This window comes from Luteibacter sp. RCC_6_2 (genome assembly GCF_041360655.1).
Taxonomy (GTDB): domain Bacteria; phylum Pseudomonadota; class Gammaproteobacteria; order Xanthomonadales; family Rhodanobacteraceae; genus Luteibacter.
Window position 1 is genome coordinate 113,472 of record NZ_JBFUPQ010000001.1, and the last position, 115,343, is coordinate 228,814.

General features: G+C 63.1%; 88 protein-coding genes and 3 pseudogenes (2 of these 91 cut by a window edge). 33 read left to right on the top strand and 58 right to left on the bottom strand.

Going from position 1 to position 115,343, the window contains the following annotated elements:
- Together AB6730_RS00520 and AB6730_RS00525 are read right to left on the bottom strand one after the other, a co-directional pair.
- Positions 1–4,231 carry the 5' portion of a hypothetical protein gene (locus AB6730_RS00520; protein WP_371021710.1) on the bottom strand. It extends 1,157 nt beyond the left edge of the window, so only the first 4,231 of its 5,388 coding nucleotides appear in the window; it begins with the start codon at positions 4,229–4,231; its stop codon lies beyond the left edge, outside the window.
- A gap of 604 nt (positions 4,232–4,835) precedes the next feature.
- The gene (locus tag AB6730_RS00525; protein WP_371021968.1) at positions 4,836–8,126 is read right to left on the bottom strand and encodes an autotransporter-associated beta strand repeat-containing protein; all 3,291 of its coding nucleotides are present in this window, start codon (positions 8,124–8,126) and stop codon (positions 4,836–4,838) included.
- On the opposite strand from AB6730_RS00525, the gene AB6730_RS00530 reads away from it, so the two are divergent.
- Entirely contained in the window at positions 8,114–8,167 is a 54-nt protein-coding gene (locus AB6730_RS00530) for a hypothetical protein (RefSeq protein ID WP_371021969.1), read from the top strand. The two genes, AB6730_RS00525 and AB6730_RS00530, sit on opposite strands and share 13 nt — an antisense overlap.
- 55 nt (positions 8,168–8,222) lie before the next feature.
- On the opposite strand, the pseudogene AB6730_RS00535 reads toward AB6730_RS00530, so the two are convergent.
- Positions 8,223–11,798 (bottom strand): annotated as a pseudogene (locus AB6730_RS00535) (autotransporter-associated beta strand repeat-containing protein); the annotation flags it as partial.
- A 497-nt stretch (positions 11,799–12,295) separates the two neighbouring features.
- On the opposite strand from AB6730_RS00535, the gene AB6730_RS00540 reads away from it, so the two are divergent.
- Positions 12,296–12,601 carry a LysR substrate-binding domain-containing protein gene (locus AB6730_RS00540; protein ID WP_371021711.1) on the top strand — a complete coding sequence of 102 codons (306 nt, stop codon included), beginning with the start codon at positions 12,296–12,298 and terminating at the stop codon, positions 12,599–12,601.
- 474 nt (positions 12,602–13,075) lie between these two features.
- Here AB6730_RS00540 and AB6730_RS00545 read toward each other — a convergent pair whose 3' ends face one another.
- On the bottom strand, positions 13,076–14,743 hold the full coding sequence (locus AB6730_RS00545) for a hypothetical protein (RefSeq protein ID WP_371021712.1): 1,668 nt from the start codon (positions 14,741–14,743) through the stop codon (positions 13,076–13,078).
- A gap of 107 nt (positions 14,744–14,850) precedes the next feature.
- Positions 14,851–15,231: a hypothetical protein gene (locus AB6730_RS00550; protein WP_371021713.1), complete on the bottom strand. Its 381-nt coding sequence runs from the start codon at positions 15,229–15,231 to the stop codon at positions 14,851–14,853.
- 363 nt (positions 15,232–15,594) lie between these two features.
- Here AB6730_RS00550 and AB6730_RS00555 point away from each other — a divergent pair, with 363 nt between their 5' ends.
- The 4 genes from AB6730_RS00555 to AB6730_RS00570 all read left to right on the top strand — a co-directional run bounded on the left by AB6730_RS00555 (position 15,595) and on the right by AB6730_RS00570 (position 18,289).
- A complete protein-coding gene (locus AB6730_RS00555) occupies positions 15,595–15,894 on the top strand; it encodes a hypothetical protein (protein ID WP_371021714.1) in 300 nt (99 codons plus the stop codon).
- Between the two features lie 25 nt (positions 15,895–15,919).
- A complete protein-coding gene (locus AB6730_RS00560; protein WP_371021715.1) occupies positions 15,920–16,123 on the top strand; it encodes a hypothetical protein in 204 nt (67 codons plus the stop codon).
- Between the two features lie 233 nt (positions 16,124–16,356).
- On the top strand, positions 16,357–17,901 hold the full coding sequence (locus AB6730_RS00565) for a recombinase family protein (RefSeq protein WP_371021716.1): 1,545 nt from the start codon (positions 16,357–16,359) through the stop codon (positions 17,899–17,901).
- Positions 17,894–18,289 (top strand): hypothetical protein, encoded by a 396-nt coding sequence (locus AB6730_RS00570; protein ID WP_371021717.1) that lies wholly within the window; start codon positions 17,894–17,896, stop codon positions 18,287–18,289. The genes AB6730_RS00565 and AB6730_RS00570 overlap by 8 nt, the downstream gene beginning before the upstream one ends.
- A gap of 47 nt (positions 18,290–18,336) precedes the next feature.
- Here AB6730_RS00570 and AB6730_RS00575 read toward each other — a convergent pair whose 3' ends face one another.
- Positions 18,337–19,077, bottom strand: a complete 741-nt coding sequence (locus AB6730_RS00575) for an SseB family protein (protein ID WP_371021718.1) — start codon at positions 19,075–19,077, stop codon at positions 18,337–18,339.
- A 15-nt stretch (positions 19,078–19,092) separates the two neighbouring features.
- Positions 19,093–19,407, bottom strand: a complete 315-nt coding sequence (locus AB6730_RS00580; RefSeq protein WP_371021719.1) for a helix-turn-helix domain-containing protein — start codon at positions 19,405–19,407, stop codon at positions 19,093–19,095.
- A 120-nt stretch (positions 19,408–19,527) separates the two neighbouring features.
- On the opposite strand from AB6730_RS00580, the gene AB6730_RS00585 reads away from it, so the two are divergent.
- On the top strand, positions 19,528–19,866 hold the full coding sequence (locus AB6730_RS00585) for a hypothetical protein (protein WP_371021720.1): 339 nt from the start codon (positions 19,528–19,530) through the stop codon (positions 19,864–19,866).
- A 228-nt stretch (positions 19,867–20,094) separates the two neighbouring features.
- On the top strand, positions 20,095–21,930 hold the full coding sequence (locus AB6730_RS00590; RefSeq protein ID WP_371021721.1) for a recombinase family protein: 1,836 nt from the start codon (positions 20,095–20,097) through the stop codon (positions 21,928–21,930).
- 1,241 nt (positions 21,931–23,171) lie between these two features.
- On the opposite strand, the gene AB6730_RS00595 is transcribed toward AB6730_RS00590, so the two are convergent.
- From AB6730_RS00595 to AB6730_RS00630, 8 genes and pseudogenes are all read right to left on the bottom strand, one after another.
- Positions 23,172–24,188 carry an RHS repeat-associated core domain-containing protein gene (locus AB6730_RS00595; protein WP_371021722.1) on the bottom strand — a complete coding sequence of 339 codons (1,017 nt, stop codon included), beginning with the start codon at positions 24,186–24,188 and terminating at the stop codon, positions 23,172–23,174.
- Positions 24,189–24,202: 14 nt separating this feature from the next.
- Positions 24,203–29,464: a hypothetical protein gene (locus AB6730_RS00600; protein WP_371021723.1), complete on the bottom strand. Its 5,262-nt coding sequence runs from the start codon at positions 29,462–29,464 to the stop codon at positions 24,203–24,205.
- A 470-nt stretch (positions 29,465–29,934) separates the two neighbouring features.
- Positions 29,935–30,339: pseudogene (locus AB6730_RS00605) on the bottom strand (ABC transporter ATP-binding protein); the annotation flags it as partial.
- A 164-nt stretch (positions 30,340–30,503) separates the two neighbouring features.
- On the bottom strand, positions 30,504–30,962 hold the full coding sequence (locus tag AB6730_RS00610; protein ID WP_371021724.1) for a hypothetical protein: 459 nt from the start codon (positions 30,960–30,962) through the stop codon (positions 30,504–30,506).
- Positions 30,952–32,796 carry a Z1 domain-containing protein gene (locus AB6730_RS00615; RefSeq protein WP_371021725.1) on the bottom strand — a complete coding sequence of 615 codons (1,845 nt, stop codon included), beginning with the start codon at positions 32,794–32,796 and terminating at the stop codon, positions 30,952–30,954. The genes AB6730_RS00610 and AB6730_RS00615 overlap by 11 nt, the downstream gene beginning before the upstream one ends.
- 463 nt (positions 32,797–33,259) lie before the next feature.
- Entirely contained in the window at positions 33,260–34,564 is a 1,305-nt protein-coding gene (locus AB6730_RS00620; RefSeq protein ID WP_371021726.1) for a hypothetical protein, read from the bottom strand.
- The gene (locus AB6730_RS00625) at positions 34,561–36,858 is read right to left on the bottom strand and encodes an ATP-binding protein (protein ID WP_371021727.1); all 2,298 of its coding nucleotides are present in this window, start codon (positions 36,856–36,858) and stop codon (positions 34,561–34,563) included. Before AB6730_RS00625 ends, AB6730_RS00620 begins: the two co-directional genes overlap by 4 nt.
- Positions 36,855–38,147, bottom strand: coding sequence for a hypothetical protein (locus tag AB6730_RS00630; RefSeq protein ID WP_371021728.1), 1,293 nt, complete (start codon positions 38,145–38,147; stop codon positions 36,855–36,857). Before AB6730_RS00630 ends, AB6730_RS00625 begins: the two co-directional genes overlap by 4 nt.
- A gap of 74 nt (positions 38,148–38,221) precedes the next feature.
- On the opposite strand from AB6730_RS00630, the gene AB6730_RS00635 reads away from it, so the two are divergent.
- Both AB6730_RS00635 and AB6730_RS00640 read left to right on the top strand, forming a co-directional pair.
- A complete protein-coding gene (locus AB6730_RS00635) occupies positions 38,222–38,560 on the top strand; it encodes a multiprotein-bridging factor 1 family protein (RefSeq protein WP_371021729.1) in 339 nt (112 codons plus the stop codon).
- A gap of 57 nt (positions 38,561–38,617) precedes the next feature.
- Positions 38,618–39,820: a hypothetical protein gene (locus AB6730_RS00640; protein WP_371021730.1), complete on the top strand. Its 1,203-nt coding sequence runs from the start codon at positions 38,618–38,620 to the stop codon at positions 39,818–39,820.
- 208 nt (positions 39,821–40,028) lie between these two features.
- Here AB6730_RS00640 and AB6730_RS00645 read toward each other — a convergent pair whose 3' ends face one another.
- Complete coding sequence (locus AB6730_RS00645) at positions 40,029–40,487, bottom strand: hypothetical protein (RefSeq protein WP_371021731.1); 459 nt, start codon at positions 40,485–40,487, stop codon at positions 40,029–40,031.
- 469 nt (positions 40,488–40,956) lie between these two features.
- Between AB6730_RS00645 and AB6730_RS00650 the strand changes: the two are divergent.
- Positions 40,957–41,292 (top strand): annotated as a pseudogene (locus AB6730_RS00650) (integrase); the annotation flags it as partial.
- A 345-nt stretch (positions 41,293–41,637) separates the two neighbouring features.
- Here the strand turns inward: AB6730_RS00650 and AB6730_RS00655 are convergent.
- From AB6730_RS00655 to AB6730_RS00675, 5 genes are all read right to left on the bottom strand, one after another.
- On the bottom strand, positions 41,638–42,168 hold the full coding sequence (locus tag AB6730_RS00655; protein ID WP_371021732.1) for a VOC family protein: 531 nt from the start codon (positions 42,166–42,168) through the stop codon (positions 41,638–41,640).
- A gap of 85 nt (positions 42,169–42,253) precedes the next feature.
- Positions 42,254–43,102 (bottom strand): alpha/beta fold hydrolase, encoded by an 849-nt coding sequence (locus AB6730_RS00660; protein ID WP_371021733.1) that lies wholly within the window; start codon positions 43,100–43,102, stop codon positions 42,254–42,256.
- A gap of 49 nt (positions 43,103–43,151) precedes the next feature.
- The gene (locus AB6730_RS00665) at positions 43,152–43,976 is read right to left on the bottom strand and encodes an oxidoreductase (RefSeq protein WP_371021734.1); all 825 of its coding nucleotides are present in this window, start codon (positions 43,974–43,976) and stop codon (positions 43,152–43,154) included.
- A complete protein-coding gene (locus AB6730_RS00670) occupies positions 43,973–44,839 on the bottom strand; it encodes an NAD(P)-dependent oxidoreductase (RefSeq protein WP_371021735.1) in 867 nt (288 codons plus the stop codon). The genes AB6730_RS00665 and AB6730_RS00670 overlap by 4 nt, the downstream gene beginning before the upstream one ends.
- 247 nt (positions 44,840–45,086) lie before the next feature.
- Positions 45,087–46,001: a LysR family transcriptional regulator gene (locus AB6730_RS00675; protein ID WP_371021736.1), complete on the bottom strand. Its 915-nt coding sequence runs from the start codon at positions 45,999–46,001 to the stop codon at positions 45,087–45,089.
- Between the two features lie 123 nt (positions 46,002–46,124).
- Between AB6730_RS00675 and AB6730_RS00680 the strand changes: the two genes are divergently transcribed.
- Positions 46,125–46,442, top strand: coding sequence for an EthD family reductase (locus AB6730_RS00680; protein ID WP_371021737.1), 318 nt, complete (start codon positions 46,125–46,127; stop codon positions 46,440–46,442).
- A 50-nt stretch (positions 46,443–46,492) separates the two neighbouring features.
- Here the strand turns inward: AB6730_RS00680 and AB6730_RS00685 are convergent, their stop codons facing one another.
- The 5 genes from AB6730_RS00685 to AB6730_RS00705 all read right to left on the bottom strand — a co-directional run bounded on the left by AB6730_RS00685 (position 46,493) and on the right by AB6730_RS00705 (position 50,496).
- Positions 46,493–46,669, bottom strand: a complete 177-nt coding sequence (locus tag AB6730_RS00685; protein WP_371021738.1) for a helix-turn-helix domain-containing protein — start codon at positions 46,667–46,669, stop codon at positions 46,493–46,495.
- Between the two features lie 879 nt (positions 46,670–47,548).
- Positions 47,549–48,841, bottom strand: coding sequence for an SGNH/GDSL hydrolase family protein (locus tag AB6730_RS00690; RefSeq protein WP_371021739.1), 1,293 nt, complete (start codon positions 48,839–48,841; stop codon positions 47,549–47,551).
- Between the two features lie 38 nt (positions 48,842–48,879).
- Positions 48,880–49,302 (bottom strand): hypothetical protein, encoded by a 423-nt coding sequence (locus AB6730_RS00695; protein ID WP_371021740.1) that lies wholly within the window; start codon positions 49,300–49,302, stop codon positions 48,880–48,882.
- Positions 49,303–49,607: 305 nt separating this feature from the next.
- Positions 49,608–50,111 (bottom strand): SRPBCC family protein, encoded by a 504-nt coding sequence (locus AB6730_RS00700; protein WP_371021741.1) that lies wholly within the window; start codon positions 50,109–50,111, stop codon positions 49,608–49,610.
- Complete coding sequence (locus AB6730_RS00705; RefSeq protein ID WP_371021742.1) at positions 50,089–50,496, bottom strand: ArsR/SmtB family transcription factor; 408 nt, start codon at positions 50,494–50,496, stop codon at positions 50,089–50,091. Before AB6730_RS00705 ends, AB6730_RS00700 begins: the two co-directional genes overlap by 23 nt.
- Positions 50,497–50,537: 41 nt before the next feature.
- On the opposite strand from AB6730_RS00705, the gene AB6730_RS00710 reads away from it, so the two are divergent.
- Positions 50,538–51,758 carry a PQQ-dependent sugar dehydrogenase gene (locus tag AB6730_RS00710; RefSeq protein ID WP_371021743.1) on the top strand — a complete coding sequence of 407 codons (1,221 nt, stop codon included), beginning with the start codon at positions 50,538–50,540 and terminating at the stop codon, positions 51,756–51,758.
- A 241-nt stretch (positions 51,759–51,999) separates the two neighbouring features.
- On the opposite strand, the gene AB6730_RS00715 is transcribed toward AB6730_RS00710, so the two are convergent.
- Complete coding sequence (locus AB6730_RS00715) at positions 52,000–53,220, bottom strand: hypothetical protein (RefSeq protein ID WP_371021744.1); 1,221 nt, start codon at positions 53,218–53,220, stop codon at positions 52,000–52,002.
- Between the two features lie 162 nt (positions 53,221–53,382).
- Positions 53,383–54,249, bottom strand: a complete 867-nt coding sequence (locus tag AB6730_RS00720; protein WP_371021745.1) for an NmrA family NAD(P)-binding protein — start codon at positions 54,247–54,249, stop codon at positions 53,383–53,385.
- Between the two features lie 146 nt (positions 54,250–54,395).
- Between AB6730_RS00720 and AB6730_RS00725 the strand changes: the two genes are divergently transcribed.
- Positions 54,396–55,313: a LysR family transcriptional regulator gene (locus AB6730_RS00725; protein WP_371021746.1), complete on the top strand. Its 918-nt coding sequence runs from the start codon at positions 54,396–54,398 to the stop codon at positions 55,311–55,313.
- A gap of 37 nt (positions 55,314–55,350) precedes the next feature.
- On the opposite strand, the gene AB6730_RS00730 is transcribed toward AB6730_RS00725, so the two are convergent.
- Positions 55,351–55,698: a zinc ribbon domain-containing protein YjdM gene (locus tag AB6730_RS00730; protein WP_371021747.1), complete on the bottom strand. Its 348-nt coding sequence runs from the start codon at positions 55,696–55,698 to the stop codon at positions 55,351–55,353.
- 32 nt (positions 55,699–55,730) lie between these two features.
- The gene (locus AB6730_RS00735) at positions 55,731–55,949 is read right to left on the bottom strand and encodes a ribbon-helix-helix protein, CopG family (RefSeq protein WP_371021748.1); all 219 of its coding nucleotides are present in this window, start codon (positions 55,947–55,949) and stop codon (positions 55,731–55,733) included.
- 82 nt (positions 55,950–56,031) lie between these two features.
- On the opposite strand from AB6730_RS00735, the gene AB6730_RS00740 reads away from it, so the two are divergent.
- Together AB6730_RS00740 and AB6730_RS00745 are read left to right on the top strand one after the other, a co-directional pair.
- Complete coding sequence (locus AB6730_RS00740) at positions 56,032–57,774, top strand: SulP family inorganic anion transporter (RefSeq protein WP_371021749.1); 1,743 nt, start codon at positions 56,032–56,034, stop codon at positions 57,772–57,774.
- Complete coding sequence (locus tag AB6730_RS00745; RefSeq protein ID WP_371021750.1) at positions 57,761–58,114, top strand: YkgJ family cysteine cluster protein; 354 nt, start codon at positions 57,761–57,763, stop codon at positions 58,112–58,114. The genes AB6730_RS00740 and AB6730_RS00745 overlap by 14 nt, the downstream gene beginning before the upstream one ends.
- A 6-nt stretch (positions 58,115–58,120) precedes the next feature.
- On the opposite strand, the gene AB6730_RS00750 is transcribed toward AB6730_RS00745, so the two are convergent.
- From AB6730_RS00750 to AB6730_RS00765, 4 genes are all read right to left on the bottom strand, one after another.
- Positions 58,121–59,716, bottom strand: a complete 1,596-nt coding sequence (locus tag AB6730_RS00750; RefSeq protein ID WP_371021751.1) for a tryptophan halogenase family protein — start codon at positions 59,714–59,716, stop codon at positions 58,121–58,123.
- Between the two features lie 124 nt (positions 59,717–59,840).
- A complete protein-coding gene (locus tag AB6730_RS00755; protein WP_371021752.1) occupies positions 59,841–62,279 on the bottom strand; it encodes a TonB-dependent receptor in 2,439 nt (812 codons plus the stop codon).
- 285 nt (positions 62,280–62,564) lie between these two features.
- A complete protein-coding gene (locus tag AB6730_RS00760) occupies positions 62,565–65,066 on the bottom strand; it encodes a glycoside hydrolase family 3 N-terminal domain-containing protein (RefSeq protein WP_371021753.1) in 2,502 nt (833 codons plus the stop codon).
- Between the two features lie 191 nt (positions 65,067–65,257).
- Positions 65,258–66,271 carry a LacI family DNA-binding transcriptional regulator gene (locus AB6730_RS00765; RefSeq protein ID WP_371021754.1) on the bottom strand — a complete coding sequence of 338 codons (1,014 nt, stop codon included), beginning with the start codon at positions 66,269–66,271 and terminating at the stop codon, positions 65,258–65,260.
- A gap of 176 nt (positions 66,272–66,447) precedes the next feature.
- Between AB6730_RS00765 and AB6730_RS00770 the strand changes: the two genes are divergently transcribed.
- The 3 genes from AB6730_RS00770 (at position 66,448) to AB6730_RS00780 (ending at position 71,768) form a co-directional block, all read left to right on the top strand.
- Entirely contained in the window at positions 66,448–67,917 is a 1,470-nt protein-coding gene (locus AB6730_RS00770; protein WP_371021755.1) for an MFS transporter, read from the top strand.
- 92 nt (positions 67,918–68,009) lie between these two features.
- The gene (locus AB6730_RS00775; protein WP_371021756.1) at positions 68,010–70,892 is read left to right on the top strand and encodes a beta-galactosidase; all 2,883 of its coding nucleotides are present in this window, start codon (positions 68,010–68,012) and stop codon (positions 70,890–70,892) included.
- A gap of 57 nt (positions 70,893–70,949) precedes the next feature.
- Complete coding sequence (locus tag AB6730_RS00780) at positions 70,950–71,768, top strand: hypothetical protein (protein WP_371021757.1); 819 nt, start codon at positions 70,950–70,952, stop codon at positions 71,766–71,768.
- A gap of 66 nt (positions 71,769–71,834) precedes the next feature.
- Here AB6730_RS00780 and AB6730_RS00785 read toward each other — a convergent pair whose 3' ends face one another.
- The 3 genes from AB6730_RS00785 to AB6730_RS00795 all read right to left on the bottom strand — a co-directional run bounded on the left by AB6730_RS00785 (position 71,835) and on the right by AB6730_RS00795 (position 76,859).
- On the bottom strand, positions 71,835–72,281 hold the full coding sequence (locus AB6730_RS00785; RefSeq protein WP_371021758.1) for a hypothetical protein: 447 nt from the start codon (positions 72,279–72,281) through the stop codon (positions 71,835–71,837).
- A gap of 275 nt (positions 72,282–72,556) precedes the next feature.
- Complete coding sequence (locus AB6730_RS00790; protein WP_371021759.1) at positions 72,557–75,517, bottom strand: TonB-dependent receptor domain-containing protein; 2,961 nt, start codon at positions 75,515–75,517, stop codon at positions 72,557–72,559.
- A 346-nt stretch (positions 75,518–75,863) separates the two neighbouring features.
- The gene (locus tag AB6730_RS00795; RefSeq protein ID WP_371021970.1) at positions 75,864–76,859 is read right to left on the bottom strand and encodes an exo-alpha-sialidase; all 996 of its coding nucleotides are present in this window, start codon (positions 76,857–76,859) and stop codon (positions 75,864–75,866) included.
- Positions 76,860–76,989: 130 nt separating this feature from the next.
- On the opposite strand from AB6730_RS00795, the gene AB6730_RS00800 reads away from it, so the two are divergent.
- The gene (locus tag AB6730_RS00800; RefSeq protein ID WP_371021760.1) at positions 76,990–78,780 is read left to right on the top strand and encodes a peptide-N4-asparagine amidase; all 1,791 of its coding nucleotides are present in this window, start codon (positions 76,990–76,992) and stop codon (positions 78,778–78,780) included.
- Between the two features lie 61 nt (positions 78,781–78,841).
- On the opposite strand, the gene AB6730_RS00805 is transcribed toward AB6730_RS00800, so the two are convergent.
- Entirely contained in the window at positions 78,842–79,381 is a 540-nt protein-coding gene (locus AB6730_RS00805) for a helix-turn-helix domain-containing protein (RefSeq protein WP_371021761.1), read from the bottom strand.
- A 41-nt stretch (positions 79,382–79,422) separates the two neighbouring features.
- A complete protein-coding gene (locus tag AB6730_RS00810) occupies positions 79,423–79,872 on the bottom strand; it encodes a DUF4440 domain-containing protein (protein ID WP_371021762.1) in 450 nt (149 codons plus the stop codon).
- A gap of 387 nt (positions 79,873–80,259) precedes the next feature.
- On the opposite strand from AB6730_RS00810, the gene AB6730_RS00815 reads away from it, so the two are divergent.
- The 3 genes from AB6730_RS00815 to AB6730_RS00825 all read left to right on the top strand — a co-directional run bounded on the left by AB6730_RS00815 (position 80,260) and on the right by AB6730_RS00825 (position 85,463).
- On the top strand, positions 80,260–82,569 hold the full coding sequence (locus AB6730_RS00815; RefSeq protein WP_371021763.1) for a TonB-dependent receptor: 2,310 nt from the start codon (positions 80,260–80,262) through the stop codon (positions 82,567–82,569).
- A 91-nt stretch (positions 82,570–82,660) separates the two neighbouring features.
- Complete coding sequence (locus AB6730_RS00820) at positions 82,661–83,797, top strand: FAD-dependent monooxygenase (RefSeq protein WP_371021764.1); 1,137 nt, start codon at positions 82,661–82,663, stop codon at positions 83,795–83,797.
- Between the two features lie 124 nt (positions 83,798–83,921).
- Entirely contained in the window at positions 83,922–85,463 is a 1,542-nt protein-coding gene (locus tag AB6730_RS00825; protein WP_371021765.1) for a hypothetical protein, read from the top strand.
- On the opposite strand, the gene AB6730_RS00830 is transcribed toward AB6730_RS00825, so the two are convergent.
- Positions 85,453–86,091, bottom strand: coding sequence for a DsbA family oxidoreductase (locus tag AB6730_RS00830; protein WP_371021766.1), 639 nt, complete (start codon positions 86,089–86,091; stop codon positions 85,453–85,455). The genes AB6730_RS00825 and AB6730_RS00830 overlap by 11 nt on opposite strands.
- Positions 86,092–86,157: 66 nt before the next feature.
- The gene (locus AB6730_RS00835) at positions 86,158–86,991 is read right to left on the bottom strand and encodes an alpha/beta fold hydrolase (protein WP_371021767.1); all 834 of its coding nucleotides are present in this window, start codon (positions 86,989–86,991) and stop codon (positions 86,158–86,160) included.
- Between the two features lie 114 nt (positions 86,992–87,105).
- On the opposite strand from AB6730_RS00835, the gene AB6730_RS00840 reads away from it, so the two are divergent.
- Positions 87,106–88,107, top strand: coding sequence for an NADP-dependent oxidoreductase (locus tag AB6730_RS00840; protein ID WP_371021768.1), 1,002 nt, complete (start codon positions 87,106–87,108; stop codon positions 88,105–88,107).
- On the opposite strand, the gene AB6730_RS00845 is transcribed toward AB6730_RS00840, so the two are convergent.
- A complete protein-coding gene (locus AB6730_RS00845; protein WP_371021769.1) occupies positions 88,100–90,052 on the bottom strand; it encodes a DUF3300 domain-containing protein in 1,953 nt (650 codons plus the stop codon). The genes AB6730_RS00840 and AB6730_RS00845 overlap by 8 nt on opposite strands.
- 113 nt (positions 90,053–90,165) lie before the next feature.
- On the opposite strand from AB6730_RS00845, the gene AB6730_RS00850 reads away from it, so the two are divergent.
- Both AB6730_RS00850 and AB6730_RS00855 read left to right on the top strand, forming a co-directional pair.
- A complete protein-coding gene (locus AB6730_RS00850; RefSeq protein WP_371021770.1) occupies positions 90,166–92,190 on the top strand; it encodes a M13 family metallopeptidase in 2,025 nt (674 codons plus the stop codon).
- A gap of 25 nt (positions 92,191–92,215) precedes the next feature.
- Positions 92,216–92,572 carry a DUF488 domain-containing protein gene (locus AB6730_RS00855; protein WP_371021771.1) on the top strand — a complete coding sequence of 119 codons (357 nt, stop codon included), beginning with the start codon at positions 92,216–92,218 and terminating at the stop codon, positions 92,570–92,572.
- A gap of 11 nt (positions 92,573–92,583) precedes the next feature.
- On the opposite strand, the gene AB6730_RS00860 is transcribed toward AB6730_RS00855, so the two are convergent.
- Positions 92,584–93,510 carry a Dyp-type peroxidase gene (locus AB6730_RS00860; protein ID WP_371021772.1) on the bottom strand — a complete coding sequence of 309 codons (927 nt, stop codon included), beginning with the start codon at positions 93,508–93,510 and terminating at the stop codon, positions 92,584–92,586.
- 9 nt (positions 93,511–93,519) lie between these two features.
- On the bottom strand, positions 93,520–93,786 hold the full coding sequence (locus AB6730_RS00865) for a hypothetical protein (RefSeq protein ID WP_371021773.1): 267 nt from the start codon (positions 93,784–93,786) through the stop codon (positions 93,520–93,522).
- Between the two features lie 137 nt (positions 93,787–93,923).
- On the opposite strand from AB6730_RS00865, the gene AB6730_RS00870 reads away from it, so the two are divergent.
- Positions 93,924–94,490 carry a DUF924 family protein gene (locus AB6730_RS00870; protein ID WP_371021774.1) on the top strand — a complete coding sequence of 189 codons (567 nt, stop codon included), beginning with the start codon at positions 93,924–93,926 and terminating at the stop codon, positions 94,488–94,490.
- Positions 94,491–94,495: 5 nt separating this feature from the next.
- On the opposite strand, the gene AB6730_RS00875 is transcribed toward AB6730_RS00870, so the two are convergent.
- Positions 94,496–96,001: a serine hydrolase domain-containing protein gene (locus AB6730_RS00875; protein WP_371021775.1), complete on the bottom strand. Its 1,506-nt coding sequence runs from the start codon at positions 95,999–96,001 to the stop codon at positions 94,496–94,498.
- Positions 95,998–96,336 (bottom strand): hypothetical protein, encoded by a 339-nt coding sequence (locus AB6730_RS00880; protein ID WP_371021776.1) that lies wholly within the window; start codon positions 96,334–96,336, stop codon positions 95,998–96,000. Before AB6730_RS00880 ends, AB6730_RS00875 begins: the two co-directional genes overlap by 4 nt.
- Before the next feature lie 111 nt (positions 96,337–96,447).
- On the opposite strand from AB6730_RS00880, the gene AB6730_RS00885 reads away from it, so the two are divergent.
- The gene (locus tag AB6730_RS00885) at positions 96,448–97,047 is read left to right on the top strand and encodes an RNA polymerase sigma factor (RefSeq protein WP_371021777.1); all 600 of its coding nucleotides are present in this window, start codon (positions 96,448–96,450) and stop codon (positions 97,045–97,047) included.
- Positions 97,044–97,451 (top strand): hypothetical protein, encoded by a 408-nt coding sequence (locus tag AB6730_RS00890; RefSeq protein WP_371021778.1) that lies wholly within the window; start codon positions 97,044–97,046, stop codon positions 97,449–97,451. Before AB6730_RS00885 ends, AB6730_RS00890 begins: the two co-directional genes overlap by 4 nt.
- Here the strand turns inward: AB6730_RS00890 and AB6730_RS00895 are convergent.
- Both AB6730_RS00895 and AB6730_RS00900 read right to left on the bottom strand, forming a co-directional pair.
- The gene (locus AB6730_RS00895) at positions 97,420–98,730 is read right to left on the bottom strand and encodes an epoxide hydrolase family protein (protein ID WP_371021779.1); all 1,311 of its coding nucleotides are present in this window, start codon (positions 98,728–98,730) and stop codon (positions 97,420–97,422) included. The genes AB6730_RS00890 and AB6730_RS00895 overlap by 32 nt on opposite strands.
- Before the next feature lie 198 nt (positions 98,731–98,928).
- Positions 98,929–99,465 carry a YaeQ family protein gene (locus AB6730_RS00900; protein WP_371021780.1) on the bottom strand — a complete coding sequence of 179 codons (537 nt, stop codon included), beginning with the start codon at positions 99,463–99,465 and terminating at the stop codon, positions 98,929–98,931.
- Between the two features lie 127 nt (positions 99,466–99,592).
- Here AB6730_RS00900 and AB6730_RS00905 point away from each other — a divergent pair, with 127 nt between their 5' ends.
- The 3 genes from AB6730_RS00905 to AB6730_RS00915 all read left to right on the top strand — a co-directional run bounded on the left by AB6730_RS00905 (position 99,593) and on the right by AB6730_RS00915 (position 105,181).
- Positions 99,593–101,755, top strand: a complete 2,163-nt coding sequence (locus tag AB6730_RS00905; RefSeq protein WP_371021781.1) for a TonB-dependent siderophore receptor — start codon at positions 99,593–99,595, stop codon at positions 101,753–101,755.
- Between the two features lie 50 nt (positions 101,756–101,805).
- The gene (locus AB6730_RS00910) at positions 101,806–102,582 is read left to right on the top strand and encodes a DUF1080 domain-containing protein (RefSeq protein ID WP_371021782.1); all 777 of its coding nucleotides are present in this window, start codon (positions 101,806–101,808) and stop codon (positions 102,580–102,582) included.
- Between the two features lie 385 nt (positions 102,583–102,967).
- Positions 102,968–105,181, top strand: coding sequence for a TonB-dependent receptor (locus AB6730_RS00915; protein ID WP_371021783.1), 2,214 nt, complete (start codon positions 102,968–102,970; stop codon positions 105,179–105,181).
- Between the two features lie 4 nt (positions 105,182–105,185).
- On the opposite strand, the gene AB6730_RS00920 is transcribed toward AB6730_RS00915, so the two are convergent.
- From AB6730_RS00920 to AB6730_RS00955, 8 genes are all read right to left on the bottom strand, one after another.
- Positions 105,186–106,946, bottom strand: coding sequence for a diguanylate cyclase (locus tag AB6730_RS00920; RefSeq protein WP_371021784.1), 1,761 nt, complete (start codon positions 106,944–106,946; stop codon positions 105,186–105,188).
- Positions 106,947–106,968: 22 nt separating this feature from the next.
- Positions 106,969–107,307, bottom strand: coding sequence for a hypothetical protein (locus AB6730_RS00925; RefSeq protein ID WP_371021785.1), 339 nt, complete (start codon positions 107,305–107,307; stop codon positions 106,969–106,971).
- Between the two features lie 201 nt (positions 107,308–107,508).
- On the bottom strand, positions 107,509–108,315 hold the full coding sequence (locus AB6730_RS00930; RefSeq protein ID WP_371021786.1) for an SAM-dependent methyltransferase: 807 nt from the start codon (positions 108,313–108,315) through the stop codon (positions 107,509–107,511).
- A 69-nt stretch (positions 108,316–108,384) separates the two neighbouring features.
- Positions 108,385–108,570 (bottom strand): hypothetical protein, encoded by a 186-nt coding sequence (locus AB6730_RS00935; RefSeq protein WP_371021787.1) that lies wholly within the window; start codon positions 108,568–108,570, stop codon positions 108,385–108,387.
- Positions 108,567–109,682, bottom strand: a complete 1,116-nt coding sequence (locus AB6730_RS00940) for a PepSY-associated TM helix domain-containing protein (RefSeq protein WP_371021788.1) — start codon at positions 109,680–109,682, stop codon at positions 108,567–108,569. Before AB6730_RS00940 ends, AB6730_RS00935 begins: the two co-directional genes overlap by 4 nt.
- The gene (locus AB6730_RS00945; RefSeq protein WP_371021789.1) at positions 109,676–112,102 is read right to left on the bottom strand and encodes a TonB-dependent siderophore receptor; all 2,427 of its coding nucleotides are present in this window, start codon (positions 112,100–112,102) and stop codon (positions 109,676–109,678) included. The genes AB6730_RS00940 and AB6730_RS00945 overlap by 7 nt, the downstream gene beginning before the upstream one ends.
- Positions 112,103–112,184: 82 nt before the next feature.
- Entirely contained in the window at positions 112,185–113,162 is a 978-nt protein-coding gene (locus tag AB6730_RS00950; RefSeq protein ID WP_371021790.1) for a FecR domain-containing protein, read from the bottom strand.
- Between the two features lie 7 nt (positions 113,163–113,169).
- Complete coding sequence (locus AB6730_RS00955) at positions 113,170–113,673, bottom strand: sigma-70 family RNA polymerase sigma factor (protein ID WP_371021791.1); 504 nt, start codon at positions 113,671–113,673, stop codon at positions 113,170–113,172.
- A gap of 218 nt (positions 113,674–113,891) precedes the next feature.
- Here AB6730_RS00955 and AB6730_RS00960 point away from each other — a divergent pair, with 218 nt between their 5' ends.
- The gene (locus AB6730_RS00960; protein WP_371021792.1) at positions 113,892–114,278 is read left to right on the top strand and encodes a hypothetical protein; all 387 of its coding nucleotides are present in this window, start codon (positions 113,892–113,894) and stop codon (positions 114,276–114,278) included.
- Between the two features lie 156 nt (positions 114,279–114,434).
- On the opposite strand, the gene AB6730_RS00965 is transcribed toward AB6730_RS00960, so the two are convergent.
- Positions 114,435–114,743, bottom strand: coding sequence for a DUF3247 family protein (locus AB6730_RS00965; RefSeq protein ID WP_371021793.1), 309 nt, complete (start codon positions 114,741–114,743; stop codon positions 114,435–114,437).
- 15 nt (positions 114,744–114,758) lie between these two features.
- Positions 114,759–115,343: the 3' portion of a chemotaxis protein CheB gene (locus tag AB6730_RS00970; protein WP_371021794.1), read on the bottom strand. The gene runs 408 nt beyond the window's last position; 585 of the gene's 993 nt are visible here — the last part of the coding sequence; its start codon lies off the right edge, out of view; the stop codon is at positions 114,759–114,761.

Consider the following 115,343-nt stretch of genomic DNA (forward strand, 5'->3'; position numbering starts at 1 on the left):
AATGGGCCACACGGAAGGCATCCGACAAGGAAATCTCGAAGCGATACGATCCACTGCCAACATGGCAGGCTTGCGCAACGGCCGCCTCGCTGGCCACGTTGGCCGTAAACGTGCCCATGGACGTACCGACGCCTGGGCCGCCGTTGACAAATGCCTCGACCTGAATCGACTGCGCCAAGCCCGTCGAGCAGGCCCATCCACGCAAGATGGCCGTGGCCGCCGTTGTGTTGGCCACGCCATCGAGGTTGCCGATGACCTTGGACAAACTCTCCTGGGTCGAAGCCACCAATTGAGGACCGAGGTAGATGTAGTCCGTGCCTTGGGTGGTCGTCGGATCGTAGGCAAACATGAGCTTGCCTGACCCACTATAGGCCCAATATTTCGTCGGGCTACCCTGCCCGTCCTGGCTGCGCACCCGGCGACCGGCGGCATCGTAGAGATAGCCAGCCTGATTCTGGATGCCGAGCAGCCGGTCGGCTTGATCGAAGGTCAGTGTTGCACCGTCACGTTGTGCAGTGTTGCCGCGGTCATCGTAGGCAAAGGTGTGAACAGCCGCCCCGCCACGAGTGATGGCGGTCAGACGGTTGTTCGCGTCGTACCCGTAATCGGACTCACCGTCCGTGTCGGTCAGGCGGATCAGGTTATTGAGCGCATCGTAGCCATAACTCTCCGTACCCCACAAATTTGCTGCCGACGCACTACTGAGTCGGTTGAGGTCGTCATAGCTGAAGCTCGCGGTGCGTTGCTGGCCAATCGTCAGATCCGAACGGCTCAACACGTTCCCGTCCTCGTCGTAACTCAGATCCTGGCTCACCGCCATGGCGGCGGCAGTTCCATACGTCTGATTGCTCAGGAGTTGCCGCCCGTTCTCCTGCGCGAGATATGTAGCCTGATTGCCAAGGGTGAACGCCCTAAGCTTGCCGTCAGGAAAATACTGCGCGCCCATGGCGTAGCCGCCCGCACCCGTGGGACGGCCCAGGCCGTCGGGCGCCGCTGTCACGGTCTTGCCATCCGGATAGCTCACGGATGCCGGCACCCCTTCCGCGCTGTAGGTGTAGTCCAGCGGGAAGCTGTATCCGTCGACCGACAGGTGCTCAGCGGTCAGCAGGCCGCGCAGATTGTAACCATAGGTCCAGGACACCAGCCCGGAGGTCGCCGTGGACTGCCGCCCCGCCCGGTCATAGGTAAAGGTGACGGGATCGGTCCCGGCGGGGTAGACGATGGAGGTCACCCGGTTTAGCGCATCGTAGGTGCGCGTGGTCTCGGTCGCAGCGGCCACTTGGTCGTAGCCGCAATCGGTACCGTTGAGGGCCAGCCCCGCCGCTGTCCACGCCACATTGTCGGCCCCGTCATAGGCAGTAACACGATCGCCGGATTCGGGGTCGTGGATGCGACAAAGCCGGTGGTAGCTGTCGTAGATCCAGCTACGCGTCAACAGCACGCCGGCAGAGGTGCCTTGCGCCAGGGATTGCACGTTGCCGTAAATGTCGCGGGCCACCGTCTGCACGATACCGCCCGCCACCACCGAAAGCGGGCGGCTCGTGTCTGGCTCGTCAAACACTTGATACGTCGTTGCAGTGACCTTACCGCGAGGGTCGGTCACCCGGACGATGGCACCGGGCAGATACGCCGTGGCGGTATTCAGGTTCCCCAACTCCGATGAAGCGGCCTGCAGCGTTACACGTCCGAGTACATCGTAATGGATCGCAACGCCCGCACCGATCGTTGCGAGATCGGGTGCGCCGTCCACAGGGTAAGACGAAAATGCCTGCCGACCAGCCCAGTCGTAACCGGTGCTGTTCGACATGGCCGCCCCCGTGTTGCCGTCGGTGGTCGTCGTCAGGACCGGGCGCCACAGCGCATCGAAGTAAGTGGTGATGGTCTTCGGCCCCTCGGTGATCGAACGCACCCAATGCCCCGCTCCGATGCCGCGCTCGGCGCCGCTCGCGAAGCCGTACGTGTAGCGCTTCGACGACCAAGCCATCGTGTCGCCAGCGGGGTAGTCCACCTCTGACATGCGTCCCATCGTGTCGTAGTGGTATTGGGTCGTGGCACCTAGGGGATCTGTGACGCTCGTGATATCGCCAAAATTGTCCACAGTGAACTGCTCAGCTGTCTGATCCGGGAACGTCACGCTCTGCGGAACATCCAGCTTATAGTTGCTCAGCGCAGTGGTGTGATTGTTACCGTCCGTGAACGCGGCAAGGTGCCCTTGAGCGTCGAATTGATATGACATCAGCAGATGTTCGAAGGCATAGTGTGCGGTCAACACGGAGGTATTCGTGTCGTAGGCGTTCCGCTGCATGACTTCCTGCGTATCGATATTGATGGTTGACAGCGGCAGCCCCAACAGCCAATGCGTCGTGTCGTTCAGATACGTGTGTTGCTCATGGGCTGTCGCCTGGCCGGGTACATCGCTGTAACGCGTGATGCTGGACGGCTGGCCAAATGCATCGAATCCAGCGGCGGTCCATGTAAAAACGTTGCCGTCCTGGCTGATCTGACGAACGGTCATGGGCTCCTGATTGTTCAACCGGGTCGTGTTCGCCAACGGATCGAGTGCAAAACCCAGAGGATTACCCAGACCTGCCGCGGCGACATCGGCATAGGCATCGATCTCCACCCGAGCAGCGGACCCATCTTGCGTATTCAGCCCGGTGCGGGTCGCCACGATTTTGCCTTCAAGCGGGCCATTCATGGTGTTGTCGAACTCGGTGCGGACGATGCTTGCATCGGGCTGAGTCACGTCGGTCCAGGCCGTATGGGCGGGACAGACACCGGACGGGCATTCATCGGCCCAATAAAGGGTCGGATTGCCGTAGGCGTAACTCCACGTGCTGTCGACCCCTGCACCCGTGTAATGCTTCTGGGTCAGTGCGATGTTGAAATACGAAGCGGGCTGGAAATAAGGCACCTCCGTGGCCGAGCATGTAGCGGGTGGCCGTGCATCACCTTCGCGCACACGTTGCGTGGGTGTGACGGTGAACGATCCGGAGAGCCCGCTAGGTGCCTGCATGGCACCGCTGAACGATTTGCCCTGATTCGTGACCTGGAAGTAGCCGTGTGCGCATGACGGAGTCAGGCCCGTGTTCTGCCCCACCGTTGCCGACAGCAAGCCCTGCAACGCGAACTCCCAGCTTGATCCATCGGGTAATCCAACCGCCGAGAGTCGTCCTAGATATTGGGTGGTATTGGCGACAAGCTGGGATTCGTCGGCGTATTGGTAGGTCCAGGTACGCGACGCGCCTGATGCGTCTGTCACCGTGACATGGTCGATCCAATCCGTCTCGGGACGCCATGTGAAAGTCACGAGGCGCCCGTCGCTGGCGTCGATGCTGATGAGCCGGCGTCCCTGGTAGTGGTATTGCACCCAGTTGCCGAAGCGATCCTCTACTTTGGTCGCGACGGCTTCGGCGGCAGCGATTCGGGCGGTGATGTGCTTACCGGGAGGTGGGTTCGAAAGCGTGGCACTGGGCGAACTGTAGTAATTCAGCCAATTCAGGTGATAACGCAGCCCATTGGGCGAAATGGCCAGGAAGGCGTCACCGGGTTCACCGGACGCTGTCCCCAGTTCGCAGCCGATCATCCAGTGCGAAGGTGTCATTGCCACAAACGCGATAGGTTGGCCCGAGGCATCGGTCATTGAGGGCTGCGGAGTATTCGTGCTTCGGCTCAGGACCGATTGCGAACCTTCACCGGGCACTTGCAGGGCGTACCCGTGCCACCAGTTCAGGCTGTCGAACAGATCCCCATTGGGGCCGGGTAGCATCGGATCGTACGCCATGTTCGCGCAGCGATTATCCGGCACCTGGCCGTTCGCTTGCCACTGGGCACCGAAGCCCGCATAAGCACCGGATGTCGCGGCGCCCACCAAACTGGTGAGGCGCGGCACGTCCAGCTGCCAGTCGGCAAACGCGCCGTCATCGGGAAAATCAAGACTGGTACGCCAGCCTGGACTGAACGTGCGGGCGACCACAATGTCGGGCCCCGTGCCCTTGAGCGTGAGATCGACCTGGCGGAAGGATAGTTCCCCGGTATAGAGGTCGACTGCTTCTCCGAACGCACTATCTCCGAGCGGCTTGATGTCGTCTGACATTTTGATCCGCCGATGGAACTGTTCTTCCGGCGTGGATTCATCGGAGTTTGCGTGCACCACCCCGAGCGATGCCAGGCACACAGTCAGAACCATCGCGACGGTGGCGCGACGCAGAAACGAAACCTGATTCCCCACAGCTCTTCCTTTCAGCCAAGGGGCGATGTGATGAGCGCCCCTATCTCACCGTACGACCAGGAGGTTCCCCACCTGCAAGCGCGCGAAGTTCCGATCAAGCGGGAAACCGAGGTAAACGGCCTGCATCACGCTTGAACTTAAGGAACGAGAGGATAGAGGAGATGACGCGTAGGCTTCAGCTGATCTTATTGTAGGCATAAGCTGACAAGATCGAAGCATCTTGCATAGCTGTTGCGCCAATCGGCAATTATCTGCGCGATTACGAACCATCTTGCGTTATCGAAAGATCTTACAATGCACGATTGCAGCGGCCGAGTGCGAATCTCGACAGTAGAGCCTGTCACGACCCGCCTCCCTCGCCTTCGACGGCAGTAGGCTACTGATAACCGACGCCGCCGCCACGCGCATTTATCGCGTCGACGATACGGCGACATCGCGCCTACCGATGCGATGAGCGGCCTGATCTCGTACCGCCGCCGGCCGGGCGGCCTCAGAAATCGGAGATCCACATAGAACAGCAAACACAAAGGCCCGCCTGTCGATGGGCGGGCCTTCGTTTTCAGCGAACGCTACCGAGCGTGACGCGCCGGTAGCCGTCCTCGTTTCAGAACGCCACGCGGACACCCGCGGTGACGCCGTACGCCGAGCGGCGCGATCCTTCTTCTGCGGTGAGGCCGCCGTAGAGGTAGGTGCTCTTGCCCAGGCGCATCGTGCCATTCGCGTTGACTTGGACGAATCCGCGACCCACACCTGGCGCAGCGGCGTCGAAGCGCTGGCCCGCCAGCGTGTCGTGCACGGTCGGGTCGAGCAGGTCGCCCGTGTCGGCACCGACTGCGATACCTGCGCGCCAGGTCAACGTGGACGCCAGCGGATCGGCCGCCTTCGAGCCCACGTTCGCGCCCGCGAGGAAGCGCGTGCCCTTCTCCGACAGCGTATCGACCGAGAGGGCGGCCGCCGTGCCACGCTCGTTCACCGCGTCGCGTTCCACCTTCTGCCACACGACGCTGACATACGGTTCGATGCGCGAACCGCCGCCCGTCTGCATCGGCATGCGCAGCGTGGCACTGGCCATGGTGTCCTTACCCGAGGTGCGGGATTCGAGCTGCGAACCACCCAGCGGATCGGCGCGGCGCGTCGTCCAGTCGGTGGTGCCGCGGGCCGCCATGCCGTCGAGCACGAAGCTGCCCATCGCCTGCTGCGCATACACGATGCCGGAGTTACCGCGGATCGAGCCCGAGCCGCCGTGCGCGATCACGTTGGTATCGTGGTGCGTCGCAGCGACGCCGATCACCGTGCCGTTGTCAGCGAAGAGGTCGATACCGGCTGTGGTGCGGTCGGTGCCGGTCTCGAAACCGCTGCCCTGACCATTGGCGATGGAACGATTGCCGTCGCGCGTCACGTTGGCCCAGACCGTGTGGGCCACCTCGGCGGACTTATCCGTGCCGAGGTGGTCGCTCACGTCGCGCTGCATGCCTAGGCCGGCGTTGCGTGCGGCGGCCGCCTGGTCGGCGTGTACTTCGCCCGACAGGCTGTCCACCATGGACGCCACCCGGTCCGCACCCAGCGACGACACGGCGTAGAGCAGCTCGTTCTGGTCCGTCGTAGCGGTGCCGCCGTCCAGCGCGGCGATTGCGCCGTCCACCGCACCCGCCGCGGCGAGGTCGTTGCGCTTCGCATCGGCACCCAGAAGCGTCGTGTACGACGCCGGTGCCACGCGCAAGTCGATGCTATGGCCAGCGTTCGCACCATAGAACACGAGGAAACGCGTGTTCACCGCCAGGCCATCGGCGGGCTGGTCGAGCGCCGTGAATCGGCCTTCCACGCCGCCTTCCGCCGTGACAATGCGATAGCTATCGCCCAGCGCCGGCGTATAGGTGTTGCTGGCGTCGCCCGTGATGCCGCGTAGCGTCGGCGCCAGGGTACCGTTCGCCACGAAGCGGTTGCCCGCGCCCGTCACCAGCACACGCGAGTAGTTGCCCGCGCCGGTGCCCGTGCCGAGGCCGTCGATATCGACCTGCAGGGTGGCGCCCGGCTGCATCGTGACGGTGCCCGCCACCGTCAACGTGCCGGGCGAGTTGCCGGCGGCCAGGCGGCCTTCCACGTTCACCGGGCCAGCGATGAAGCCGGTACCGCGCAGCGTGCCGACGCGGTCGACCTGCACGAAGCTGCTGTCCAGGGCGCCGTTGGCGCTGAGCACGCCGTCTTGCACGCAGGTACCGCTGGCCAGACGCGAGTTGCCGGTGAGGCTGAGGTAGCCTTTGCCCGACTTCACGAAGCAGCCGTTGCCCGCGTCCGACACCAGGTTGCCCGAGAGCACGGTGGTGGTCCCTGCGGCGACGTTCACGCCGGAGTCGCCGCTGATGACGACCTCCTGGCCCGTGCCCAGGCTGGCATCGGACTGCAGCGTGCCGCCCTGGAGCAGGATCTGACCCGTGCCCAGCGAGGAACCGGAGTTGATGCGAATGACGCCACCCTGGATCAGGGTGCCACCGGTGAAGGTGTTGTTGCCGTACACCACCAGCGTGCCGCCGCCGAGCTTCACCAGGCCACCCGTGCCGCTCATGTCGCCCTTCTGGTTCAGCGTGACGCCGTCCAGCGTGTCGATTTGTGCGCCGTGGGCACCGATCAGGATATCGCGATCGGTCGTCATCGTCGTCGTGACCGCCAGCGTGCCGCCGTCGATCGCGATGGTGTTCGCCGCATCGCCGAGGTTGGCGTCGGACGACACTTGCAGCGTACCGCCGTTGATCCTGGTGCCCCCCGTGTAGGTGTTCTTGCCACCCAGGATCAGCGTACCGGCGTTCACCGTGGTGCCACCGCTGTGCGATGCCACGCCCGAGAGGTCGAGCGTGCCGTTGCCGTTCTTCACGAGGCCGGCGGCGCCTGCCACGTTGCCGGTGGCGGTGACCGTCGTGTGGGCATTGGTGTCGATCGTGCCGCTACCGTTGAGCGACAGGTCGCGCGCCGTGGTGAAGCTGCCCGTCGTATGCAGCGACCCACCCTCGAAATCAATGCCGTTGGACGCATCGCCAAGGTTGGCGTCCGTCTGCACCTGCAGCGTACCGCCGTTGATCGTGTTACCACCGGTGTAGGTATTGCTGGCGGTGAGGACGAGGATACCGTCGTTCACGACCGTGCCGCCGGTGTGCGATGCCACGCCGCCGATCACCAGGCGGCCGTCGCCGTTCTTGACCAGCGCACCCGCGCCCGACGCCGTGCCGCCCGACGCCATGGTCGTGCCGGCGTCGACGTCGAACAGTGCGTTGCCGGCGAGGACCACGTTGCGGTCGGAGTTGATCGTCGCGGTGGTATGCAGCGTGCCGCCGTTGAAGACGAGATCGCCGCCGGCACCGAGGTTGCCGTCGCTGGACACCTGCAGCGTGCCGCCCTGGTCGATGGTCGTCGGACCCTGATACCCGTTGCTGCCGTTCAGCACCAGCGTGCCGCCCATGACGTGGACGCCGCCGACCTGGTTGGCCGTGCCGTCGAGCCGCACCGTGCCCGCACCCGCCGTGTAGAACGTGCCGTTACCGGACACGTCGCCGCTCGTGGCGAAGGTGGTGTTCGCGGCCGTGGCCACCACGCCACCGTAAGCCGACGTGACGATGTCGCGCGCCGAGTCCACGTTGCCCGCCGCCAGCAACTCGCCGCCGTCGAGGAACACGTCGCCTGCGGCGTCGCCGAGGTTGCCGTCCTTCCCGATCTTCACGACCGAGTTGGGGCCTACCAGCGTGCCGCCCGTATAGGTGTTGTCACCGGTGAGCACGAGTGTGCCCAGGCCGCCCTGGACGAGTCCGCCGTTGCCGGCGATCGTGCCGCCGAGGGTCAGGACCTCGTTCGCGTCGTTGAATACCTTGCCGCCGTTGACGAGGTGCACGTCGCGTGCGCTGCTCATCGTGCTCGACGCGTACAGCACCCCGCCGTCGACGAGCGTGAGGCCGCCGCCGGCCGCGCCCAGGTTGGCATCGCTCGACACCTGCACGGCCGCACCGCCGTTGACCACGGTGCCGCCGGTGTACGTGTTGTTCGTCGAGCCCAGCACCAGGGTGCCACCATCGACGATGGTCTTGCCATCCTGCGTCAGCGCACCCGTCTGCACGAGGACGCCGTCGCCGCTCTTCACGAAGTCGCCGCTGCCGGTGACACTGCCGGACTGCTGGAACCGCGTGCCCGCGTCGGTCTCGATCGTACCGCCGCCCGCGATCACGGTGTCGCGGCCGGAGACGACGTCGGCCGTGGTGTGCAGGGTGCCGCCGTTGAGCGTCAGGTTGCCCGACAGGTCGCCGAGGTTGCCGTCGCCGGCGATCTGCACGGTGCTGTTCGGACCGACCGTCGTGCCGCCGGTGTACGTGTTGGTGTTGTTCAGCACGAGCGTACCGCCGGACGCGGAAAGGCCGCCGTTGCCGGAGACCACGCCATTGAGGCCCAGCGTCGTGCCGGACTCGGTGACGATCGAGCCGCCGCCATCGAGGCTGACGTCGCGCGCGGTGTCCATCGTGCCGGTGGTGTGCAATGTACCGCCGTTGCCGAGCGTGATGCCGCCTTCAGCTGCGCCGAGGTTCGCGTCGCTCGACACCTGCACGACGCCGCCGTTGATGGCTTGCGTGCCGCCACCGTAGCTGTTTTGCGCGGAATCGAGCACAAGCAAGCTGCCGTTGGCGATCGTGGCGCCGGCCTGGGTCAGGTCGCCGGTCTGGACGACCTGGCCGTGACCGTAGGCTTCGAAGTCACCGGTACCCGTGACCTTCCCTTCGTGGAGATAGGTGGTATCGGCATCGGTCGCAATCGTGCCGGTACCCGTGACCGCGATGTCGCGAACGGAATCGATGTTGCCCGCCACGTGCAGGGTGCTGTCGTCCAGCGACAGGTTGCCGGCGCCCAGTGCGCCCTCGCTGTAGATGAACAGCGTGCCGTCGGTGACCGAGGTGCCACCCGTATAGCTATTGTCGCGCGTGAGGATGAGCTGGCCGCCCTCCTGTGCCAGGCCGCCATTGCCGGTGACCGTGCCGTCGATGCGGATCGTCTTGCCGTCATCGATGGCGAGGGTGCCGCCACCGTCGAGACCGAGGTCACGCGACGTTACGACGTTGCCGGTGGCGTGCAGCGTGCCACCGTTGAGGGCAACGTCGTTCGAGGCGTCGCCCAGGTTCACGTCGCTCGACACCTGCAGCGTCGCGCCGTCGTTGACCACCGTGCCGCCGGTATAGGTGTTCTCGCCCGCCAGCACGAGCGTGCCGCCGTTCACTGTCGTGCCACCCGTGTGGGAGGCCACGCCATCGATGGCGAGCGTACCTTCGCCGTCCTTCACCAGGGCGCCCGAACCGGACACCGTACCGGTGGTGGCCATCGTGGTGCCGCCGTCGGTGGCGATGGCGGCGTCGGCGTTCAGCACGAGATCGCGCGACGAGTTCACGTCGCCGGTCGTGTGCAACGATCCGCCGTTGAAGATCAGGTTGCCACTGGTGCCGAGGTTGGCGTCGCTCGCGATCTGCAGCGTACCGTCGTCGATCTGCGTGTCACCCGTGAAGGTGTTCGCATGGTCGAGCACCAACGTGCCGTCGCCCGCCTTGACCAGCGTGCCGGCGCCAGTGATCTCGCCATGGGCAGCCGTCGTGGTGCCGGTGCCGACATCGAACGTGGCGCCGCCGATGAGGGTGACCTGCTTGCCCGTGTCGACGTCGCCGGTGGTGGCCAGCGTGCCGCCCGTGAGGACCAGCCCGCCAGCGTCCGAACCGAGTGCGGCGCCGCCGTTCACCTGCAAGGTGGCGCCATTGGCGACCGTCGTCGGGCCCGTGAAGTGGTTATCACCGTTGAGGACGAGTGTGCCCTCGCCGACGACGAAGCCGCCGTTCTGGTTCGCATCGCCATCGATCTGCAGCGTACCCTCGCCTGCCTTCGTCAGGGAGCCGGAGCCCGTCACGCCGCCGCTGGTCGCGAACGTGGTACCGGCGTCCGTGTCCATGTGACCGTCGTTGGCGGACACATGGATGTCGCGGCCGGCATCGACGTCGCCTGTGCTGTGCAACGTACCGCCGTCGAACGTGATGGCGCCCGCGGCCGCGCCGAGATTGGTGTCGTTCTCGACCTGCACCGTGCCGCTGCCGCCGATGACCGTGCCGCCGGTGTAGGTGTTGTTGCCCGACAGCACGAGCGTGCCGCCGGTGACAACCGTCGCGCCGGCCTGGTCGAACGTACCGGTCTGATCGAGCGTGCCCGCGCCGTCCTTGATGAAGTCGCCGGTGCCGGTGACGGTGCCCGTGTGGGTCAGGACCGTATCGGCGTCGGTCGTCACGGTGCCCGTACCAGCGACGACGATGTCGTTGTCGAGGGTTGTGGTCCCCGTGCTGTGCAGGGTGCCGTTGTCGAGCGTGACCGTGCCGGTACCGAGCGCACCGCCATGATCGATCGCCACGGTGGCGTCGTTCACCGTCGTGCCGCCGCTGTAGGTGTTGTCGCCGGTTAGCGTGACGGAACCGCCGGTACCGCTGTTGACGATGGTGAGGTCGCCCGGCGTGCCGTTGGTTGCGTCGGAGATCGTGCCGGTGAAGGTGGAGTCCCGGCCGTTCTGGTCGATCGTGCCGCCGTTGCCGGAGAGGGTGAAATCCTGATCCTTCACGGCGTTGTCTTCGTCGACCGTGAGCGTGCCGCCGTCGAAGGTGCCGTCGGTCGTGCCCAGACCACTGGTGGTGGTCGGGGTGCCGCTACCGATGGTCACGATGTCCGGGCCGCCGGCGTTGGCCGCCTCGTCCGGTGTTGCGAGATTCACGAAATCGGGATTGTTGGGTACGCAACCGGCCACCGGGCCGAGGAGGGAAATGCACTGCCCGGCATACACGCCCATTTCCACGCCGCCGTTGGCCGAGCCCGCCGTGTTGGCCGTGTCGTTGGAGAGCGCCGTGAAGCTGATCGTGTAGGTGGTGCCCTGAACGAGGCTCACGCCCTGGTAGATGCCGTCAAAGCTACCCACGGCGCCGTCGTACCAGGAACCGGCCGTCCCAGAGTTCACGTTCGTGGTGGTCTGATCGCCGTCGCCCGGCGCATGCCAGGTACCGGCCGCCTGGGGCGGGCTACCCGCCTGATAAACCACCCCCCATCCGGCGGGAGCTTGGATATCCTTCCCGGGAATCTGGCCACCCTGCGTAAACAGCGGATTGGTGAAAAGGTTGGTGCTGCTGTCGCCGGCGGCATAGAGACCCACATTGCCGAAGGTCCAGTAGGCGGGATCCTGGCGGAACGCGAAGAGGATGTAGTTGTTCCCCGTTTCGGTCGGCGTGAAGGTGACCGTATAGGTCTGGAACTGATTGGCGACGTTCGACGCGCTGTTGGGTGCACTGCCATTGTTGATGTCGAGCAGCGCCCCGCTCGGCATGGCGAGGCTGCCAGCGGCGAAAGCGGGCGTCGCCAACGAGAGCGCCACAGCGAGCGCCGCCAGCGGCAGGACGATCGCGCGCGAATCACGTGGCACGCGCTTCGCCACGCTGCCGCCGGACGTGCGGCGACCCAGTTCGGACGTGACGACGAGCTGGCTGATCGCCTTGTTCCAGACGATGCGGAAGATTCTGTTCATTACGAATTCGGTCCTGTCGATGAGGTCGGCGCTCCCCCGTCAACCCCTCTGCCGCCCGTGGTGACGGGCGCGGTTGGAGAGCTCCGACCTATCAGCAAGGCCCGTGCCAAGAAATGTGAAGACCGTGTTACAGGGATTTCAGGCGACCCGCCTCGCCCCGGAGTGACGTGCCACGGCAATTTGTGACATGTGTCACAGAATTCCGTTACCAAAAAACGTTATGTCGCTTTTCGGCAAACTGTTCAGGATGGTTGACGCTAGAACCTGTTGCGAGACGGTCGACCGATCTACGAAAGATGATTTTGATACCGTGGCTGCAGCAGCCAAGCGACGTGGAATAACGCGTGTGCTTATCGCCGGTGGCATGTTTATGGCAGCGCTGGACACTAGGCCCGGCCGGATGGTGCCGACGCAGCCGGAAAACCTGAGTATGTGATGGGGCAGCCGAACCATAGCGCGAGCCTGGACATCGCCATTATCCCGACGTTCGCGATGTGATGGCTCATTCCTCCTTGTCACGATTCCAGCAGAAGCATCCGAACATCACGTTGCATCTGGCCGAGCGCATGGACCCCTTCGTGCTCGCCGGAAGCGGATTCGATGCTGCCATCCATTTCGAGCATCCGGCCTGGACGGGCATGCGGATGCATCGCCTGTTACATGAAGTGCTGGTTCCGGTTTGCCACCCTGACCTTCTGGCAGGACGCAACGAACAACCGCACTGGACGCATTACCGCGTCTGCACCGACGACAGAACCCTGAGGCTTGGCAACATTACTCCCAGGAGAGTGGAATCCCGCTGACGAATCCCGCGGGATGGGTGCACGCTATGATCTTCATGGAATGTTGATCGAGGCGGCGTTGGCCAGCCTCGGTGTTGCGCTGGTACCGCACATCCACGTTGAAACCGAACTCGCCTTAGGAAGGCTGGTCGCTCCGTGGCCGGGAGGGCGAAACCATCGCCAAAACCTTTTGTCTCATCTTCCCCGAACCCATCGGATTGAGCAGAGAGCCAATACAAGCGTTTGGTCAATGGCTGCTCGACGAAACAAAAGGAGGGATGACGGTCTGACCGACGGCGATCCAGCGCGGCCGGAGAACAGCTGCCACAAAGCCCCGAGCTGCACATGGTGAGTTGATGGCCTTGATGTTGTAGCGGTCGGCGCCGGCTCCAGCGAGCGGCCGAGCCTGCGCTTGTGGACTTCCCTCTCGGCTCGGATGCATGAAGACGTGGTGTTACCACGATGCCGGGCACTGAATCGGCGCGCCGGGCGATTTCACGTCAGCGAATTGCGAAGATGGGTCGGCAGATGTCCGACTATCAACAGTTGCTCTTCTTCATCAATGGCAAAGTAGATGCGAATGCACACCCTCGGATCGCGACTGTCAGATCCTTGCAGGTGCATGGCGAGCTTGTAGCTCTGGCCTTCCCAGGACGCCGAGTACTGCTTGGCATACCGGCGGTCATCGACCCCATCCCCGGTCGGTCCAACCGACATCCCGAGCTCGCGTGAAGCTGTCTCAAAGTCGCTCCGCGCGCCGTTGGCGAACTTCATGTCCCAATAGGGGCCGGCGAGCAACGCCAGCGCTTCGAAGATCTTGTCGGGCTCGGCGTGGTCACAGGCAGAGGCGAGGTTTGCGGCCTTCGGTGTGATGATGAGCCGTCCGGTGAAATGCTCCTCCGCCCATTCGACGAGGGCATCGAGGGAGGTGGGGTTCGGCCCACGCGTTTTTGCGCCGAGGTCTGCGAGCTGCGCCTCGAGCCGCTGGATATGGGCACGGTAGGTATGAAAACGACCACGCATTTCGCGCTGGGCTTCGACGGCCATGTCAGCTCGTCGTTCTTCGCTTTGCGCCAAGGTTTGCCAGTCTTCTGCATCCTTGCGCAAGCTGTCCATGGCCCTTCTCAACAATTCAGCGACTTCAGTCGTCGCCTGCTCAGCGCCGACAACTTCCCGGATACGCTGGGCGGCGGCTGTGCGCCGGACGACCGCAAAGCCGGGCAAATCCCGCTTTTCGTCGCGCCGGCTGACGCTGTCTTGCATCGCATCGAACTGCAGCTGCTTTTTGACGATTTGGATGCGGTCGCTCCAGGACTGCGCCGTAAACAGTGGGTGCCGGAATGGGTCATCGATGTCGGCATCGAATCCCACCCGGTACATCCTGATGGCGTCGCCGAACACGCCAAGCCGGCGGCCGTAGCGTCGGGTCAGTTCCTGCGCGGCCTCGGGAGACACGCTCACGACAAACGCGAGACCAGACAGCCAGCTGCCGACGGCCCCGGGCGAAACAAAGGGCGCCCCCGTCCGGGGCTCGCTCACCACGACGACGGAGACAGGACGGTTACGGTCTTCGATGAAAGCGATTAGGTCATCGATGTCCCGCTCGCGGTCGACATGGAGCACCGTGCCGTCAAGACGGCGACCACCGTCTTGCAGCTCGTGCGAGGTTGCCAGCAGACGGACGATGCCGGGCAAACCTGGGCTGACTGCGAATTCAGGCTCGCTGGCAGGGACAAGCACGCTGAGGGTGCAGCCGAAGGCCGTTGCGGCACCATCTTCGATGTCAACCAGCACAAGCTCAATGCGCCACTGACGTCCCGGCATCTGCTTGCAGGGGTCATCGAAGCGCACGCCCCACAGCCCCGGCGCTGACTCGATGGCAAGGGTCTGGGTGCTGTCGTCTTTTTCCAGTTCGATGGAATCGGTCCCGGAGGCCTGCTCGTCGGTCAACCGCCACCCGGTCTTTTCCTCAAGCCAGCGCACAGCAACGGCCCGCGCGCTGGCCAACGCATCGCCGCCGGTAGGACTCTGGACCTGACCGATGACCTGGACGAGTCTGTGGTAGCGCCCAGGCGTCAGCCGCAACTGGCGACGTCCCGACCCGGCGCTCGCTAGCGGATAACCCGAGCCAGCGTTTATCCCCTGCTCCACGACAACTTCCATCCCCTTTCCCCCGTCCCTTTGCGCAACGCCGCCCCCGGCGTGCAGTGAGTGAACCCGTCCCCCATTAACGGCGGACCCTCGTGAACCTTGATGGGCACCGCATGGAACTACGTACTCTGGCCTGCCGGAACCAACGATACACAATCTGGAGCAATCGCCTGCCGGTCACATGCGGCCGATAGCGTGGTCTTCCCACAACCAGACTTGCGGTACGGCCCGAAGCACCCTTCCCGCTCGCGCCCCGGCAGACAGCTGCAGATGAAGCAATCATCTCCCTTGTCGCGCGTCCACCGCCAGTACCGCAGCATCTGCATGCCGTAGGCCACCAGCGACACGACGGACGTGCCAACGGCACCCATGTTCCCCAGCCCTTCTTGCGTAAGCGTGCCCGACAGCATAGGGAGGCTTGCCAGCGCCTCTACGATCACAGCCGTGGTCATGCCAAGAACAAACACGGCGATGGCCGGTGCGGCAAGGCGCAAAAGCATCGTCGTCTGGTCACTTATGTGGTTCTCCCTTTGTGCGAAGGGTGCGCGGGTCGTGTCTCGGACAACGAGATTGGCCTTGGAACATTCGTTGCGTGAATTCGGACGATGCAAGACTTCTTGGCGCTTGAGCGGGTTACGTACCGAGGTTGGGTACCAGGGACCCGGTATCGCTACGGCTGTGCTGCAGACCCTAATCGCTACCGGCGTGTCATGTTGTCGAAGTCGGCTCTCCGTTCGGCCGAAGATAAATCGCCCTCGTAGTGCTTTGGCGCCGAGGATTCGGCACGAGATTTTCGTCATGCGCGGCGCTCGCGAAGCGGCGTATTTGCACCTCGCCGCACCGCCGGAGCTAGACTCCTGTCCATGAAACCGAAAGACGATACCGCCCTGACGGTGGCCGAGATCGCGTGCGACTCGGCAGCCATGAACGAGGCCGTGCTCGCCTCGGACTTCGATGAAGCGCGCTTCCTGGCCCAGTTGATCATCGCGAAGGCCGACGCGGCAGGCTTGGTCGATGTGGCGCTCGACGCCGCCCAGGTGGTGGTCAGGCTGGGGCCGTCCGGTTCCACTCCGCAGCCGGGCCATGCTCGTGCGATGCTCGCATTGGCCGAAACGCTCTCTCGCGTCGAGCTAAAACCGCCCGGTGGCTATCGCGATGCCTGACCGTCCCGCGATCCGGCGAACCAACTTGCTCACGATCCTGCACGAGTTGGAGGCCGAGGGCGTGCGGAGCGTTCGGGAACAGGCGGAGATCCTCGGTACGTCAGAACGGGGGCTTGAAGCGATCTTATCCGGTCGCCCCATTGACGATGCGCTGGCCCGCGAGATCGAGTGGTCGGCGCACAAGCCGCTGCACTGGCTCGACCGCGACCCTCGGATCGAATCCGATTAGCCGAATCCGACGGCGTAGCGTCCTCTCGTCTCCACCATCGACCTCAGTCCGCTTTCCCGCCAACCGCCGTTGTTCGTCCGACAGCCTATGCCCGAATACCTACCTGACGCGATCGCACTGACGCCGCTTTGCCCAGGACGGATGGTGAGAGCGGCTGAAGCTGACGCGACGCCGACGTTGTACTGGCGCCACCATCGGCGTAGCGTCGGATGCCCGTCCCCGCAGAGGCTGCGATGGCCATGCCGCCCGCCCCTGGCAAGCAGGCTGTGGGAACGCCGGTCGCGGAGTACGTCCGCATGTCGACGGACCACCAGGTCTACTCGCCGGCCCAGCAGTCGGCGGCCATCACCGCCTTCGCGGTCGCGAATCGGATGCGCATCGTTCGCCGCTACCTCGATCACGGCAGGAGTGGCCTGGACTTAAGTGGCCGCCCGGCGCTGCGACGCCTGCTGGCGGATGTCCGTTCGGGAACGGCCGATTTTCAGGCGGTGCTGGTGTATGACGTCAGCCGCTGGGGACGCTTTCAGGAGGCCGACGAAGCGGCCTTCTACGAATACCTATGCATGCTAGGCGGTGTGCGCGTCATCTATGTCGCTGAGCCGTTTGCAAACGATCAGTCCCCCTTGTCCGCCATGCTCAAGGGCCTGAAGCGCGCCATGGCCGCCGAGTACAGCCGGGAACTGTCAGTGAAGGTGTTCGCCGGTCAAGCCCGACTCGTCGCCTTAGGTTTCCGACAAGGCAGCACCCCGGGTTATGGGCTACGCCGCGCGCTCCTGGACGCAGCCGGTCGTCTTAAAGGATTGCTGGACGTGGGCGATCGCAAGAGCCTGGCGACTGACCGGGTGATTCTGGTGCCCGGGCCCGCTGAGGAGGTACGGGTTGTCAATGTGATCTTCCGTCGCTACCTCAGTGGAATGTCGCAGCGGGACATAGCGCGCGAGCTGAATGCCGCTCACATTGGCAATTTCCGCGGCGATCCGTGGTGCCAACAAGCGATACGTAGCGTCCTGGTCAATGAGAAGTACATCGGCAACAACATCTTCGCCCGATCCAGCAAGCGGCTGCGGCAACCCAAGACCCTCAATCCGCCGGACGCGTGGGTCCGTTGCAACGGCGCATACACCGGCATCGTGCCGCCACGGATCTTTTGGCGCGCGCAGGCCGTGCGTGAGGCCCGCTGCCATATTCCGACCGATGCGGAAATGCTCGCTCCCCTCCGCCAGCTTCTGGCGACGCACGGGTATCTCACCGTCGGCCTGATTGAACAGGCACCCGGCGCGTGGTCGGGCTTCTCGTACGTCCGTCGGTTCGGCAGCTTCCGCAACATCTATGCGTTGCTAGGCTACCGCCCTCCAAGGAACCTGGCTTTCCAGGACGCAAGGCGCCGGGCAGCACGCTGGCTGCCCAGCTTGCTCGGTGCCATTACCGAGCGACTGGAGGACGCCGGGGCGGCCGTGGTGGCCGAGGGGAGTCGATTGACCATTGACGCGACCTGGTCGCTGTCCGTGGGACTGATTCGCCCTTCCCTGCAAGCTCACGGATGGCGCTGGCCGATCGTTCGTCTGCCGCCGCCGTGCGACATCCTTCTCCTCGCCCGCATGGACCGGCTGGGGAACCAGCCCCTCGACTATTTCATCGCCCCCACCATGGCCTTTGCCGCCTGGCCTCAAGCGCTCTACCAGCACAACGATCCCCTGATCCAGAGGTACCTCTTTCCTTCATTGGCGGTGCTACCCGCCTTGGCGATGCTCTCGGCTCGCCCTGCCGGTCATGACTGACATTCCCAAAGATCCCTTCCGCCGGCATCGGTCGGCGGCGGACAGCCTGGAGACGACGACCGCTGCGGCACGCGACTATCTCGAGGTACTCGCCGACACGCTCGAGGTGCTCGGGTCCATGCCGGGGTTCTCGGCCATGGTGCGGCGATTGGCACTGCCCTATCCCTACCAAGGCTTGGGTTCCGTAACGGTCTCGGCGCTGCCGGCACCGCTTCGGTTTGCCGTCGAACGCGCGATAGCGATTCGCCTGCTGGGTCACGCAGAGATCGTCAACTGGTTGGCTCATGACGCCCCGGCGCAGTTGGCGGCGTTGCAGGCGCTCACCGCCGTCCGGGTCCTTCCCGGCGCCGCACGTTACCCGCCGCCGGCGCGCCCCCGTCTCCCATAAACACACGCGGCATGTTCGCGCCATCGACGCGCCCGATGCCCCTATCCTCAATGCATCGGACGTTCGTAGAAGGGCGCTAGGCCCATGCCGGCAACGCCCTGGGCGTGCGAGGGCTCATCGGGCAGGAAGCGCACCACCAGGGTTCCCGGTGCCGCCCCGGCCTGTTCGGCCACCGCCCGCAAGGTCGCCGCCAAGACTGGGTCCGTCGGCACCTCGAGTCCTAGCACCATTTGGGGAGCCTGCTCGCCGCGCAATAGCTCGTACAGGAAGGCCCTTGCCAGTCGGCCGTCAGCGGCGATCCACTCTGCCAGCGCCCGCGCAATTGGAAACCACTCGTCGGGGGGAAGTCGGAAACCCCACGGTACCTGTCGCGACGGGACGCTGTCTTCGCCCGATTGGGCGCGGATGAGGGCAAGGACCTGGTCAACGCGCGTCGGCGGCAGGGTCAGCCGCGCCGGAGATAAGGGATTGAGCACGTAGTAGCGCCGCCCGGCGAGGGGCAACAACACGCGCGTGGGCACGCGGACCAGCGTCGCAGGCGGCGGAACCATCCCGGGCAGCCGGTTGGCCGCGGTAAACAGCGGGACAAAGGTGACATCGTCGGTCTGGTTACGCCACTCGACGAGGTTGCGCTCGGGGCGGTTAGCCCCTTCCCCCGGCGGCCGCGCCAGGAGCACCAGAACCTGACCCAAGACCAGTGCCTGGAGCAGGCCGGTGTGCCCCGGATCGGCCTCGCCCAAGGCATCGATCTGCGTGCCTAGCGGATCGTCCTCAGCTGTCGGTGCCATGGCGCTCCCGGACCATTACGTGTCCAGCCGGCGCAGCAGCTGGTCCTTTTCGCCGGCGGAGAGTTTGTCGAACGCCAGAATCATCCGGGCCAACCGCTCGTCACCGGCGAATAGATACGCCGGCGGCACATCCAGAGCCTCGGCCAGCCGCTTGACCGTCGCCAGATCGGGCTGATGCACGCCCAGTTCATAGCGATTGATGCGCGTGCTGGCCACAAACGGGTCCAGTCCCGCATCGATGCCCACCTGCTTTTGGGAACGCTCTTTCATCTCGCGAGCCGTCTTGAGGCGATGCTGGAAGACCAGCCGGAGGTCGTCGTACCGGGGCATGGGAAGCAAGCCGCGTAGGAGGGCCTACGAGACTCGTAACTTTCCCTTGCCCCGGATACTACGAGTTTCGTAGTATCCGGGGCAAGCGCCTTCGCCGGCCGTCTCGGGGTCCTCGAACCCATGCAGCTCGTGCTTGACGATGAATCGGGTATTTCCATTCCGCTGGACGACGACGTCCGCGAGGCCTGGATGGCCCAGGCGGCCCGGGCAGCGGCCTCGGAAAGCACAGATACGCTACGCGAACGGCTGGCCGCCTGCCTGGCCCAAAGCATCAGCGAATGCCTGGATCCGGATCTGAAAACGCCCACCGACGCGCAACTTCGGTACGCCACCGAGATCGCCCGTCACTTAGGAGTGCCGCTTCCGGCCGACGCGCTTCGATTCCGCGGTGCGATGTCTGAATTTATCGGTCGGTTCGCTGATTTACACCGGGCGAGACGGCGGACCCCGTCCCCTTAGACGCATCCCGCTCGTTCGGTATCCGAGACATGCCGTATTTCTCGACCCATGGTCGAAGCCCACGATGCGCTCGTCGTGACGACGACACCATAGGCCGACGCACATGCGTGGTTGCGCGAGAACCCTTTCCGCATATTGCGTGCCAGCTTTCACCTACCTTGGTTAGCGCTGTTCGCACGCTCCGAAGAGGCATACTGTGGCTTCCAACGGCCCCAGGGCTGGAGAACCATGCGCCGCACACACGCCCCCGGCAGGGTGGACGCCCTCACTCGAGCGGCCGAATACGTGCGGATGTCTACCGATCAGCAACAGTACTCGACGCAGAACCAGTCTGCGGCAATCGCAGCCTATGCGGCTGCCCATGGCATGACGATCGTCAAGAGCTACCGTGACGAGGGACGAAGCGGTGTGCAAATCAAGGGACGTCACGCACTGCAAGATCTCCTCGGGGACGTTCGCGACGGAAAAAAGGATTACGACGTCGTGCTCGTGTACGACGTGAGTCGTTGGGGTCGGTTTCAGAACCCCGACGAGGCGGCTTACCACGAGTTCGTGTGCCACCTGGGGGGCGTCAGCGTCGTCTACGTGGCGGAATCCTTCTCCAATGATGGAACCCCATTTTCAGCCGTTTTGAAGGGGCTGAAACGGGCGATGGCCGGAGAATACAGCCGCGAACTGTCCACGAAAGTGTACGCCGGGCAGTGCCGGCTGATCGGCTTGGGATACCGTCAAGGCGGCTCAGCGGGCTACGGCTTGAGACGCATGCGACTGGATGCTTCGGGATGCCCCCAAGGCATCCTGGAACACGGACAGCGAAAGGCGGTCATGACGGACAGGGTCATCCTAGTACCGGGTCCTACGGAGGAGGTTCGCGTGGTGCGCCGGATATTCAGGGAGTTCGCCGCCGGGCTGGGGGCAGCTGCTATCGCCCACAAGCTAAACGCCGACGCGATCAGTTTCCTTGATGGGAAAAAGTGGAATAACCATCGCGTCCGGGCGCTGCTCACAAACGCGAAATATATGGGAGACAATGTCTTTGGACGCACCCACGGGAGCCTCCACCTGCCTCGCGTTAACGTGCCCGAGGACGCATGGGTCAGGCGGAAATCCTCGTTCCAGCCTCTCGTGTCACGGCAACTGTTCTTCAAGGCCAAGGAGCGTTTCGAGAGGATGGCAAAGAAGATGGGAGATGAAGATGTCTTGTCTCCGCTCAGGGAAATCGTTGCACGGGAAGGACAGATCACGACCCGGCTCATTCGGGACGACCCCAGTGCCGTGTCTGTGCCCACACTCGTGCGCCGTTTCGGTGGTTTGCGGCACGTGTATCGACTCATCGGGTACACACCAAAAAAGAATCTCGTCTATGCGGACGCACGGGTCCATTTCCTTGAAGTGCGAGAAAACACCATGGCCCACGTCAAGGAAATGTTTGAGCAAGCGGGGCTATCCGTGGTTCGCCAGGGCTGGCAGCTTCAGGTCGAGCAGGCGTGGTCACTGTCTGTCGCGGTTCTGAGGACCTCGCTTTATCACGACACGGAGCGCTGGTACGTCAGACAGTCTCCTCACGACGCGGACATCGTGATCTTTGTGCGTCTATCGGCCGACGGATCCACGATCAGAGACTACGTGTTTTGGCCTGCTGCCATCTACGGGTTCATTCCCGAGAACGTTTCTAAGCGAACATATCCGGCGGTCGCTGCCTATACCTCGCACTCGCTTGGCTCGTTAGTTCGCTGCCTGGGGCGGGGACCCGTGGACGCGCCGCCTCTTGATCGCGCATCAGGTACACATGGGTTGGCGGATCGGTGCAGGAAACGCGGTCGATCGATCATAGAGGCGCTGACCATCGTTGAATGCTTTCTAGACCTCACGAAAGAAGATGCAAACTTCGGTGCACTGGAGAATGTGACGGATGGAGAAGGGGAAACAATCCTCCGATACATATTGCTGTCCCGGCAAAGTAGCGCTCAACTCAAGAACGCCGCTCTCGTCTGCTGGCTAGCGATGCACCACCCAGCAGCATTAACGTCCCTCCAGTGGGGAGCGGACGACCTTCTTGCGTGAGGGATTGCGGATCATTGCAAGCGATGAGCTTACGGCACAAGTTGTATGCGCCTCGTCGATCCAAGGACAACCGAACTGTCGGTTCCAGCGCGCTCGTCGCGCCATGCACCTATCCTCTTCAAGTCGTCGGACCGTGCGGCAAATTACTATCGTCTTGGTGCTGCCGAGCCGTGCCGCATGCAGGACTTGATGACGTCGCCAACGGGTTAACGACAGATCATCTCCCGGACACTCGACGGTAGCTTAATTGTGAAATGACAGGCTCGGCAAAGGCAGAGATTCTATCGTTGGCCCGGTTACCCCAGGTTTCCGAGTCTTTTAGGCCAGCTGTGGAGGCAACCGTCGCTTTGAAGTCCGAGGCCTACAGCTTGCGTGCCTCCGCCTCTGCATCGCTTATCCACCCGACGGTTTCCTTTGGCTACAGTGGTACCGCCGATAGCCTGTCCTTCGTAAAGGCTTGCCTGCCCTTCCTCTGTACGCGTAGCGAGTCCTCAATGCGCATGCATGTGCCAACGATGCAACTAACTGGCGGAAATTGCGATGGAAGCCGGTAATGATGTCGCGGAAACGCTCGAATCCACCCAGTTCGGCGCTATCGCCAAAAAGTAATGTCAAAGAACGCGGCTGACTTGTGCACATGCTAACTGTGGGCACGACTTTTTTCTGAACCTTATTTCGCGCTCTTCTCGCCTCGTTCTCTCAGTGGACGGTACTTCTCCGTGACGTCGGCGATCGTAGGTTCGTTCAGGCTGCATCTATCGTCTTTGCACGCAACCAGTAGGACGCGCCCCGTATTAAAGGGCCATTCGAGCGGATCACCGTTAAATACAGGCACCCTCAAGATTAAATCACACGTACCGTCCTTCCTGAGGCGGACCTGCATCTCATCCCAGTTCCGACCTTCCCATGCAACAGCATGCGAGAAGCGTACAGCTTCGACGGTATCAGCCACTGCGGCCCTGCATCCCCTTGGCTCCAATATCACCAGACTAGAGTCGGGTTGATCCCGATGATGAATACGCCACGTGTGCTCTGCGTCGGTATCCGCCCACCGCGGCGTATCGGTGATGATCGAGTTCTCCTGCACGATGCACCAAGCACGCAAACGAATCTCGCAAACACGGGGTGGCATCGCGGCGCTGTGTTCGGATAGGGACGCTGAATCTGCTCCGGCGGCGTGGTTCAATACCAATAAGAATGACACCAGTGGCAATGCCAGAAAAGTTGCCTTTCTTACCATTTCAGCACCCTCCAGTTGCGGCATGAACATCCGGAGCGCACACATTCGTGTTTGTCGGCGCGTTTAAGATCTGCCGGACCGACTGCTCACTCGCGGGGCTCTGTCCATCAAGCATGATTCCCGAGGCGCCCGGCGCAGTTTGCGTGCGCACGCTCCCATCCAAGGCCCGACCTCCCTTATACAGGTCCTCCGCTCCACCCGCATGCCCACCCAGTTCGTGACCAAATGTTCCAGGCGTCGCCGGCGCGCGCCCCCCGGCACCAACAGTAACCACGTCCCCGCCAATGCTGCTGGTTTCAGCCCGCCCCGTAAAAGTGACTCCTTGGGTGTCTGGGACCACCTTTACGGTATTTTCTGAACCAAACTTGCCTGATCCGTCTGACTTAATGGCATGAGCATCAACCGTCACGTTCGTACCGTTAATGCTCACCGTTCTCGAGAAAGCATCGTGAATAGCTTTTTCGATGGCCGGCGCCGAAACCGGAGACAGCGTGCTGCTTGTATCCAGATGATAGACGACAACATAGGTGACTTGATTGTTCGCCGTCCAGTAAAGCTGAGCTACGCGGCCGTCAGGGTCTACCATCACCACGGGATTGTTGTTTGCGTAGTTGTATCGACCAAACGTCGACAGATCACCCGGCGAAGATAACTTCGGATCGACGCTGGAAAACCTTCCGACTGCCGGGTCGTAATATCTCGCCTGCATATAGACAAATCCCGAGGCTGGGTCCGTCACGTGCCCCGTATAGCCCGGGCCGGCTGCAGTCGCTCCAAGAACCTGTGTGCCGTAGGGTCTGTAATCAGCGGTTGATAATATATTGCCGGACGCATCGGCTGTGGCGAGTGGCGTCCCTTGCTGATTGGTGTAGTAATAAGTGACGGTCTCACTTGCGTAGGCACTGATGCTGGCCAGAGAGAGAAGAAGCGCTGGGATCCTGCGGCAGCCGAGTATATTGAGGGTCTCGACGGTTCTCCCCGCGAGGACTAGCGGCAGCAAGCGAGTCACATTAGTCATGACTTTTCTCCGAGTCACGGCGAGGGAAACGGCACATAGTCGGAGCACCCGGACGCGTTACATGCACGCACGGAATAGGTACCGATAAGAACTGGAGAGGATCCCGCCTGGAGCAAGGCCGATGTAGCTGACCCGCTGTAAATCGACGTCGCCCCGGTTATCACCTCGTATCGGCTTGCCGTGTTTACGGCGCCCCAACTTCCCTGGAAACGGATGTTAGACGTGGTGATCTGCGTCTTTACCGTCTGCACGTTATTTGGTGGAGTTGGTGGGAATAACACCTTCACCGTGGCGGTCGAACTGTAGGCGCCGCAGCCGGCCACATTGCAAGCCCGGACGTGATAGCCGTAGGTGCCGTTGCTCTTGCCGCAGATGTTCAGTGTACCGGACCCATCGTTGATGACTGTCGCAAATCCCCCACCGTTGAGCTGCTCTTGCATGACATATGAGCTCGCCCCGGTCACGCCCCCCCACGCGACTGTGTAGCAGCCGTCGATACTTATTTCAGGTGCCGAAATTGTGGGTGCCGTGGAGGGTGCGATGGTCACAGTACTGACACGGACGGGGGTATAGCCGCTGCATGGACCTGAATTGCACGCGCGGACGCGGAAGTAGTAGGTTCCACTCGCGGACAATAGTTTAGTGAACGACGTCCCTAGGCCACCATAGATCTTCGCGTAAGCTATATTGTCGGAGCTCTGTTCCAGTTCATAGGTTAGGCCGTGGCTTGACGTGCCCCAGCTCATGCTCACCGGCCCCGTGCTTGTCGCCGGCACGGTGAAGGACGAGGGAACCGACGGCGTATGTCGAAAGACGATGGTGCCTGTGGCCAAGCCGGTCCACACGCTACATCCGGATGTATTACACGCCTTAACGTGGAAGGCGTAGTTCCCGTCATATGGTGCGGATACAGACGTCGACAGTCCTGGCCCTGAGTAGACCGCGGCCCATATGACCCCTGTAAAAGATTCGACTTCATATGAAGTTGCCCCAGCTGATGCAGACCAAGTGATCGCAAAGCTCTGTTCATCGCCACTAATGACAGCATTGATTGACGGGGGTGCTTCCGGCCGACCTTGGGTCGTGCTAACCACGGTCGTGGCTTGCGCACTCCAGGCGCCACAAACACCAACAGTGCAGGCGCGGACCTGATAATGGAACGTACCGGCGGTTGAATGACTTACCACCTGATTAATCGCGGTCCCGGACGCGACGGTCGCCCAACCACTACTCCCTGATTGCTCCTGGAGTTCATAACTCGTTGTACCGGCGACGGCCGTCCAGGAGACCGTATAGCCTGTTCCCACTAGCGCAGACGCAGGCGCACTAAGGACCGGTACCGACGGTGAACTGGCCTGGGTATTGACAGTACTGACGACGAGTTTGTTGCCGAGGTAGACGTAGTCCGTGCCAGCATGGGTCGTGGGGTCAAACTGCCACACCAACTGGCCAGCGGCGCTGTAGGCGTAGTACGTCGTCCCTGAGGGGGAGACACTTCGGACACGCCGCCCGGAGCTGTCGTACAGGTAGTCGCCCTTCCCTGTTACCGACGTCAGGCGGTTGGCAAGGTCGAACACCATGACCTGACTGTCACGTTTGGTGGTATTGCCCCTGGCATCGTACTCGAAAGCGTGGTTCGTACCGCCTAAGATGGACTGAAGGCGGTTAGCTGTATCATAGGTGTATGTGTTCGTCGTAACACCACTCGTAATGCTGCGAATATTGTTCGCAGTGTCGTATGTGTAGCTTTCGCTGCCCCAAAGGCCTGACGCAGTTGCTGACGCTAGCCGGTTGAGTCCATCATAAGTGAGTGCGCGGCTCCTCTGGCCAGAACCTACATAATCGTGAATGTCGATAATGTTCGCATTCTTGTCATACGTAAAATCCTCACTTATCGCAAGCGCGGCAGCGGTGCCCACGGTAATGTTCCTCATCAGGTTTCGCGGGTTGAGCGTACTGGAGAACAACGCACCGTTGCCGAATGCGAAGGATTTAAGCTGACCGTCTGGATGGTAGGCTGCAGACGTGGCGTAGACCCCCGCTTTTGTTGGCTGTCCCAATGCATTAGGGGCGAAGGTGACAAGCTTGCCATCCGGATACTGCATGCTCGCAGCGTTCCCATTAGCGTCATACCCGTACCCGATGGTCCACGAAAAGCTGCCAATGGATAGGACCTCTGCAGTGAGCAGCCCGCGGCTATTTCGGCCAAAGGTCCAGCTAGTCGTGCCGCTAGTGTTGGGATTGGCTGTGGCACTCGTTGAGATGGCTGTCGCCGGATTGCCAAGCGGATCATAGGTGAAGGACAGGGCCGCAGATCCGCCGGGATAAGCGACGGAGGTCAGGCGATTCATGCCGTCGAACGTGCGAATGGCTTTCGCCGCAGTAGTAACCTGATCATACCCACAACCAAAGCTGTCACCGTTCACTGGCTGCCCAGAGGCCACCCACACTGTGTTCCCGGCGGCGTCATAGCCGGTCATTTCACTTTGCGTCTCGGGGTCGAATGTGCGGCAAAGACGTTGCTGAGAATCGTAATAGAGTTTCCTAAGCACGCCACCCTGACTAATTTGCTCTGGGTCGCCGTAAACGTTGCGGATGATGGTCTGGACGACGGGAGAGTTTCCGTCTGAAGTACTGACACTAATGGGCTTGTCGTAAGCGGGCTCATCGAATGCCTGGTTGGCTGTATCGACCACGTTGCCGTTGGGATCTACTACACGACGTACACCGCCGGACAAGTAGCTGCTTGTTGTCGTTACTCCGGCGAGCTCTGCCGTCTGCGTACGGGATATCTCGCGCCCAAGAACATCGTAGGCTGTAGATATGCCTTGTGTGATGGCGAAACGATCTAGGGCGCCGTCGACGGGATAAGAATCAAAGATCTTTCGGCCAACCCAGTCATATTCGGTGCGGGTCGAGACATATAAGGCTCCCGTACCCGCTTCCGCTTTCCCCGTCATCACCGGGCGAAGCATTGAGTCAAAATCGGTGCGTTCGGCGTAGTTACCCTGGGTCAGCGTACGGACCCAGTGATTGCCTCCCATACCACGTGCGTCCGCGCTGTACGTATAGGTGAAGACCTTCGGTGCCCAAGCCACACTGTCACCAATGGGATAGTTTATCTGCGCGACACGCCCAATGGCATCGTACGCATACGAGGTAGTCGCCCCCGCCTGATTTGTAATGGCCGTGATTTGTCCAAAATCATCGACTGCAATGGTTTCAGTCGTGCCGTCCGGATGATCCGGCGCTTTGTCTGGAAAGTTGATAGTAGTGGGAATACCCAACTTATAGGCAGATAGCGACGTTGTGTTGAGTCGCGGGTCGGTGAAGCTAGCGAGCTGTCCCTGTGCGTTGAACGAGTAGTCCATTACTCGCTGACCGAAACGGTCGCGGGACACGAGCATAAGGTTGGCGTCGTAATTGTTTTGGCTCACGATTTGGTTTTTCGTGAGATTCGTCGCGACTAGCGGCAGCCCTATAATGCTTCGGTCCGTACTGTCCAAATAAGTGTGGCCTTCATCGACGAGGAAAGCAGCATTGAGGCTGCTGAAACGCCGGGTCACTGCAGGTCGTACAAACGTGTCGAACTGCAGCACCTGCCATGTATAGGCGTCACCGTCCTGAAGAATGACCTTCTTGCTTCGTGGCGCTTCACGCTCCTGACGGTACAAGTTAGCCCATATGTTGTACCCGCCCCCAAAGCGCACCGGCCACGGTCCTTGATCGAACGCGGCGTACTCAGATGTCTCGGTACGCACCGGAGTACCCGTGGGACTGTTAGTTGCGAAGTATTCGATCTTGAGCGGTTTACCTTCCGTGGCGTCGGCGCGGTTCGAAAAAGTGTAACGCGTGAGCTCCTGCTTGGGATTTACGAGGAGCGATGTGCTGGTCGTATCGCAGCCGGATACAACGCACGTAGCATGCCAGCTCGCGCTTGCCTGAGGATAACTGTACGTCCAAGTCTGCGGAGGAATGCCAGCCCCGGAGAAGGTCTTAACGGTAAGGGCAAGGTTGTTCGTATAGCGTGGCCGCATCTGCGATCCCAGATCCGCCGGCATAGTCGCAGAACACGCTTCGACGACGTCGGAGCGAGCGTGCCGCCTGGGATGCGCTTCGAACCGCCCTTGAATACCAGACGGACCGGTGATAGTGCCGACCTGGTTGGATTCGGGCGGTTCCGCGACATCATTGCAATGACCAATCGGCGCAGTCGACTTGACGTCGAACGTTAGGGCGGAGAGGTCATACGCCCAAGCGCTCCCGTCAGGCAGTACCACACTGGAAAGCACTGAACCACCGCCACTCACGGGCGTGTAGGCATAGGTCCAGCTCCGGGTGCCGCTGTTTGCGGTGACGACGTTGACTTTGCTCACATGTACGCCGTCGGCGGCGTACTCAAACGTAACCGTTCGACCGTCGCTCGCGGTGATGTTTGTTAGCTGGGTCCCGATCCAGCTGTAGGTCAAAAAGTTACCGAATCGGTCCTCCACGCGGGTCACAGCCATGACACCTAGATTGCGGATGATGCCGTAGCTGCGCGCAGGCCGATATAGCAGCTGATTAAGCCAATACTTCTGCCCGTCGGGGCCGACAGCCACGAAAGCCTCGCCCTCTTCGCCATTGGCGGTCGAGGCCAGACACCCCAAGTGCCAGCGACCTTTGGAGATGGCGACATAGTTTAGGCCGCCGATGATCGGCGCCGCTGGCGACGTGGCGACTCGAAAGAGCATGTCCTGATCGGACACCCCAGGAATTTGAAGCGTGTATCCCTGATTCCACCATGCATCCGGCGGTAGGGGGTCCGTCCCAGGCCGACCCACGCGCTGGTCAGGTGGCGCACCGAAATGAGTGCAGCGGTCGGTGCGTGCGATGGAATTGACCAGCCAGCCAATCTGGTTGGGCCCTGCAATGAGGGTGCCCTGGTTCGACGTCAGCGTCGTGAGGCGCGGGTAATCGAGGTCCCAGTCGCCGAATTCGGAGTTCGACCATCGCACTGACGCGTCGCCGTCGGCATGGAATGTGCGGCCAACTTCGATAGTTGGGCCCGTCCCTGGCACGGAAATGTCGACCACATGAAATGAGAACCCGCCGTCGAAGACGTTGACAGATTCCCCGAAGGGATTCTCGCCGAGGGGCTGGACCTCAGTATCGACTCTGACGAGTTTCTTGTACTCGTCCTCAGGGTTCGTGGTCGCAGTCTGCGCGGCAACACCACTGGAAACCGACAAGAACGTGAACGCGAGACCGCATAACCAACCGAATCGGCTCGTCATGGTTCGGGATTCCAATGAGTTAACATTCGAAAGCGCCCCGCAGCCTCATCGGCTGCAGCCCCTGGGTGACGTACGTCGAGCACGCTTCCGGCTAGCGCTGAAGCGCCCTGCGTCGATGATCCCCGCCCCCACTCGACAACTGACGCTAGTCCTGATGGTGATGGACGAAAAGTAGGCCGCAAGTCGTAGGTTCATGCGGAGGGATGGCATTTTTCGGTCGCAATGCCTTAAGTCGGCTAGGCTTTTTTAAAGAAAGCCGAGACCGTGTAGGAAAACCCCTACACGACTTAATGGCATTCGCTTACAGCACGCATGCTTGACCACTTGGCAGAAATGCTGCTGATCCCTCTGTGCGCGGCGCTAGTTGGCTGACCCGAGCGCGAGGAATGACATAGAAAGAGGCTCTATCGACCTCAGCCGCTGGTCAAACTCGCAGCCTACGTGCGGCGGATAGAGGTTCGCCCTTCAATGGCGGCCGCGCTGGAACGGGAAAGTGCGATCCCATTGGTGGCCATCTCGGAATCAAGGTTTCCCGTCGGCTCGTCTGCCAGCAGGAGGCGGGGGCTGCCGGCAAGGGCTCGTGCAATCGCTGCTCTCTGCTGCTGGCCACCCGAAAGTTGAGAAGGGTAATGCTTCATCCGCGATCCGAGCCCTACGCGAGCGAGGGCCTCTGTAATTCGTTTCTGACGATCGGCCGCTTTTAGCCGGCGGTAACACAGCGGGACGTCCAAGTTATCGAAGAGGTTCAAATCAGGAAGCAGATTGAAACCTTGAAAGATGAAGCCAATCTTCTCGTTGCGAAGCCTGCTTCGCTCACGATCACCCAACGCCGACGCGTCTTGACCGTCTAACCGTTCGGCTCGAAAAGTCGTCGTGAACCGACGTACGTCTATCTAAAGATCTCGCTACGTGATTAGCGGACTACCGACGGCAGTGCCTGCTCGCCCTCGTAGAGCAGATGATAAAGAAAGTGTAGTTACACTCATCGGTTTTCCAGCGGAAAGGATGCTGGCGGTTGGTTACTTCGCACGCGGCGCCTTCATCGGCTCTTTCGAGCCAGCCGCCAGAGCGCTTCCACGATAGGTTCGACCGTGATCTTGTACTTGCCCGGGAACTCACCTCCTGGCCCATGGACCCGGTACATCTCGTGCTTCTTGCGTTCCACGCGTAGCCAACCTTGCTCGGCATCCAGACGGGCAACAACATCCGAAGCCTCGACGGCGACCATGCCATCGGTATGGCAAACCAGCACGACGAAAGATGCCTTATAGGTGGATAATAGGTCTGACAACGACGAGATGTGGGATGACGAGAAACTGAAAGGCCACGGTCGCAGACGCTGGGTAGCGTATTTCACCTGCAGTCCGACTTGTTCGTTGAGGACGTAGTTGAGCAGACGCCCGCCCTCCTCCTGCGGACGTATCGTCACCGCGCCCCCATGCATGGCCACGATGTCGGCCAGTACCGCGCCGTGATACAGCTTGTACTCACGGATCATTCGCGGAGTTCTTCAGGAACTTGATGGACCCGACAAACTTGTAGATTAGCCGCGCCTTGCCCTTGCCGTTGTGGATGACGAAGAGGTGGTGGACGGTCGATTTAGGCGCCTTGTTCAGCTGGGTCGTACCGATGAATCCCTTGGCGCGGACGATGGATTTGGTATCAGCGTCCTTGTACCCGGACATATCCAGTGGGGCATGCACATGCAGGGTATTGGCAGAGCCGATCGAGGTCCGCTCGATGTATCGCACCAGGTAGCCGGGCATCGCGGCATCGCCCAGCAGCGCGGCCAACCGGGTCAGCTTGTCCTTGTCAGGCTTGCTCGAGCTCAGCAGCTTCTGCACCTCTTCGCTGTAGTCGAACAGGCCGAACGACATCTCGCCTCGGTCCAAGTCGACTGTCGAGCGGTCTATGCTATTGGCGGCCACCGGCGAGATCCGCGCATCGCCCAGCCATACCAGCGAGCCCAAGCCGTCCTTGATCGCCGATAGCGCCAGGCGATGGAAGACGAAGCAACGGTGCCAGTCCATGTAGAGCGCCTGAGGGATCGTCAGTTCGAAGAAGCTGAGGTAGTCCCCGCGGCTACCAAACATGCGCGCACGCTGGATGTAGGTGTCCTGCTGAATCTTGTGCTGCACATCGCGGGTGAAGAACATCGACAGGAGGTTGTTGAGCGTCACGCCGCGCGAGACGATGTTACCCCCGATGATGATGGTGAACAGGCTTTTTGGGTCGGTTGCTGCGCCTGCGTTATCCTTCCAGTCCCGCTCGCTGTTGAGCACAACCAGCGCGTTCCGAGAGATGTTCTCCAGGATGTAGGCAGTAATGTCATCGGCCGAGGCCTCGGGATAGCGGTCCTTTGCCAGTTGCCAAATGGCCTTGGTATATGGCTCGAACTTAGCACCCTCGCGCGATACCAAGACTGAAAGGGTCTGCTGCACGGCAGTCCAGTCGTCCTTGTGGTCCGCTTTCTTGCCACTAGTATGGACGAGAAACGAATAACACTCTTCAGCCTCATTGACGTAGACGTTGAGGTAGGCGGCATTGACTAGGAATCCGAACAGGGCCTGCCGGGCGTGGCGCGGGTCGGCGCCGGCGTCGGCGAGCAACGTGCGCTGATAGGCAATTGGACCTTCGAGCGGGAAGAACGTGTCCTGACCGGTGTACTTCGAGTGCGGAGGGAAGTCGACCCAGACAGAGCTGTCGTTTTTGAAGGTGTTATTTAGGTCCAGGCGAGCTGGCGTCGCAGTCACCCCAATATAGATCCCCTTCTTCTTGAGGATCTTGCCGATGAGGTCGTTGATAGGGGTCTTTCCACCGGAGTTGACCTTGGCATTGGGCGAGGCGTAGTCCGCCTCGTCGTCGATCACGATAACGCCATCGATGCCGGATAGTTTTTCCAGCAGCTTGTTGAGGTCGGAGCCGTTCTTCTTGCAGAAGATCACGTGCTTTTGACCCTTGATCTTCACTGCCGGATCAAGGATTTCGCTGAAGTTGCGCGCCGCCGGTGCGAGGCCGGACATCTTGAACCGGCCGAGGTTCTGGCCTAGCAAGTCCACGCTGTCATTAAGCAGGTGAACGATCACATCCCTGCCCTCGTCGAGCAGCTTGGCCGTGAGGCAGATCATCATCTCCGTCTTGCCGCTTTGCGGCTCCCCATAGATCACGAACGACCGATGCCCATCCTCGAGGTTAGTGATGGCGCCGCGCACGGCCTTCTCAATGGACTGGACTTCCTTGCCCGCGGCGGTGAGGCGCTTTAGCTGCCGAGCATACTGGGCAGTAGGTACGGACGGTTTCTTGAACCGATTAATATCAAACGCGTTGGTCATGTGTCTTCCCTGGGGTTGAAGCTGTGGCTGCCCAAGGCCCCCGGCCTTACGGCAAAGCAACAGCGGATGGCGATCGCACGCCGCGACGGCATCGGATCACGTTTCGCCGTCCATGCAATGCGCAGAATCGGCAAACGCCGGAGCACGACCCTGTAGGCGGGTTCGTGCGTCGCTCTAGCGGAAGGCATGTAGGAACAGCCTTGCCAGACCTTATCGCAACTCGCAAGACGGCTGCCATCGGCTCAATCCCCCAACAGTGCCAATAACTGTCGACGATGTCTGACCAGAGGGGGACACGCCTGGCGCGCTCGCGCCCACTTTCGACAGGTCCGCAGCCCGGGCGACCGCCTTGTGCGGGATGCTATTCGAGCGGCAGCCCTTCCCGATCGCCCGCTCACTGGTTTGGGCGGATGGGCCCGCTACTGCCGAGCCTCTCTTTAGCAGGTCCGCCCTGGCGTGGACCTCACGCGGCAGGCAGCTCACACTCGCATTCCGCGCCGTCCCCCGCATTGCCCGGCGCTGCCGTAACAGGCTCGGCGCCCAGGACGATGGCTGGCAATCTGGGCAGACCAGGGCGTTGGCTGTAGGCCGCGTATCTCTGCAGCAGGCGGGTGATGAAGGGTGAGAGCAAGCGGCCGGCACGGTGGTCCTTGAACTCGTTCCATTTGACGACCTTCAAGTCGCGGAACCCGAACCGGATGGCCTTGCCGTCATGCATGGCAAAGACGATTTCTTCGTTGTGCTGATCGTTGAGGTTGCCCATCGCGAAATTGATCTTCTTCGCGAGATCATCCCCGAGGAGCTCGCGACCCTTGAGCAGATACAGTTGCGCATCCTTTGTCTTGCCGCGGATGACACAGTCGCATTCGGCGCGGATGTTGATGAAGTACCGCCGCTCGCCATTCTCTTCCTTCACGAAGAAATCGCCCGGCGCGAAGCTTTCCTTTTCAAGGTGCGTACCAGGGACCACGCGCTCGCCCTGCAGGACCTCAAGAAGGGCTTTCTGGTAGGCCTCGGCATTCGCCGCCTGCACGGCGTCCAGTCCCTCCACGAACGGCTTTAGATCCACGTCCAGAGACGGCATACGGGCGGTAACCAGGCGACTGATCAGGTGACCTAGTTCGTTGGCAGCGCCCACCTCGTCCTTCTCAAACGTCTGCCAGAGCATGACCGGCCAATACGGATTGCGGTCGTGGAAGTCGGCGAAGAAGGCATTCAGCGCCTTTACGTGGTCGCGCTCCCATTTCTTTAATACCAACGCCGAGGGCGTCTTCTCGGCCCACTGGTTGAGCACGTCATAGACCTTGGCACCGACTTCTGCCTTGTCGCGGACCATGAGGTGTTGCTCAGATCCATCGTCGGGGTACAGGTCGGCGTCGACCAGGTACTGGCGGACTTCGTCGACGTTATTGTGCGTAAAGATGAACACGGGTGCATGCCGGTGCTGTCCGAGCCGCTTTAAGAAAGCAATGTTCGCTGCCGCTTGTGCGTCCTTTCCCTTCTTGTCGATCGTAATGCCAAATCCAAACCCTGACAGGTTCCAGTCCATGATGAAGAACGAGACGTTGGAAAAATTGTCCAAGTCCGCTGTGTCATCGGGCAGGCTCGTCAGGTTGACGGTGTGGCCGCCTCCATCCTTGATACCCTGGATGATTTCGTTGATGAGATCGTCGCCTTCGGTGCCGATGCTGTCGTCGATCACGACGGCCACACCCTTGAAGTAACCTTGGACATCGACGTTTTGTCGTCCCTGACTTGCCGCGTTCATTGCTCGCCCCCTTTGACGAACGAAATGGTGAGATTGGCCCCCGAGAGGATGCGATCCTGCCTAGTCGAGACCTCGATGGAATAATCGTGGCGATCCAGTAGCTGACGAGCGATATACAAGCCCAGGCCGCGCCCGTCCTCGCCCTTGCCCGAGAAGAACGCCTCGAACAGGTACGGAATGTCGTCATCACGAAAGCCCGGGCCACTGTCGGCGAAAACCATGATCTGGCGATCGCCATCCAGCAGCACCTCGATCTTGCGCGGCGGCTTTCGCCCTTCCAGCCAAAAGGTTGCGTTGTCGAAGAGGTTCAGGAACAACTGCAGCAGTACCGCCTCAGTGGTATTGGCCACCAACGGCGAACCCACGGCAACGACCTCGAACTCGATGGCCTCCTTCTCCAGCATTGCTCCATAGAAGCGCTGGACCTTCTGCAGGACATCGGCCACGCGCAGGTTCTGGCGGCGCTGCTTGGTCGACTTGAACAGTTGTTGCATATCCTTCATCTGCGCCTCGACGAAGGAAAGCATGCCGCGCACCGAGGTTAACTCCGGGTGCAGCAGGTCGGGATCGATAGGCCGCTTACGGCCGGCCTGAACAATCAGCGCGTCGAGTTTGCGCAAGGCCGAGCCCAGACCCAACATCAAGTCGTGCGAAGCAGCTTCCACCGACAGGCCTACACCAGCCAAGTGCTCAGAGTTCTCCGCACGCTGGGTCAGGTAGCGGCGCTCGGCCTTGTACTGCTTGCGTGCCTCGGAAAGCTTCTGCGTCGCATCGGAGGTATTACCCTCGGCAATAGCCCGGGTCAGGTCCTCCAACGACTTTTCCACCTCGTTGCCCTTGAACACGGCCACGTCGGTGCGGTTCTTCTTGTCCTGAATCAGCAGCTTGTCGTACGGATCCTTGCGTATCCAAGCGAGGAAAGTCTGGAGCAGCGCTCGGAAGTCGTCGGTGGCGTTGCCCACGTCCACCAGTCCCTCGCGACTGGTCTTGTCACGCAGGTTCGGATTGTCCGCCTGGGTGATTTCGACCATGCCCACGACCTGGTCGTTGCTTAGGAATTCGCTCGCCTTGATCGTGCCTCGGCGTACATCAATGAGCAGCCAGTCGTCTGAAGGGTCGCCGTACGGGTAGACCCTGATGCCATCGCGATACAGATAGATGCGGTGCTGTTTGATCAGGTCTCGATCCGGGCCCTCCAGACGGTGCTTCGTAGCCGCATCTTGGTTGAGATCAAAAACGTAGAAGCTAAATTTGAAAGGGCCACAGGCTGTGGTGCGGTCCTCGAGCAGAAGGTGCTTGGCCGAATCACGAAACTGAGCGCGATAGACCGGCAGCACAGTAAAGCGCGGGTCGAGCAACCCTATCGTCTGCGATTTGCCGTTGATACTGAAGTGGAAGGCCTTGCCCGCCTCGTCGTACTCGCCATGAATTTTGAAGGCCGCACGCGTACGCATCAGCTCGGTCAGCACATCGCGGCGATCGGCGGCGAACGGCTCATAAGCATTGTCGCGATAGATGAAAAGCTCGAATGGATCGACATTCTTGGCATCAGCGTCAGCATCAGCATCAGCATCAGCATCGGCCGTGGCATCCGGGTTTTTCAGCAAGCCTGCATCGAAGATCGACTGCAGGCGAATGAGGTCCTCATATACTTTTGCTACCTTGTCCCGCGACCAAGTACCAGCTAAGGCGCCAATTTCAATCCGCGTCCCATGGGCCGGTCGCTGCTCGACGGCGGTACCCAACTCGACCTTCTGGCGCCGAATCACTTGCGCCGGCGCCACTTCTGACAACGAAATACGCAGGTCGTCCAGGAAGATGCCTTCGTCGCCGCTGAGGAAGTTTTCATCGAACGCGGACACGTCTAGATTCAGCACGTGCTCACCAGCCTCGCGCTTGGGGCGCGTGGTAATTGTGATATTGCGGCCAATCTTAAGTAGGGCAAAACGACCAATGCCCTTCTCACCTTGGATGACGCGTTTCTTTGCCGTGCGCGGCTTGCTCTTCTTGCCAATCAACTTCATTGGTGTGGCAGGATTGACCCAGTGGTTCTCGATGACGTCCAGGGTCATCCCCAGGCCATCATCCTCGATGATGATGCGGGCGTGTGCGCCCTGCGGGCGGAAATCAACGTCAAAGCCCTCGAAAGTCACCTTTACCCAGCTGGCATCAGCGTCATAAGCGTTCTTGATGAGCTCCACCAAGGCGACGCGCTCATTTTTGATGAGTTGATCGCCCAGCATAGTCAGCAGTCGGGCATACGGCTTGAACTTGAGCTTGCGTGCTCGGGTCATAGATGGGCCATGAGGACATATTCGTGAGCATAGACATGGTGCCCCGTCCGCGTCCGGCTGAAACGTCCGGAGTTGTCGCGGAACGGGGTAGCGATCTTGTTTGAAATGGTCCGGCGCACCGCGCGGACGCGGCCAAAGCCAGCATCCAGCAGCGATTCGGCCAGATGTGAGGCATTGTCGATGTCCACGCCTGCGTACTTTGTGTTGCCGATGACGAACATGGCAATACCCTGAGGCGCAAGTAACTCGCGACAACGGCGGGCGATCGCCTGCATGTCGATATAGTAGTTGGCTACCGCGCTGGCCGCGCGACGGTCCTGGTCGTACAGCGAAAAGACGACTTGGTTGCCGATGCGGTTGAGCTGGTTGACGCTGCGCTTGAGGTTCAGGCTGTGTTGCGCGCTGCCGATCGAGCCTGCGCGCAGGTCGCGATAGTCATCCGCGTAACCCAGCCACAAGGACGAGAGTTGATGCAGATCGGCATATTCATATGAGGTCACATACGGCGGGCTCGATATGATCATGGACACCAGCCGTTCCGGCCGCGCTACGGTAAGCGCATTTGCCCGGTGGATCTCCACGGGCCGTTGTCGGTGTGCTGGCCGACCCTCCTCGGACAGTGCGCGAGCTAGGCGCCCCATGTGTTGCGCGAACGTGGGTAGCACCGGGCTGGGGATCTTGGTCGGGTGGAGCGCCGGTTTGATCGATCGCTGCCGCCATTGTGAGCAGGCCTTCAGGATCGCCGAGAACATGCATTCATACGCGTCTCGGTACATCGAATCGGTCGGCGTCTCCTCGCGGATGGCCGCGAGCAGACTACCCAAGGCGTCGAACTGGCCGGGTTGGAACCAGCGTCGTAGGCGTTCTTCAGCGGCCGGTGACAGGTCCGGACGCTCGCCACCTCGTTCGGCGCGCCTCAGCACGGAGCCGAGGTAACTCAGCAGTGTCTGCGGATCGAGCCGGGCGCTCTTGGTCCGAGCGATCAGAGTGGCCACCGGATTGATGTCGCAGCCCCAGAAAGCAAGGCCCGCGCGTTGGGCTTCGTGAGCCACGGTGCCGCAACCGCAGAAAACGTCGGCCACCCGTCGTGGATTCAGTCCGTGCCCTCGAGCATACGCGAACGCGCGCGTGGCAATGAAGGCGGGAAATTTAGCCGGATATGCATGTATGCGATGCATCCGCGGTTCACGCTCGTCGGACACGTCCCACGCAGGATCAGCGGGCACGTCGCGCAGTCGCCGACTCCAGAGCTGGTCTACATCCGTGATGTCCACAAAGAGCGTCTCCATTTCGCTTACCTCGCATGATAGGGGATGCATGATGGCTTGCATAGTATGCATAACATGCATATCCTGTTCAAACCATGCAACGTCAACCCACCCTTCCCACTGCCGACATCATTAAGCAGGCTCGGACGAAAAGCGGGCTTTCTCAAGGGGATTTCGGCCATACACTCGGGAAATCCCAAGGGGTCATTTCCCGATACGAGAAGGGAACGGTGACGCCTCCCGGAGATGTGCTTATGCATTGTATGAATATCCTCCGCGGGGACGTGCACCCTCCTTCGGCCAACGATCCGGGGAACGATCCGGGGTGGGACACCGTAATGGCCGCTCTTGACTCGCTGTCATCCGCCATACGCGGAATGAGGCAGCAAGGACTACGGCCGGCGGGCCATTCCAATCGCAATCGCAATCGCTGAGACAAACCCTCATAATCATTTGGTGCCAGGAATGGCGCCCTGACAGGAACATGACCGATGCAGATCCGCACCGTTCACCCCTTCCCTGCCCGCATGGCACCGGAACTCGCCCTTGACTCGCTGGCCTCACTGCCGCCTGGCAGCACTGTCCTGGACCCGATGACCGGTTCTGGTACCGTGCTGCGCCAGGCGCTGGCTCTCGGCCATGCTGCAGTGGGCTTTGACATGGACCCGCTTGCGGTCCTGATGAGCCGCGTCTGGACCACGCCAGTGGACGAGGCCGCCGTCATCAATGAGTACCGCACGGTAATGGCCGAGGCGGCCCGCGTGGATCTGCGTACCGACCGCCCTGCCTGGCACGACGAGGAGACGCGCACGTTCATCGATTACTGGTTCGCGCGGGACCAGCGCCTCGCCTTGAGCCGTCTGGCCGTCGTACTGGCGCGCCGGCGCGCCGCCCGCCTTGGCGCGATTCGCCGGCGCGCTGTCGATGTACTGCAGATCGCACTCAGCCGCATCATCATCACCAAGGAACAATGCGCCTCGCTGGCTCGCGACACCTCGCATAGCCGGCCACACCGGGTTAGCCTAGAATCGGGCTATGACGTAAACGCGGGTTTCCAACGTTCGGTCGAGCAGGTGATCAAGCGTCTCAAGGATCAGCCCCGTGACGGCGGCACGAATGCCCCGGCCGCCGCAGTCCAGTTGGGCGACGCCCGTCAGATCGCCCTGGCCGATGGTAGCGTCGACTACATACTGACCTCGCCCCCGTACCTGAATGCCATCGACTATATGCGCGGCCACCGTATGTCCTTGGTCTGGCTGGGTCATCGTCTGGCTGACTTGCGCGCAATCCGTTCCAATACCGTAGGCGCTGAGCGTGGCGGTGAAGCCGCCAACTCCATGGTGGAGAGCGTGGCCCAGTCCATGTGCGATATCGAAGTGCTCACTCCAAATCATCAGCGCATGGTCCGACGCTACGCGCACGACTTGATTCAGATGATGCAGCAGGCCGCGCGTGTGCTACGCGTTGACGGTCGAGCCACATACGTCTTGGGCAATTCCTGTCTCAAGGACACCTTCATCCGGAACTCCGATGGCGTGCGATGCGCTGGGATTCATGCTGGCCTGTCACTGGTCAGCGAGACCGAGCGTGACCTGCCTGCCGCCAGTCGTTACCTACCTGTCACCGCGACCGGCACGCTGTCCAAGCGTATGCGCACCGAAACGATCCTGACGTTTGAGGCTCGTGCTGCGTAAGCAGCACCGTCGCCGCGCGCCACTACCAGGCAGGCGGCCTGCGACCGAAACATTCTCGAACAATTGATAGGGTGAACCGCCTCAATCGAGCCGCCAGAGACCGACGAAGACTGACCGGCAGACTCACCTACTTGGCTGGTGCCTTCACAAGTCGCCGTCGTTAAAGGCATCGACCTTTCTGCTTGTCGCTGCCTTATTCCTCGCACCATCACCTGCCGGTACAGACGCTTTGATTCGATGAGTTGGCCACTGGCTGGTCGTCCACCACGACAAGGGGATCTCTCGACGGGTTGTCGCCGGCCTTGATCGCGTCGCTCCTGGACTTCAATTGAGCCGAGCGAGCCGCCGCTGACTTGGCAATACGATCAATCGCTCCAGGCGCATCAGTCGCGGACGACGATTGATGGCAATAGGCTACGATGGCCTGCAGCTCATTCGAGAGCGAATCGGTGTATGCGGCCTCGGCATCGAATGCGCTGCTCTTCTTTTCGCCTTCTGCAGCTGCCCTGGCGCTGGAGTCAATTGCGTTGATCGCCGCTGTCGTCACTTTGGGTTTAATGTCTGAGAATACCTTTGCAACGAATGCGAGGCCGCCTCGTTCTGGCCGAGTCTCGACCACGGTAGCGGTCACCGTGACAGGAACGGCAACCTCATCGGTCGATTGCACGACGACAACTGGCGCTTTGGCGGCGACAGGCTGATTCGCCGTACTATCACCTGGGATACCACCGCCAGCGCCACTACCTGCGTCGGTGCTGGCCGGCGCCGCAACTCTGTCCTTGTTTTCAAGAGTCAGCCGTCCGGCACGATCCCGCTAAATGAGTCGTTTGGGGAGCGAGACGTGTGCGAGGATATGGACGTCCGCGAAATCGCGGCGCGCTAGCGGCGACAGCCGCTTAATCGAGGCGCCTTGCGCGCGTTGAGTGCGCGGAAATTCGCCGCGTGCCCGATGATAAGCGCGTAGAATCATGCACTTACGTAATAATCGGGTGCGACGACGTCATCTAGCGGATACCGACATGTCGTCGGTCGCATTTGTCGGCGACCAGTCCCATAACCAACAAATCCTGTCACCCCTCGAAATGATGTCACGTTCTGGCGACTCCCAGCCATAACTCGTTGTTGTAGCTGGCCCTCGCGCGATGGTCAAACGCGGCGAGCGGCCACGGAAAAAGACCGCCATTACGCTCACGGAGCTTGAGGCCATGCTGGCCACCTGCGACGACAGCTTAGAAGGTCTTCGAGACCGCGCCCTACTCTGCTTTGGCTTCGCCAGCGGTGGTCGCCGGCGCAGCGAATTGGCGGCGGCAGATCTGCGTGACCTGCGCCGGGTTGGCCCGCAGGGCTATATTTACAGGCTGGAGCACAGCAAGACTCAGCAAGCGGGTGTCAACGCGACATCGACCCCCGACAAACCCGTTCTCGATCGCGCCGCCCAGGCGCTTGAGGCCTGGTTGGCTGCGGCAGATATTATCGCGCAGCGTCATGCCGTGGCCCGACAGGAAGGAATTCGCATCGTACGGTGTGCGTTCGATCACCATCGGCGCCGCGGTTGCGCCACGCGGAAGCACGATGACCGTGTGCAGCTTCACGCCATCGCGCATCGGAATCATGACCTCGCGCCTGATGAAGTCCTGGTCGGCGCCTGGCTCGTGCCATTCCTTCGGGGTGTCGCTGCCGAGCTGGACAGGGCTGACCTGCGCTACCTGGGCTGCGACGGTTGAGAAGAACAGAAGTAGCGCCGCAGCGACGAGCATCCTGGATGACATTCTGAGATCCTCGACGTGACCTGCCGTAACGGCGCCCTTTCGCTTCCCTCAACCCTCGTCCTGCCAACGACGGAGGTACGTCTGGTCATGGTACGGCATGCGGTCCGGCGTGGTGATAAATTCCATCGTCGTGCCCCACGGCATCTGGCAGTAGCACACCTTGTTGCCCGGGCCTTTCTCGGTCGCATAGGGAATGGCGCGGGGTGCCGTCAGCGCCTTGCCGCCCGCCTTCTCGAAGCGCGCGACGGATACGTCGATGTCGTCGGTGTAGAGCGCGAAATGCGTGATGCCGAAGTCGCTGGCACGGATGGGTTGGGCCTGCTGCGGTCCGTGCATCTCGAACAGCTCGATGTCGGGGCCGGTACCGAGCTTCACCATCGCCTGCGCGCGCACGATGGTGCCGGGATATGCACCCACCCCGCGTTCGAACTCGGGACCCTGGCGCGGCGGGTCCTCCGGCCCGAACGACTGATAAAGAAGCTGGCCGCCGAAGGCTTCGATGAGGAACGCTTTCGCCGCCTCGATGTCCGGAACGGTAATGCCGACGTGGTTGACGCCGCGGATTTCAGGTGCAGACATGATGGTCTCCGTTTGGGTTTGACGTTCGATGAAAAGTTTGACGCAAGCCTCGATGATCGGAGACGTGCTTACGCGCCGGCCCGGATCACCCGGCGCCGAGAAACGCGATCAGTGCTGCGGCGACATCGGCGGGCTGTTCGTCCGCGACATAGTGACCGCAACGGTCGATCGAGCCGCCGGATACGTCGGTCGCGAATTCGCGCAGCATCGATACCATCCGCGGGCCGAAACGGTGATCTCCGCCCAGGGCCAGAACGGGTATGCCGAGCGGCTGCTTCTTGTATTCGAGCGCCGCCGCATGATCGGCGGCGAGCGTTCGATACCACTCCATGCCGCCGCGTGTCCGCCCCGGGAGCGCCATGGCTTTCGCGAAGATCTCGACATCCGCCGGGTTGAAGCTGCTGTGGTCGTAGAACCGCTCGGCCATGAAAGCCGAGATGTAGTCGTATTCCCGGCCGTGGATCAGCCGTTCCGGCACGTCGCGGGCCGCGTGGAACGAGAAGTGCCAGAGTTTCGCGACGGTCTCCTCCCATCCGCTCCAGCCCGGCAGCGGTACGTCGAGCACGGCGAGGTGACTGACCGCGTCGCGGAACAGCGCCGCTTGCGGCAAGGCGACCATGCCGCCGATGTCGTGACCGCACACCGCGTAACGCTCATGGCCGAGCGAGCGCATGACCTGATGGGCGTCGCGGGCCATCGTGGCTTTGTCGTAGCCGTCGAGCGGGCAATCGGAGAAGCCGGCGCCGCGCAGGTCGATGGCGACGACGCTGAAATGCCTAGCGAGAAGAGGCATCACGCGATGCCACTCCCACCAGGTCTCGGGCCAGCCATGAAGCAGCAGGATGGCCGGGCCTTCACCGCCGGTGACGGCGTTGATCCTGATGCTGTTCACCGGAATCAGCTGCTGGCTGAAGCCCTCTAGATTGGAAAACATGTTCGAACTCCATCGAAGAATGGCATCGGAACCGACTGTGCGCCCACGCTCACGGCCGTTCGAAATCGGTTTTGATCGAGACGTCGCGCCACGCGTCGATGTCCCTGCGGAACGCCGCCAGTTTTCGCTCGACGATGTCGTGGGCCACCGGGCCAAGCGGCAGGTGCAGCGGCGGTTCGTCCGCATCGACGGCCTGCAGGATCACGGCGACCGCCTTATCGGGATCGCCGGCCTGCTTGCCGTCGTTCGATTCGCGATACTGGCGCCGCGAGGTCGTCACGTATTCCGGTATCTCGTTCGACGCCATCGTGATCGAGCGACCCAGGAACTCGGTCCGGAACGGCCCCGGCTCGACGAGGATCACCCGCATGCCGAATGGCCTGAGCTCTCCCGCGAGCGCTTCGGACAGTCCTTCGACGGCGAACTTGCTGGCGTTGTAGTACCCGCCTCCCCCGCTACCAGCGATGCCGGCACCGGAGGACATGTTGACGATCGTGCCGCCGTTGCGCCGCAGGGTCGGGAGCAACGCCCGGGTCGTCTCGATCAGGCCGAAGACGTTGACATCGAACAGCGGCCGGTATTCCTCCGCGGTGCCCTCTTCGATCGCACCGAACAGACCGTAGCCGGCATTGTTGACGAGAATGTCGATGTCGCCGAAGGTCGCTATCGCCTTCGCGACGGCGGCGTCGATCGATGTCGCATCGGTCACGTCGAGCGGCAATGCGAGCATGCGTCCATCGAATCGGGCGGCCATCTCACGAAGGGTCTCGACGTTCCTGGCGGTAGCAATAACGCGATCGCCTCGCTCGGCAGCAGCGAGTGCAAGTCGCTGGCCAAATCCGCTGGAGCAGCCAGTGATGAGCCAGGTCTTCATGGGTGATGCCCCAGATCGCGGTCGGATGCGGCTATCACTGACCAATCCTTCTCGCCAAGGCCTGCCGATACGACGTTGGCGAGCCGCTCGCGAACGACATCGAGCATCGGCAGCGGGCGGCCGGCTTTCTCACTCAGCTCGCTCGCAAGGCGCATGTCCTTGAGCGCGAGCTTCGCCTTGAAGCCGGGCTCGAACGAGCGCGCGGTAATCTGGGCGCTGTAGCTCTCATAAGCACGGCCGGCGAACAGGGTGCCGAGGATGAGTTCGAAGAAATGGGCGCGATCCAGACCGACGCTTTCGGTCAGCGCGACGCCTTCGACCATCGCCTCGATCGCCATGGCGATCATCATGTTGGCCGCGAGTTTGGCGGCGTTGGCCTGGGCCGGGTCTTCGCCGAACTTCCAGACTTTCTTGCTGAGCGACGAGAGCACGGGCTCGATGGCGGCCACGCTGTCGGCCTTGCCGGCAGCCAGAATGTTGAGCTGTCCGCTTGCTGCGACGTTCGGCCGTCCTAGCACCGGTGCCGACACGTACCCTATCCCGGCCTCGTCGTGAAGCATCGTCAGTTCCCTAGCGAACCCTACCGAGATCGTCGAGGTGACCACGTGGATCAGCCCCATGCGGGCGTTGCGAAGAAGGCCTGCGTCGAGAACGACTTCGCGAATCACCGCGTCGTCCGACAGCATGGTGAACACCACGTCCGCACGGAATGCGTCCTCCGGGCCGCTCAGTAGCGTGACTCCGGGTACCGTGTCTGCAGCGACGGGGCTTCGATTCCAGGCCAGCACCTCGTGTCCCGCCTTGACCAGATTGCAGGCCATGGCGGCGCCCATGCTGCCAAGACCGATGAAACCGATCTGCATATCTATCTCCTGCGATGTCGAGAGGCTCAGGCGCGACCTGCGGATTGCGCCGCTGCATTCAAGCTATCAAGAACAATAATGTTAGGGCACTGACGATCATGCACATTACGCGTGCAAATATGTTCGACATAGTGCGCGCGGCCGAGGGAAATGGATCGCGGCATAAGTGCTGACCGGGTGATTGCCGCGAGCACCCATCGCGGCCGAGGCCCGCTCCCACGCGCAAGGCGCGCGGGAGGCTGCTGGTTTAACCGGCGGTCGCGAGTACCGCGTCGGCGATGCGAAGAAACTCGCGCAGGCGATCCATCCGCTTGAGGTCGCGGTGATACCCGACCCAGATGTCCCTGCCCGGCGGTGATCCGATGGCGTCGACGCGCTGCAATCCTTGCATGGCGTCCCCCAACGGACGTGGCAAGACAGCCAGACCCGCACCTCTCAGGCACATGTGTGCCTGCACCGTCCGGCTCGTGCTGGCGAAGACTCGACGAGCGTCGGGGAATCGCTCTCGCAACCAGGCGACATCGGGAAAATGGGACTGTGCTTCGTTCATGAAGATGAGACCGACGGCTGCCGGATCGTCGCCCAGGCATTCCAAGGTCGTGGCCGAGCCGTAGAGCCCGTAGGGCATGGTCAGCAGGCGACGCTGGACGACGTCGGGTTCGGTGAACGGCACAAGGCGAAAGGCGAGGTCCACGTCGCGACGCGACAGGTCGGACAAGCGATATCCCGCGATGACCTCGGGTATCACCGCCGGATGGCGGCTGCCCAGTTCCATGATGACCGGAGCGAGCACATGGTTGGCGAACCATTCCGCACAACCAATGCGTAGCACGCCCTCAAGACCCTCCTGGTTACCCGCAAGCCGACGTTCCATCGATAGCGCGGATTGCTCCATCGCCTCGGCGGCGGACACGATGGCGTCGCCAGCATCCGTCAGAACGAGCCCGTCGGCCGTCCGCCGGAACAACGTCTGCCCGGCCTCCTCTTCCAGCACCTTGATGCGACGCCCCACCGTGGGGTGGCTCACGCCAAGGCGACGTGCTGCTTCACCGTAGGAGCCGCTCCTGAGCACCGACAGGAAGATCCGGACGTCGCTCCATTCCATGTCTGTGCCTTCGTAGTGGGAAGTTGACGGGAATATATCGCATCGATCGATATGCACGCCTGGAATGCCCAGCCGGCGCGTGCATAAATGTAAAACGAAGCTGCAGAACTGGTAGTCCTCAGGCAGTCACGAACGTCCCACAATGGCGGCTGCATGGCCCATGCCGCTGGAGAACTGCCGATGTCAGCCAACGATACGCGCGTCGTGATCTACGTCATTTACACGGGCGAGGCGAGTGATCGCTTCGATCGAGACTACTACGACGCGACCCATCTCCCTCTCGTCATGGATGCGTGGGCAAAGTACGGCCTGCTTGGCACGACAGCGTTTTTCCCGTCGCAGGATCGCATCGGCACGATTGCCCTGTGCGAATGCGTCTTTCGCGACGAGGCCGCTCTGGAAGCGGCTTTCGCTTCGCCCGAAGCGGCGGCAGTCATGGCCGACGTGATCGCATTTACCGACCTTATACCGACGCGCGTGCGAGCCGCACCGCTCTGACGTCGAGTGGCGGTCTGCTCCCGCCCCGGCCGCCCGAGCACCGGGCGACGTCATGAAAGGTCCGGTGCATCTGCGTCGTAAACCAGGATGTCTCCCGGCTGGCAGTCGAGGTATTCGCAGATCGCCGCGAGCGTCGCAAACCGGATGCCGCGCACCTTTCCCGACTTCAACAGCGACAGGTTGCTCTCCGTGATTCCCACGTGCGCCGCAAGGTCGCGCGAACGCACCTTGCGCGCCGCAGGCCCATCCCATCCACGGCCGCACGGTGGGTCGGATCGTCGAGCAAGAACCTGACGAATACCGTAGCGTCCGCACCCGCTGCTCGTGTAACTGCACCAAGCTGATGGGCGAGGTCGGGATCTGCATGCTGCTGGAGACCGTTCACGAGCACCTCGGCCGGATCGATACCCATGAAACCAGTACCGCCTCACGTACCCCCGATAACCAGCTTTAATCGCCCTCCCCTGTGGTCTCATCGACTGGCGACACGGGTTGGATGCGAGCTCCGAATCGGACAGAAGGAAGGCCTCATTCGCAGGATGCTTAATGCACAAGTATGCGCAGAGTCTTCCCGGTAATTGGAAACCCTATTCGGCTGTGCACTGTGATAGACGAGCATGGAAGTGAGCACTCTTGCAAGCTGGCGCCATCATTACCTTGCTTGATTCAAGGTGAAGTAGCCAAGCGGAGTACCTCCTCCAAGTCCCAGGCTGAAGTAGTCGCCGCTTACCGAAGGACCTCCGAGCGGGCCTTTTAGCCAAAGATACGCATCGCAAACCCCATTGCGACCAATTGTGAGTTGCTTGTTTTCAATCTGATATGAGAGTGGATCTGATGTTGGGAAGAAATTCTTGTCCCGCGTCGTCGATGAAACGATCTCCAGAACCTTCCAGTCGCCACTAATGCAAGATTGCGCCTGCTCGTCTGTGAACTTCACCTTGAGAGTGGCAACGACACGATGTTCAGGATTCTCGATAGATAGGATCCACGGGCCGGAAAGCTCACTACTGCACACTGAAATTAGAAAGAAGGAGGCTGGCGGCGACGAGTATCGCTTTAAGAGGTGGTGTCGTCATGAGGTTCAACTCCTGGTGAGACTTATAAACCTACTCAAACACCGAAAGATCAACCCCCTCCCCCATCGCCTTATACCCCGCGGCCCCCGGATGTAACCCATCCTCCGATCCAAACTCCGCGCGCATGTTCACCGGATTTTTCGGGTCCCGCGCAACTTCATCGAAATCAACCACGCCATCCGCCTCACGCGACGTCCGTATCCAACGATTGACTGCTTGCCGCGTGTGCTCGTTCTCTGGCGAATAATGTGTCATCGACACACCGAACGGCATGATCGTTCCCATGATGACCTTGACTCCACGCGCATGAGCGCGAGCGATGATCTGTCGATAACCGGCGATCAGATCCTCGGGCGTCACCACGGGTTGGTTGCCGAACACCGTGTGCCCCGACATGCCGATATCGTTCGTACCCTCGAGGACAATGAGGTGCGACAGCCCATCGATCCGCAGAACGTCGCGGTCAAGCCGGGCAAGCGCGGACGGCCCCCAACCGGCCCCCAGGACACGATTGCCGCCTATGCCGGCATTCACGACGGCATAATCGCCGCCACTCCGGCGTGCCGCGATCCGGCTTGCCAACACTTCCGGCCAACTACGGCTTTCCGTGAGTGCAGGACGATTGCCATCGGTAATGGAGTCACCCAGTGTTGCAATGACTCGCCGGGAAGACGGCGACAAAACGGCGACGCCCGTGATGGCGGGCCTGCCCACCATCGGCGTTCCCCCGGCAAGTTCGTTCTTCATCGTCTGATCGCCGGCCGCCACCACGACCGCATCGCCTCCCAGAGGATCGAGCTTGAATGATCCCCTGGCGTAGGTGCTGACGATCAGCTCGGTGCCGGATGCGACCGGGAGTGCGATGGGATCGCTAAGCACCGGGGCGCCCACAGGGACGGTGACATTGCGATGGCCGCCGAAGGTGACGGATTTAAGCGTGCCCGGTTTGGACGCATACCCCTCTCCGGCGAGCCCTACGCTCGCGGCGGTAAGAACCAAGGGCTCCGTCGCTTCCTCGTTCGAAACGCGGACGCGAATCTGCGGTCCCCCTGCCGATACGACGAGGCGGACTCGTTGCGTACCGCTCGCGGTCTGCGGCCGCATCTGCTCGACCACCGCAGGCGGCATCTTGAATTTCTCCACCAGCATCTTTACGAATTCCGGTGCCAGCGGATCGTAACGGGCAGGACTGGACTGGTAGGCCTCACGCCAGACCCGGGTTTCCGTGGGTGCTGTCGATGCCCAAACCGTGGCGCCGAGAGCGCCCGTCACCGCGAAAGCGACCCCGAAAAATCCAGCTTTCGAAAACAGCTTTGAAAACATTCCGACTCTCCTGCACCCGGACACGAAACCTTGTTCCATCAACCGCCGTACTGCTTTGGAATCGGCAGCTCCGGTCGCTCACCCTGCCAATAGATCGTCACCACCCACCAGCGCTTGCCGTCGAACAAAAGCTGGAAGCTGTTGATGCCGCGCTGGAATGGCTTGCCATCCTTCTCGTGGCGCGACTCATAGGTGCTGAACACCTGGGCGATGTTGCCGAAGCGATCTTCCGTGCGATGCGCCTCTCGTTCGAAGAACCCGTCCTTCTTCAGCAACGGATCGCCCAGCCGGATGTAATCATCCACGCTCATCACATGTGCCGAAGTGACGCCATCCTTTCCCGTACGCGCTGAAATGAGGCGCGCGCCAGGCGCGAACAACGAACGCATGCGGTTCCAGTCGCGCTCCTGTCCCTTGGGACCTGAAATCACGTCGTAGACCGCTTCGATGATCGCGTCCATCGAAGCCACATCCGAGGGGCGCGCCGCGGGGGGTTCCGTCGTGCTCGCGGCGGCTGGAGCCGTTGCAGCGGGAGCGCTTTGCGCGGCGGTGGGCTGCAGCGGAACGCTTGCGAGAACGAGAGCGCAAAGCAACGTCGACTTACGAAGCAGCACGGATTCCACGGTGTCCCCTCCCCTGCCAGTGACATGCTGAAGGTCGCACGATAGGCAGCCGCGCGACCTCTAGCAAGTGCAGTCCGTCATCCCCGGTGGGCGGCCGGCAGCCACCCCCCTCCCGCGGGAACACCGGCCAGTGGCGATCGTCCTTACGCAGCTCTGCCTGCGAGCAACTCATCCAACTGCGCGAACTGTTCGGGCAGACCTTCCGCCGATCCAGCGAGGGCTTCGTCGAGGGCCGCACTCGTGGGATAGATTTCATGCAGGGTGACCCGCGTCTTCCCGGCATCCTCTTCGAAGCTCACCGTGGTCACGGCGCCCTGGTCGCTCTCTTCGTTCGTCCAAACGAGACGCTTGTTCGGCGTCACCTCTTTGTACGTGCCGAAGAACGCCATCGGTTGATCGAAGGCCGGATGCCGGAACACGAGTCGGTACGTACCCCCGGTGCGGATATCCATGTCGCACGACACCAGCGACATGCCCGCCGACTTCGGAACCCACCAAAGCTTGAACAGTTCGGGCTTGCTCCACGCTTCGAAGACGATGTGCACGGGGGCATCGAACGTTCGCGTCACGACCATTTCGCGATCGGACTTGCGGTTCACGGCGGTCTGGTTCGCGGCGGCGGAACTACTTTCTTTTGCTTTGGACATCTGCCTTCTCCTTGCGTTTCAGGTGTTCGACGAGATCGTCCAGAGCGTCGAAGCGAGCGCTCCAGAGTTGACGGTGCCTCTCGATCCAGGCCGCTTCTTCTTCCAGCCGGCGCTGTCCGAGCTTGCAGGTGCGTGTACGTCCGACCTTCTCCGTGGTGACGAGCCCCGCCTGCTCCAGGATGCTGACGTGCTTCTTCATGCCCGTGAGGGTCATTTGAAATCGTTGGGCGAGATCGGTGATCGAGGCGTCCGAACCCCCGAGCTGCTCCAGCACGCCGCGTCGGGTGACATCGGAGAGCGCGGCGAACGTCGCGTCGAGGCGGGCTTGATACTGAACCATATGGTTCACTGTAGGGCAGGCATGGGAGATTTGCAACCAGAGCACTTAAGATCTCCCGCGTCACTCCGAAGTGAGGAAACACCCACATGAAGAAGCTGGTAAGCGGAATCCTGTTCGGGGCCGTGCTGACGACCGCCGCTCACGCACAGACCAATGCAGGCGATCAGAAGTCGGATCCCGATCTTCCCTTCACCATCACGAAGGTCGCCAGCCTCGATCTTCCCTGGCGCATCGCGTTCCTGCCCGATGGCCGCATGCTGGTGACGGAGAAAGTCGGCCGGGTAGCCTTGGTAACCCAACAAGGCGCCAAGACGGACATCAAGGGCGTGCCGGCCAGCTATGTCGAAGGCCAGAACGGCATGCTGGGCGTCTTCCTTTCGCCCCATTACGCCCGCGACCACTATGTGTACCTCACCTACGTCGCACCGGGTGACTATGGCGGCGGCCTGGCGATGGGCCGGGGCAAGCTCGTGCTGGATGGCGATCAGCCCCGCCTGGACGACTTCCAAGTGCTTTGGCGCCAGATGCCCACAGGCAAGGGTGGCCAGGCCGGCGCCCAGATCGCTTTCTCGCCGGACGGCAAATACCTCTTCCTCACCGTGGGCGACCGCCAGCGCTTCACGCCCGCCCAGGACCCCGATCAACCGGAAGGCAAGATCCTGCGGCTGACGCTCGACGGCAAACCCGCGCCGGGCAATCCATGGGCGGGAAAGGTCGGCGCCCGCACCATCCCGCTGATCGATCCGGCGACCGATACCGAGGCGGCCAAGACGGCCCCCGTCGTCAGCACCTATACCTTCCCCGGACCCAACCTCACGCCGGCCGAAACGTGGTCCACCGGCCATCGCACGCCGTATGGCCTCGCCTTCGGTCCCGATGGTCGACTATGGGAACTCGAGCACGGCCCTCGCGGCGGCGACGAACTGAACCTGATCCAGCGTGGCAAGAACTACGGCTGGCCGTTGGTTTCCTATGGCGTGAACTACAACGGCGTGCCTATCCCCAACGCCGATACGCGGCCCGACCTTACCAACCCGGTGATCTATTGGGTGCCGGTGATCGCGCCAGGCAATCTCATGTTCTACAAGGGCGACCTGTTCCCGCATTGGAAGGGCAGCGCCTTGGCCAGTGGCCTCATCAGCGAGGGAATCATCCGCATCACTTTCGATGGCAAGGGCGGTGCCACCGCCGTGCAACGCTGGAGCATCGGCAAACGCGTCCGCGATGTTGAAGAGGCGCCGGATGGTTCGCTCTGGCTGCTTGAAGATGCGGAACCGGGTGGCCTGTACCACCTCACACCTCGGTAGTGGGCCAGGGTGAGGCAAGCACCCCATCGCCGCTGAAGCGGCTCCCACGACAGCGTCGGGTAGGCCGGGTAGGAATGGACCTGGGGGATTTAGGAATACACCTGTGGGAGCCGACTTGTCGGCGATCCCGCGGCAGCGGGCCAGGTCGAAGCAAGCACCCATCGCCGACAGGGTCGGCTCCCACCAGAGCGCTCCCTCCGGAGCGCGCCCGTCGGCTCCCACTGCCGTCGCGCTGCGACACTCAGGCCGAAGATCCTTGCCGTGCCACCGGGGCGGTGTCGCGCGTACGTGCGATGCGCTTGAGCAGCAAGGACCCGAGCACATGCAACGCGGGCCGTGGATCGCTCCACCGGAATACGTGCAGATCCGCCCTCGCCCACTGCATCGCCAACCGCAAGACGCTGCCGATTTCCTGCTTCGGCGTTCGCCCGAGGCTGGACAGGTCGTGGTGGAGATCTATGCACAACTTGCCGATCGGATAGCTTCGTGAGGCCATCCGCACCGGCTCGCCCAGTGCATCCTGCCAGGCCATCTCGCACACGTTCACCCCATAGCGGGCAGCGAATTCGACATACGTCCATGCGCGCGTGTTGACTTCGATGATCCTGAACTGGCCGTCTCGCGGATCGCGCTTGAATTCGGCGCTGAAGATGCCTCGGTAATCCACGTCGTCGAGCAGGCGACACACCTGCCCTACCGCCTCATCCGCCCGGTCCAGCGGAACGGAGCGCGAGCAGGAGCTGTTTCCGAAATCGGGAGGAGACATGCGCATCCGCTGGCGGACGAACAGCCCGGGATACGCACCGCTGGCGTCGCGGAATCCGTCGACGAAGAAATGCTCGGTCGCGGGTCCGGGGATGTATTCCTGGGCCATGAGCGAGAAGCCCTGGGCGTGCAGACGAGCCCATGTATCCCTTAGCTCGTCACGAGTGTGGACCCACACACCTTTCGCACCTACGACGTCGCTGAAACGCTGCGAGTTCACCGGCTTGATGAAAACGCGCTCTAGCGTTTCCATGGGAACGGCATCCACCTCGGCGAGTGAGCCGAGGTGAAACGTTCGAGGATGTGGAATGCCCAAGCGCTCGAGGTGGCGGGCAAAGGTGGCCTTGTCCTGCAGGAGTGCCTGGACCGCATGGCTGGCGGTGGATACCGGGAATCGCTCCTGAAGGTCGGACGGCAACTCGGACAACCACATGGCGATGTCGTCCGCGCCGGCGATCAGGACCGCGCGATCCAGCGGCATCGCGCGTAACGCGTCCTCCGCGGCGGGGCCCGGGCGACCATCCCATGACGCGCCCGGGACAGGACGATACCAGCGCGATCGCGTCGTAAGGTCGTCGGGCGGGCATGCCACATGGACGGGAATCCCGGCCAGGGTCACGGCACGCAGGATGCCGAGTGCCGTGGGCCCTTGGCCCATGACGATGACCGGCACACGGCCGGCGTCGACGACGTTCATGATTCCCCCTTGCGCGCGCCGCCCTGCCTGGTGACGATTCCATTACATCCCAAGGAGGCGCGAGGCGGCAGTCGGCCGCATGGCCTAACCTGGGACGCCTGCCCATAGCTCGATCGGCATACCGATGGAAGCGCCTATGTATGGGAGCGCGCAGATACTGCCTCAGCCCTTCCGTTCGATCAGGCGGGTGATCGCATCGTCCAGGGTGACCTGGCCCTTTCGGGCATGGGCTCCCCGGTCCTTGAAGTCGATCCAACCCTCATTGAAACCGTCGATCATCTGCATGCGCGGTGTTGGGTGACGCATGCCCTGCTGTCGGAAGATGACCTCCCACTGCTCACGCGGAACGACCTGGGCACGGACGTCCCGACCCAAGGCACGGCCGAACGCCGCCGCCATCTGGTGGGGCGTCACGCGCTCGGCGGCCTCCAGTTCGACGATCCGGTGTCCATCCCAATGTTCCATCAGTAGTGCCGCGGCGGTGCGGCCGACGTCTACGGTGGAAATCATCGGCACTTCATGGTCGAGTGGCTGAAGATACGAATGCAACACGCCTTCGTCGCGCGCCGACGCGACATCCCACTCCGCGTTCTCGATAAACCAGGCGGCGCGCAGGAACGTGATGGGAAGCATCACGTCCGCCAAGGCGGCCTCGACCATCCCGAGCGCGTTCAAGAGGTTCGGCTGGGTCGCCTCGGCGCCGATCGTCGACAGCACCACGACCTTGCCTGGTCGCGCCTGGATCAGTGCGCGGCGAACCGCATCGATACGAGGTTGTAGCTCAGGGAAGGTCGGCTCCGAGTCGTAGATCGGGGGGAAAAGGATAAAGACCCCTTCCACACCGCGCAGCGCCTCGGTGAGAGATTCCGCGTCTTCGAGCTCGGCGACGGCTACCTCGCAGCCCTTGGCAGCCCACGACTGGCCTTTGCTTTTGTCCCGAACGATCGCGCGAATGCTCTTTCCCGCATCGAGCAAGGTGTTGGCGAGCTCACCGCCGACGCGCCCGGTAATGGCTGTAATAGCGAACATAGGTCACCTTTCAATAGTCGATTGCAGCTATGGCAAGGCTTGTCTGGGAAGACCTTGCCGACGATCGACTGTAGCCGCGGCGGACCACCTGTGATTAGATGCAAGTTGCTCAAGCTTTCTTTGCATTTTTTCAAGAGTGTGCATCTATGCCCATCGACGCGCGCTTGCTTTCGGGCGTGACCATCCTCGCCGCCGTGGTGGAACACGGCAGCTTCACGCGGGCGGCCACGCTTCTGGGCCTTTCCCCTTCGGGTGTGAGCCGGGCCATTTCACGCCTCGAAGCGCGCATGGCCGTCCGGCTTATCGCCCGCTCGACCCGTGCGCTCAAGCTGACGGCGGAAGGGAGCCGCTTATATGAGATGGCAGCGCCTCATCTGGCAGCTATCGAGGAAGCCGCAACGGCGGCTTCACGCGACGCGTCGGAGGTCACCGGACTACTGCGCGCTAGCGTGGCGGCGGCGTTCGCACGCCATATCCTCAGCTCGCGACTGCCCGAGTTCGCCCGGCGCTATCCCGCGGTCGATCTTCATATCAGTCAACATTCGGACACCGGCGACTTGAATGCCGATGGGGTGGATGTCGCTGTTCGATTCGGCGCCCAGCCGTCATCGAGCATGATTTCTCGCCGCCTTCTCGATACGCGTGTGCTTACGGTGGCATCTCCCGCCTATCTAGAGAGCTTCGGACGCCCTGCCCATCCGTCGGAATTATCCAACCACAACTGCCTGCAATTCGTGGATCCCCAGAGCGGCCGCCCCTTCGAATGGGAGTTCCAGCGTGCTGGGGAGACACTTCCCGTCAGTACGGTCGGCAAACAGACTTTCTCCGACGTCGATACGAAGATCGGAGCGTGTTTGGCCGGGGGTGGAATCACCCAGGTGTTAGCGATCAGTGTGAGGGAAGAACTGCGCCGCGGCACGCTCGTGGACCTTTTCCCGGATTGGCCGGGCGAGACCTTTCCGCTGTACATCGTTTGGCCCTCGAGGAAGTTCACGCCGCTCAAGGTCGAAAAGTTCGTCGAGTTCTGCCTCGAGGCGGCTCAAGAAATTCAACGAGCCGATTGACGTTTCCGGAAGAAGATCACCCATGCCCACGAGGCGCTCAGGCCTTTTTCAAGAAGCACACCTTGAGCACGAGGCCCTTGATCTTCTCCGAGTTCCCTTCGATGTGCTCGGCATCGCCATCCACCAGGCGGATGCCACGGATGACCGACCCTTGCTTCAGCGTGAGCGACGAGCCTTTTACTTTCAGGTCCTTGATCACCACGACCGAATCGCCGTCATTGAGCACGTTGCCGTTGACGTCGCGCACCGTTACCAGCCCCTCGTCGACCTTCGTCGACAGCGGGGACCATTCGTGCGCGCAATCCGGGCAAATGTACAAGTCGCCATCGGGATACGTGTTTTCCATGGCGCACACCGGACACGCCGGGATATCTGAGGTTTCCATGCAAGGCTCTCTTAATCGGTAGGACAGATACGTTATTTCTTTCTGGCGTGGAGCCCGGACGCCTCGTCGGGCAAAGCCTCGTCCTCCGCATGCCAGGGGCGCCCGGAGGCCTGCTCTATGTATTCCCTGATGAGGCGGCGTACGACCTGGGACGGTGTCGTGTCCTCGGCCGCGCAGAGGCGCTCGAACACGGCCTTCTTGCGTGGGTCGATCAGGATGGTCAGTCGAGCGGTACGGTTTTCGGTGGGCATGTCCGGCCAGCCTGAATCACATGAGGTGTGTATTCGATTATAATACGATTCACACTCAATGGGTCTTGCCCCAGGGGAAACGATGGACGCGGAGGCCGCTCGCAACTACCTGCGCCTGTATCTGCCGAAGCTGTACACCGTGTTCTCCGAGGGCTATCGCTGGCGCGACCTTCGCGGCGATGCGATCGCGGGCCTGACCGTCGCCATCGTGGCCTTGCCACTGGCCATGGCGCTGGCGATCGCCAGTGGCACCACGCCGGAAAAAGGCCTCTACACCGCCATCGTCGCGGGCTTCCTGATCTCGGCCCTGGGGGGCTCGCGCGTACAGATAGGTGGACCCACGGCGGCATTCATCCCCGTGGTGTTCGTGGTCATCCAGAAGTTCGGCTTCGGCGGCCTGGTCCTGTGCACGCTCCTGGCTGGCCTGATGTTGATCGGTGCCGGGCTCTTGCGGCTCGGCACCCTGATGAAGTACATGCCACAACCGGTCATCACGGGGTTCACCGCGGGCATCGCGGTCAGCATCTTTTCCAGCCAGGTCAAGGACGCACTCGGGTTGTCCATGGCCACCGTGCCGGCCGACTTTCTCGACCGCTGGATCGCTTATGTTCACCAGCTTCCCACCATGCAGCCGGCGACCGTGGCGCTTACGGTGACAGGCCTTGCCGTGATCGCGGCGATACGGCGCTGGCGGCCGGGATGGCCCGGCTTCCTGATCGCCCTGCTCGTCTGCACCGCCCTGTGCGTGATCTTCGCTTTACCCGCGGAGACCATCGGCAGCCGGTTCGGTGGATTGCCGTCGGCGCTGCCGACGTTCGACGTGCCGCATATTCCCTTCGAACGCACACGCGAACTGCTGCCGAGCGCGTTCACCATCGCTTTTCTCGCGGGCGTGGAATCGCTGTTGTCGGCCGTGGTGGCGGATGGCATGACGGGCGGCCGGCACCGTTCCAATGGCGAACTGGTGGCACAGGGCATCGCCAATGTCGGCTCCGCCTTGTTCGGCGGCCTTCCCGCAACGGGGGCCATCGCGCGCACCGCGACCAACATACGGGCCGGTGGCAGGACGCCGGTGGCCGGCATCATCCACGCCGCCCTGCTGCTGGTGTTCATGCTGGTCCTGGCGCCCCTAATGAAGTTCGTGCCCCTCGCCGCCCTGGCCGCCGTACTGCTGGTGGTGGCCTGGAACATGAGCGAGATCGAACATTTTCGTCATACCCTTTCGGCGCCCAAAGGGGATGGACTGGTATTGCTGCTGACCTTCGGGCTGACCGTATTCTTCGATCTCACCATCGCGATCGAAGTGGGCCTCGTAGTGTCGGCCTTCGTCTTCATGTTTCGCATGGCGGAAGCGGTCGAGGTCAACACGGGCATCAAGCTGCTGGATGAAAACGGTGACGAACGCGCCATGGCCGACGACGCCTCACAACGTGCCCGGCTACCTCCCGGCGTCGAGGTATTCCAGATCAGCGGCCCGTTGTTCTTCGGTGCGGCCAATCGGCTGGACGATCTGCTCGATCAGTTCCAGAAGCCACCCAGTGTCTTCATTCTTCGCATGCGGCTGGTCCCCATCATCGATGCCAGCGGTGTCCATGCCCTCAAGACCTTGCTGGAGCGCTGTCGCAGGCGCGGCATCGTACTCGTCGTCTCGGGCCTGCAACCGCAACCACGACGGGTGATCCGGGCCATGGCACTGCATCCGCGTGAGGGTGAGTTGTATTTCGTCGACCATTACGAGGCCGCGTTGGCACTGTCGCGAGAGCTGAGCGCCGGGCATGCTTCGGCCGAGCACACGAAAGGATCGGAACCCGATGACACCAAATGACCGGACCATCGAGGCATTGCGCCGGCGCATTCCCTCGTTCACCTGCATCGTGGGCTGCCATGACTGTTGCGGACCGGTGACGGCGTCGTCGGAAGAAGTGGCGAGATTGCCCACCCGGACCGAGGCCGAACATGAGAAGGCACTGTCCGACCTGAGTTGCCCCTACCTCGGCAAGCACGGTTGCGAGGTATACGGTGAGCGCCCGCTGATCTGCCGCCTGTTCGGCACGACGCCGCGGTTGCCCTGCCCTAATGGAAAGCGGCCGGTGTACATGATCGATACGAGGACCGAGGCCGAGATCCACCAGTTCCTGGCACGGACACGGCAAGTCCTGCTGTAACGCGTTTCAAAGGGAAACGGATGCCGCAACGCTCGCATCCGACTTCTGGCGCTGCACATACTCACGGCAGAGCTGCTCGACAAGCGCACGATGGTCCGGCAGATCGTCCAGCGCGCGAATGGCCGCCTGCTGGATCATCGCGAACTCCTGGCGAGCCGCTTCCGTGTGTGGATACGCGCTACGCATGGGCTCGAGATCGGTCTTGAACTCCATCCCGTACAGCACGTACTGCCAGCTGGAAGTCATGAACATTTCCAGGTCGCTGATGAAGTCCAACCGATGCGGCGGGCGCCGTTTCCACTTCTCGAGCTTGTCCTGCAGCGTTTGCGGAATGCTGGATGAGTCGGCGTTGTCGATCCAGAATGCCGAATCACGCCGCTGGCTCAGGCAATAGTGCATCTTGATGAAGTCGATGATGCGATCGTAGCGGGCCACCATCATCTCGTTGAAATGACGTGCGGCGCCTTCCATGTCGTCGGTATCGCCGGGTAACAAATGCGTGAGCAGGTAGGTCGCCAGCTCGATCAGTGCGATGCCGGTGGATTCCAGCGGCTCGACGAAGCCGCCGGCCAGGCCCACCGCCACGCAGTTCTTCCGCCAGTGCTCGGGACGGTATCCCGTCTCGAACTTGATGTGCATGGCCTTCAGGCCGTCGCCGGCACGGCCCAGGTAGCGCCGGAACACTTCCTCGGCACGATCGTCGGTCGTGTGCCGCGACGAGTAGACATAGCCTGAGCCACGCCGCTTCTGCAAGCCGATGTCCCAGATCCAGCCGGCCTCCTGGGCGGTGGAGATGGTGTACGAGGGGATCGGTGCATCGGGGGTGTCGTACGGTACCTGCATGGCCACGGCGCGGTCGGCGAACAGCACGTCCGCACGGCTGCGGAAGGGAGACTGCATCACGTTGCCGATCAGCATGCCGCGCAATCCGGTGCAGTCCACGTAGAGATCGGCGGTGAGCTCGCCCTCCTCCTTGGTCACCACGCGCGCGATGGCTCCGTTCTCGTCCAGCTCCGTGCGCTCCACCGTCGCCACGTGCCGAACCACGCCGAGCGCCTGCTGGCCGTGCTCGGCGAGCACGCGTGCGAAGCAGGCGGCATCGAAGTGGAAGGCATGGTTCATCGGCCCCTGGTAGTCCGCGTCCCTTGCGCGCCTGGGGGCGCGTGAGTGATCGACGAGGCTGCTCTGCATCGACACGGCATCGGCGAACGGCATGCCCGCAGGCGCGGCACCCAACAGCCAATACGGCAACAACTCGGGGCCACCCGGACGTTGGCTGGGTGCATTGAAGGGATGAAAGAAATGGTCCGCCCCGGGAGTTCCCGGCGGCCGCACCCAATGGCGATAGTGGATGCCCTGCTTGTACGTCGCGGTGGCGCCGACCAGGAAGCGGCGCTCGTCGAGGCCGATGGCCGACAGCGTGCCGCGAATGGAGGGAAACGTGGCTTCGCCCACGCCGAGCAGGCCGATGTCCGGCGATTCCACCAGGTGGACCTGCACGCTGCGGGGATCGACGGCGTTGACCGCCTTGGCCAGATAGCACGCGGCCAGCCAACCGGCGGTGCCACCGCCCACGACCAGCACCTTCTTCAGACGCGCCATGATGTTTCCCGGAAAGAACTGCCGGGCCGCCCCACGCGGACCCGGCAAAAACGCCATTCATAGGGAAGATAGGAACGGCAAACCTCAGACGGCATGTGCATCATGGGGGCCGCCGCGCATCACGTCAGAACCACACGCCGAACTGGACGCCGTAGGTGCGCGGCGCGAGGTACTGCGACACGTACTGCAGCGAGCCGTCACCCATCTGGAAACGGCCGGCACTGGTGCGGATCTTCTCATCGGACACGTTCTGCACGTACGCGTTGACCCACCACTTGTCGCCCGGCTCGCTGTAACGCAGTGACAGGTCGCCGCGCGTGTACGCCTTCTGTCGGTCGCCCGACCCCAGGTTGAAGTAGCTCAGCCACTGCGAACTCTGGTACTGCGCACTGACGCGTGGCGTGAGGCGGCCGCCGTTGGCAAGGTGGAACGTGTGCTCGTAGATGCCGGTGAGCGATATGTTCGGCGCATGCGGCAGGTCGTTGCCGGTGACGTTCATGCAGTTGGCGAGGTTGGATTCCGGCGGGCATGCCGGCAGGCCCTGGTAGTCGTTGGACCCGGCATAGACCAGCCTGCCGAGTTCTTTCTTCGGAATGGCCGAAAAGATCAGGTTGAAGCGATCGTCCTTCTGCTGATAAGCCAGTTCCGACTCGATGCCGAACACCTTGGTGCTGCCACCCACGTTGGAGAAGCCCAGGCCGTGGTTGCCGTCGGGATAAACGATGGGCGCCGAAAGCTGGAAGTTCTTGAAGTCTTCGTAATAGACGGCCGAGTTCCACGTCATGTGGCCATCGAAGAAGGTGAACTTGCTGCCGATTTCATAGTTGGTCAGCGTTTCGGGCTTGTACAGCGTGCCCGCGTCCTGCGTACCGCCGGACTTGTAGCCGGTGGACACGCTCGCATAGAGCAGGCCGTTCTCGCCGACGTCGGTATCCAGGCGGACCAGCCAGGTCGGCTTGCTCTTGCTGTACTTGGCGCTGTTCCGCTGCGAGATGTTGAAACCGTTCGACGGATCGGGATACACATCCGGGGAGATCGGCACCTGCGGCACGTTCGGGTCGTAGTTCCAACCCCAGTTGATGCCGCCCTTGTTCTCCTTGTCGTCGTGCGACCAGCGCACGCCGCCGGTGAGGCGCCAATGATCGCTGAGATGCCAGGTGGCCTGGCCGAACAACGCGTACGACTCCACCGTTTCCTTCGGCTGGATGAAGGAACCCTGCCAGCTCACGGTGCCGTAGCGCGTGCCGTTCATGATGGGGATGTCGAAGCGGATGTCGTTGTCTTCGTAGCCGTAGTACGCACCGAGGATCCAGTCCACCGTCTGCGGCCCGACGGACTTCAGGTTGATTTCCTGGCTCCAGCTCTTGTAGTTGGAGTCGTTGGTGCGATCGTCCTGGTAGACGCCATTGGTGGTGAAGCTGGTGGGCACGCTGACACCGACGTCCTGGTCGAAGTCGCTCTTGCCGGAGTATTTGTTGTAGCCGGCGATGTAGCTGAGCTGCATGCCATCGTTGATGTTCCAGTCCATGCGGCTGCGCACCGTATGGGACGTACGGTCCAGGTACGGCGCGGTGTCGATCAGCGCGGACCAGAAATCCTGTCCCTGGCGCGGCGTCTGCATCAGGCTGAGGCTGGGCGTGCCACGATCCCGGAAGTACTCGTACGACAGGTTCCACTTGAATGCATCGCTGGGCTGCCACAACGCGCTGACGCGCGCGGCGGACTGGTCCTGCGAGTTGTACTTGTTGCCGCCCTGCACGTACTGGCCCGGGTCGATCGGCTTGAAGTTGGCCAGCGAGCCCCCGGAGATGGGCGACGCGAGATACGCCTGCTGCTGCTGCGCCACCGTGGGCAACTGGCCCGACGGTTTCTGGTAATCGACGTAGCCGTCGTGCTCCTGGTGCACCACCGCGACACGCATGGCGAAGGTGTTGCTGATGGGCAGGTTGAACGCGGCGCGCGCGCCGGTCTGGTTGAAGTTGCCCGCTTCGACCTGCGCATTGCCGTAGAAGCCCGCGCCGATATCCGGCTTGGCCGTCTGGAAGCTGATGGCGCCGGCGGTGGAGTTGCGGCCCCAAAGGGTGCCCTGCGGGCCACGCAGCGTTTCGACGCCATCCATGTCCAGCAGAAGACCCGACGCGGCCTCGGCGCGTGGCGCGTACACGCCGTCGACGAAGGTGGCGACTTCCGGATCGGCGTACTCGGTCTTCGCGCTGTCGTTGCCGATGCCGCGCATGGTGAGCGTCACCACGCCATGATCGCCCTGCGACGTACCTTGCAGGCCGGGTACCAGCTTGGTCAGGTCCTGCACGGTCATGACACGCTCTCTGTCGAGCGTGTCGACGGTGATCGCCGTAACCGCCACCGGTGTTTTCTGAAGCGGCGTCTCGCGCTTGGTCGCCGTGACCGACACGGCGTCCAGGTTCTGTACTTTCTTGTCAGCGGCCCCTGGGTTCCTGGACGGCGGGTTTTGCGCCGTCGTGTCCTGGTCCGCCGCGAACAGCGTGCCCGGAGCGAACGCGAGCGACATGGCGACATACAACAACTTGCGATGCAGATTCATCTGGCTCTCCCCAACAGTCGTTCGGATAAGTGTTGTCCGCCGCACACGTCGGCCATGACAAAGATTCCCCTACTTCCCCACGGCGCCCATACCCAGAATGACAGCGCTGTCATTACTGGATGATAGAGCGCCATGCCGATGAATGCTTGCCGCATGGCAGCACGTCATCGACGCATTACAAACGCATGCTGCACAGCCCCGCGAGCTGCTTGTCGCGGCTTTCAACAAGTGGATATTGGTGCAAAGCAAATAAACAGCCCGGCCCCCGAACCACGAAGACGAGCTTCATGGCTTGTCACCGCGAGTCGGGCACGTCAACGTCCGGTCCGCTACCGTGCCGAGTGACACGTCGGTGATGGCGACCTGCCCGCCGGAATGACTGGACCATTCAAAGGGCCGATCGATCTTGCTCATGTTCGCGCCGGCGTCGCGGAAGCATTTCAACGGAATGCCCACGCGCAACCACTGTCCTTTGGGCAAGGCGGAAAGCTGCTGTCCGACGGATACCTCGCCACCACAACCGGCACCGCAGCCGATGCCGACGGTCGACGTATCCCCTGGTGACATCGCATCGACGCGCAGCGTGGTCACCAGCAAGACGTCGCCGTTGGTTTCACGGTCCACATCGAGCGGCGCGGGCGCCACCAGTTCGACACGTGCGGCACCGGCATGGGCACCCGACCAGGTCAGGCTGCGTGCGTCTTCCTGCGCCTTGTAGTCGAGCGCGCTGATCTTCAGGCTGCCGTCCGGCGTCGCGGCCGGTATGGCGGTGACATTCATGGCCTTGCCGTTCGCGCCGGTCAGGCGCACCACGAAATCCTGTGCCGGCTTGCCGCGGGTGAAGTAGACGCCGGCCTGCCCGGAACTCAGCACGACCCCGGCATCCTCGGGCAACGTGCCGGTGTTTCCACGATCGGCATAGGTCAGGCCGAAGCCATAGGGGAACTGCGGACGCTCGCCTCGTGCGGCCGCCGCGACCGGTACCTGTATCGCATTACGCGGCCACGCATAGGCCAGCTTGCCCTGGAAATCGTGCGCCATGCGACCGTCCGGGGTGCGCAGCAGCACATCGGCGATGCCCTCGCCTTCGCTGCCCGGTAGCCACGCCACGACGAAAGCATCTGCGGCGTTGATCTCGCGATTCACCCAAAGCGGCCTTCCGGTCAGGAACACCGCCACCGCGGGAACGCCCTGCCCGCGCAGCTTGCGAAGCAGGTCGAGGTCGCGGTCGTTGCCCGGGCGGTAGGCGAGGTTCGGCAGGTCGCCCTGGAACTCGGCGTAAGGGTCCTCGCCGAACACCACGATGGCGACATCGGGCTTCTGCTTGTAATCGCCATCCACCGACAACTCGGCGCTACCGCCAGCCGCCTTCACCTGTGCCTGGAGACCCGCCCAGACGGAGGTGGCTCCCGGGAAATTCGCATTGGTCAGACCGGTGCCCTGCCAGGTCAGCGTCCAGCCGCCGTTCTGCTTGGAGATGTTGTCGGCGCCGTCACCGGCCACCAGGATGTGCTTGCGCGGATCGATCGGCAGCACCCCCCGGTTGTTCTTCAGCAGCACCAACGACTCGCGCACGGCACGGCGCGCCAACGCGCGATGCGAAGCACTCCCGACCACCTCGGCCGACTTGACCGCCAGCGCATTCGCCGACGGCATACCGGCCTCGAACATGCCAAGACGCATCTTCACCCGCAGGATGCGAGTCACCGCATCATCGACGCGGCTCATCGGAATCACCCCCGCCTTCACTTGGGCCAGGGTGTTCTTGTACAGACCCTTCCAGGAGTCGGGCGCCTCCAGCATGTCCAGCCCGGCGTTGTAGGCCGCGGCGCAATCCTCGTTGGTGCAGCCGGGCACTTGTCCGTGCGCGTTCCAGTCGCCCAATACGATCCCATCGAAGCCCATGCGCTTCTTCAGCACGTCGGTGATCAGCGCCTTGTTGCCGGCCATCTTCACCCCGTTCCAACTGGAGAACGAGACCATCACCACCTGCACGCCGGCCTTGATTGCCGGCGCATAGCCGGCCGCGTGGATGTCGCGCAAGGTCTCTTCGCTGATCTGGGCGTCGCCCTGGTCCTTGCCATTGCGGGTGCCGCCATCGCCCACGAAATGTTTGGCGGTGGCGATCACATGCCCTGCATCGAGGAATGAGGGAGTACCCGGCTTGCCTTCCAGCCCGCTGACCACCGCGGCGGCGTATTCCGCCACCAGCTTCGGGTTCTGCGAATAGCCTTCGTACGAACGACCCCAGCGGCCATCCTGCGGCACGGTGAGCGTCGGCGCGAACGTCCAGCTGATGCCGCTGGCGCGCAGTTCCCGCGCGGTGACCTCACCGATGTCATGGATCAGTTGCGGATCGCGCGTGGCGCCGAGCCCGGAGTTCTGCGGGAATAGCGTGCTGCCGACCAGGTTGTTGTGGCCATGCACGGCGTCGATGCCGAACAGCACCGGGATCGCCAGACCGCCGCGCGATGTATCCATGGATGCGCGGTAGAAGTCATCGGACAGCGCCTGCCACTGCGAGGCGACAGGGTATGGCTGTCCGGGCGGTTTGGAGTTGCCACCGGCCAGCACCGAGCCCAGGTGGTACTCGCGTACATCGTCCGGCGTCACGTACTTGATGTCGGCCTGGATCATCTGGCCAACCTTGTCCTCCACCGACATCTTCGCCAACAGCGCCCGGATACGGGATTCGATCGCCGGGTCGGGTGGCAGCGGCGATTCGCCTTTTGGCCATTGCTCCGGGTGAACGGCGGTGCCATCGCCGGCGATGGCTGGAACGGTCATGAGCAACGCTCCGCAAAAGGACAGCGCCACGGGAATGCTTCGTAAAAACAGGCTCGATCGCTGCAGCAATGGCACGGCAAAGCTCCCTGCTGGCGCACCGGCGGTACGCTTCCGAGCCGCATCCTGGCAGGAATGACAGCGCTGTCAATTTGCGTTGCAGCATGAGCCTGGCCCATTCCACGACGTGGGAGCTAGGGGGCGATGGCGGTGGAGCCGCGAATCTGCAGGGAGAAAGGCAGTTGCACGAGCCGACCGGTGCCGTGGCCGCGTAACTCGCTCAGCAATTGCTCGGCGGCGATCTTCCCCATCTCGCGGCTGGGCTGTTGAACGGTGGTGAGCGCCGGCCACAACTGGCGCGACAGGGGCGTATCGTCGAACCCACAGACGGACAGGTCGTGCGGCACCTTCAAGCCGTACTCGCCCGCCGCCCACATCACGCCGGTGGCCATGTCGTCGTTGGCGGCGAACACCGCGGTCGGCCGCTTGGCCAGTGCGAACAACTGTCGCGCGGCCTCAACACCCGAGCCGAAGGTGAAAGCCCCCTGCACCACCAGGGCCGGGTCTTCGGACAAGCCCGCGGCGGCCATGGCCTCGCGGTAGCCCGCCAACCGCCAACGGCTGGCGCCATGGTTGGCGATGCCGACCACGTGGGCGATCCGCCGGTGGCCCAGCGCCAGTAAATGTTCCACGATCGCACGCGCAGCGTGCTGTTCGTCCATCGTCACGCCCAGGGTCTTGCCCCGCCGAAGCGGCGACACGCTGGCATAGGGCACGTTGCGCTCACGCAGGCGTTTCAGCAGCGGCGCATAGTCGGTGATCGGCGGCGTCAGGACGACGCCGTCGGGGTGATGGTCGGAAATCAAGGCATCGAAGCGACGGATGAAGTCGCCATCGCGCATACGAAGCGGTCGTACCATCATGCTGTAGCGATGCGCGTCACAGGCCTCGAGCACGCCGTCCTGGATTTCGGCCAGATAGGTCGAGGACGGGTTGTCGTTGTTGTCGTACAACATCGCTACCAGGAACGAGCGATTGCCCGCCAGGCTGCGCGCCGACGGATGCGGGCGATAGTCCATGGCCTCCATGGCGGCCCGCACGCGCTCGCGCGTGGCATCGGTGACGTTGGCCTCGTCATTAAGCACGCGCGATACGGTCTTGGGCGATACGTTCGCCGCGCGCGCCACATCTTCGAGGCGTACCCGCATGGATTCTCCGCTGTCATCACACTGTCGATCGACTATGCCGCCAGAGCCCTCCGCTTTACAAGGGCGGCTACGGGCACTGATGCTGCGACCGCAGCATGCGGGATCGGACGGCCCATGACATAACTGTCGCTGGAGGAGGAACCCATGACCTGGATCAACCACAGCGCAGACCACCGATGACGGAGAGATCCGCACTGTCGTTCTGGCAGATATGGAACATGTGTTTCGGCTTTCTCGGCCTTCAGTTCGGCCTCGCACTACAGAACGCGAACGTCAGCCGGATATTCCAGACCCTGGGTGCGGACGTGAACGACATTCCCGCCCTATGGATCGCCGCGCCCCTGACCGGGCTGATCGTGCAACCGATCATCGGCCACTACTCCGACCGCACCTGGAACCGCCTGGGCCGGCGCCGGCCGTACTTCCTGGCCGGAGCGGTGTTCGCCTCGCTGGCGCTCCTGTGGATGCCGAACGCGCCGGCGTTGTGGATCGCCGCCGGATTGCTGTGGATACTGGACGCGTCGATCAACGTGTCGATGGAGCCGTTCCGCGCCTTGGTCGGTGACCAACTACCCACGCAACAAGGTCCCGCCGGCTTTGCGATGCAGAGCTTCTTCATCGGCGCGGGGGCCGTGATCGCCTCCATCCTGCCGTGGGTACTCGCGCGGGCTGGCGTCGCCAACGTGGCGCCGGGTGGTGGCATCCCCGATACGGTGAAGTACGCGTTCTACGTGGGCGGAGCGGTACTGCTGGGTGCCGTGCTGTGGACCATGCTGACCACGCGCGAATACCCACCCGCGCAGCTGCGCTCGTTCACCGATGCCGTGCCTGAAGGGCCGTCGGTGGATGTATCGCGCGCCGGTCGACCGGGCTTGCTACTACTGCTGGCGGGTATCGCGGTGTTGTTCGCGATCCGGCATTTCGTGCTGGAAAAGGAGGTTTACCTGCTGGCCGGCGGTCTCATCGCGTTCGGTCTTCTACTCACCTGGCTCAGCCGTACCCGCGGCCACGGCATGCTCCGCGAGGTGATGGGTGACCTCTATGGCATGCCGATGTCGATGCGGCGACTGGCCGGGGTGCAGTTGTTCTCGTGGTTCGCGCTGTTCGCGATGTGGATCTACACCACCGCGGGCGTGACGCAGACGATGTACGCCACCGCCGATACCAGCTCGTCCGCCTATAACGAGGGAGCCAACTGGGTCGGCGTGCTGTTCGCCGCGTACAACGGATTCGGCGCGCTGGCCGCCGTGGTGATTCCGCTGATGGTGCGCCGATGGGGCCTGCGCGTCAGCCACGTGGTGAACCTATGCCTTGGCGGGATCGGCCTGCTGTCGTTCCTGTACATCCGCGACCCACGCTGGCTGCTCGCCTCGATGGTCGGTGTCGGCTTCGCCTGGGCCTCGATTTTATCGCTGCCGTATGCGCTGCTGTCGGACCATCTGCCGACGGCGAAGATGGGTGTCTACATGGGCATCTTCAATTTCTTCATCGTGATCCCGCAGGTGCTCGCCGCCAGCATCCTCGGGCTGCTGTTGCGGCTGTGCTTTCATAACCAACCCATCTGGGCGCTTGGCATGGGCGGGGCTAGTTTGCTCATTGCCGCGCTGTGCACGCTGTACGTTCCGGAGCCCGAACGCCGGGCTTAAGGTTCGAAATTCCCCAAAGTTGCATAACTCCCCAAACTCACCCATCCTTCGGCGATGCCGCAAGGCGCGTCGTCGTCGATGGAGGGGTGGGTATGATCTCGTTTCGCTGGGCTGGCCTTGCGCTGGCGGTATTGGGTGCATCGAACGTTGCGGCGGCGCCCCTGCATACCGTCACCTACGACCGCTACTCGCTGGTCATCGACGGGAAGCCCACGTACCTCTGGTCGGGCTCGTTCCACTACTGGCGACTGCCCTCCCCCGATTCCTGGCTCGACGTGCTGCAAAAGATGAAGGCGGCGGGTTTCAATGCCGTGGAAATCTACTTCGATTGGGGCTACCACTCGCCCAAGCGCGGCGTCTACGACTTCTCCGGTATCCGCGACGTGGATCGACTGCTCGACATGGCGCGTGACGTCGGCATCTATGTCATCGCCCGCCCCGGCCCGTACATCAACGCGGAAACCGACGCGGGCGGGTTTCCCGGCTGGCTGGTGACCACGTCGGGCAAGCCCCGCTCCGATTCACCCGAATACACCGCCGCGTACCGAGAGTGGATGACGCAGATCAACCGCATCATCGCGCGGCACCAGGTCACCGACGGCCGCGGCAGCGTGCTTCTCTACCAGGTCGAAAACGAACTGTATGACGAGGCTGACGACACCCGGCGATACATGCAGGATCTCGAGGACAAGGCGCGCGCCGATGGCATCACGGTGCCGCTCACGGGCAACCACAACAGCAATTTCGTCGAAGGCCTGGGTGCCACCGACATCCCCGGCCAGGACTCCTATCCGCTGGACTTCGACTGCACGCGTCCGGAACGCTGGAACGCCATCTACGACTTCAGCGCGGAGCGTCGGGAACTGACGCACACGCCCCTGTTCTTTCCCGAATACCAGGGCGGCGCCTTCGACGCCTGGGGTGGTCCGGGTTACGAGGCCTGTCGCAAATTCACCGGTCCGGCATTCGAGCGCGTGTTCTACGAATCGATCATGGCGGCTGGCTCGACGATGCAGAACTTCTACATGACCTACGGTGGCATCAACTGGGGCTGGTTGTCGTCACCCGGCGTCTATACGTCGTACGACTATGGCGCCGCGATCACCGCCAGTCGCCAGCTCACATCGAAGTACGATCAGCAGAAGCTCATCGGCTACATGACGCGTGCCGTAGCTCCATTGGCCCGTACCGATGCGATGGGTACCTCGGTGCCGGACAACCGGCGTCTACAGGTCACCGGGCGTATCAATCCAGACGACGGCACGCGCTTCTATTTCCTGCGTCATGCCGAAGCCAAGGACACGACCGACGATGCCACGCACCTGAAGATCGCGGTTGACAGCGTGGGCGAGACCACGATCCCTCAGCAGCCCGGCACGACGATTCATATCGACGGGCGCGATGCCAAGGTCTTGCTCGCCGATTACCGCTTCGGTCGACAGAGTCTCGCGTACTCCACGTCGGAACTGATGACCCAGCTGCGTCTGGGCGGGCGCGATGTCGCCCTGTTCTATGGCCGCCACGGCGAAGACGGCGAGACCGTTCTTCGTTATCCGGCCGAGCCGAAGACGAGGGTCATCGAAGGCGACGTCGCCACGCATTGGGACGCCGCCACGCATTCGCTGCGGCTCAACTATCGGCACGATGGCCTGGCGCGGGTGGCGATCGACCAGGGCGACACGTCACTGCTCCTGCTGATCGGTGACAACGCAGCCGCGACCCGCTTCTGGCAGTTGGATACGGCGGATGGCCCGGTGCTTGTTCGTGGCCCTTATCTCGTACGAAACGCTGTTCGCTCGGGCGACAAGGTGGCGCTGACCGGTGATACCGACAAGTCTAGTGAAGTAGAACTGTTCGGCTTTCCCGACACGCGCGGGTTCTCCTGGAATAACGCACCGGTCGATGCGTCGGCGACACCCTCCGCCAGTCTGCTCGCCCACGTCGATGGCCCCGTACCCGTAACACTTCCCCGGCTCGATAACTGGCGTGTCAACGACGGCGCGCCGGAGATCGTGCCCACCTTCAACGACCGCGGCTGGCTCACCACCGACCGCACCCGTTCGCCCAACCCTTACTGGAACCACCGGCTGCCGATACTCGACAGCGATGCCTATGGCTTCCACCACGGCAACGTGTGGTATCGCGGGCATTTTCGCGCCACCGGCAAGGAAATCGGCATCCGCCTGTCCGCCAACACCGGTGTGCACCTGGGCAACCACGGCATCTTCACCGCCTGGCTCAATGGCCATTTCCTCGGCAACAACCCAAGCGGCGCGCAGCAGTTCGCCATCGACCCCAGTTGGCTGAAGAAGGACGGCGACAACGTCATCTCCGTGCTGGTCGACAACCACGGCCACCTGCAGGAGGAGCACAACGGCGCATTCCGTGAGCCGCGCGGGCTCCTCTCGGCGACCTTCGCCGGCGCCCCCACCGAGATCCGTTGGAAGATCCAGGGCAATGCCGGTGGAGAGAACCTGCCCGACCCCGTGCGCGGCCCGTTCAATGCCGGCGGCTTGTACGGCGAGCGCATGGGATGGCAGTTGCCCGGCTTCGCCGATGGCGGATGGAAGGCCACCACCTTGCCGCATAGCACCGACAAGCCCGGCCTCGACTGGTACCGCACGACCTTCCGTTTGGACCTGCCCGCCGGACAGGACGTGCCGATCGCGTTGCGCATCCACGATCTCGCTCCCCACCACTACCGCGCCATCGTCTTCATCAACGGCTGGCAGATCGGCCGCTATATCAGCGACGTTGGGCCACAGACCGATTTCGAGCTACCGCCCGGCCTGTTGAACCAGCATGGCGACAATACCGTCGCCATCGCCGCATGGAGCACCGCGTACGACGGCGGCCTCGGCGAAGTCTCGTTGGTGATGCAGGGCAATTACCGCACGTCACTGGGACAGCGAGCGGTGAAGGCACCGGGTTATCGCGAGGTGATGCAGGTGCAGACGGGCGCTCTTCCGAAGTAGGATGTCCTCGAAAACCTTTGTGGCATCCATGTTTAACGAACAAGGAAGGGGACGAGCATGAGATTCATGAAGCACGGACTACGGGCACTGTGCCTTGTCGCATCGATCGGTTGCGCAAATGCGCAGTCGACAATCAGCTCGAAAGCCCCGCTGGTAAGTGTATTCGACGAATATTCAGCCGCGGCGAACCAGGGTGACTTAGCTGCCGCATCCGAGCTTTTCGAGAAATCGCGGGAATGCCTCCTTGTTCGCCGTATCGACTCGCACATGACATGGCTACAAAGTCTGAATACGACACAAAGGAATGGCATCCTGGAGGGCGAGCATCTCGAAAAAACAAAGGCTGCCCAGCGGCACGCCGAAGCATCGAGGGCCATGTGCCAGGGGTCCGAAAGCAAAGTCACGACGAGCACTATTTACGATATCGCGCTTACCGCTGCACGATTGGGCGATGTCCCGGCGAGTGCGTGTTTTATGGCGTCGTTCTGGCAGGTTTCAAAGTCCGACGTGGACAGGACAAAGGCCGTGCAATACAAGGGTGCAGCCGAATATCTTGCAGCCCACATGATCGAAAAAGGCGACTGGAACTTTGTTCAAGCGATGATAATCGCGTCAGCACCCGGCTTGCGCACCGGATACGCCGCGTACATCCGAAGCGACGACACCGCGGCACAGTTGCGTTACTCGAAGCTTCTGCGTCTCGGAGTCGCGCCCGACAGCGATGACGCAAAGAATCTCGACTTATCGATCAGTATCCTGTCCGACCGTTTACAGCCAGAAGAGATTGGGAAAGCCGATGAGTGGGTGCACGCCATGTTCGCCCGCTATTACATATCCCAACCGCGACCCACAGTTCTCTCCGCTTGCGATGCATAGCCAAGACCATGCGTGGGTTTACGGCGACGCGCAGACGCAATGTCAGCTCGAATGAATTGCAAGCTGTCAAAAAATTTTCCACCAGGAGCGCTTTTGGGGATTGATTCTCGGCGCATTGTCCGCTGGGGTGCCATCTTCCTGTGCAACTATCTCGCCGTCCGCCCCGTATTCCTCGCCGTCGTCTCCAACGACGCGCGCACCGAGTGCTTGGGCTATCTCAAACAATTTCCGAAGGATTTCTTCGTCCGGATTCTTGGCGATTATTCCGCCCGAGCCGGGGTAGAGCCATGCCTTGTTGCCGTTGACGCCATGTCCAGAGTAAGCGGTCCAGACAGCAAGCCCTTCATTTTCTACTCGAAGGACGTCTCCATTTCCCGTGATGGCTTCTGCATAACCGTCTAGACGCATATCAGGGTCGGAAGATATATAGGCTTTCCAATCTTCCAATGAGATATTCGGGCCATCTTTGTCAAACCATTCCGTCTTGCGAGTGATGTGAATTTCGTAGCCCATGTTTTTTCCTTGACAACCAACCACCAAATACCCTGGTAGCCCTCATAGATTGGGCACACACCCTTGCTCTGCCAAGAGCTTATTCACCATGGGTCCAAATGTCATCAAGGAGGGTGAAGAATGAGAACTTCAATGGACCCGTGGATCGCACGGGAGCAAATGAACCCATCCGCTCGGTATATGTACGCGATCCGGAGCTGAACCTGATCGAGATATCGAAGTATCTCTAACTCGATCGTGATTCAGGTCCGGACCGTCTTCAGGCAAGCCGGCTCTCAATCCAGCTTGTAGTCGAACGTAATGAACATCTCCCGCCCGTTGTACTCGTCCGCCGTCTGTCCCGTCGTGACGAACTCGAACCCACCGGCGTAATAAGGAATCGCCCCGACCTTGTTGAAGATGTTCGACACCGTGAACTTCAGGTGGGTCTCGGGATTGATCTGCAAGCCGACCGAGCCGTTCCAGGTGATCCATACCGGCGTCCTGCCTTTGTACGTCGTGTCGGCGACGTTGACCTGGTTGCCGTCGAGCGTCACCTGGCAGATGCCGGTGGCGAGCGTCTGGCCGCCGTTGGGCACCGTGACCATGCCAGGCTGGATGCCATTCGGCAGCACGTTGCAGCCGTCATAGTTGGGAGCGCGCATGCTCCCCTCGCGTACCCCGGAAATCGACACGTTCCACGGGCCCTTGTTCCAGTCGCCGATCCAGGTGACCCTGCTCGCCACGTTCTGGTAACGCGTGTTCTGCAATTCATCGGACGCCAACACGCGCTGCTTATACGACAGGTTATCGGTGTAGTTGATGCCCGCACGGAAGTCGCCGTGTGTGTCGGTATGGAACTTGTAATCCAGCGACGCATCGATACCGCCCACATAAAGCGATGCCTCGTTGATCGGTCCGGACTGCACCGAGACGATCTGGCCAGCGGCGTTACGCTTCACCATCTGGGTCACCATCGTGCAGTACGCCGAATTCGGCACGTGCGCCGTATAGGGTGACAGGCCGGAGGTACCGTTCGGCTTGACGCCGGTGAGGCAGCCCGCCTCGTCGTTCAGCACGGTGTTCTGGTCGAGGTACTGGATGGCGTTGTCCACGCCCATGTGCCAGTAGTCGGCCGACACGGAGAGACCCTGCACACCCGGAACCTGCCATACGAAACCGTAGGTCCACGAGTGACCGGTCTGCGGCAGCAGCAGGCGGCTGCCATTGGTATACAGGGTGTAATACTGCGACGTCGGCCGCTGGACCTGGTTACACCACGTGTTGTTGTTCTGCCCGGACTTGATGGCGTTCACGCACTGCAAGGGATCGATGTAATCGCCGATGGGCGACGTGGAACCGGTCAGGTAGATGGCCTGCATGTCCGGCGCCTTGAAGTTGGTGCCGTAGCTGCCACGAAGCAGAAGACCATCATACGGGCGCCATTCGATACCCGAACCCCAGGTACGGGCGACGTCGGCGCTGCTGGCGTCGTTGTACTTGTCCAGGCGGCCGGAGATGGTCCAGGTCACCGTATTGAGCAAGGGCACGCGGAACTCGGTACCGAACGAATAGCGCTGGCGGGTACCACCACCGGTGAGGTATGCGCCGAACGGATTCTGGAAAGTGGACGGGTCGGCGGCGCGCGGATCGGGCGAGAGCTTGAAGCCGTTGTGTGCCGCTTCCAGCACTCCCGCCCAGCCCACCGGCTCATCCACCCATGGGAACTTGAACAGGTCGCCATTGAGGCGCAACTGCGCCTGGTCCAGCCACGAGGACGAGGTGTTCTCGCCGTTCACCGCGAACTGGCTGTACTGCTGCGGCGTGATCGGGTTCCACCATTGTTGCCAGTTCATGGCGTAGATGGGCAAGCCATCCGCGGTGCTGCCCTGCTGCTTGCCGAGGAAGAAATTGTTCATCGCCTGGGCGTTGTAGCCCGTGAAGTCTTCGCGGACGGTGTACTTCTGGCTATTGAGGTTCAGGTCCCAATGGAAGGCGCCGTCGAACACGGTGCCACGCAAGCCGGTCTGCAGGTTCCAGTTCTGTTCGCGATCATGCGTATTGGCCGATGTGCCGATCTCCTGCGCGGTCAGCTGGCGGATGGCCTGGTTGATCACCTGCCCCGTCGTCTGGTCATAGAACTGGCCGGTGCCGAAGACATTCAACTGGGTGTTGGAAATGCCCACCGTCTGGTACATCGCCGCCGAGCCATAGAGCTGCAAGCCGTTCTTGAAGTCGTACTCGCCGGACACGTAACCGTTGTTGCTGCGGCTGCCGGGCGTCAGCACCCAGTTCTGGAACAGCGCGGGCTGCGAACAGTAATAGCCGTTGTTCGTCACGCTGGCGATCTGGGTGCCGTTCGTGGTGACCGTATGCGACTGGCTCAGCTGCGAATTGGTGAACTTCCCGCAGGTACCCGCCGGCGGCGTGATGTATTGGCCATTGCCGTTCATCGCGGAAAGGGCCACGGCGCCTGCCGCGTCGTACTGGTAGCCGAACATGCGCGCCGCCGGACCCCAGGCGCCATAACCCGCGTCGGACACGGAGTCCTGATACGGGCGGTCCATGCCCCACAACGCCGTGCGGTTGGACTTTTCCAGGTTGTAGACGACGTGCCAGTTGCTACCGGATTTGCCGCCGAAGAAGTTGATATCGCCGTACGCACGGCCACCGCGCGTGGCGCCGCCACCGGTCACCTGCAAGTCGTCACCCTGGTAGTTCTTCTTCAGGATCACGTTCACCACGCCCGCCACCGCGTCCGACCCGTAGATCGACGAAGCACCGGAAGCAAGGATCTCGACATGGTCGATCATGCCGGTGGGGAGGTTGTTGTAGTTCTGGAAGTTGCTCTGCTTGTTCAACGGCTGCGGGTAATCGACGATGCGATGTCCGTCGATCATCAGCAGGCTGAAACCCGGGCCCAGGCCGCGCAGGTTGACCGAGCGCGCATTGACCGAACTGGAACCCCATGCCGCGGAATCGGAAATCTGCTGTCCCACCTGCGGCAACGAATCGAGGAATTCCCACAGCGTGGTGAAGCCCTGCTGCTTGATCTGTTCGCCCGTGATGGTGATCACGGGAGCCGGGCCCTCGACTTCCACGCGCGGGATCATCGAACCGGTGACGGTGACCTCCTTCAACTCGACCGCCTTGTCGGCGCTCCCCGGCGGTGTCGACTGCGCGTAGACCTGTGGCGCGAAGAGCGCGAACGCGACGGAACTGGCGATCATTCCGCGCCGCAAACGGATTCTGTTCATGAGTATTTCTCCCCCCACGGGAGCTTTGTCTGGTGAGTGTCGTTTTTTCTTGTGCTGCGCCAAGCCACAAGGTGCGCTGGATGGCGACCCTCCTCGCCACCCCGCCCTCGCTTCCGTCCATTCGCAAGAAAGTGCATATACGAACTATATGTTCATATATGTCACAAAGAGGCTTATAGACCGAATTAAGATCGATGCAAGTTGCGCTGCAGCAAACACCGGCAATGAGCGCAAAACTCATGATTCGTGCATCAGAGCAATACGAACTCAGGCTTTCACCGAGCTTTCGTCAGGCTTTCCGACGAGGAATTGGCCGAGGTTGCTCGCGGCTTGACGCCGGACGCCGCTAGCCCATTTTCGTGGGGTCGATAACGACATGCCGCATGCGTTTTCGCTCCCAGGTATAGAAGACATGGACGAGGCCATCCTTCGTTTGGATCACCGCGGGATAGGAATACTCGTGGCCTGGCTTGTCTTCGAGCGTGAGTACCCTCTTCCACCGCATGCCATCCCCACTGACCGCGACGGCCAGGGTGCCTCGGCCGTCCCACCAGTTCGGCCCGGGGCGGCCCGGGTTGTAGACCAACAGGTAACGGCCGTCCGCGAGCGATACGGCGTCGATGCCGGCATTGGGATTGTTGACATCCAACAAGCGCAACGGTAACCAATGGCGCCCGCCGTCCGATGACCGGGTCTGGAAAAGCTTGCCCTGTCGGGTGCGTCCGATCGCCACCAGTTCACCTTGCGGCCCGACCAGCACGCTCGGTTGAATGGCATCGATGCCGTTCGCCGGTACATCGCCGCTCGTCGACCATGTCTTGCCGTCGTCGCTGGACCATTCGAAATGAATATGCCAACCGCCCTCTTCCGTACTCGACGGGCTGACGATGGTTCCATCGGCCAACTGGACCGGCTTGTTCTTGATCGGGCCAAGGATGCCCGGCGGCAAGCGGCGCGGCGGAGACCAATGCCGGCCGTCGTCGCGAGATGTCATGAGCATGCCCCGCCAATGCGAGGGGTCCGGTCCGATCTTGTAGAAAAGCATGAGCGTGCCGGACGCGGATCGAAACAACACGGGGTTCCATGCCGGCAAGCGCGTCCCGTCCGCTTGAACGCCTGTGGCGACCTCTCGCGGCGGCGACCAGCGCCCCTCGACGTATCGCGCCACCCAGATACCGACGCTCGGATCGCGTTCTTCTTTTCCACCGAACCAGGCCGCGACGAGCGCATGCCCGGTTTCCACGATCGTGCCCGCGTGGCTCTGTGGTGTCGGCGCGGGATCGGCGACGAATTCGCGGGCCACCACGGGCGATGTGTCACTGCCCAATGCCGAAAGCGGCATGACGAAAAGAAGCAGGAAGAGTGCTTTCGTTGCTGGCATGTCCGCCTTCGATCCCATGATGCGTGAAGTGTACCGTTCTCATGCTACGTTCCTTTTCGCAGGGGACAGTACGTCACGGGAGAACGTGCGCATGGCTTTCATCGATGGGGTGAACCGCAAGAAGTTGCGGTTGGGTCTGCTTGGGTGTGTCGCGGCGTGCGCGGCGCAGGGGGCGTTCGCGGCAACGGCACCGGGGTTCGATGTAGGTTCCGCGAATGTCGCGGTTGCCGATCCAGCGGTTCCCCGGCCGCCGGGCAAATCCTGCGTGGTCGAATTGTTCAAGGGTTTCACCTTCACCGATTTCTCGAATCATCCCTACACATACGCACCGCCGATTGGCTGTGGCAAGTCGTGGTCGAAGGTGGTGCTCGAAGCGGACTTCTCGGTCACGACCGGGCGTCAGTTCGATCGCACCGCTTCGCTCTGGCTGGGCGGCGCCAACATCTACTTCGGCACCACCCAGGAGCCCTCCTCCACCGTGTCGCCGAGCTGGCATGTCGAGCGCGACGTGAGCGACTTCGCCAGCCTGCTGGGTAACCCGCAGACCGGTCAGGCCATTCTGGGCAACGTCGTCAACGAGACCTACACGGGTGTGATCAGTGGCTCCGCCAGGCTGGTCTTTTATCCCGCGAACGTCCTGGCACCGAAGGCCGATGCGCCTGATGCGGTCTATCCACTTTCCGATGGGACGGACGGCGGCACGGTGACACTCAACACGGGCGCCGACGTGCTCACCCGCACGTTCACCCTACCGACCAACATCGAGCGCGCCTATCTCGACGTGTTCGCCCAGGGCCAGGGTGGCGACGAGTTCTGGTACTCATGTGTTCCGAACGAGGTCGCCGACGAGGCACAGAGTTGCGGCGGTGGTTCGTACCGCGAAGTGCAGGTGTCGATCGACGGACAACCGGCCGGCGTCGCGCCGGTATATCCCTGGATCTTCACCGGTGGCATCGATCCGTACATGTGGCGGCCGACGCCTGGCGTACAGACGCTGAACTTCCTGCCTTACCGCGTCGACATCACACCCTTCGCCGCCTTGCTCAATGATGGCCAGCCTCATGCGCTGTCCATCGGCGTGACGGGGGCGAACGGCTATTTTTCCGCGACCGGTAATCTCTTCGTCTATCTCGATCGCGGTCGCAAGGTACTGAGCGGTGCGGTGACCGCGAACACCCTGAAAGACCAACCGGCCATCGCCACCGTCGACAACACGCTGACCGATGTATCCGGCGTGGTCGGCGGTGCGGTCGCCACCCACGCATCGCGAAGCTTCCGTACCAGTGGTTACGTGGACACGTCGCACGGTCGCATCGTCACCGACGTCACGCAGACGGTCGCTTTCCGTAACACGCAGACTTTCGCCATCGACGCCACGCGCTACGAGCAAGCCATCGACCAGCTGTCGACGGTCGACAGCACGACAAAGACCCGGCAGGGTCGATTGGGCCTCGCGGTGACGACGGAAACGCACTACGACTTCCCGTTGGTGGCCAGCTTCAAGTACAGCTTCGACGACGCAGGTAACATCGTTTCCGCTCCCAGCGCCGTGACCCAGGGTTTCTCGCGGCAGTTCTCCAAAAAGCTGGGCGGCCTGCTCCTCTACCGCAGCGACGTGGACAACAGCATCGATACGGCCGATACCCTGGCCTTCAGCGGTGGTGCGGTCACGGGACACAGCGGGCAGCGCAGCACCCAAGTCTTCCGGTTCAAGGACAATCTGGGCAGTTGCTACGGCCGCGACGTCAGCACGAATGCCGGTGTGCTGACCGCGGCGACCGATGGCGGTGGTTGCCCGGGAGCCCGGAACCCGTTGCTGTGGTTCACCCATCCGGATGGCTCGCCCGACACGTCGCGTACCGAGGACCCGGGCATCTTCTGAGAAAGCAACGCATTCAGGCGCCGCCGTTCGTACGGCGGCGCCTCACGGGCGATGCGCGACTTCAGTCCTTGAATATCGCCGGCGTCCCGACCCAGATCATGCGCACTTCGGATTTGCCCACGTTACGCATGCTGTAGGGATGCCTCTGGTCGAAGTGCGCGCTATCTCCGGTGTTCAGCACGAACTTCTTCCTGCCCACCGTCATTTCGAGCGTGCCGCTCAGGATGTACCAGAACCCCTCACCTTCCCGATGGATCGTCGGCGCAGCGAGACCAGGCGGAACGATCAGCCGGAGCGCTTCCATCTTGCGTTCGGCATGCCGGCCGCTCAAGCGCTCGTAGACCACCGGCGACTCCAGGTCGATCCGGTCGTGCTCGCCCGCCCGGCAGACGATCTGCCCCGGCGAAGGGACGCCGACGAAGTAGTCGACGTCCACGTCCAGCGCCTTGGCGATGGCTTCCAGGGATAGCAGCGATGGGTGGGCCAGGTTCCTCTCGACCTGCGAGAGGAACGGGATGGAAAGTCCCGAGCTATCGGCGAGGGACTGCAGGGTGAGTCCCAGGCCACGGCGTCGATCGCGAATCGCGGACCCGATGCTCAACCCGGCGGCCCTGTCCGGCATCGCTTGTGCGCCCGCCATGGTTACGAGCTGTGGTCGCTACTGATCAGCCAGCGTGAACCGACCTTGTGGAAAAGCAGCGTCGTGAGCCCCGAAACCTCGGCACCGGTGTCCGGCTTCAGGTGGTAGCGGCCGATGACGAAGGCGTACTGCGTACCCAGCGGTTTGACGTCGATCAGTTCCAGGGTGAGCTTGCCCAGGCTGGCGCCCGGCTTCTGGAAGCGCGAGGCGTACATCGCTTCGATCGCCTCGTAGCCCTCGACGACGCCACCCGCGCTGACGTAACGCGTACCCGGGGCTCGCTCGTAGCACTCCATGAACGTCTTCAGGTCGCCTGAAGACCACGCCGCGGCGCTGGCGTCGAGGGTCTGCTTGATGGCCTGGGCGGTCGACACGGTGGGAGTTTCAGCCGACACGACGACGGTCGCCGACACGGCGCTCAGCGCGCAGAAAAGCACGGACATGGTTTTCATGACACCCCTGGAGCATGAGAGAAGTCGCTCTTCCGCCGATGAGGGCCAGCATAGTGGACGGCATCGGGCGGGACCCGTTTAGGTAGCTATCTTGCGGTGCCATCGGATCGTAACGTAAAAGCTTGACGCCATCAAAACTTTTTGATCTGATCGAAACCAGGAAGTGTGCGCCGCAGCAAATGCGGTTCAGACGGCTATACATACGGTGCCAGGGGATCGAAGGCGCAGCCGGTCAGGGACATCTGGCATCAACCGAGCAAGGACCGTCCCCCATGGGTTCACCCGTGGGATCGACGTCCGGGGGCAATACACACGAACCATAGAACACGCTGTCATTCGACGAGCGTGCGCGAAGGGTATGCACGTTTTCACAGGCCGGGGAATTCCATGAACCAAGAACTCAAGCGCAGCCTTCTCTATACCGCCCTGCTGTCAGTCGCGCTGGCCTCGAGCCTGGCGAACGCGCAGGACGCCACCGCCCCGGCGAGCGAAAAGAAGAAGGCACAGGCTTCGGATTCGCCGCAGACCCTCGAAGGCATCACGGTCACCGCCGCCAAGCGCGAACAGGATATCCAGAAGGTGCCGATCAGCATGACGGCGCTGACCGGGGAACAGCTGGAGCGCCAGGGCGTGACCAGCCTCGTCGACCTGGCGCGCATCGCGCCGTCGCTGACCGTCGCTTCCTCGGGTCCTGGATCGAACAACCTGATCATCCGCGGTATCTCGTCGAGTGCGGGCTCCGCCGCGACGGTGGGCTATTACCTCGACGACGTGCCCATCGCGGCATCGAGCAACGCCGCGCTGCTGTCGACGCGAGGCGTCATCGATCCCTCGGTGTTCGACATCGAGCGCGTCGAGGTACTGCGCGGTCCGCAGGGCACCATCTACGGTTCCAGCTCCATGGGTGGCACGGTCAAGTACGTGACCAACCAGCCGGACCTGGATTTTGTCGAGGCCCGCATCAAGACCGATGTCTCGGGTACGTACCACGGCGGCCCCAACGCCAACGTCAACGGGGTGCTCAACGTCCCCTTGCTCAAGGACAAGGTCGCGCTGCGTGTGTCCGCGTACTATCGCCGCGACGACGGCTATATCGACCGTTATCAGATCTCTCCGTCCAATTACCTCGAGGCCGATCCGGACGGCAAGAAAAAGGACAACGTCAACACGTACACGACCTATGGCGCGCGCGTGGCGATGCTCATCAAGCCGGACGATACGCTGACGATCACGCCCAGCATCATCTACCAGTATTCCAAGCTGGGATCGCCGTTCACGTACGACAAGATTCCCGCGACGCTCGACAATCCGTACCAGGTACGCGACGTCAACGAAACCAACGTACAGGAATCGACGATCTCGAACATCGCGATCCACAAGCAGTTCGATGCGTTCGAGCTGATGTCGTCGAGCTCGTACTTCACACGCAACGTCAACATCCGGGACGACAGCTCCAAGGTCATCAACTACTTCTTCGGCCTGCCCAGCGTCTACCCGACCACGATGTACGGCAGCTACAAGAACAAGGAATTCACCGAGGAAGTGCGGGCGACCAGCAAGTTCGATGGCCCCGTGCAGGCGATCCTCGGCGCGTTCTATCACGACGTCCGCGCGCCGCTGGCCTCGTCCATTCCCTATCCCGGCGGATTCAACCAGACCTTCGACACGCCCTTCCCGGCGTACTCGACGATCTACCAGGGCGCACGTAACGCCACGCTCAAGGAATACGCCGTGTTCGGCGAGTTGTCCTGGAACATCACGGACAAGCTGAAGGCCAGCGCGGGCATCCGTGCCTTCGAGGTCAAGCAGGGCTTTTCGCAGAGTGGCGACGGCCTGCTCAATGGTGGCCCGAGCACCGTGCGCAGCAGCTCGAAGGATTACGGCAGCACGCCGAAGTTCACGCTGCAGTACCAGGTCAGCCCCGAGAACATGGTCTACGTCACGGCCTCCGAGGGCTATCGCCCTGGCGGCCCGAACAATCCCGCACCGGCGGCGCTGTGCGGTTCGGAAGTGGCCGGTCTGGGCCTCAGCCAGTCGCAGTTGAACAAGTACAACCCGGATACCCTGTGGAACTACGAACTGGGTTTCAAGAGCGCATGGCTGGACCGGCGCCTGCTGATCGACGCATCCGTCTACCATATCGACTGGGACCACGTTCAGCAGCAGATCGTGCTCGGTTGCGGCTACAACATCACCGCCAACTTCGGTAAGGCAGTGAGCCAGGGTGCCGAGCTGGAAATGAAGTTCCTGCCCATCAATGCGGTGACGTTGAGCGCCGGTTTCAGTTACAACGACGCGCACCTGAAGAACGACGTGCCTGGCACCTCGGCGAAGGATGGCGACCGCCTCGTGAACGTGCCTCGCTTCACCGGCTCGCTGGCGGCCGAGTATCGCCGTCGCGTCAACGCGCAGTACGACGGCTTCATGCGTGCCGACGTCAGCTACGTGGGTGATTCGAACTTCCTGTACGACCGCGAGAGTCCGTTCTATCGCCGCAAGGGCTTTGCCACCACCAACATCCGCGTGGGCGTGGAAGGTCGTAACGGCTTCGATATCTCGTTCTACGCCACGAACCTGTTCGACAAGCGCGGCGAGACCGACCTGCCGGTCGCCATCTCGGCCGACCTGCCGACGACGCGCCGCGTCGCGCTCAACCAGCCACGGACCATCGGGGTGACCTTGCAGTACCAGTACTGAACTTTCCGATTGTCCAGCCCCAAAAGGGGTGTGTGCCGTCGCGCATGGGTGGGGCAGAATCGCGAGTCGTCCCCAGCAAGAAGCCTCCCCCATGGCATCCACCGATTCGCAGCCGATCGTCATCGTAGGTGGTGGCATCGCCGGTCTGGCCACCTCGCGCGCCCTCAGGCAGCGAGGGATCGATTCCCTGGTGCTCGAACGGAGTCCGCAGGCGGCCGATGGCGGCCTTGCCATCAATCTTCCCGGCAACGCCATCGCCGCGCTCCGGCGGCTGGGCCTGACGGATGCCATCGAGCGGTTGGGGCATCCCGTGCGCAAGCGTGAATACCGTACGGGCGGCGATCGCCTCCTGGCCGCCATCGATGAAGACGCCTTCTGGGGTGAAACCATGCGGCCGCGTGCCGTGCGTCGCGCGGATCTCATGGCGATGCTCGGCGACGGCCTCGACGCGCCGGCCATCCGCTTCGGCACCACCATCGCGGCCATTCGGCAGGAAGCGGCCACCGTGCAGGTGGGCCTGACCGGCGGCGATACGGTCTCCGCTCGCCTGCTCGTCGGTGCCGACGGCGTCCGTTCCACCGTGCGCGAGATGACGATGGGGTCGCAGGGCGCCACGACGGCCCGGCTCGCCTCGGCGAGTTGGCGCTTCATGGCACCCAATCCTGGCGGCATCGATGGATGGACGCTGTGGACCGGCGAGCACGGCATGATCCTGTTGCTTCCGGTCGACGACGCCACGGTCTATGGATGGGTCACCGTCCGGTCTACAGGAATCCCCGGCAACGATCATCGCCACCTCGGCGAAGCCTTCCGGACGTTTCCCGAGCGTGTGCGCCAGGTGCTGGACTGGGCTTTGGCACATCCGGAGGACGTCTACCACTCGCCCATCGAGGAAGTGCGGCTCGCGACCTGGACGAAGGACCGGGTCGTCCTCATGGGCGACGCGGCGCACGCCACGGCCCCGGTATGGGCGGAAGGTGCGGCGCTGGCGATGGAAGATGCGCTCGCGCTAGCTGCGATAGTCGCCGATAGCGATGACATGGCGGCGATCGGCCCGCGCTTCGAACAAGCCCGGCGGGACCGCGTCGCTCACGTACAGGCGATGACGGATCGGCTGTCGAAAGCGGCGCGCCTTCCCCACGCGCTTCGTACCATGCTCATGCCGTTCATCACGCCACGCAGCTATCGGGCCACCTACGAGCCGCTGAAGCAGTTCTCACCGAGTTGACGCGTCACGTCCGTGTCACCTCGATCCGGGACCGATCGGAGTGCCATCCGATAGCCGCATGAATCTTTCCGTCGGGACGTCGAGACGCTACGCTCGGCCGGATGCCTTGACGCTGGAGATTGTCTTGTCCCCGCTTCGCTGCCTTTCCACGCTCGCCCTGTCGGTTCTTCTCGGTGCGTGCGCGTCCTCGCAGGACATCGCGCGTCCCGCGGTGACACATCCCTTCGACGGTCCGCGCATCACGTTCACCCGTCCCGAGAGCGACGCGCTCTATGGACAGGCCTACCGCATGGCGCTGGACAACGTGCTGCGCATCAACCAGGTGGATGCCGACCGCGCCCACCAGCAAAGCGGCCTGCTCACGGGGTCTCCGGCGCGCATGGTGCGCGCCGGCGCCGGGTACGAGGCCGCATGGACACGCGACGCGTCGATCAACAGCTGGAACGCGCTGAACCTGCTCGCACCCGGGTTGGCGCGGAACACGCTGTTCGCCGTAGTCGATCGCAGCGATGGTGGCTACATCGTGCGCCAGGACAACCAGCAATGGGACCAGGCGATCTGGGTGGTCGCCGCTTGGCATCACTACCTCGCCACGGGTGACCGCGCCTTCCTTGCGATCGCCTTCGATGCCGCCGAACGAACGCTTGCCACGCATCGCGCGAAAGCCTTCGATCCGGCATCGGGACTCTTCCTCGGTCCCTCGGTCATCAACGATGGCATATCGGGATATCCGCAAAGCGTAAGCGACGCCACGGAAAGCAAGGGCAGCTTCGTCGGTGACTACCCGGCCAGCGCGCGCATCGCCGCCTTGAGCACGAACGCCATTCACTACGAAGCATACGCGAGCGCCGCGCGGATGGCCCGCGCCCTCGGCGATGGCCATGCCGATGCGCTACAGGCCCAGGCGAACGCATTGAAAGCGGCGATCGACAATCACTTCTGGAACGCCACCACAGGCCGATACCGGTACCTGCATGCGCCAGGCATCGAACTCGAAACCGCCGACAGCCAGGAGGGCCTGGGTCTCTCCTTCACCATACTGTTCGGCCTCGCCGATGGCCCGCGGTCGGATGCCATCATCCGCGGCGCGACGGTGGCTCCGTGGGGCGTCGAGGACGTCTCACCGGCCTTCGCGCGATACAGCGACGAACGTCCAGGCAGGCACAACAACATCATGTGGCCGATGACCCAGGGCTTCTGGGGCAGCGCACTCGCGATGCGCCGCGACACCGAAGGTTTCGGCACCCTGCTCCGGCAGCAGGCGGAGTTGCCGATCCGAAGCGGCGGTTTCTGGGAGATCTACAACGCCCGCAGCGGCGCCGTGGACGGTGGCTGGCAGACCGGCCACCACTGGCCCGCCGAGAAGGACCAGACGTGGTCCGCCACCGCCTATCTGCGCCTCGTCGACAGTGGCCTCTTCGGACTGCATGCCGAAGAAGATGGCCTGCGTGTGGAGCCTTTGCTTCCCGCCGACATCGGCCCGGCCACGCTGGAAGGTATCCGCTACCGCGCGGCGACGTTGACCGTCGCCCTTCGCGGACACGGTGCGCATATCGCCTCTTGCCGCTTCGACGGCGGCAGGTGCCCAACAGCGATCGCACCAGATACCAGGGGCGACCACCGCATCGAGATCGACCTCTCGGAGACGGGCTCGATCAAGCCATAGCCTCGGCGATCCCGCGTAACTGCCGCTCGAATTCCTCGGGCGGCTGGCCTCCGGAAATCAGATACTGGTCGTTGACGATGACGGCCGGCACGCCCGTGATGCCGCGACTCTGCCAGAGGGCTTCATCCCGGCGCACTTCGTCGGCGTAGCGATCGGATTCGAGAACCGCGCGCGCTTCCGTTGGGTCCAGCCCCGCCTTTTCGGCCGCCGCGACGAGCGCGTCATGGTCGCCGGGATCGGTCTGGTCCGTGAAGTAGACGCCGAACAGCTGCCGGGTGAGCTCGTGTTGTTTCCCGTCCCTCGCCGCCCACGCGATCAGCCGATGCGCGTCGAAGGTGTTGTAGATGCGGCTCGCATCCGACGTATTCATGGTGAAGCCCACCGCCGCCGCGCGTGCCTTGATGCGCTCGCGATTCTGGCGGGCTTCGTCGACAGGAATGCGATATTTGGCGACCACGTGTTCCAAGGTATTCTCGCCGCCGGGCTGCATGGCGGGGTTCAGTTCGAACGGATGGAAAACGATCTCCGGCTCGATCACACCGTGCAGGCGTTCCAACGCGCGGTCGAGGCCACCAAGGCCGATCGCGCACCACGGGCACGCGATATCCGAGACGAAGTCGATCTTCATTTTCTGGGGCATGGAGGGAAGTGCCTTAAGGGGTCTTCCGCCATCGTACACCTCGAACACCGGCCGCTACTCCGAACCCCCGTTCGATGTGGCCTGAACCTCCCGCAAGAAGGCCAATACCTCGCGGTTGAAGGCCTCCGGCCGTTGCAGCGGCGCGAAGTGGCTGACACCCGGCAGGAGGACGAACCGGGCACCCGGAATGCTTCGCGCGATGTATTCGGCATGCTCGCGTTCGATGAACTCGTCGCGCTCGCCCAGGACGATCCACACCGGCACGGTGACTTCCCGAAGCTGACCGGCCCCGTAATTCGGCTGGTTGGCCTGCATCGCACCCAGGTCGTCGCGCATCGCATCGAATTCGCCGACGAGTGGCGACAGCGCTGCGTACTCCTTGACGTGATGGTTGTAGATGCGGTCGATCACCGGGGTGGACCGGAACGGCTTGGCACCCGTGCTGTCGACGTTGCAGGCGAAGAAAAACACTCCGGCGGAGCGATCCGGTGTCTCCCGCGACAGGACAAGGGCGGTGTCGGCGCCGTCGCTCCAGCCGATGAAGGTCGCCTTGGTCACGCCAAGCGCATCCATGACGGCGCGGGTGTCGGACGCCATGAGTTCATAGCTATAGGGCCGCTCGTCGCGGGTCGAACGGCCCTGGCCGCGACTGTCGATCACGATGGCCTTGTACCCAGCCCCGACCAGCGCTGGAACCTGGTAACCCCAGTTACCCGAGTTCCCGAGGCCGCCGTGCAACAGGACCACCGGCGGCCCCGCGCCCATGCTGGCGTACCAGATGCGGGCGCTTTCGTTCTCGACACATCCGATCACGGCCTCCGCCGGAAGGGGCGGAACGCCATGCGCCGCGAGATGGACCAGGTCGTCGTCGTGAAAAGGGGTAGCCATGGCGAGAGCTTAACCGGCGACCTTGCCCTTTGGGCTGGATGACATATGATGGGTATCATAATGATAGTCACCCCAGTCCGGGAGTGCCTGAAACTCCTCGACCAAGAGACCGCCATGAAAGCATTCCTCATCGACCGGTACAGCAAGAACATCTCCCTACGGCTTGGCGACGTGCCACTGCCCATGCCACGAGACAACGAGGTGCTGATCGAGGTCCATGCCGCTGGCGTGAACCTGCTGGATTCCAAGATCAAGAGCGGCGAGTTCAAGCTGATCCTCCCTTACCACCTGCCGCTCGTACTCGGTCATGACGTGGCGGGCGTCGTTGTCCAGGTGGGCTCGCAGGTTCGGCAGTTCAAAGTCGGCGACGAAGTCTATTCGCGGCCACCGGATCATCACATCGGCACGTTCGCGGAATACATCGCCGTCAACGAAAGCGATGTCGCCCTCAAGCCCAGGAATGCCACCATGGAAGAGGCGGCCTCGTTGCCGCTGGTGGGCTTGACGGCGTGGCAGGCCCTGGTGGAACGCATGCAGCTTCAGAAAGGGGCGAAGGTCTTTATCCAGGCAGGTTCGGGCGGTGTCGGCACCTTCGCAATACAGCTGGCCAAGCACCTCGGCGCCACGGTCGCCACGACGACCAGCGGCGCCAATGGCGACATGGTGAAGAGCCTCGGCGCCGACATCGTCATCGACTACAAGAAAGACGATTTCGCAGCGATCCTGCAGGATTACGATGCCGTCCTGCATAGCCAGGGATCTCCCGAACTCGACAAGTCGCTGCGCGTCCTCAAGCCCGGCGGCACCCTCGTCTCGATCTCCGGCCCGCCCGACCCCGCCTTCGCGCAGGAGATCGGCATGCCGTGGTTCCTCAAGCTCGTCATCCGGCTGCTGAGCGCAGGGGTCAGAAATAAAGCCGCCCATCGTCACCTGGACTACTCGTTCCTCTTCATGCGAGCCAACGGCACGCAACTGCGCGAGATAGCCACACTGGTCGAGGCGGGCGTCATCCGCCCCGTCCTCGATCGTGTCTTCCCGTTCGATTCGACCAACGAGGCACTGGCTTACGTCGAATCGGGCCGCGCGAAGGGAAAGGTCGTCGTCAAGGTTAAGTAAATTGGTAGGTCTTCGCGAGCACCCATCGCCGACAAGGTCGGCTCCCACCTTGCTCGCCCAACAATCCACCGCATCGTTCGGAGGGGAGCCGTCGGGTGCCGTTCTCAGAGCGATTCCGCAGGGAGGCGAAGGCCGGACGAGGACTTAGCGAACGAGAATGGCACCCGACGGCTCCCCTGCCTCCACGCAGAAAACGCGATGGCGAAGCCGAGCCGTTCCCTAGGCTCAGTGGTCGTTTTTCTCGTCTTTCTTCGGCTCTGGACGATGCGGTGGCGGCGCTTCCGGGCGGTGTACCTGGGGGATGCGATTGCGGAGCCGGCCGGGCCTCCCTCGGCATCTCGTGATCCTCCGGACGCGGATGCTCTTGCTGGGATGGATGCTCCTCGAGGCGCGGTCTCTCTTGCTGGGGCAGATGTTCCTCGAACCGCGGCTGTCGTGGTTCCGCCTCTGGCCGTGCCTGGAAGTCGTGCGGCTGCGTGACCGGATGCGGCGGAGCCTCCGGCCGGGATTGTGGCGGCTGCTCCCTTACGGCGTGCTGCGTTTCATCGGCGCGCTGCGGCGGTTCGCTTGCCCGCCGCGTCCGTGGCATCTCTTGTGGACGGTCCGCGAACGAGCGTGGCGGCGCGGACGGCGCTTCAGGCAGGGGTTTTCGTTCCGCGGCGGCATGGTCGGCGAAACGCGAGCCGGCGTCCGGCCGTGCGGTAACTCCCAGGCTTGTCGGCCGTTCAGTCGCTCCCGTGCCCTCCGGCCGTCCGGGATGCGGCGCCTGAACCGGTGCGGCACTCCGATAACCTGCCCTCGCGAAATCCGGAACACTCATGGGCGCCGAACGGGCCGTGTCATGGCTGTCGAAACGACGGTTGTCGACGTTGTTCGTGACGTTCCGGCCGTCATGGATGTTGTTCACCGTCGCGGTCGCGCGGTTGAACGAATCTCGATTGTTGACGATGTTGCCGTTGTTGATGGTGCCGTTATTGATGTTGTTCGTCGTATAGCGATTCACTACCGTCGTGGAATGCGAGACATACGTCTGGTTGTTGTAGATCACGGCGGGACGATGCCAGCCACCGCCGTTGTAGCCGCCGCCCTCGTAACCGCCATGCCAGTTCACGCCCCAGGAGTGCCATCCACCATCGTGGTGATCGAGCAAGGCGCCGACCAGGACGCCCACGCCGAAGCCGACCGCGCCGACGGTGACCATGTTGCCGGTGCTATAGGACGAACGGACATAGGTGTATCGGGGGTAGACGGCTTCCTCGCCATACACGACGCCGGGGTCATAGCTCGGCACGTACACGGTGTCTTCCTGCGCCGGTTCGATCTCGATCACCTGGCGTGGCGGTGGGACCACGGTCGGCCTGTCCTCACTCTGCTGTACTTCCGTCGTCGTGACGGTCTGCGTGGTCACGCGTTGCTGTGGCGATGTGCGCAGGCTGCCGCGTTGCGCGGCACGCTCGCGCATCGCCTGGATCGCATTGAGCACGTCCGTGGGATCGTTGACGTAGGCCTGGCCAAGCGACGTCGTCCAATCCACGTTCTTCGCCATCTGGTCGAGCACCGACGGAAAGGCCGTGAGCCCCTTCACGCTCGCATCCCACGGCTGTGGCTCCACCGCCGTCTGTAGCAAGGCACCCTTGAGCTTCGGATTTTGCGTAACGAGGTTGTCGGCGGCGACAATCTGGTCGGGATAGGTGGACCCGGCCAGAACCTGGGCCACCAGCTTGTCCGGGAACAGCGCGATGGGCGCCACCAGCTGATAGAGCTGGTCGGCCGTTGGTGGGGTATACGCGGGCGCCTGCGGTTGCTGGGCGATGGTCTCCGCCGGGGCCGGTGCGCTCGATGCCGCCGCGGTCGTGCTATCCGGCTGCTGTTGGCTGCACGCGGCCAATGTGGCGATACAGAGGGTCGCGCTGAGTGTCATGGCGGAAAGGCGTTGCTTGCTCAAGGAAATCGCTCCATGGTTGGCACCCTGTGTTGCGCCCGATTACGCTGGACCAGCCTTTCCCATCGCTTTCGCAGGCGCTCGATAACCAACCAGGGGCTGAACCCGGAGTACGCATGACGAAAATTCACGCCGTCGTAATCGTTGCGCTGCTTGCGTCCTGTACGACATCCACGGTTCTCGCGCAGACGCGCGGGCAGCCCGAAATCGAACCGTTCGGCTTCGACATCGCCGGGATGGACCGCACGGTCGTGCCGGGAACGGATTTCTACCGTTATGCCAATGGTGCCTGGGCGCACGCCACGCCCATCCCCGCGGATAAATCCAACTACGGAATGTTCACGCGCCTGGATGACCTCAACCGCGAGCGCGTCAAGGGCATCCTCGAAGCAGCTCGCAAAGATCCGCATGGCAAGGCCGGCGCCGCGTACGCCGCCTTCCTCGACGAGGCGGCCCTCGACGCCAAGGGCCTGGCACCTGCCCGTCCCTGGCTGGATCGCATCGACGCGATCGCGACACGTGAGGACTACGCGCGCCTAGCCGCGCAAGCCGCGCGCGAAGGCGTCTCCGTGCCGTTCGAGGTCGTCGTCACCCAGGACGACCGCGATCCGGATGCCTACGTGCTGAAACTCGGCCAGGCGGGATTGGGCTTGCCCGATCGGGACTATTACCTGCGGCCGGACGCATCGATGGCCCAGGCGCGCGTCGCCTATCGCGACCATGTCGCACGTCTGCTGGCCCTTTCAGGCGTTGCCGCGCAGGACGCTTCGCGCCGCGCCGATGCGTTGCTGCGCATGGAAACCGATATCGCGAAAGTCAGTTGGAACCGGGTGGACAGTCGCGATGCCGGCAAGACGTACAACCGCCGGACACGCGCGCAGCTTGCGTCCCTCGCGATGGGCTTCGACATGGGTGGCTTTCTCGACGGGATCGGCGCCAGGGCGAACGACCTGGTCGTCGTCCAGCCCAGCGCCGTCGCCGGGATCGCGAGCGTGGTCGGGGCCGCGCCCTTGCCCGTTCTGAAAGACGCCATGCGCGTCGCGGTCCTCGACGCCTATGGCGATGTCTTGCCACGCGCCTTCGCGGAAGAGCGCTTCGCATTCCACGATCGCCTCCTGGGCGGCGCCGAGCAACCGGAACCGCGCTGGAAACGTGCCGTGGCCTTCGCCGTCGATGCCGTCCCCGACGAGGTCGGCAAGGCGTACGTGGCGCGTTATTTCCCGGCGGGCCACAAGGCGGCCGCCGAAGCGTTGGTTCGCAACCTGCTCGCCGCCATGGACCGGCGCATCCAGGCGCTCGACTGGATGACGCCGGAAACCAAGGCCCGCGCACGCGCCAAGCTCGCGGCATTCCACCCCAAGGTCGGTTACCCCGACCGTTGGCGTGACTACGGTGGCCTGGAGATCCGCCCCGACGATGCCTTCGGTGACCAGCTCAGGGCACGCTCCTTCGCGTTCGATCGCGAGATGAACAAGCTCGGCCACCCCTTCGACCGCGACGAGTGGCGCGTCACGCCCATGACGGTCGACGCCTTCGCCAACTTCTCCGCCGTCGAGATCGTCATTCCCGCCGCGATACTGCAACCTCCTTTCTTCGATCCCGATGCCGATCCCGCCATCAACTATGGCGGGATCGGCGCGTCCATCGCGCATGAGATCACCCATCAGTTCGACGACCAGGGCTCGAAGTACGACGAGCACGGACGCCTGGCGACCTGGTGGACGCCATCGGACCTGACGGGGTTCGAAACACGAACGAAGGCCCTCGCGCGCCAGTACGACGCGTACCGGCCGCTGCCGGACCTGAACGTCAATGGCGCCCTGACCCTGGGCGAAAACATCGCCGATCTCGGTGGGCTGGTCATCGCCTACGACGCCTGGCGGCTCTCCCTGGAGGGAAAGCCCGCGCCCACGCTCGAAGGCTTCAGTGGTAACCAGCGCTTCTTCCTCGGCTGGGCGCAGATATGGCGCCTGAACTACCGCGACGCCGACTTGCGCAAACGGCTGTTGACCAACCCGCACGCGCCGGCCGCGCAACGCGTGTGGACATCGCGCAATATCGACGCCTGGTACGAGGCTTTCGACGTGAAGCCAGGCCAGGCTTTGTACCTTTCGCCGGAGCGACGGGTCAGGATATGGTGATGTCGCCCAGAAAGAGGACACGACGATGCGCAAGTCACGCCTGGCCATAAAACGCGTTTACGAAGCCCCCGCCGAAGCCGATGGCGTGCGTGTATTGGTGGATCGCCTCTGGCCACGCGGCATGACGAAGGAACGCGCGGCGATCGACATCTGGGCCAAGGACGTCGCCCCGAGCCCGGACTTGCGAAAGTGGTTCGATCACCAGTCGGAGCGCTTCGAACAGTTCGCCGAAGCCTATCGGAAGGAACTGGCGGTCAATCCGGCGCCGGCGGCCTTGCTCGCTGAATTGCGCGGTCGGCACGCCACCCTGCTCTACGGTGCGCACGATCCGGCCATCAACCACGCGGTGGTGCTCGCCGCCTACCTCAAGGACCTGTCGTAGCGCAAAGCTCGCTAGACGCTCGCCAGGAACGTCGCCGACGGCACGAAGAACAAGGTGCCCGTCACGGCCTTGCTCACATCCAGGATGCGGTCGTGGTTGCCGGGCGGATCGCCGATGAACATGTTGACCAGCATCCGCTCGATGCGCGCGGGAGAACGCGCATAGCCGATGAAATAGGTGCCGAACTCGCCCTTCCCCACTTCGCCGAAAGGCATGTTGTCGCGCACGATCTGCAACTGCTCACCGTTCTCCTCGATGTTCGTCAGCACGTTGTGCGCGTACGATGGCTTGTCGGCCTCCCTCAGTTCCACATCGGAGAGCTTGCGGCGGCCGATGATCTTCTCCTGTTGCTCCACCGGAATCGCATTCCAAGCCTTCAGGTCGTGCAGGTATTTCTGCACGATGACATAGCTTCCGCCGGTGAACGCCGGATCTTCCTCGCCGATCATGGTCGCGTTGGCCGCATCGTGCCCCACGGGGTTTTCCGTTCCGTCGACGAAGCCCAGCAGGTCGCGCTCGTCGAAGTACTTGAAGCCGTGCACCTCGTCCATCGTGGTCACATAGAAACCGATCCTCGACATCACCTCGCTGGCCAGTTCGAAGCAGAGATCCATATGCGTCGCCCGGATATGAAACAGGAGGTCGCCAGGTGTCGATGGGGCGTGGTGCACGCCCTGGAGCTCCCGGAACGGGTGCAACGACGCCGGGCGCGGCGTGCCGAACAGGCGATCCCACGCTTCCGAACCGAAGCCCATGACGCAGGAAAGCCGGCGGTCGGGATGACGAAAACCGATCCCGCGCAGGAGCGAGGCCATGTCGCCACAGAGTTCGCGAACAGCCTCGTCGCCGCGCGGATCGGGGCCCAGCGTCACGACCAGGAAGATCGCGGCGTGGGTGAGCTTCGCGGCGACGGGTTGGGAAACGACGGTATCAGTCACCTGGATTCCTCAGGGGAGCCATTCCACCATCCAGGACTCGAACCGCCCGATCTTGTCGTCGTCCCACGGTTCACCCCCTGGCGGCATGCGTGGCGTCTCGGTGCCCTTCAAACGGGCGAGGACGTGGCGCGCATTCGCGTGGTCCGGATACACGGCATCGCCCCTCGGGTCGGCCATATAGTCGAAGTCACGCAGCCTGACGCCCATGCCTCCCATGCACCGGGTGTCGCCATCGGTAAAAAGTAGTGCGATGTCTTTGGCGAACGACTCATTCATCGATCTCTCCCGGCTGGTTACGTATGGACCCGGGATCGTAAGTCGTTGACGAAATACACGGTATATACGCCAGCGTACACATGGCGTTGCCCGGGACGCAACAGTAAGCTTCCATGTTCCACGAACAGGCGACCGACATGACCGAACCTCTTCCCGCCCTCGCCCCGCCGGAAACGCCCGAACGCGTACTGCGCTTCTGGCGCGATGCCGGCTACGACCGATGGTTCACCAACGATGCCGTCTTCGACCGGGTCTTCCGCGATCACTTCCTGGCGGCGCACATGGCGGCGGCCCGGCGCGAACTCGACGCCTGGCTCGACAGCGCCGAAGGCTGCTTCGCCCTGTTGATCCTGCTCGACCAGTTTCCTCGCAACGCCTTCCGGGGCTGCGCGCATATGTACGCCACCGACCCGCTCGCACGATTCGTGGCGCGGCACATGATCGAGCACGGCTTCGACGACCTGATCGATGCCGAGCTCCGGGCCTTCTGCTACCTGCCCTTCGAACATTCGGAGGATGCGACCGACCAGCGCTTGTCCATGCAATGGTTCGGCAAGCTGGGCGGAAACTACCTGTCCTACGCGCAGGTCCACCACGACATCATCGAACGCTTCGGCCGCTTCCCGCACCGCAATCATGAGTTGGGACGGGAGACCACGCCGGAGGAACAGGCCTACCTCGATGGTGGTGGCTTCGCCGGGTAGCGTAACTAGCCTTCCCCTGGCGACTTCTTGAAGACCATCTGCTCGAACGAGATGGCGGTCACCGCCCCGTTCTCCGTGCGGAAATCAAGAAAGTCGCCTGAGTTCGGCGCGAACTCCACGCGGACCCGGTCCGGTGCTTCGCCACCGGTGGCGACGGCCTGCACGTTGCCCCAGCGGATCACCATGCCCCTGTCTTCGTCCACGTGGACGGTCATGTCCCCGAGCAGCTCGTTCGAATACGTACCCGCGTACTCCGTGCGCGGACGGGACAGCGCCCAGGCACGCGCCTGGATCGTCTCCCGCTGGCGAGCCGCCATGCGGGATACCTCCGCCGCCTTCGTCCTCAGTGCATCGAATCGCCGCGACACCGTCGAAGCGACATCCGGCTCACCCAGCAGGCTGCCGTAAACGTAGTCGGCGATGAGGCTGGTCAACTGCGCGCCGAGGACATCCTCGTTGTTGAGCACGACCAGGGCGATGCCTTCGTCCGGCATGAAGGAGAGATGCGCATGGAAACCCGCGAATCCGCCAAAATGGTGCAGCATCGTCCGTCCCTTGTACTCGCCGGTGTACCAACCCCAGGCATAGCCCGTGCGCGGAAAATCCATGTACTTCGCGGTCAAGGCGACTTGCGGTTCGTGCGAGCGGCGGATCACCTTCGTCGGTATCGCCTGCCGCCGCCCCGAGGCGAGTTCCACGATCAGGAACTTCGCGAGGTCCGGCGCGGTGGAAACCAGGCTACCCGCCGCATGCATGGTCGCGTCCGACTTGGCGATATACAAAGGCTGGCGCGGCTGGGCACTGGCGAACGAATAGGGCTTGGCCAGCGTCCAGCCCGCGGCCCGGGCCTTGTCGACGGAAGCCGAAGTCCGCTGCATGTCCAGTGGACGCAGGACACTCCGTTCCAGCTGTTCCTGCCACGGCACCGGCCCATGGGCGTCGAGCCAGACGCTCAGGATGTTGTATCCGACGTTGGTGTACTTGAAGGTCCCGCGCGCCGCCTTCTCATCCGGATACGACGCGGACACCAGTCCACGAAGCGAACGCGCATCATGGATGCCGCTATACGCCGTCGCCCATACCAGGGGCTGGTTGTCCACTCCCGAGGTGTGCACCAGGAGGTCCTTCACGGTCACCGCGTTCGCGTCGATGCCCGTGAAGCGTCCTTCGGGAAACATGTCGTGCAACGACATGCGCATGTCCAGCTGGCCGGCGTCTTCCTGGAGCAGCGCATTCAAGGCGAAGAAGGGCTTGGTCGCCGAGGCGATATAGAACACCGTGTCACGAGTGACCGGCGTTCGCGCCGCGATGTCCGAATATCCGAAATATCCCTCGTAGATGACCTTGCCGTTCTTGATGACGGCGATGGCGGTTCCGGAGGGCAACGCGGTCGCCTCTTTCGTCTGCTGGATGAGGGCCGCCAACGGGGAGAAATCGGGCGGCGGGCTGGCCCGCGATGCGAGTGGCATCGCGGCCAGCAACAGGGAACCGAGCGCCAGGAAACGGTTCATGCGCCGGCCTTGGCCCCACGGCGTTCGAAGATGTAATAGGCCAGGTTGCCCAGGCCCGTGGCACCGAGAAGCAAGCCGATGACACCGGGCGTCGCGTGATCCACGCCGGTCGCCTCGACGACGCCGAAGCCGAGCGCCAGGGCGACGAGGACACAGCCCCAATGCAACGAGGCATGGCGCCGCCGTGCGGCTTCGCCTTCGAGGAGCGAGCGGACCATGTCTTCCGATCCATGAGACTCGACGATCCGGCGGCGGGTATAGGCATCGACGACCACCTTCACCGAATAGGCGATGCAGACGAACAGGGTGATGGGAATAAGGAGCGCGAAGTCCATGGTTCGGATGTCCTGTGGGAGGGGTACACCCAAGGAGATACGGCCGGGAAGCCGCCGGTTGCAGTAAATCGATTGCAACCGATGGCCTGCCCGACGTATCCCTATAAGGGAATGTCCATCCAGCCCCCTCCCCTCGCCGATGCGATCGCCACCGACCTGGCTCTGGTCCGCGCCGTCCTTTCGGGTGAGCCCGGGGCGTTCGAACGGCTGGTGCGCGAGTACCAGAACCTGTGCTGGCACGTGGTGGACCGCATGGTCAGGCATCCGGACGACACCCGGGAGCTCTGCCAGGACGTTTTCCTCCGCATACACCAGTCGATCCACCAGTACCGTGGCGAGAGCGCCCTGAAGTCATGGATCGCGCAGGTGGCGTACTCGGTGGCCAAGCGGCACCTCGAGCGCAAGCGTATTCCCCTGGTCGAGGCGGCGAGCGACCAGGAGGGAAACTCCCTGGCGGAACGGGTGGGCGATGGGTTCGACCTGGAAGCCGCCGTGGCCGATGAGGAAATGGGTGCGCGACTGCACGCCGCCATCGAATCGCTGCCGCCGGTGCAACGGACGCTGCTGACGCTTTACCATCTGGAAGAAATGCCGATCGGTGAGATCGCCCGGGTGACCGGCATGGCCGAGGGCACCATCAAGAGCCATCTTTTCCGCAGCCGCCGGATGCTGCGGGAGATACTGGAATCGCGCATGGGAATACGAGCATGAATGACGAACGAGAGTGGGAAGCCCAGGAGCGCGGCATGCGTGCGGCGCGCGAACAGGCGTCTGCCGACCTCGATCCGCTCGCGCTGGAGTACCGCAAGGTGGCCCGCGCCGTGGTATCCCATCCCGTCGGCGCTCCGCCAGGCGACTTCGTCGCCCGAGCCGCGGCTCACGTCGCCCGCCACGAAGGTGGCATCGAGCGACCGCTTTCGCGCGTGCTCCTGGCCGTTTTCGCCGTCGCGCTGGTGGCCTCGGCCGTGATCTACGGCGCACGTTATTGGCAGATGGTCCAGCAGCCCGAAGAGCCTGCGTCGGGCTGGGTGCTGGCGGGACTCGCCTGCGTGGTGCTGTCCTGGGTGTCCCGCCAGCTGGCCGTTATCGCGCGCCGTCCTGGCGGACGGTCTTGAACGACGCCCTCAGTTCCTGAACGAACATCGCCGGTTGCTCCCAGGCGGCGAAATGCCCGCCCTTCGGCAACCGGTTGTAGTGAATGAGCTTTGGAAACGCCTTCTCGGCCCAACTCTTCGGCGCCGCGTAGATCTCGTCGGGGAAGACGCTTACCGCCACCGGGATCGTCAGGTGCTTCGGCTCGAAGAAGGCGAGCTTGTTTTCCCAGTACAGGCGAGCCGAGGACACGGCCGTGTTCGTGACCCAGTAGAGCGTCACGTTGTCGAGGATGTCGTCACGCGAAAGGCCTTCGGTCTGCCCGTCGAACACGCGGGTTATCAACTCGTAGCTGCGCGCGTCGTGATCGAGCATCCACGCGGCGAGGCCCACCGGGGAATCCTCGATCGCATACAGGGTTTGCGGGCGATTCGTCATCTCCTGGGCGTAGCCGAGGCCGTGCTTGTAGAAGAAGTCGAGTTGCTCGTACGCGTTCTTTTCATCGGCGGACAGGCCGGCCGGCGGCGGTCCGCCCGCGGAAAGCGCCTTGGCGATGTCGTCCGGCACGGTGGCCGGCATGTTGGTATGGATGGCCAGCAGTTCGGGTGGCGCCTGCACCGCCATCTGTTCGGACACCGCATCGCCCCAGTCGCCGCCCTGGGCGACGAAGTGCTTGTAGCCGAGCCGTTTCATCAGCACGGTCCACGCCCGCGCGATGTGCTGGGGGTCCCAACCGGTGGTCGACGGCTGTCCGGAAAAACCGTAGCCCGGTAACGAAGGAATCACCACGTCGAAGGCATCCGACGCGCTGCCGCCATGCGCGGTGGGATTGGTCAGCGGATCGATGATCTTCAGCTGCTCGATGATCGAGCCAGGCCAGCCGTGGGTGATGATGACCGGCAAGGCGTTCTTGTTCTTCGAACGGACATGGATGAAGTGGATGTCCACGCCGTCGATGGTGGTGACGAATTGCGGCAGGGCATTCAGTCTCGCCTCCACCTTGCGCCAGTCGTAATCGGACTGCCAGTACGCTGCCAGCTTCTGCATGGTGGCCAGTTGCACGCCTTGCGTCGCGTCCGTCACCGTTTCTTTCTTGGGCCACTTCGTCGCGGCGATTCGCCGGCGCAGGTCCGCGAGGGTTTCATCGGGGATGTGCACTTTCGGGAAGGGCCGGATCGAGGCGCTTTCCTCGGGCGGCGCGGCGGCGTGCGCCGCGGAAGGAAGGACGATGCTTGCCGCGCCGAGAATGACTGACGCGGTGAGGAAATGCCAACGACCGAATGAAGCGAACTCTGACGACATGACAACACTCCTCCGACGGTTCCGCGCGATGGCGGGAACGCAATGGGAATGGACAGGTTCCGTGGTTCGAGATCCGCTGGTCCGTGAGCGGCGGTAGCCGGCGCTCGCGAGCTTATCAAGCGCCTCTGGACGAAGCACTACATCTAAAGGTATTAGCGGGTTATACGCGATGCGCGACGGTCGAGGTAGCGCCCGGCCTCAAGCCAGCGTGGTCAGTTCCACCGGCACGACAGTGTCGCCGCCGATGACCTGGGCCTGGCCGTCCTGCACCATGAACTGGATCTGCATCGATCGCTGCGTCAACGCGGCCAGCGCTTCCACGGTGGACGGTGCGACGTCGATCACCGAGACGTTCTTCGTGCGTGCGACGGCGGCGGACGTCTTCTTCCACCAGACCTCGGCGCTGCGACCGCTATAGGTGTAGACGATCACGCGCTTCGAACGGCCCGCGGCGCGACGGATGCGCTGCTCGTCCGGCTGGCCGATCTCGATCCACAAGTCGACCTCGCCGGTCAGCTCCTTGCGCCACAGGTCAGGCTCGTCGTCCGAACTGAGCCCCTTGCCGAAGACCAGGGCGTCATCCGCGTTCAACGCGAACGCGAGTACCCGGACCATCATCCGCTCGTCGGTTTCGGACGGATGCTGGGCGATGGTCAACGCATGTGCCTGGTAGTAATGCCGGTCCATGTCGCTGACCTGCAGGTCGGCCTTGAAGACCGTGGATTTGAGTGCCATGGGTTGAGGCCTGTAGGAATTATGTAGAATACCACCGCGATACGACCAGCCAGCCCCTAGCGAGCCAGTCGACTGAACCACGCGGGCCCCATCGGTGCCCTTCGTCCAACGCCTAGGGGCTGCCATCATGTTCCCGACCCACTCCCATCGGCCGCGGCCGACCTTGCTCGCCGTTTGCCTGTCCGCGGCGCTACCTCTCGGCGCATTCGCGCAATCGGCGACCAACACCCCGGATGCCGCGACCACGCTCGATGCCGTCGCCGTCAAGGGCCAGCGCGCGCCCACCTATGCCGCCGAACAGAGTTCCGCCGCCACGCGCCTGTCGCTGACGCCGCAGGACACGCCGCAATCGATCAGCATCGTCACCGAGCAACGCATCGAGGACCAGAACCTCACCAACGTGCGCGAAGTGCTGGACAACACCACGGGTGTCTCGTCGAGCGCCTATGACACCGAACGCGTGGTGTTCTATGCGCGTGGCTTCCAGATCGAAAACATGGCCTACGACGGCGTGCCCATCGCCGCCGGCCTCAACTCCAGCTCCGCCGACGGCAGCCTGGATACCGCGATCTATGAGCGTGTCGAGGTGGTACGCGGTGCCACCGGCCTCATGAGCGGCGCGGGCAGTCCGTCGGCCATGATCAACTTCGTCCGCAAGCGTGCCGACAGCCGCACGCTCCAGGCGGACGCTTCCCTCAGCTATGGGTCGTGGAATACGCGCCGGGGCACGTTCGACATTTCATCGCCCCTGAACGCTTCAGGCAGCGTGCGTGGACGCGTGGTGGCCGCCTACGAGGACGGCGATTCGTACCTCGATCGCTACAGCACCAAGAAGAGCGTGTTCTATGGCGTGGTCGACGCCGACCTGGGCACCGATACCGTGCTCAGCCTCGGCTACGACTACCAACGCACCACGCCGAAAGGTGTCACCTGGGGCTCGTATCCCGTTTTCGACGACACCGGCGGATTCATCGAATGGCCGCGCGGTTTCACCAGCGCGGCCGACTGGACCTACTGGGACAACACGACCCGGACCGCCTTCGCCGACCTCAAGCACAGCTTCGACAACGGCTGGCAATTACGTGTCATGGCGAGCCGCCGCGAAACCGATGGCGACGATGCGCTGTTCTACGTCTACGGGTTTCCCAACCGCGAAACCGGTGAAGGCATCGCGCCCTTCGCCTACCGGGGCACCGATGCCGGCCGGCAGAACCTGCTCGACGTCTACGCGTCCGGACCGTTCCAGGCATGGGGCCGGGAGCACGAACTGGTGGTCGGCGCCAGCGGGTCGCACTACACGCAGGATTCGTGGGAACGCGAACATGGCGATCTGCCGGGCGTCGGCAACTTCCTGCAGTGGAACGGCAGCTATCCCTATCCCGGCTTCGCCGTCGACAAGACGCCGTACAGCGCCACGCATACCGACCAGGGTGGCATCTACGCGGCGACGCGCCTGTCGCTGGCCGATCCGTTGAAACTGATCCTTGGCGCCCGCTACAGCCGCTGGAAGAACGACACCAACGACAGCACCAGCGGCGAGTATCACCACGAACATACGAAGACGGTGCCGTATGCCGGTCTGATCTACGACATCGACGGCACCTATTCGGCGTTCGCGAGTTACACGCAGATCTTCGACCCGCAAGGCAACCGCCGCGCCGACGGCAGTTTCCTCGATCCCGTGCTCGGCAGCAGCCGCGAGGTCGGCATCAAGGGACGTCATTTCGGCGGTGCGCTGAACACCTCGCTGACCTTGTTCGAGACCCGCCAGGACAACGTGGCGGAAGCAGCGGTGGGCGAGTACCTGCCCGATGGGCGAACGCAGGCATACAACGCGGTGAACGGGACGAAGTCGCGCGGCTATGAACTCGAAGTCTCGGGCGATATGTCGGAGTCCTGGAACGGAACCTTCGGCTGGTCGCACTTCAACGTGAAAGCACCGCGGAACGGCGGCGCGCTGCGCACGGCCCTGCCGCGGACCCTGATCCGCCTGTTCACCACCTATCGCCTGCCCGGCGCATGGAATCGCCTGACGATCGGCGGCGGCGCCAATTGGCAATCAGCCAGCCACGCCCAGGTCGACGGCCCGAACGGTCCGCAACGGCTCGACCAGTCCTCGGTGATGCTGCTCGGCGCGATGGCCCGCTACGCCATCGGCACGCAGGCGTCGGTGCAGGTCAACGCGGACAACCTGCTGAACCGGAAGTACTTCGTGCTCGATGAATTCAGCAACCTCTACTACGCCCCGCCGAGCAGTTTCACGGTGAGCTTCAACTACAGGTTCTTCTGAAGTTGCGTCATCATCGACGGCTGACTCCCTATCCGCCTGGAGGAACACCCGTGAAATGGCATAGCGCGACTGTCCCGCTTCTCTTCGTGCTGGCGGCGGCCCTGCCCCCGTCCACGTGGGCACAGACCGATCCCAAGGCGACCGAGCAGTGGGAGCCCGTACCCAGGGTGGTGACGCCCGGGCATGTCGACGGCGCGCCACCTTCCGACGCCATCGTGCTGTTCGATGGCCGCGACCTGAGCCAATGGGAATCGTCGAAGGACCATTCGGCGGCTCGCTGGAAGGTGCACGACGGCGTGGTGACGGTCGACAAGGCATCCGGAAACATCCAGACCCGGCGGCGATTCAGGAACTACCAGCTGCACCTGGAGTGGCGGGTACCCAAGGACATCACCGGCGAAGGCCAGGAGCGCGGCAACAGCGGCGTGTTCCTCGCTTCGACGGGGCCCGGCGACGAGGGCTACGAAATCCAGATCATGGATTCGTGGAAGAACGCGACCTATGTCAACGGACAGGCGGCCAGCATTTACAAGCAGGCCGCTCCCCTGGTCAATGCGATGCGGCCACCGGGCGAGTGGCAGACCTATGACGTGATCTGGACGGCGCCCGTCTTTGGTGCGGACGGTGCCGTCGAATCCCCCGCGTACGTGACGCTGTTCCATAACGGCGTGCTGGTGCAGGACCACACGCGGCTCACCGGCGAAACCGTCCACGTCGGCAAACCCAAGTACACGCCATACGCCGAGGGGGCGATCAAGCTACAGGCGCACGGCGACCGTTCGCCTCCCTTGAGCTTCCGCAACATCTGGGTTCGCCCGCTGGATTGAATAAAGCCCCTACCCTCGGGTGGGAAGCGGGCTCGCCCGCGACGCCTCGATCTTCTGCTCGGGTGGGAAGCGGGCTCGCCCGCGACGCCTCGATCTTCTTGGTGGCCGAAGGAGGCCTTGCCTTGATTGGGCGAAGCTTGTCACCGCTCGCTCGTCCCAGGGGTGACGGATCGCGGGCCAGCCCGCTTCCCACCAGGTTTCTACCCGGTTCCCACCCCGGTTCCCACCTGCTTCCTACCCGGCTCCTACCCGGCTCCGAGTGAGGAGTTCACATGGAACGGCCTGCGACATCGCGCTGCTATGCAGCACGTCGAGAGTGCGCGATACTTGCGACTGGTTCGCATTTACATTCGCATTCACGCACCCGATGTCCGCTGGGAGTTCCATGTCCGCCGTCCCGTTCCGCCGCCACGTCCTCACCCTTTCCGTCTCGGCCGCCCTCGCCGGCCTCCTTCTGCTGGCCCCTCCGGCCCATGCGGCGGACGACACCGATGCGCAACAGAAGGCGCGTGACAACAGCACCACCTTGTCCGGTGTGCAGGTGGAGGCCAACGTCGCCGCGCCCACCGCGGCATACGCCGGCGGACAGGTCGCCCGCGGTGGACGTTTCGGTGTGCTGGGCAACCAGGACTCGATGAACGTGCCCTTCGCGATCACCAGCTACACCGACACGCTGATCCGCAACCAGCAGGCGCGAACACTCGGCGACGTGGTCTCCAACGATCCCGCCGTGCGTACCGGCTTCGGCTACGGCAATTTCTCGCAGACCTTCACGATCCGTGGCTTCCAGGTCTATAGCGACGACATCGCGTTCGATGGACTCTACGGCCTCCTGCCCCGCCAGCTGCTCGCGCCGGAGCTGGTCAGCCGTGTCGAAGTGTTCAAGGGGGCCAGCGCCTTCCTCAACGGCATCAGCCCCTCTGGCTCCGGCGTCGGTGGCGGCATCAACATCGCACCCAAGCGCGCGGAAGCGCAGCCGATCACCCGCGTCGGACTGGATTGGGGCAGCGACAGCCAGGTGGGCGGAAGCGTGGACATCGGCCGCCGCTTCGGTGCCGGCGATGCGTTCGGCGTGCGCGTGAATGCCGTCCATCGTGACGGCAACACCGCCATCGACGGCGAGCAGCGCCGCGTCACGGCCGCTTCGGTCGCCTTCGACTATCAGGGCGAAAAGCTGCGTGTCACCACCGACATCGGCTACCAGAAACAGGTCATCACCGGTGGCCGCGCGGTGGTCTATGCCAGCGGCCTCGATCGCGTGCCGCGTGCGCCGTCCGCAAGGACCAACTATGCCCAGCCCTGGTCCAACTCCTCGCTGGAAGACACCTTCGGCGTGGTCCGCGTCGAATACGATTTCACCCCGTGGCTCACCGGGTATGTGGCGGCAGGTGCGCACCATGGCAACGAGTTCGGCGACTACGTCAGCCCCACGCTCGTGGATACCGCCGGCAACGCGACCGAATCGCGCTTCACCGTGCCCTATATCGCGGATACCGCCACGGGCGAAGCCGGCTTCAACGCGCACTTCGACACCGGCGAGATCACCCACCGGGTGAACGTCGGCTTCTCGGCCCTGAGCTTCCGCAAGAAGGCCGCCTATGCCGGATCGCTCGACCCGATCCATACCAATATCTACTCGCCCAGTTATGCGCCGGTGCCCGACTTCGCCTATGACGTCGGCCCGATCAGCGATCCCGGCATCACCGGCCGCACGCAGCTGCGCAGCCTCGCCGTATCCGACACGCTCGGCTTCATGGACGACCGCCTCCAGGTGACGCTCGGCGCCCGCCGCCAGAAACTGCACACCATCGGTTACGCCTATGCGGTCGGCGGTGTCGATGGCGCGAAGAACTCCGAATACGAGCAGTACACGACCACGCCCATCGCCGGCGTGAACTTCCGCCTTGCCGACCAGTGGTCGATCTACGCCAACCACATCGAGGCGCTGACCCAAGGCGACCAGGCACCGGAGACCTTCAACAACCGTCCGGTCACCAACGCCGGCCAGGTCTTCGCCCCCTACAAGTCGAAGCAGAACGAGATCGGCGTGAAATGGGACGCGGGCACGATCGGCAGCAGCCTCGGCCTGTTCCAGATCAAGCAGCCCAGCGCTTACGTCAACGGCGCCAACACCTTCGTGGTGGATGGCGAGCAGCGTAACCGTGGCATCGAGTGGAGCTTCTTCGGCCAGCCCGTCGATGGCGTGCGCGTGCTGGGCGGTGCCAACTACATCAAGCCCGAACTGGTGAAGACCCAGGGCGGCCTGAACGATGGTAACGACGGCATCGGCGTGCCGCGTTTCCAGGCCAACGCGGGCGTGGAATGGGATATTCCGAACACGCCCGATGTCACCCTCAGCGCCCGCGCCGTGCGCACCGGCAAGCAGTACCTGGACACCGCCAACACGCTGGAAGTACCGGCCTGGACCACCTACGACATCGGCGCCCGCACCACGACGCACCTCGAGGGCGTGCCGGTGACCTTCCGCCTCACGGTGCAGAACGTGACCAACAAGGGCTATTGGGCCTCCGCCAACGGCGGCTACCTGACCCAGGGCGCGCCGCGCACGTTCTACGTCTCCGCGTCGTTCGACCTCTGATCGCCTAGGATTCGGCGAGACTGCCGGACGCATCCGCCATCACGCGGTTGCGTCCGGCACGCTTCGCCTTGTAGAGGGCCATGTCCGCTTCACGGCACAGCCGTTGCAGGTCGTAGCCGCACGTCACGGTGGCGGCCAGGCCGGCGCTCGTCGAGAACGACACGACACAGCCTTCCTCGGTGACCGGCGACGCTTCGATCGCCATGCGGATGCGATCGGCGATGATCATGCCCCGCTCCTTGGGACAGCCGACGAGCAACATGCCGAATTCCTCGCCACCCAGGCGGCCGAACACGTCGCCGGGACGCAATTGCTGGCCGCAGATGGCGACCGCGTGCTTGAGCACGAGGTCGCCCATGGCATGGCCATGCGTATCGTTGATCTGCTTGAAATGGTCCAGGTCGATGAAGACCAGGCAGGCATCGCCCGTGCGCCTCTCCAGCAAGCGCAGGATACGCTCGGCCTCGCTCATGAAATGCTGGCGGTTGAAAATCCCAGTGAGACCATCGTGCCAAGACAGCTTCTTGAAGCGGAGCTGCGAACGCATGGTCCGCAACAGCCAGAACACCACGGACGCAAGGAAGAGGAGTAGCAGGACGATGTACAGCCGACTGGTCTCGACCGCCTTGGTCTCCAGGGCTTTCTGCAGGCGAAGGACGCTGTTCTGCCGGGCGAGCCGCTCCGTCTCGAGCTTCTGCGTGAGCAGATGTTGCTTGCTCAGTTCGAACGCGAGGTCCCTCGCCGTGATGTCGTCCAGATAGCCTTTGTCCTGGGCGACATAGCGTTCGTAATACGACAGCGCCGTCGCGGCGTGGCCTTGCCTTTTTTCGATCCGGTAAAGCACGCCATAGGCATCCCGTATCCACTCGCTCATCTCGGCGTCGTCACTCATCGCCAGGGCGGCGAGCGCCGCCTTCCTGGCATCGTCCACGTTGCCGAGCTTCTCGTTCGCCCTGGCCCGTTGCACCTGCGAGGAAAGCAGGTGCGCGTAATAATCGCTGGTGCGGATGCTCGGTCCGATCCGTTCCAGGAGGGCCAGGGTCTTGCGTGGCTGACCTTCCTCGATGAAGCGGTCGCCGAGGACGAGCCACATGGTATTGGCCAGGATCGGTTGCCCGGCGGCGACGCAGGCATCGATGGCCTTCGTCAATTCAGGACTGGACGAGGTCAGCCGTCCGGTGTTGTTCAGCGCCGCGGCCCGCAGGGAGAACGGATAACACAGGGTTTCACCAGGAAGCACGGCGTTTTCCATCATGCCGGCATACTGGATGGCGAGGTCGGTCTGGCCGGCAAGGTTGAACATCTGCGACAGGTTCATCAGCAGCATCGAGCGAGCCAACGGATCGTCGATTCGCGGCAGGTCGTCCACCAGGCGATTGGCCAGCGCGAAAGCCTCGTCGTACCGTCGATTGGCACCGAGGTTGCTCAGCAACAATGCCGATGCCTTGGCGGCGAGCGTGACGTCGCCGGAATGGTCGATGATGTCACGCAGCTGGGCCTCGGACTGCGTGTAGTCGCCCTCGAACATGGTTTCCCATGCATCGAGATAACGCAGATGCCATTGCTGCGGCTTGCTCAGCGAAGGACCTTCAGGGCGTATCTGTCGCAGCCTCTCGACGAATCGCGGGTGGTCCTTCGTGCGCAGGGCTTCCGTCTGTTCGAGGAACGCGGCCGGATCGGTGATGGATGCCGCGGCGAACCCCGGCGACACCAGCACGCACCAGGCCAGCGCGACGCCTGTCGCGCGTGACCGGAGGCGGCTCATCGCCCGGGACATGCCCACATCGCTACGGCTGCGGACCCGGTTCGTCGCGGGCAACCGCCGGGAGACAGGGAGCCTCGTCGTCGCGCCCTTCGCCTTCGCATTCGCCGTCCTCGTCGCCGTCATCGTCGTCGTCATCCGGCTCATCGTCCTCGTGGCCGGGAAACTGCGAGATGTGCGTCGTGTGCATGAGAATCGAGCCGAATTCCTCGGACAACCACGAACGATCGCCCGAGACCACGGTCTTCGTGAGGGCCTCACTCGCCTGGACCTGTCGCAGGAGGTTGGCCAGGTCCTCCGCCGATATGTGGCGCAGCGACGCGTCGCGGCCGATGGCCTCCAGCAAATCGATCGTATCCGGCATGGTCTTCTCCCTGCTCCCTGCGAGCGCTTTCATACTATGACGGCCATTCCCGGCAGTTCTTTAGATTCTTCCCAAGGAGAGGGCTTCGCAAGCACCCATCGCCGACAAAGTCGGCTCCCACAAAAGCGTCGAGGCAACAGGCCACCAACGCTCTTCATAACAAACACCCTCACGAGCCCGGCGGCGCGAATAATCGTGTCTTTACCGCCCGGCCGAGGCGTCAAGGGCGGCCAGCCGCTCCCGGATGGCGAGGTTCGCCTTCAAGGCGACAGCTGGCGGAAGGACCACCGTTTCCTCGGGCGCCAGAGGAACATGCGGCAGGTCGCGCAGGAGGATGTGGCGGATGCCCGGCTTCTGGATGGGGAGCGTCGCTGCGCGATAGACGATGATCTCGTGGTCCAGCGGATAGTCGTGGCCCAACACGTCCACCAGTACCTGCCGGTAAGCCCCGTCCGTGTGGAGCCGTGCCAGCGACCTGTCGCCGACGACGCCGACCTGCCATAGCACCAGGTAGGCCGTGGGATCGACGCGGCGCTCGTAGAACAGCAACTGGCTGGCCTCGAAGTGTTGGCAGCCGAAGCGGCCCGGGTCGATGCCGAGGTCCGCATACAGGCAGTCCTCCGCGGAGATGCCGGGTTCCATGTGCGCCTCGAAACCTTCCGCCCGGGCGACCTCGACCGCCTTGTGCGGCGACCAGGCGAAGATGCCCGGATGACCGTAGAAGACGCCGCAGACACGCTTGCCGGCTCGTACCTCGGTCATCATCAGGTCGACCCACTGGCGGTAGGTCGTCATGCGCGACTTGCCTTCCGCGTAGTACGGCTGGAGGCTGCGCACATCGCCATGCATGCGCCGAAGCCATGCTTCCACGATCCCGTCGGACAGGGCCGCGAACACCACGTCCGCCTGCTCGATGTGGCTACGGGCCAGCGGCGTCAGGTGGGAACCCAGGGTCATGCCCATGCCGACGCATGCGAGTCTTCCGCGTCGCGGATCGTCATTCTTCATCGCTGTTTCCCCTGATGACGGGTGACCCCGAACGGATGGCCGGCACTTTGAGGCCATCCGCTTGCGCGATCAAGGACGCGATGCATACAGCTTCCATGCGATGACGGCGAGAGGCGTTCCCAGTGCCATCCAGGATGCGGTCCGCGACAGGTCGCCATTCCCGAGCAGGGCCATGAACAACCCCGCCAGCGTCAGGACCGCGAGTATCGCGGGCCATCCCCACGTTTGCCAGTTCGAAGGCAGTCGACGCCTCATGCCACGACTCCATCACCGCGAGGACGCTTGCGCCGTTCGCGCCAGAGGTACAGGCCCGTCACCAGCACGGCGATCGTGAGCAGGTCGAAGGCCGCCCACAGCAGCTTGAGTGGCAGGCCGCCGTAGTCGCCGAAGTGCAAGGGTCGCGACAGTTCCAGGGCGCGCAGGTACCACGGCAGCCCGCGTGCGTCGGTCACGCCGCCACTTTCCGCGTCGACCAGCACCGGCGTCAGCAGTCGCGAGGTGAGTGGCGTTTCGCCCTGCATCCAGATCATGTAGTGGTGCGGACTGCCGTAGGCGGAATATGGAAAAGCCACGCTCTCCTGGCTCGTGCCAGGTACCGCGCGCCGCGCGGCTGCCACCGCCGTGTCGAGCGATACCAGCGGCACGAGCATGGGCTTGTCATGCCAGGGAGCCAGCATCTCCGCCAGGCGGCCCGTGCGCCAATAGGCGAACAAGGGATCGGCCAAGGTATTCACCACGCCGGTCACACCGACCACGAGGGTCCACGCGAGAAGCACGATACCGAGCAGGTTGTGCAGGTCGAGCCACTTCGCGCGTTTTGACCGGTTCCGGCGGATCTCGCCGAACCCCGCTTTCTGGGTGAATGGACCATAGATCAGCACGCCGGACACGATGGAGACCACGAACGACACACCCATGACGCACAACAGCAGCATGCCGGGCAGCCCCGCGAACAACTCGCGGTGGAAGGTCAGCAACCATTGCGTGACCCGAGCGCGCTGACGGGGCTCGTCCAGCACGGCCGCCGTTCGGGCATCGATGGACAGCGCGTGGTAGCCGCCCAACGCCGACCGTGGCTCCTTCGCCATGTACACCATCACCGTGTGCGGCCCGCCCTGCTTCCACGACATCGCCTGGATGTACTGGCCCGGGTAGCGCGCCTGTGCGGAAGCGACGATCTTCGCCAGCGGCGCATCGGGCGTGCCATCCGGTTGGCGTGACGCGGGGACCGAGGGTGCGGCCCAGGCGTCGATTTCCTCGTGGAACACCAATGGCAAGCCGGTGATGCAAAGGACCAGCAGGAATAGCGTGCAGGCGAGACTGGTCCAGCTGTGCACCCGCGTCCACGAACGAAAGTTCCTCACCATGCGTATGCCACCGTCGCCATCACGTTGCGGCGAAGCCCCCAGCGGCAGCCGATGGCCGCGCAGTACGACACGTAGCGCTTGTCCAGCAGGTTCGCGGCATTCACCGCGAGACGCCAGCCGTCGAGATCGGGATTCAAGCGCCCGAGGTCGTAACGCAGCATGGCGTCGACGGTGGTGTACGAGGGCATGGTCACCGTGTTCGCCGTGGTGGCGTATGCCTTGCCGGTCCAGCGCACGCCGCCACCGAAGCCGAGTCCGGCCAGCGAGCCGTCGCGAACGGTGTAATCGAGCCATGCGGAGGCCTGGTGCGCGGGCACGTCGGCCTGGCGGTTACCCTGGATGGCGGTCGTGGCGCGGGTGATCTCGTTGTCGAGGTAGCCATAGGACGCGCGCAGGTTTAGGCCCTGCGCCAGGCTCGCCGTGCCCGACAACTCGATGCCACGCGAGCGGACCTCGCCGGTCTGGATGTTGAAGTTGACGTTGGCCGGGTCCGCCGTGGAAACGTTCTGCTGGGTGAGTTCGTACGCCGCCAGCGCGATGTAAGCGTCCACGTCGCGCGGCTGGTACTTGATGCCGATTTCCTTCTGCCGTCCCGTCGTCGGCACGAAGGCCTGGCCGTGGGCGTCCGTGCCGAGCGTCGGCTGGAACGAGGTGGAGACGCTGGCATAGGGAGCCAGCCCGTTGTCGAACAGGTAGGTGACGCCGGCCCGCCACGTGGTCGCGTGATCCGTCTGCCGGGTCCAGGTGTTGGCCACGTGGTTGTCGTTGTCGCTGCGCGAGGCGTCCCGGCGCGCGCTCAGCATCACCGACCAACGGCCCACACGCATCTGGTCCTGCGCATAGACGCCGAGCTGGCTCTGCCCCTGGCTCGCGTCCTGGAACCGCGGCGGCACGACGATCGCCTGGCGGTAATCCGGATGCAGGATATCCAGCGTGGGTGCGCCACCATAGCGGGTGAAGTTGTCCCAGAGGATTCGCTGCACGTCCGCACCGAGCAACACCGTATGTGTGACCGGACCGGTGTCGAAGCGCGCTTCCGCCTGGTTGTCGAGGTTGAGCGTGCGCAGGCGTTCGTCCGACATATAGGTCTGCCGGTTGAGCGTGCGCAGGTCGGCTCGCAGGTTGAGTCCCTGCACGGAATCGTAATTCGTGGTGTTGCGCGCCACGCGGAAGTTCTGGCGGAAACGCCAGGTCTCGTCGATCACATGCTCGAACTCGTAGCCGAGCTGGTACTGCGTGCGCTTGAACGACTCGAAGCCGGTGTCGCCGGTATAGAAATCGCGCGGGATGCGGCCGTTGGGATTGGGTAGCAGGGTCCCCTGGTAAGGCAGGATCGACCACACGCCGCCATCCGGGTCGTGCAGGTAGCTGGCGAGGATCGTGAGCCGGGTCCGGTCGTCCGGTTTCCAGGTGAGCGCGGGCGCGATCGCCACGCGCCGCTCCTTCGTATGCTTCGCATCCAGGTCGGTGTCCCTGACGACGCCGGTAAGCCGGTACGTCCACTGGCCGCCGCCACCGAGCGGTCCGCCGAAGTCGACATTGGCCTGGCGCCGGGACGACGTGCCGAACTGCAACTGCACTTCGTGCAGCGGCGTGTCCGTCGGCCGCTTGCTGACCACGTCGATGATGCCGCCCGGCGACGCCTGGCCGTACAGGACGGATGCGGGCCCTTCCAGCACCACCGCGCGTTCCATGAGGTACGGTTCCACCTTCGGCACCGCCCAGGTACCGGCGAGCAGTTTCAGGCCGTCCAGGTATTGGTCGAGGGCGAAGCCGCGGGCGCTGATGCTGTCCAGGCGATCGTCGTTGTCGTCGCTGATGGTCACGCCGGGCGCGTAGCGCAACACGGCGCGCAAGGTCTGGGCTTGTTGCGCTTCGATCTGTTCACGGCTGATGACGGAAATCGTCTGTGGCAGTTCGATCAGCGGAATGTCGGTCTTCGCGCCCGTCGACGTGCGGTGAGCGACGTAGCTGCCCGCGCTCGCCACGACACGCGTCTCGTCCAGCATGACGGAGCGTCGCGTACCGGTGACGTCGGCCGGTGGTTTCGGCACGTCCGCGGAAACGATGTCGGCGCGACGCAGGACATAACCGCCATCCGGCTGTGCCGCCGCTTCCAACCCCGTCCCGCGCAGCAGCGCCTGCAGCGCCTTGTCCCTGTCCATCGTGCCTTCGACGCCGGTACTGCGCAGGTTGCGTGTCAGGTCACTCGTGTACGACAACAGCACGCCCGCCTGGCGGCCGAACCGGTTCAAGGCCTGGTCGAGCGGGCCCGCGGGCACGGACCAGCGTGGCGTGGCGGCGGCTTCCTGTGCCCGTACGCCCACGGCGGGCACGAGGGAGGCGATGACCGCCCCCAGGCAAAGGGAAGCGACCGCGCGGGCGAGCGGCGACGGCCGTGGTGTGGAACGGTGTGTCATGGGGATTCCGGAGAACATCGAAGACGATTGCCTTCTATGTCACGCGAGAATCGAAAACGGACCACTCCAGGCGGACGGTCGCTCAGGCGCCACGGGGAACGACGCGCACCCAGTAACGGGTGCGGTAATGGATGGCCACCGGCAGGCTCTTTTCGAGGATGGCCAGGATGCGGTCGGTATCGGCCAGGGGATACGTGCCGGACACCAGCACGCCGGCCACGGCCGGGTCGCAGGCGACATGGCCGGGCCGGTAGCGGGCCAGTTCCGCCACGAAGTCGTCCAGCGGCATGTCGCGCACCACGAGCATGCCGTCCAACCAGGCGGTATCGTTCTCGTCGGCGGGAACGGGCGGCGAGACGGCCGAAACGGTGAAGCGTGTTCGCTCACCGGCAAGGACGATCCGCGGATGGACCGCCTCGCGCGTGCTGACTTCCACCGATCCGGAATAGACCGCGACACGCGTGGCGTCATCGTCGAGGCGGACGCTGAACCGCGTGCCCAAGGGGCGCAGTCGGCCGTGCTCCGTCTCGATCCCGAAGGGACGTGCGTCGCCGGGCGGATGTCCGGTGGTCACCATGATCTCGCCGCGCAGCAGGCGCAGCAGGCGGCGTCCGTTATCGAAGCGCACGTCGATGGCGCTGTCGGTGTTGAGCACCACCTGCGTCGCGTCGGGAAGCACGACGATGCGTCGTTCGCCCGGCCCGGTGCGCTCGTCCGCGGTCCACGCCTGCCATGGCACGCGGCGCCCGGCGATCCACCCCGCGCCGCCGACGGCGGCAAGAAGGCCGAGCGTCTTCAGCGCACGGCGGCGCCCGGGCGAATCCGGCGCGGAGAGAACCGCGTGTGCCAGTGGCGCGGGGACGGTGTGCAGGCGGCCATTCGTGGCCTCGATCCGATGCCACGCACGCAGGTGGTCGGGATGCGCATGCAGCCAGCGTTCCCACGCCTGGCGGGTGGCATCGCCCGCTCCTTCCGACTGCAGCTCGACCATCCATTCGACCGCCTGCCGGGCGATGGCCGGCGCGATGCGCGTCGTCGGTTCGGAGGCGGAGGAAGACACGATGGCGTCAGTCTTCGGGGAAATAACACTGCTGGCCCGCGCGCACGATGTAGCGCTTGACCGTGGTGACGGAGACGCGCAGTTCGGCGGCGATGGCGGCATGACCCAGGCCGTCGAGCTGGCTGAGCAGGAAGACACGGCGGACCGGGCGCGGCAGGCCGTCCAGGCGCCGGGCGATCTCCAGCAGCGTCTCGAGCACCATCGCCTGCATTTCCGGTGAAGGCACGGAGGCTTCCGGCAACGCACTCAGCGTTTCCAACCATGCCCGCTCCACATCCTGACGCCGGTAGTGGTTGGCCAGTACCCGCTGCGCGATCGTGGTGAGGAACGCGCGTGGCTCGCGGACGACGATCGCCTCGGGTTTCGAGAGAATCCTGACGAAGGTGTCCTGGGCCAGGTCGTCGGCGTGCGGGCCGCCGCCCAACCGACGGCGCATCCATCCGAGCAGCCACCCGTGGTGGTCGCTGTAGAGGTCGTCGACGGTGCGATGGATGCTCTGGACCGAAGCCATGATGAAAATAATGCGAATGGTTCGCATTAGCGCATATCGTCGCGAACGAGGCAAGACTCGCGATGGCGTTCAGCAAGATGAGCGGTAAGCCCGTCTCCATAGGCGAATCGTCTGCAAAGCGAAGTGCACGCTGAACAGGTGACCCTCGTCGAGGGCGCATCCACAAGGGGGTTCCCAACGTGCGCCACTTCCTGTCTCCCTCGCCGGAGTCCTTCCCTTTGAGCGGCTGCCACCCGCTCGCCGTGGTCATCGAGCCGATGGCCGACCTCGCAGGGGTGGTCCGGGACGTGCTTACCGACATGGGCTACGAGACCGTGATCGCAGCTACCCATATCGGTGCCGCGCGCTTGTCGGAGAGCCGGTGCCCCCAGTTGCTCCTGGCCTGCGTACCCGCGCACGCGCAGGATGCCGTCGGCGCCTATCTCGCGGATTGCCGGGACGTGCTCGGCATGCTCCCCACGGTATTGATGTTGTCGGATGCGCAGGCCGACCTGACCGGCGCGCCGGTCTCGGCGGCACGGTTGTTGAAACCGTTCACGAGTGGTGAATTGATGCTCGCGGTCGACCAGGCACTCGTGCTGGCGGAACACAACGCGGCCAACTGACGCGTTCAGAGACGTGAGGCCGCCCTACAGACGACCTGGACAAGGACTTGCCCCACCTCATCTTCCACGACCACGAAGCTGCGCCGCGCAAGCTCGAACCACGCGCCGCGCAGGAAGTGCGCTCCGGCAACGACGACATACGGCACTGAGCGAAATTCACGCTTTCGAGGAACCCATGGTGACGGAATCCAGGTGCTCGACGCGCAGGATGTCGCCCAGCCAGACCAGCCCGCTCCACGCGGGTTGCCGCGGGTCCACGAGCTTCACGGTGCCATTGATGCCTTCCTGGTCGTCCGCGGTCTTGAACACCTGGATCGTCGGCGTGACCGCCACGATGCCTTCCACCGGCTCGCCCACCACGACATGCAGGCGTACACGCGCATTGACCGCGAGCTCGTCGACGATGCGCTCGATGCGCTGGATATCGCCTGGTTCCGTGAACACGGTTCGTGCGATGCGTCCCATGGTTTCCTCCTCTCTTCAACGTTCCGGATCGGGTTCCGCCAGCGTCCCGGCGGCTCGCCTGGTCAGTTCCTGGGCAATGACCGCCAGGTGTTCCGCTTCCCTGGCGTTGTCGGCGTACATCGCCGCGCGCTCTCCGTCGCCCAAGCCGCGGGCATCCTCGGCAAGCAGGTGCAGGAGCATCGCCTTCTCGGTCAGGGCACGGTACGACGACCACAGTGCTTCGTCCGTGGACTGTCCCTGCGCGTGGGCCAGCGTCTCCAGGGTGAAGCGGTGTCCCACGTAGCAGCGGAACTCCTGCAGGCCGCCATCCTCCCTGCGCAGCAAGGAGCCCTTGCACGAGGGACAGACGAAGGGAGTGCGGTCGGTCGAATGAGGATCGACATCCGGTCGCGGGGGAAGCTTGGCCATGGCATGCCCCCTCCCGGAGGCCAATGCCGGAAGGCCCTGCTCGGCCGCCCAACGGGAAAGAAAAACCGGGATATCCGCAAGGGGCAGCCGGTGATCGACCCTGCCATGGCGCAACGCACCGAGCGGCATGGCGGGTGCCACCGCTTCGTCGGGGTCCTGGATGATCGCCGTGCCGCCGGCGCGTTTCACGTA

What these genes read in the sequence shown, in the direction of transcription:
- AB6730_RS00525 (WP_371021968.1), bottom strand. Translation starts at nt 8,126, where the DNA reads ATGAGCAGCGCACGCGACGTGCACCTCGTCAACGGCGGCAAGGTATTC.
- AB6730_RS00540 (WP_371021711.1), top strand. Translation starts at nt 12,296, where the DNA reads ATGGCTCATTCCTCCTTGTCACGATTCCAGCAGAAGCATCCGAACATC.
- AB6730_RS00545 (WP_371021712.1), bottom strand. Translation starts at nt 14,743, where the DNA reads ATGGAAGTTGTCGTGGAGCAGGGGATAAACGCTGGCTCGGGTTATCCG.
- AB6730_RS00550 (WP_371021713.1), bottom strand. Translation starts at nt 15,231, where the DNA reads ATGCTTTTGCGCCTTGCCGCACCGGCCATCGCCGTGTTTGTTCTTGGC.
- AB6730_RS00555 (WP_371021714.1), top strand. Translation starts at nt 15,595, where the DNA reads ATGAAACCGAAAGACGATACCGCCCTGACGGTGGCCGAGATCGCGTGC.
- AB6730_RS00565 (WP_371021716.1), top strand. Translation starts at nt 16,357, where the DNA reads ATGGCCATGCCGCCCGCCCCTGGCAAGCAGGCTGTGGGAACGCCGGTC.
- AB6730_RS00570 (WP_371021717.1), top strand. Translation starts at nt 17,894, where the DNA reads ATGACTGACATTCCCAAAGATCCCTTCCGCCGGCATCGGTCGGCGGCG.
- AB6730_RS00575 (WP_371021718.1), bottom strand. Translation starts at nt 19,077, where the DNA reads ATGGCACCGACAGCTGAGGACGATCCGCTAGGCACGCAGATCGATGCC.
- AB6730_RS00580 (WP_371021719.1), bottom strand. Translation starts at nt 19,407, where the DNA reads ATGCCCCGGTACGACGACCTCCGGCTGGTCTTCCAGCATCGCCTCAAG.
- AB6730_RS00585 (WP_371021720.1), top strand. Translation starts at nt 19,528, where the DNA reads ATGCAGCTCGTGCTTGACGATGAATCGGGTATTTCCATTCCGCTGGAC.
- AB6730_RS00590 (WP_371021721.1), top strand. Translation starts at nt 20,095, where the DNA reads ATGCGCCGCACACACGCCCCCGGCAGGGTGGACGCCCTCACTCGAGCG.
- AB6730_RS00595 (WP_371021722.1), bottom strand. Translation starts at nt 24,188, where the DNA reads ATGACTAATGTGACTCGCTTGCTGCCGCTAGTCCTCGCGGGGAGAACC.
- AB6730_RS00600 (WP_371021723.1), bottom strand. Translation starts at nt 29,464, where the DNA reads ATGACGAGCCGATTCGGTTGGTTATGCGGTCTCGCGTTCACGTTCTTG.
- AB6730_RS00610 (WP_371021724.1), bottom strand. Translation starts at nt 30,962, where the DNA reads ATGATCCGTGAGTACAAGCTGTATCACGGCGCGGTACTGGCCGACATC.
- AB6730_RS00615 (WP_371021725.1), bottom strand. Translation starts at nt 32,796, where the DNA reads ATGACCAACGCGTTTGATATTAATCGGTTCAAGAAACCGTCCGTACCT.
- AB6730_RS00620 (WP_371021726.1), bottom strand. Translation starts at nt 34,564, where the DNA reads ATGAACGCGGCAAGTCAGGGACGACAAAACGTCGATGTCCAAGGTTAC.
- AB6730_RS00625 (WP_371021727.1), bottom strand. Translation starts at nt 36,858, where the DNA reads ATGACCCGAGCACGCAAGCTCAAGTTCAAGCCGTATGCCCGACTGCTG.
- AB6730_RS00630 (WP_371021728.1), bottom strand. Translation starts at nt 38,147, where the DNA reads ATGGAGACGCTCTTTGTGGACATCACGGATGTAGACCAGCTCTGGAGT.
- AB6730_RS00635 (WP_371021729.1), top strand. Translation starts at nt 38,222, where the DNA reads ATGCAACGTCAACCCACCCTTCCCACTGCCGACATCATTAAGCAGGCT.
- AB6730_RS00640 (WP_371021730.1), top strand. Translation starts at nt 38,618, where the DNA reads ATGCAGATCCGCACCGTTCACCCCTTCCCTGCCCGCATGGCACCGGAA.
- AB6730_RS00655 (WP_371021732.1), bottom strand. Translation starts at nt 42,168, where the DNA reads ATGTCTGCACCTGAAATCCGCGGCGTCAACCACGTCGGCATTACCGTT.
- AB6730_RS00660 (WP_371021733.1), bottom strand. Translation starts at nt 43,102, where the DNA reads ATGTTTTCCAATCTAGAGGGCTTCAGCCAGCAGCTGATTCCGGTGAAC.
- AB6730_RS00665 (WP_371021734.1), bottom strand. Translation starts at nt 43,976, where the DNA reads ATGAAGACCTGGCTCATCACTGGCTGCTCCAGCGGATTTGGCCAGCGA.
- AB6730_RS00670 (WP_371021735.1), bottom strand. Translation starts at nt 44,839, where the DNA reads ATGCAGATCGGTTTCATCGGTCTTGGCAGCATGGGCGCCGCCATGGCC.
- AB6730_RS00680 (WP_371021737.1), top strand. Translation starts at nt 46,125, where the DNA reads ATGTCAGCCAACGATACGCGCGTCGTGATCTACGTCATTTACACGGGC.
- AB6730_RS00690 (WP_371021739.1), bottom strand. Translation starts at nt 48,841, where the DNA reads ATGTTTTCAAAGCTGTTTTCGAAAGCTGGATTTTTCGGGGTCGCTTTC.
- AB6730_RS00695 (WP_371021740.1), bottom strand. Translation starts at nt 49,302, where the DNA reads ATGGACGCGATCATCGAAGCGGTCTACGACGTGATTTCAGGTCCCAAG.
- AB6730_RS00700 (WP_371021741.1), bottom strand. Translation starts at nt 50,111, where the DNA reads ATGTCCAAAGCAAAAGAAAGTAGTTCCGCCGCCGCGAACCAGACCGCC.
- AB6730_RS00710 (WP_371021743.1), top strand. Translation starts at nt 50,538, where the DNA reads ATGAAGAAGCTGGTAAGCGGAATCCTGTTCGGGGCCGTGCTGACGACC.
- AB6730_RS00715 (WP_371021744.1), bottom strand. Translation starts at nt 53,220, where the DNA reads ATGAACGTCGTCGACGCCGGCCGTGTGCCGGTCATCGTCATGGGCCAA.
- AB6730_RS00720 (WP_371021745.1), bottom strand. Translation starts at nt 54,249, where the DNA reads ATGTTCGCTATTACAGCCATTACCGGGCGCGTCGGCGGTGAGCTCGCC.
- AB6730_RS00725 (WP_371021746.1), top strand. Translation starts at nt 54,396, where the DNA reads ATGCCCATCGACGCGCGCTTGCTTTCGGGCGTGACCATCCTCGCCGCC.
- AB6730_RS00730 (WP_371021747.1), bottom strand. Translation starts at nt 55,698, where the DNA reads ATGGAAACCTCAGATATCCCGGCGTGTCCGGTGTGCGCCATGGAAAAC.
- AB6730_RS00735 (WP_371021748.1), bottom strand. Translation starts at nt 55,949, where the DNA reads ATGCCCACCGAAAACCGTACCGCTCGACTGACCATCCTGATCGACCCA.
- AB6730_RS00740 (WP_371021749.1), top strand. Translation starts at nt 56,032, where the DNA reads ATGGACGCGGAGGCCGCTCGCAACTACCTGCGCCTGTATCTGCCGAAG.
- AB6730_RS00745 (WP_371021750.1), top strand. Translation starts at nt 57,761, where the DNA reads ATGACACCAAATGACCGGACCATCGAGGCATTGCGCCGGCGCATTCCC.
- AB6730_RS00750 (WP_371021751.1), bottom strand. Translation starts at nt 59,716, where the DNA reads ATGGCGCGTCTGAAGAAGGTGCTGGTCGTGGGCGGTGGCACCGCCGGT.
- AB6730_RS00755 (WP_371021752.1), bottom strand. Translation starts at nt 62,279, where the DNA reads ATGAATCTGCATCGCAAGTTGTTGTATGTCGCCATGTCGCTCGCGTTC.
- AB6730_RS00760 (WP_371021753.1), bottom strand. Translation starts at nt 65,066, where the DNA reads ATGACCGTTCCAGCCATCGCCGGCGATGGCACCGCCGTTCACCCGGAG.
- AB6730_RS00765 (WP_371021754.1), bottom strand. Translation starts at nt 66,271, where the DNA reads ATGCGGGTACGCCTCGAAGATGTGGCGCGCGCGGCGAACGTATCGCCC.
- AB6730_RS00770 (WP_371021755.1), top strand. Translation starts at nt 66,448, where the DNA reads ATGACGGAGAGATCCGCACTGTCGTTCTGGCAGATATGGAACATGTGT.
- AB6730_RS00775 (WP_371021756.1), top strand. Translation starts at nt 68,010, where the DNA reads ATGATCTCGTTTCGCTGGGCTGGCCTTGCGCTGGCGGTATTGGGTGCA.
- AB6730_RS00780 (WP_371021757.1), top strand. Translation starts at nt 70,950, where the DNA reads ATGAGATTCATGAAGCACGGACTACGGGCACTGTGCCTTGTCGCATCG.
- AB6730_RS00785 (WP_371021758.1), bottom strand. Translation starts at nt 72,281, where the DNA reads ATGGGCTACGAAATTCACATCACTCGCAAGACGGAATGGTTTGACAAA.
- AB6730_RS00790 (WP_371021759.1), bottom strand. Translation starts at nt 75,517, where the DNA reads ATGAACAGAATCCGTTTGCGGCGCGGAATGATCGCCAGTTCCGTCGCG.
- AB6730_RS00795 (WP_371021970.1), bottom strand. Translation starts at nt 76,859, where the DNA reads ATGCCGCTTTCGGCATTGGGCAGTGACACATCGCCCGTGGTGGCCCGC.
- AB6730_RS00800 (WP_371021760.1), top strand. Translation starts at nt 76,990, where the DNA reads ATGGCTTTCATCGATGGGGTGAACCGCAAGAAGTTGCGGTTGGGTCTG.
- AB6730_RS00810 (WP_371021762.1), bottom strand. Translation starts at nt 79,872, where the DNA reads ATGAAAACCATGTCCGTGCTTTTCTGCGCGCTGAGCGCCGTGTCGGCG.
- AB6730_RS00815 (WP_371021763.1), top strand. Translation starts at nt 80,260, where the DNA reads ATGAACCAAGAACTCAAGCGCAGCCTTCTCTATACCGCCCTGCTGTCA.
- AB6730_RS00820 (WP_371021764.1), top strand. Translation starts at nt 82,661, where the DNA reads ATGGCATCCACCGATTCGCAGCCGATCGTCATCGTAGGTGGTGGCATC.
- AB6730_RS00830 (WP_371021766.1), bottom strand. Translation starts at nt 86,091, where the DNA reads ATGAAGATCGACTTCGTCTCGGATATCGCGTGCCCGTGGTGCGCGATC.
- AB6730_RS00835 (WP_371021767.1), bottom strand. Translation starts at nt 86,991, where the DNA reads ATGGCTACCCCTTTTCACGACGACGACCTGGTCCATCTCGCGGCGCAT.
- AB6730_RS00840 (WP_371021768.1), top strand. Translation starts at nt 87,106, where the DNA reads ATGAAAGCATTCCTCATCGACCGGTACAGCAAGAACATCTCCCTACGG.
- AB6730_RS00850 (WP_371021770.1), top strand. Translation starts at nt 90,166, where the DNA reads ATGACGAAAATTCACGCCGTCGTAATCGTTGCGCTGCTTGCGTCCTGT.
- AB6730_RS00855 (WP_371021771.1), top strand. Translation starts at nt 92,216, where the DNA reads ATGCGCAAGTCACGCCTGGCCATAAAACGCGTTTACGAAGCCCCCGCC.
- AB6730_RS00865 (WP_371021773.1), bottom strand. Translation starts at nt 93,786, where the DNA reads ATGAATGAGTCGTTCGCCAAAGACATCGCACTACTTTTTACCGATGGC.
- AB6730_RS00870 (WP_371021774.1), top strand. Translation starts at nt 93,924, where the DNA reads ATGACCGAACCTCTTCCCGCCCTCGCCCCGCCGGAAACGCCCGAACGC.
- AB6730_RS00875 (WP_371021775.1), bottom strand. Translation starts at nt 96,001, where the DNA reads ATGAACCGTTTCCTGGCGCTCGGTTCCCTGTTGCTGGCCGCGATGCCA.
- AB6730_RS00880 (WP_371021776.1), bottom strand. Translation starts at nt 96,336, where the DNA reads ATGGACTTCGCGCTCCTTATTCCCATCACCCTGTTCGTCTGCATCGCC.
- AB6730_RS00885 (WP_371021777.1), top strand. Translation starts at nt 96,448, where the DNA reads ATGTCCATCCAGCCCCCTCCCCTCGCCGATGCGATCGCCACCGACCTG.
- AB6730_RS00890 (WP_371021778.1), top strand. Translation starts at nt 97,044, where the DNA reads ATGAATGACGAACGAGAGTGGGAAGCCCAGGAGCGCGGCATGCGTGCG.
- AB6730_RS00895 (WP_371021779.1), bottom strand. Translation starts at nt 98,730, where the DNA reads ATGTCGTCAGAGTTCGCTTCATTCGGTCGTTGGCATTTCCTCACCGCG.
- AB6730_RS00900 (WP_371021780.1), bottom strand. Translation starts at nt 99,465, where the DNA reads ATGGCACTCAAATCCACGGTCTTCAAGGCCGACCTGCAGGTCAGCGAC.
- AB6730_RS00905 (WP_371021781.1), top strand. Translation starts at nt 99,593, where the DNA reads ATGTTCCCGACCCACTCCCATCGGCCGCGGCCGACCTTGCTCGCCGTT.
- AB6730_RS00915 (WP_371021783.1), top strand. Translation starts at nt 102,968, where the DNA reads ATGTCCGCCGTCCCGTTCCGCCGCCACGTCCTCACCCTTTCCGTCTCG.
- AB6730_RS00920 (WP_371021784.1), bottom strand. Translation starts at nt 106,946, where the DNA reads ATGAGCCGCCTCCGGTCACGCGCGACAGGCGTCGCGCTGGCCTGGTGC.
- AB6730_RS00925 (WP_371021785.1), bottom strand. Translation starts at nt 107,307, where the DNA reads ATGCCGGATACGATCGATTTGCTGGAGGCCATCGGCCGCGACGCGTCG.
- AB6730_RS00930 (WP_371021786.1), bottom strand. Translation starts at nt 108,315, where the DNA reads ATGAAGAATGACGATCCGCGACGCGGAAGACTCGCATGCGTCGGCATG.
- AB6730_RS00935 (WP_371021787.1), bottom strand. Translation starts at nt 108,570, where the DNA reads ATGAGGCGTCGACTGCCTTCGAACTGGCAAACGTGGGGATGGCCCGCG.
- AB6730_RS00940 (WP_371021788.1), bottom strand. Translation starts at nt 109,682, where the DNA reads ATGGTGAGGAACTTTCGTTCGTGGACGCGGGTGCACAGCTGGACCAGT.
- AB6730_RS00945 (WP_371021789.1), bottom strand. Translation starts at nt 112,102, where the DNA reads ATGACACACCGTTCCACACCACGGCCGTCGCCGCTCGCCCGCGCGGTC.
- AB6730_RS00955 (WP_371021791.1), bottom strand. Translation starts at nt 113,673, where the DNA reads ATGGCTTCGGTCCAGAGCATCCATCGCACCGTCGACGACCTCTACAGC.
- AB6730_RS00965 (WP_371021793.1), bottom strand. Translation starts at nt 114,743, where the DNA reads ATGGGACGCATCGCACGAACCGTGTTCACGGAACCAGGCGATATCCAG.